This window comes from Parabacteroides caeci (genome assembly GCF_023656795.1).
Taxonomy (GTDB): Bacteria; Bacteroidota; Bacteroidia; order Bacteroidales; family Tannerellaceae; genus Parabacteroides; species Parabacteroides segnis.
This window is the reverse complement of sequence record NZ_JAMOKT010000018.1, coordinates 1-105,327: the sequence shown is the minus strand read 5'-3', so window position 1 is coordinate 105,327 and position 105,327 is coordinate 1. Positions and strand designations below refer to the sequence as shown.

At 44.8% G+C, this 105,327-nt stretch carries 79 protein-coding genes, 1 pseudogene and 2 CRISPR repeat arrays; of the genes and pseudogenes, 35 read left to right on the top strand and 45 right to left on the bottom strand.

The window, feature by feature from the left end; translation table 11 throughout:
- Positions 1-127: 127 nt before the first annotated feature.
- From NBH15_RS11355 to NBH15_RS11345, 3 genes are read right to left on the bottom strand one after another with little or no spacing between them, the layout of a single operon-like run.
- On the bottom strand, positions 128-1,090 hold the full coding sequence (locus tag NBH15_RS11355; protein ID WP_250822709.1) for a glycine betaine ABC transporter substrate-binding protein: 963 nt from the start codon (positions 1,088-1,090) through the stop codon (positions 128-130).
- Positions 1,091-1,123: 33 nt separating this feature from the next.
- Entirely contained in the window at positions 1,124-1,939 is an 816-nt protein-coding gene (locus NBH15_RS11350; protein ID WP_128134776.1) for an ABC transporter permease, read from the bottom strand.
- Positions 1,936-3,162, bottom strand: coding sequence for a quaternary amine ABC transporter ATP-binding protein (locus NBH15_RS11345; RefSeq protein WP_128134777.1), 1,227 nt, complete (start codon positions 3,160-3,162; stop codon positions 1,936-1,938). Before NBH15_RS11345 ends, NBH15_RS11350 begins: the two co-directional genes overlap by 4 nt.
- A 950-nt stretch (positions 3,163-4,112) precedes the next feature.
- On the opposite strand from NBH15_RS11345, the gene NBH15_RS11340 reads away from it, so the two are divergent.
- The 6 genes from NBH15_RS11340 (at position 4,113) to NBH15_RS11315 (ending at position 11,724) form a co-directional block, all read left to right on the top strand.
- Entirely contained in the window at positions 4,113-4,961 is an 849-nt protein-coding gene (locus tag NBH15_RS11340; RefSeq protein WP_128134778.1) for a DUF3298 and DUF4163 domain-containing protein, read from the top strand.
- 9 nt (positions 4,962-4,970) lie between these two features.
- On the top strand, positions 4,971-5,591 hold the full coding sequence (gene rsmG, locus NBH15_RS11335; protein ID WP_128134779.1) for a 16S rRNA (guanine(527)-N(7))-methyltransferase RsmG: 621 nt from the start codon (positions 4,971-4,973) through the stop codon (positions 5,589-5,591).
- Entirely contained in the window at positions 5,588-6,226 is a 639-nt protein-coding gene (locus NBH15_RS11330; RefSeq protein ID WP_128134780.1) for an MBL fold metallo-hydrolase, read from the top strand. The genes rsmG and NBH15_RS11330 overlap by 4 nt, the downstream gene beginning before the upstream one ends.
- Positions 6,227-6,240: 14 nt before the next feature.
- Complete coding sequence (gcvP, locus tag NBH15_RS11325) at positions 6,241-9,093, top strand: aminomethyl-transferring glycine dehydrogenase (RefSeq protein WP_250822708.1); 2,853 nt, start codon at positions 6,241-6,243, stop codon at positions 9,091-9,093.
- A gap of 18 nt (positions 9,094-9,111) precedes the next feature.
- A complete protein-coding gene (locus tag NBH15_RS11320) occupies positions 9,112-10,227 on the top strand; it encodes a glycoside hydrolase family protein (protein ID WP_195437634.1) in 1,116 nt (371 codons plus the stop codon).
- 114 nt (positions 10,228-10,341) lie between these two features.
- Entirely contained in the window at positions 10,342-11,724 is a 1,383-nt protein-coding gene (locus tag NBH15_RS11315; RefSeq protein ID WP_122328485.1) for an MFS transporter, read from the top strand.
- A gap of 83 nt (positions 11,725-11,807) precedes the next feature.
- Here NBH15_RS11315 and NBH15_RS11310 read toward each other — a convergent pair whose 3' ends face one another.
- The 6 genes from NBH15_RS11310 to NBH15_RS11285 form a co-directional block, all read right to left on the bottom strand.
- Positions 11,808-14,501: a glycoside hydrolase family 2 protein gene (locus NBH15_RS11310; protein ID WP_250822710.1), complete on the bottom strand. Its 2,694-nt coding sequence runs from the start codon at positions 14,499-14,501 to the stop codon at positions 11,808-11,810.
- 221 nt (positions 14,502-14,722) lie between these two features.
- Complete coding sequence (locus NBH15_RS11305) at positions 14,723-15,844, bottom strand: DUF4998 domain-containing protein (protein ID WP_046147833.1); 1,122 nt, start codon at positions 15,842-15,844, stop codon at positions 14,723-14,725.
- 32 nt (positions 15,845-15,876) lie between these two features.
- The gene (locus tag NBH15_RS11300) at positions 15,877-17,055 is read right to left on the bottom strand and encodes a DUF5000 domain-containing lipoprotein (RefSeq protein ID WP_250822707.1); all 1,179 of its coding nucleotides are present in this window, start codon (positions 17,053-17,055) and stop codon (positions 15,877-15,879) included.
- Between the two features lie 29 nt (positions 17,056-17,084).
- Positions 17,085-18,989: a RagB/SusD family nutrient uptake outer membrane protein gene (locus NBH15_RS11295; protein WP_250822706.1), complete on the bottom strand. Its 1,905-nt coding sequence runs from the start codon at positions 18,987-18,989 to the stop codon at positions 17,085-17,087.
- A gap of 20 nt (positions 18,990-19,009) precedes the next feature.
- Positions 19,010-22,228, bottom strand: coding sequence for a SusC/RagA family TonB-linked outer membrane protein (locus NBH15_RS11290; protein ID WP_250822705.1), 3,219 nt, complete (start codon positions 22,226-22,228; stop codon positions 19,010-19,012).
- Positions 22,229-22,395: 167 nt separating this feature from the next.
- Entirely contained in the window at positions 22,396-23,145 is a 750-nt protein-coding gene (locus NBH15_RS11285) for a DUF4469 domain-containing protein (RefSeq protein ID WP_122328482.1), read from the bottom strand.
- 885 nt (positions 23,146-24,030) lie between these two features.
- On the opposite strand from NBH15_RS11285, the gene NBH15_RS11280 reads away from it, so the two are divergent.
- The 3 genes from NBH15_RS11280 to NBH15_RS11270 are packed head-to-tail and all read left to right on the top strand — an operon-like array spanning position 24,031 to position 27,674.
- Positions 24,031-24,939: an electron transfer flavoprotein subunit beta/FixA family protein gene (locus NBH15_RS11280; RefSeq protein WP_007653585.1), complete on the top strand. Its 909-nt coding sequence runs from the start codon at positions 24,031-24,033 to the stop codon at positions 24,937-24,939.
- A gap of 4 nt (positions 24,940-24,943) precedes the next feature.
- Positions 24,944-25,963, top strand: a complete 1,020-nt coding sequence (locus tag NBH15_RS11275; protein WP_250822704.1) for an electron transfer flavoprotein subunit alpha/FixB family protein — start codon at positions 24,944-24,946, stop codon at positions 25,961-25,963.
- A gap of 4 nt (positions 25,964-25,967) precedes the next feature.
- Positions 25,968-27,674 carry an acyl-CoA dehydrogenase family protein gene (locus tag NBH15_RS11270; RefSeq protein ID WP_250822703.1) on the top strand — a complete coding sequence of 569 codons (1,707 nt, stop codon included), beginning with the start codon at positions 25,968-25,970 and terminating at the stop codon, positions 27,672-27,674.
- A 67-nt stretch (positions 27,675-27,741) separates the two neighbouring features.
- On the opposite strand, the gene NBH15_RS11265 is transcribed toward NBH15_RS11270, so the two are convergent.
- Positions 27,742-29,028: an MATE family efflux transporter gene (locus NBH15_RS11265; RefSeq protein ID WP_250822702.1), complete on the bottom strand. Its 1,287-nt coding sequence runs from the start codon at positions 29,026-29,028 to the stop codon at positions 27,742-27,744.
- Positions 29,029-29,296: 268 nt separating this feature from the next.
- Positions 29,297-31,382: direct repeats of the CRISPR family, unit length 32 nt; unit sequence GTCGCATCCTTTACGGGTGCGTGGATTGAAAC.
- A gap of 378 nt (positions 31,383-31,760) precedes the next feature.
- On the opposite strand from NBH15_RS11265, the gene cas5c reads away from it, so the two are divergent.
- The 6 genes from cas5c to cas2 are packed head-to-tail and all read left to right on the top strand — an operon-like array spanning position 31,761 to position 37,069.
- Positions 31,761-32,441, top strand: coding sequence for a type I-C CRISPR-associated protein Cas5c (cas5c, locus tag NBH15_RS11260; RefSeq protein ID WP_250822701.1), 681 nt, complete (start codon positions 31,761-31,763; stop codon positions 32,439-32,441).
- A complete protein-coding gene (cas8c, locus tag NBH15_RS11255) occupies positions 32,438-34,192 on the top strand; it encodes a type I-C CRISPR-associated protein Cas8c/Csd1 (RefSeq protein WP_250822700.1) in 1,755 nt (584 codons plus the stop codon). The genes cas5c and cas8c overlap by 4 nt, the downstream gene beginning before the upstream one ends.
- A 12-nt stretch (positions 34,193-34,204) precedes the next feature.
- A complete protein-coding gene (gene cas7c / locus NBH15_RS11250; RefSeq protein ID WP_250822699.1) occupies positions 34,205-35,071 on the top strand; it encodes a type I-C CRISPR-associated protein Cas7/Csd2 in 867 nt (288 codons plus the stop codon).
- Positions 35,068-35,736, top strand: a complete 669-nt coding sequence (gene cas4, locus NBH15_RS11245; protein WP_250822698.1) for a CRISPR-associated protein Cas4 — start codon at positions 35,068-35,070, stop codon at positions 35,734-35,736. Before cas7c ends, cas4 begins: the two co-directional genes overlap by 4 nt.
- Before the next feature lie 3 nt (positions 35,737-35,739).
- Positions 35,740-36,774 (top strand): type I-C CRISPR-associated endonuclease Cas1c, encoded by a 1,035-nt coding sequence (gene cas1c / locus NBH15_RS11240; protein ID WP_250822697.1) that lies wholly within the window; start codon positions 35,740-35,742, stop codon positions 36,772-36,774.
- 4 nt (positions 36,775-36,778) lie between these two features.
- Positions 36,779-37,069, top strand: a complete 291-nt coding sequence (gene cas2, locus NBH15_RS11235; protein WP_005651106.1) for a CRISPR-associated endonuclease Cas2 — start codon at positions 36,779-36,781, stop codon at positions 37,067-37,069.
- Between the two features lie 172 nt (positions 37,070-37,241).
- A CRISPR array of direct repeats spans positions 37,242-38,852; the repeat unit is 32 nt; unit sequence GTCGTATCTTATAGAGGTACGTGGATTGAAAC.
- A 137-nt stretch (positions 38,853-38,989) separates the two neighbouring features.
- On the opposite strand, the gene cas3 is transcribed toward cas2, so the two are convergent.
- From cas3 to NBH15_RS11210, 5 genes are all read right to left on the bottom strand, one after another.
- The gene (cas3, locus tag NBH15_RS11230; RefSeq protein ID WP_250822696.1) at positions 38,990-41,209 is read right to left on the bottom strand and encodes a CRISPR-associated helicase Cas3'; all 2,220 of its coding nucleotides are present in this window, start codon (positions 41,207-41,209) and stop codon (positions 38,990-38,992) included.
- Positions 41,210-41,337: 128 nt separating this feature from the next.
- Positions 41,338-43,410, bottom strand: a complete 2,073-nt coding sequence (locus tag NBH15_RS11225) for a BT4734/BF3469 family protein (protein WP_250822695.1) — start codon at positions 43,408-43,410, stop codon at positions 41,338-41,340.
- A gap of 156 nt (positions 43,411-43,566) precedes the next feature.
- Positions 43,567-43,953 (bottom strand): HU family DNA-binding protein, encoded by a 387-nt coding sequence (locus NBH15_RS11220; protein WP_250822694.1) that lies wholly within the window; start codon positions 43,951-43,953, stop codon positions 43,567-43,569.
- Positions 43,954-44,237: 284 nt separating this feature from the next.
- The gene (locus tag NBH15_RS11215; RefSeq protein WP_250822693.1) at positions 44,238-45,071 is read right to left on the bottom strand and encodes a sensor histidine kinase; all 834 of its coding nucleotides are present in this window, start codon (positions 45,069-45,071) and stop codon (positions 44,238-44,240) included.
- Positions 45,068-45,592, bottom strand: a complete 525-nt coding sequence (locus tag NBH15_RS11210; protein ID WP_007653607.1) for a response regulator — start codon at positions 45,590-45,592, stop codon at positions 45,068-45,070. The genes NBH15_RS11215 and NBH15_RS11210 overlap by 4 nt, the downstream gene beginning before the upstream one ends.
- Positions 45,593-45,768: 176 nt before the next feature.
- On the opposite strand from NBH15_RS11210, the gene NBH15_RS11205 reads away from it, so the two are divergent.
- Positions 45,769-48,111, top strand: coding sequence for an FtsX-like permease family protein (locus tag NBH15_RS11205; protein WP_250822692.1), 2,343 nt, complete (start codon positions 45,769-45,771; stop codon positions 48,109-48,111).
- Between the two features lie 51 nt (positions 48,112-48,162).
- Positions 48,163-48,843, top strand: coding sequence for an ABC transporter ATP-binding protein (locus NBH15_RS11200; protein WP_007653611.1), 681 nt, complete (start codon positions 48,163-48,165; stop codon positions 48,841-48,843).
- 143 nt (positions 48,844-48,986) lie between these two features.
- Here NBH15_RS11200 and NBH15_RS11195 read toward each other — a convergent pair whose 3' ends face one another.
- Positions 48,987-50,594, bottom strand: coding sequence for a RagB/SusD family nutrient uptake outer membrane protein (locus tag NBH15_RS11195; RefSeq protein ID WP_250822691.1), 1,608 nt, complete (start codon positions 50,592-50,594; stop codon positions 48,987-48,989).
- A 34-nt stretch (positions 50,595-50,628) separates the two neighbouring features.
- Positions 50,629-53,724 (bottom strand): SusC/RagA family TonB-linked outer membrane protein, encoded by a 3,096-nt coding sequence (locus NBH15_RS11190; RefSeq protein ID WP_250822690.1) that lies wholly within the window; start codon positions 53,722-53,724, stop codon positions 50,629-50,631.
- Positions 53,725-54,373: 649 nt separating this feature from the next.
- Between NBH15_RS11190 and NBH15_RS11185 the strand changes: the two genes are divergently transcribed.
- Entirely contained in the window at positions 54,374-55,966 is a 1,593-nt protein-coding gene (locus NBH15_RS11185) for an arylsulfatase (RefSeq protein WP_250822689.1), read from the top strand.
- Positions 55,967-56,054: 88 nt separating this feature from the next.
- Here NBH15_RS11185 and NBH15_RS11180 read toward each other — a convergent pair whose 3' ends face one another.
- The gene (locus tag NBH15_RS11180) at positions 56,055-57,272 is read right to left on the bottom strand and encodes an MFS transporter (protein ID WP_244050193.1); all 1,218 of its coding nucleotides are present in this window, start codon (positions 57,270-57,272) and stop codon (positions 56,055-56,057) included.
- A 427-nt stretch (positions 57,273-57,699) separates the two neighbouring features.
- On the bottom strand, positions 57,700-58,206 hold the full coding sequence (tpx, locus tag NBH15_RS11175; RefSeq protein ID WP_007653626.1) for a thiol peroxidase: 507 nt from the start codon (positions 58,204-58,206) through the stop codon (positions 57,700-57,702).
- A 161-nt stretch (positions 58,207-58,367) separates the two neighbouring features.
- On the opposite strand from tpx, the gene NBH15_RS11170 reads away from it, so the two are divergent.
- The 4 genes from NBH15_RS11170 (at position 58,368) to NBH15_RS11155 (ending at position 60,924) form a co-directional block, all read left to right on the top strand.
- On the top strand, positions 58,368-59,636 hold the full coding sequence (locus NBH15_RS11170; RefSeq protein WP_007653627.1) for a DNA recombination protein RmuC: 1,269 nt from the start codon (positions 58,368-58,370) through the stop codon (positions 59,634-59,636).
- Between the two features lie 37 nt (positions 59,637-59,673).
- The gene (locus tag NBH15_RS11165; protein WP_250822688.1) at positions 59,674-60,051 is read left to right on the top strand and encodes a diacylglycerol kinase family protein; all 378 of its coding nucleotides are present in this window, start codon (positions 59,674-59,676) and stop codon (positions 60,049-60,051) included.
- Positions 60,052-60,147: 96 nt separating this feature from the next.
- A complete protein-coding gene (locus NBH15_RS11160) occupies positions 60,148-60,324 on the top strand; it encodes a DUF4250 domain-containing protein (protein WP_010800257.1) in 177 nt (58 codons plus the stop codon).
- A 75-nt stretch (positions 60,325-60,399) separates the two neighbouring features.
- Positions 60,400-60,924, top strand: a complete 525-nt coding sequence (locus NBH15_RS11155) for a phosphatase PAP2 family protein (protein WP_443146939.1) — start codon at positions 60,400-60,402, stop codon at positions 60,922-60,924.
- 110 nt (positions 60,925-61,034) lie between these two features.
- On the opposite strand, the gene NBH15_RS11150 is transcribed toward NBH15_RS11155, so the two are convergent.
- From NBH15_RS11150 to NBH15_RS11120, 7 genes are all read right to left on the bottom strand, one after another.
- Positions 61,035-62,297, bottom strand: coding sequence for an ABC transporter permease (locus NBH15_RS11150; RefSeq protein WP_250822686.1), 1,263 nt, complete (start codon positions 62,295-62,297; stop codon positions 61,035-61,037).
- 20 nt (positions 62,298-62,317) lie between these two features.
- Entirely contained in the window at positions 62,318-63,610 is a 1,293-nt protein-coding gene (locus NBH15_RS11145; protein ID WP_250822685.1) for an ABC transporter permease, read from the bottom strand.
- Between the two features lie 15 nt (positions 63,611-63,625).
- Entirely contained in the window at positions 63,626-64,900 is a 1,275-nt protein-coding gene (locus NBH15_RS11140) for an ABC transporter permease (protein WP_244050190.1), read from the bottom strand.
- A gap of 10 nt (positions 64,901-64,910) precedes the next feature.
- The gene (locus tag NBH15_RS11135) at positions 64,911-66,218 is read right to left on the bottom strand and encodes an ABC transporter permease (RefSeq protein ID WP_244050189.1); all 1,308 of its coding nucleotides are present in this window, start codon (positions 66,216-66,218) and stop codon (positions 64,911-64,913) included.
- Positions 66,219-66,351: 133 nt separating this feature from the next.
- A complete protein-coding gene (locus NBH15_RS11130) occupies positions 66,352-68,085 on the bottom strand; it encodes a PD-(D/E)XK nuclease domain-containing ATP-binding protein (protein WP_244050188.1) in 1,734 nt (577 codons plus the stop codon).
- A gap of 96 nt (positions 68,086-68,181) precedes the next feature.
- The gene (locus NBH15_RS11125) at positions 68,182-69,432 is read right to left on the bottom strand and encodes an ABC transporter permease (RefSeq protein ID WP_128135445.1); all 1,251 of its coding nucleotides are present in this window, start codon (positions 69,430-69,432) and stop codon (positions 68,182-68,184) included.
- A gap of 9 nt (positions 69,433-69,441) precedes the next feature.
- Positions 69,442-70,743 carry an ABC transporter permease gene (locus tag NBH15_RS11120; RefSeq protein WP_250822684.1) on the bottom strand — a complete coding sequence of 434 codons (1,302 nt, stop codon included), beginning with the start codon at positions 70,741-70,743 and terminating at the stop codon, positions 69,442-69,444.
- A gap of 114 nt (positions 70,744-70,857) precedes the next feature.
- Here NBH15_RS11120 and NBH15_RS11115 point away from each other — a divergent pair, with 114 nt between their 5' ends.
- Positions 70,858-71,664: a DNA-binding domain-containing protein gene (locus tag NBH15_RS11115; RefSeq protein ID WP_128135443.1), complete on the top strand. Its 807-nt coding sequence runs from the start codon at positions 70,858-70,860 to the stop codon at positions 71,662-71,664.
- Positions 71,665-72,086: 422 nt separating this feature from the next.
- On the opposite strand, the gene NBH15_RS11110 is transcribed toward NBH15_RS11115, so the two are convergent.
- The 4 genes from NBH15_RS11110 to NBH15_RS11095 all read right to left on the bottom strand — a co-directional run bounded on the left by NBH15_RS11110 (position 72,087) and on the right by NBH15_RS11095 (position 77,067).
- Entirely contained in the window at positions 72,087-72,752 is a 666-nt protein-coding gene (locus NBH15_RS11110) for an ABC transporter ATP-binding protein (RefSeq protein ID WP_128135849.1), read from the bottom strand.
- Positions 72,753-73,231: 479 nt separating this feature from the next.
- Positions 73,232-74,488: an ABC transporter permease gene (locus tag NBH15_RS11105; RefSeq protein WP_244050187.1), complete on the bottom strand. Its 1,257-nt coding sequence runs from the start codon at positions 74,486-74,488 to the stop codon at positions 73,232-73,234.
- Positions 74,489-74,510: 22 nt separating this feature from the next.
- Positions 74,511-75,773, bottom strand: a complete 1,263-nt coding sequence (locus NBH15_RS11100; protein ID WP_128135776.1) for an ABC transporter permease — start codon at positions 75,771-75,773, stop codon at positions 74,511-74,513.
- Between the two features lie 49 nt (positions 75,774-75,822).
- A complete protein-coding gene (locus tag NBH15_RS11095) occupies positions 75,823-77,067 on the bottom strand; it encodes an efflux RND transporter periplasmic adaptor subunit (RefSeq protein ID WP_186961037.1) in 1,245 nt (414 codons plus the stop codon).
- Between the two features lie 207 nt (positions 77,068-77,274).
- Here NBH15_RS11095 and NBH15_RS11090 point away from each other — a divergent pair, with 207 nt between their 5' ends.
- Entirely contained in the window at positions 77,275-78,114 is an 840-nt protein-coding gene (locus NBH15_RS11090) for a PepSY-like domain-containing protein (RefSeq protein WP_250822683.1), read from the top strand.
- A 354-nt stretch (positions 78,115-78,468) separates the two neighbouring features.
- Here the strand turns inward: NBH15_RS11090 and NBH15_RS11085 are convergent.
- Positions 78,469-80,134, bottom strand: a pseudogene (locus tag NBH15_RS11085) (IS1182 family transposase).
- 460 nt (positions 80,135-80,594) lie between these two features.
- Positions 80,595-83,105, bottom strand: a complete 2,511-nt coding sequence (galB, locus tag NBH15_RS11080) for a beta-galactosidase GalB (protein WP_128135125.1) — start codon at positions 83,103-83,105, stop codon at positions 80,595-80,597.
- Positions 83,106-83,199: 94 nt separating this feature from the next.
- Here galB and NBH15_RS11075 point away from each other — a divergent pair, with 94 nt between their 5' ends.
- From NBH15_RS11075 to NBH15_RS11065, 3 genes are all read left to right on the top strand, one after another.
- Positions 83,200-84,504, top strand: coding sequence for an anaerobic C4-dicarboxylate transporter family protein (locus tag NBH15_RS11075; protein ID WP_186961034.1), 1,305 nt, complete (start codon positions 83,200-83,202; stop codon positions 84,502-84,504).
- A gap of 206 nt (positions 84,505-84,710) precedes the next feature.
- Entirely contained in the window at positions 84,711-85,259 is a 549-nt protein-coding gene (locus tag NBH15_RS11070; RefSeq protein ID WP_250822682.1) for a hypothetical protein, read from the top strand.
- 103 nt (positions 85,260-85,362) lie between these two features.
- Complete coding sequence (locus NBH15_RS11065) at positions 85,363-85,719, top strand: thioredoxin family protein (protein ID WP_128135123.1); 357 nt, start codon at positions 85,363-85,365, stop codon at positions 85,717-85,719.
- Between the two features lie 18 nt (positions 85,720-85,737).
- Here the strand turns inward: NBH15_RS11065 and NBH15_RS11060 are convergent, their stop codons facing one another.
- Complete coding sequence (locus tag NBH15_RS11060; protein ID WP_244050186.1) at positions 85,738-86,388, bottom strand: DUF5715 family protein; 651 nt, start codon at positions 86,386-86,388, stop codon at positions 85,738-85,740.
- 110 nt (positions 86,389-86,498) lie between these two features.
- Between NBH15_RS11060 and NBH15_RS11055 the strand changes: the two genes are divergently transcribed.
- The 6 genes from NBH15_RS11055 to NBH15_RS11030 all read left to right on the top strand — a co-directional run bounded on the left by NBH15_RS11055 (position 86,499) and on the right by NBH15_RS11030 (position 90,653).
- Entirely contained in the window at positions 86,499-86,741 is a 243-nt protein-coding gene (locus NBH15_RS11055; protein WP_128135122.1) for a hypothetical protein, read from the top strand.
- Positions 86,732-87,049 (top strand): type II toxin-antitoxin system RelE/ParE family toxin, encoded by a 318-nt coding sequence (locus NBH15_RS11050; protein ID WP_128135121.1) that lies wholly within the window; start codon positions 86,732-86,734, stop codon positions 87,047-87,049. The genes NBH15_RS11055 and NBH15_RS11050 overlap by 10 nt, the downstream gene beginning before the upstream one ends.
- Positions 87,050-87,158: 109 nt before the next feature.
- Entirely contained in the window at positions 87,159-88,154 is a 996-nt protein-coding gene (locus NBH15_RS11045) for a PhoH family protein (protein WP_128135120.1), read from the top strand.
- Between the two features lie 17 nt (positions 88,155-88,171).
- Complete coding sequence (locus NBH15_RS11040) at positions 88,172-89,122, top strand: phosphoribosylaminoimidazolesuccinocarboxamide synthase (protein ID WP_010800277.1); 951 nt, start codon at positions 88,172-88,174, stop codon at positions 89,120-89,122.
- 6 nt (positions 89,123-89,128) lie between these two features.
- A complete protein-coding gene (gene ubiE / locus NBH15_RS11035; RefSeq protein ID WP_128135119.1) occupies positions 89,129-89,893 on the top strand; it encodes a bifunctional demethylmenaquinone methyltransferase/2-methoxy-6-polyprenyl-1,4-benzoquinol methylase UbiE in 765 nt (254 codons plus the stop codon).
- A gap of 19 nt (positions 89,894-89,912) precedes the next feature.
- Entirely contained in the window at positions 89,913-90,653 is a 741-nt protein-coding gene (locus NBH15_RS11030; RefSeq protein ID WP_007653662.1) for a shikimate dehydrogenase family protein, read from the top strand.
- A gap of 90 nt (positions 90,654-90,743) precedes the next feature.
- Here NBH15_RS11030 and NBH15_RS11025 read toward each other — a convergent pair whose 3' ends face one another.
- The gene (locus NBH15_RS11025; protein ID WP_250822681.1) at positions 90,744-91,508 is read right to left on the bottom strand and encodes a TIGR03915 family putative DNA repair protein; all 765 of its coding nucleotides are present in this window, start codon (positions 91,506-91,508) and stop codon (positions 90,744-90,746) included.
- A gap of 2 nt (positions 91,509-91,510) precedes the next feature.
- Positions 91,511-92,776 carry a putative DNA modification/repair radical SAM protein gene (locus tag NBH15_RS11020; protein WP_186961026.1) on the bottom strand — a complete coding sequence of 422 codons (1,266 nt, stop codon included), beginning with the start codon at positions 92,774-92,776 and terminating at the stop codon, positions 91,511-91,513.
- A 67-nt stretch (positions 92,777-92,843) separates the two neighbouring features.
- Between NBH15_RS11020 and NBH15_RS11015 the strand changes: the two genes are divergently transcribed.
- Entirely contained in the window at positions 92,844-93,671 is an 828-nt protein-coding gene (locus tag NBH15_RS11015) for a helix-turn-helix domain-containing protein (protein ID WP_128135117.1), read from the top strand.
- Here NBH15_RS11015 and NBH15_RS11010 read toward each other — a convergent pair.
- Entirely contained in the window at positions 93,666-94,229 is a 564-nt protein-coding gene (locus NBH15_RS11010) for an MFS transporter (protein ID WP_250822680.1), read from the bottom strand. The two genes, NBH15_RS11015 and NBH15_RS11010, sit on opposite strands and share 6 nt — an antisense overlap.
- A gap of 6 nt (positions 94,230-94,235) precedes the next feature.
- Positions 94,236-94,880 carry an MFS transporter gene (locus NBH15_RS11005; RefSeq protein WP_250822679.1) on the bottom strand — a complete coding sequence of 215 codons (645 nt, stop codon included), beginning with the start codon at positions 94,878-94,880 and terminating at the stop codon, positions 94,236-94,238.
- Positions 94,881-95,055: 175 nt separating this feature from the next.
- Here NBH15_RS11005 and NBH15_RS11000 point away from each other — a divergent pair, with 175 nt between their 5' ends.
- Positions 95,056-96,228, top strand: a complete 1,173-nt coding sequence (locus tag NBH15_RS11000; RefSeq protein ID WP_128135116.1) for a glycosyltransferase — start codon at positions 95,056-95,058, stop codon at positions 96,226-96,228.
- 8 nt (positions 96,229-96,236) lie between these two features.
- On the opposite strand, the gene NBH15_RS10995 is transcribed toward NBH15_RS11000, so the two are convergent.
- From NBH15_RS10995 to NBH15_RS10960, 8 genes are all read right to left on the bottom strand, one after another.
- Positions 96,237-97,481: an ABC transporter permease gene (locus NBH15_RS10995; RefSeq protein ID WP_128135115.1), complete on the bottom strand. Its 1,245-nt coding sequence runs from the start codon at positions 97,479-97,481 to the stop codon at positions 96,237-96,239.
- A 14-nt stretch (positions 97,482-97,495) separates the two neighbouring features.
- Positions 97,496-98,695, bottom strand: a complete 1,200-nt coding sequence (locus NBH15_RS10990) for a pyridoxal phosphate-dependent aminotransferase (protein WP_186961022.1) — start codon at positions 98,693-98,695, stop codon at positions 97,496-97,498.
- Between the two features lie 141 nt (positions 98,696-98,836).
- Positions 98,837-99,733 (bottom strand): YitT family protein, encoded by an 897-nt coding sequence (locus NBH15_RS10985; protein ID WP_128135114.1) that lies wholly within the window; start codon positions 99,731-99,733, stop codon positions 98,837-98,839.
- A 142-nt stretch (positions 99,734-99,875) separates the two neighbouring features.
- Positions 99,876-100,232, bottom strand: coding sequence for a hypothetical protein (locus NBH15_RS10980; RefSeq protein ID WP_007653677.1), 357 nt, complete (start codon positions 100,230-100,232; stop codon positions 99,876-99,878).
- 120 nt (positions 100,233-100,352) lie between these two features.
- Complete coding sequence (locus tag NBH15_RS10975) at positions 100,353-100,874, bottom strand: DinB family protein (protein WP_128135127.1); 522 nt, start codon at positions 100,872-100,874, stop codon at positions 100,353-100,355.
- Between the two features lie 64 nt (positions 100,875-100,938).
- Entirely contained in the window at positions 100,939-101,619 is a 681-nt protein-coding gene (locus tag NBH15_RS10970) for an RNA polymerase sigma factor (protein ID WP_199676374.1), read from the bottom strand.
- Positions 101,620-102,694: 1,075 nt separating this feature from the next.
- A complete protein-coding gene (locus tag NBH15_RS10965) occupies positions 102,695-102,970 on the bottom strand; it encodes a hypothetical protein (RefSeq protein ID WP_233567453.1) in 276 nt (91 codons plus the stop codon).
- A gap of 33 nt (positions 102,971-103,003) precedes the next feature.
- Entirely contained in the window at positions 103,004-105,019 is a 2,016-nt protein-coding gene (locus NBH15_RS10960) for a hypothetical protein (RefSeq protein WP_250822678.1), read from the bottom strand.
- Positions 105,020-105,327: the final 308 nt, after the last annotated feature.

Below are 105,327 nucleotides of genomic sequence, written 5' to 3'. Positions count from 1 at the left end.
AACATGAATCTTATTCCATTTTTTTACTGGTTCACTCTTTGTCTTCCTTTCTTTCAATGGTTTGACATATTACAAATCTATCTTTTTTATCTTATCGAAATTCTATCTGCCAAAACTAAGGTTCTTTTTACTTTCCGCCTTCATAAAAGGACTGCTTATCGCCAGTCCCAACAACAGGCAGGCTATTTTCGCGATCTGTTTCATATTCGTTTAGCTGAGTTAATTTATTCGTTTGCGAAGGTAAAAATAAATCAACTATTTCGGGATGTTTTTGCAGCCAAACTTTTGCTCCCTCCGATTCACGTAAAGGATACTCTTCCATTATATCCATCAGTTCGCTCAATTGTTCATTGGTAAACCTGAAGTTTTTAAAGAAAGCCGCAACGTAAGGGTGAGTTTCGGAAAAGCCTTTAGTAGCAACGGCTTCGATATGTTCTGCATTACCGAACACACCTTTACTGTCTTCCAGAAATTTCAGGTCATAACGGGAAAACATCCAGTGAGGTGTCCAGCCTGTCACAACAATCCAGTCGTTATGTTCAACCGATTTTTGCAGGAACGCCGTCATGGTAGGCCCGCTGGATGGCATCAATGCCAGTTGTAATCCGTATTCATCAACAGCCTTTTCCGTCAGGTTCATCAGGCTGGCACCGATATCGATTCCGATAATTTCATTTTTGAAACGTTCTTTGTGCGCATTCAGTTCTTCTATCGTATTGATCGTTACATAAGACGGAACAGCCAGTCCTAAACGGGCATTTTCAAACGGAACACCAATCGTTTCCAGACGGTCGCCATATTTTTTCATATAGTCGACATGCGTATCCGGAAGCCACGCATCCAGAAACAGATCGACTTTACCGGCAGCTACGGAGGTAAAGATAGGAGCGATATCGGCATTCTTCAAAGTCACTTTATATCCCTGTTCCTCCAGCATTGCCTTTGCCAGATAACTCATGGCGATGCCTTCCGACCAGTTCACATAGCCGATCGAAATCTCCTTCGGGTCTTTGGCACGACTGCAACCGGCAAGGAACATGAGCACAGCCAAGAGCAGGATCAGGTTGATAAGTATAAATAATCTTCTCATACAATTTTTCTTTTTACAGTTAATCACGCAGGTTTATTTCTTACGAACAAACCCCTGAGTTATACGATCCAGTACAATGGCCAGAATCACAACGGCAATACCGCCTTCAAATCCAAGACCGATCTTCATCTGGGTAATACCTTTCAATACGATCTCCCCCAAACCTCCGGCGGAGATCATTGCGGCAATCACCACCATAGACAACGCCATCATAATCGTTTGATTCACTCCCGTCATAATCGTCGGCAACGCCAACGGCAGCTGTACTTTGAAAAGTAGCTGGCGGGAAGTTGCTCCGAATGAGCGGGTCGCCTCAACGATATCCTCCGGAACCTGCCGTATTCCTAAATCCGTCAAACGGACAACCGGCGGCATGGCAAATATCACCGTGGCAAAAGCACCCGGCACAGGTCCCAGCCCGAAGAACAAGACAGCCGGGATCAGGTAAACAAAAGCCGGCATTGTCTGCATCAGGTCCATAACCGGACGAATTATTTTGGCGGCAATACGATTTTGAGCCGTCCATATCCCAAGCGGGACACCCAGAATGAGGGCAATTACGGTAGACGATAAAACCAATGCTACGGTCTGCATCGTCTGCTCCCAGAATCCCATCCCGTAGATCAGGAAAAGTCCCAACAACGTAAGTACAGCTGTCCCTTTACCGGCTTTATACCAAGCCAGTACCGTTAAGGCCGGAATCATAATGTAAAAAGGTATCCATAACAATCCATGCTGAAAGGTCTCGATGAAACCACCGATAATATTATTGACGACATCAAAAAAATGTGCCCAGTGTTCCGTCATCCAGTTGATGACGATTTCTATATATTTTCCGATATTAATCATAAATCTATTGCGTTTTGAATTATTTCTTCTATTTCTTTCTGGTCTTTTCCGGTCATTTCAATGATGATGGCGGAAGGAGAGACAACACCCACCAACTGATTTTTTTCATTGACAACAGGTAAAGCCTGCCGTACTTTCGGAAGCAAAGGAAGCATGTCTTCCACTGTGGTATTTTCAAGGACAGAAGGCACTTCTTTCTGTACGATAGAACTGACATCCTTGCTTCCCTCTTTCCGCAATTTCAATACATCTTTATATTGTATCTCACCGATAAACTGATCGTCATTCCCGATAACAGGCAGTGCATACAATCGTTTTTCACGCATTTTACGAAAGATCGCTTCCGGACCGTCTCTTTTAATCCTTACAACGATCGGTTGTTTAAGCATTATCGATGAAGCTGTTACGATACGTCCCCGGTCCACACTTTCTGTAAAACGTGTTACGTAAGCATTTGCCGGATCAGTCAGTATCTCTTCCGGTGTGCCGACCTGCACGACTTCGCCATCTTTCATAATGGCAATACGGTCGCCCAGCTTAATCGCCTCGTCCAGGTCATGCGTAATAAAAACAATCGTCCTCTTCATCTTCTCCTGCAAAAGAAGTAATTCATCCTGCATCTGTTCACGGATCAACGGATCCAATGCAGAAAATGCCTCATCCATCAAAAGGACTTCCGGATTATTAGCCAGTGCACGGGCCAGGCCGACACGTTGCTGCATGCCGCCGGACAGTTCATCGACCCGCTGGTTCTCGTAACCTTTCAGACCGACCAGTTCGATACTCTCCTGCGCTTTCTTCTCCCGTTCTTCTTTAGAAACACCTTGCAATTCCAGACCGAACGAAACATTACTTAATACCGTACGGTGAGGTAATAACCCGAAATGCTGAAAAACCATAGCCAGTTCTTTCCGGCGTATCTGTAATAATTCCTTATCAGACGAACGTGTTATGTCGATCCCGTTCACACGGATTTCTCCCATTGTCGGTTCATTCAGCCGGTTTATGCAACGCAACAAAGTAGACTTTCCACTACCGGACAATCCCATGATAACGAACATCTCCCCTTCTTCAATTTCCAGGTTTGCGTTACGGACAGCAACTGTACATCCGGTTTCTTTCAATATTTCCTGTTTACTTTTTCCTTTCAGTATCATCTTTTTCGCTCTGCTCTTCTCTGAACCGAAAAGGATAGATAAGTTTTTTATTTCTATCTTCGCCATATATCTAATTATTTTGATTTCATGTCCGGTGGTTATAGTCCAGATCTGCTTTTTCAGACAAGTACAATCTGGTATCCGGACGCACATAATGAATCCGGAATAACTTTTTTTCAATAAACTTTATATGCTAATTTTTACACCCTGGTGGTAAACGGAATCAGTACCGTTACATTACTACAACAAGTAAACCTTGATTTAGTTCATTTAAGGCAAAAAACATCTCGTACCGGACAGATGTTACCAGACAATAAACAGTCATCGCCATTTCTTAATAAAGCTTCTAAAGTTCCATGAAAATCAACATAGATGAATAACATCTAAAAAATATATGATATTTTTGTAAGAAGAAACTTCCGTCAAATGCCGCTCCGCAGAATACCGGAGAACAAGAGTTTATAAACTGTAGCTTGGAAAAATCAAAGAAGCGTGGATACTGTCAATATATAGACATTGAGGCTCTCGACAGGCCCCCCAACAATATGTATAACAGTACCACGCTCTTATCTATATACACGAACAACTTTACAATTATCTCATTGTGTATAAACAGAAAAGAACATTTGCATTTACAGTACTATTATTTGTTGGGTGAAATTGTCGAGATTTCAATGTCAAATAATATTTAAAAACGCTTATGTCTAACTTATAAAATGCTCATGAAGCAACACCTTGCATTTCATGTGCGGAACAAAGATACACAGAAGATTTAAATAATCAATTTTTCATCTAAAAATATACATGTATACAATAGAAATACATGTAACCATTGTTATCTGATCAGTAAGTATTTTGTTTTCGAGGGCCTCATAAATGTTTTTGAGGACGCCAAAAACAGATTACTACCGGTAAAAAGAATAGGATTACCTAAAACAACCGGTAAACTAATTCGGTAATTCGGAGAGAAACATGTACATTTGCATTTTAAAGTATAAAATTAAATCTGTATCACAATGAAGACGCAATTATGCCAAAAGCTCGTAGTTTTCTTTCTCATAAGTGTATTTGTCAGCGGTTGTAATATCGGGACAAAAAAGACGACGGATAACGATGTGACATTCGATTCGATCAGTGTGGACAAAACATATCACCTCCTGGAAAACCCGGAAAATCCGAATTGTAATCTTCAGATAAACTTCATCTATCCAGCAAAATACGACAATAAAGATATCCTGAAAAAGATACAACAGCAATTTGTGTATTCTTACTTCGGAGATGGTTACGAAAACTTATCCCCCGAAGAAGCAACTGCCAAATATACCGAAGATTACCTGAACAACTACAAAGATTTGGAAGACGAATATAAAGCAGAAGTAGCAAAAGCCGACGAAACTCCGGTCGGAGCATGGTTCTCCTATTTTGAAATGTCGTCCAATGATATAGCCTACAATAAGAATGACATCCTAAGTTACACTATCAACTTTGAAAATTACACAGGTGGTGCTCATGGCGCCCATTCTTTTACGAATCATGTCATAGATATGAAAACAGGCAACCCGATTAAGGAAGACGACATCTTTATCGAAGGTTTTCAGGAAGACCTGGCACAAATCCTTATAGACCGGATTGCCAAACAAAATACCGTGGAAAATCCGAAAGAATTGGAAAATATAGGTTTTTTCAGTATCGACGAGATTTTCCCGAACGGAAACTTCCTGATTGACGACAATGGCATTACCTATACATTTAACGAATATGAGATAGCCGCCTATGTAGTCGGTGCAACGAATGTACATCTTCCTTACGAAGAAATACAATATCTGCTTAAAAAAGAAAGTCCGATTGCACATCTGGCATTTTAAACATAATCTATGGAACTGATAAAAACTTATTTTCCGGAGCTGAACGAAACGCAACTTGCACAATACGAAGCTCTGTACGATTTATATACTGACTGGAATTCAAAGATCAACGTGATATCACGCAAAGATATCGAGAATCTTTATCCTCATCATGTCCTTCATTCGCTGGGGTTAACTAAAATGATGAAGTTTAAGGATGGTTCATCTGTTATGGATATCGGTACCGGCGGAGGATTTCCCGGTATTCCGTTGGCTATATTCTTTCCGGAAGTACAATTTCATCTGGTTGACAGTATCGGAAAAAAGATCAAGGTCGGACAAGCCGTGGCGGAAGCTATCGGTTTGAAGAACGTAACATTCCGTCACTGCCGGGCTGAAGAGGAAAAACAGCTTTTCGATTTTGTTGTCAGCCGGGCAGTCATGCCATTGGGAGACCTGGTCAAGATATCCCGCAAAAATGTAAAGAAAGAGCAGCACAACGCATTGCCCAACGGATTGATATGTCTGAAAGGCGGTGAGTTGCAACACGAAATACAGGCTTTCCAAAAACAGGCAATCGTTGTTGAACTGGGCGATCACTTCAAAGAAGAATTTTTTCAAACTAAAAAAGTAGTATACGTACCGTTATGATTACAATAAAGGCTTTTGAATTCAATTATTTCCAGGAAAATACATTCGTGTTGTATGATGACACCAAAGAAGCTGTCATCATCGACTGCGGTTGTCTTCGCCCGTCGGAAGAAAAAGAGCTGAGCGATTTCATTACAGAGAATAAACTGACAGTGAAACATCTGCTTTGTACGCATTTACACCTGGACCATATTTTCGGGAATCCGTTTATATATAAAACGTATGGTTTATCCCCGCAAGCACACCGGCTCGATGTGGAACAACTCCCTGCACCCGACAAACAGGCACAAGCATTCGGACTGCCGGGACATTTCAAAGAAATCCCGGTACAGAAACAGCTGGTCGGCAATGAAGTGGTCAAATTCGGACATTCGGAATTATTGGTCCTGACAGTTCCCGGACATTCTCCCGGCAGCGTGGCTTTCTACAATAAAAAGAACGGTTTTGCCATTGTTGGAGACGCGTTGTTTGCAGGAAGCATCGGCCGTACAGATTTATGGGGTGGTAATCAGGAAGTACTGATCGCTGCCATCAACGACAAATTGCTGTCATTGCCGGATGAAACGGTCATTTATCCCGGACACGGACCGGAAACAAGAGTTATCGACGAAAAATTAAACAATCCTTATTTATAAACACATTAAATACTATGGACACAAATAAATTTGTAAACCGCCACGTCGGCATTGCAGAGGAAGATATCCCGGCTATGCTTGAAGCTATCGGTGTTAAATCGGTTGACGAACTGATTGACCAGACAATCCCGGCCAATATTCGTCTGAAAGAACCTCTGAATCTTCCGGAGCCAATGACTGAGCGGGAGTTTGCAGAACATATCGCCGAACTGGCATCCAAGAACGAAGTTTTTACGTCTTACATTGGAATGGGATGGTATGATACTATCTGCCCTGCTCCTATCCAGCGTAATGTCTTCGAAAATCCGGTATGGTACACCTCATACACACCGTACCAGGCTGAGGTATCGCAGGGACGCCTGGAAGCACTGTTGAACTTCCAGACTGTAATCAGTGAGCTGACCGCTCTACCGCTAACCAACTGTTCTTTGTTGGATGAAGCGACTGCTGCTGCCGAAGCTGCAACCATGTTCTACGGAAGCCGCAGCCGTGCACAGGCAAAAGCCGGAGCTAATACGCTATTTGTTGATGAAAATGTATTTGAATCCACTTTGGCCGTAATCAAAACACGCATGATACCACAAGGTATCAACGTGGTAATAGGAAATTATAAGACATTCATCTTTACACCGGATGTATTCGGAGCTATCGTACAATTCCCGAATGCGGATGGTTCGATTGAAGATTATAAAGAATTTATTGCAAAAGCGAACGCCAACGAAACCCGTGTAGCCGTAGCAGCCGACCTGATGAGTTTGGTATTGCTGACACCTCCGGGCGAATGGGGAGCCGACGTAGTGTTCGGCAGCAGCCAGCGCTTCGGTATTCCGATGTTCTACGGTGGTCCTTCTGCTGCTTATTTTGCAACAAAAGACGAATACAAACGTGCTATTCCGGGACGTATCATCGGTATCTCGAAAGATGCTTATGGACATCCGGCTTACCGCTTGGCTTTGCAGACACGCGAACAGCATATCAAACGTGAAAAAGCAACTTCAAATATCTGTACCGCACAGGCTTTACTGGCAACAATGGCCGGTTTCTATGCCGTATATCACGGAGCAGAAGGTCTGCGCAACATTGCCGGACGCATCCACGCTTCGGCCGGATTCCTGGCTGCCGAACTTGAAAAATTAGGTTACAGACAACTGAACAAGGATTACTTCGATACATTGAAGATCGAATTACCGGCTCATGTTTCTGTAAATGCACTGCGTGAAATCGCTTTGGAATGCAAGGTGAACCTTCGCTACTTCGAAGGCGGCCAGGTAGGCATCAGTATTGACGAAACAACACAGCCTACCGATATAGGCGTATTGTTGTATATCTTCGCCGGTGCTGCCGGAAAAGACTATATGCTGGAAGAAGCCATCCCGGAAAAAACTTATTTCGATCAGAAATTCGCCCGTACTTCCGACTTCCTTCAGGAAGATGTATTCAAAAAATATCATACGGAAACCGAGCTGATGCGTTATATCACCCGTCTGGGACACAAAGACGTATCATTGGCACAGTCGATGATCTCCTTGGGGTCATGTACGATGAAACTGAACGCTGCATCTGAAATGCTTCCGCTCAGCCGTGCTGAATTTATGAATATTCACCCGTACGCACCGGAAGAACAGGTAGAAGGCTATACGGAGTTGATTGAAAACCTGTGCTGCTACCTGGCAGAGATCACCGGATTCAAAGGTGTTACATTACAACCGAACTCAGGTGCCGCCGGCGAATATACCGGACTTCGTGTCATCCGCGCTTATCTCGAAAGCATCGGACAGGGACATAGAAATATCGTATTGCTTCCGGCATCGGCCCACGGAACAAATCCGGCCAGTGCTATCCAGTGCGGTTACACGACTGTTACTGTTAAATGCGACGAAAACGGTAATATCGACCTGGAAGACTTCCGCGCCAAAGCAGAAGCCAACAAAGACAACCTGGCAGCCAGCATGATCACTTATCCGTCTACCCACGGTATTTTTGAAGTAGACATCAAAGAAATGTGTGATATTGTTCATGCTTGTGGCGGACAGTTATATATGGACGGTGCCAATATGAACGCTCAGGTAGGATTGACCAATCCGGGAACTATCGGAGCTGATGTTTGTCACCTGAATCTGCATAAGACATTCGCTTCACCTCACGGTGGTGGTGGTCCGGGCGTTGGTCCGATCTGTGTTGCCGAACATCTGGTACCGTTCCTACCCTCTCATCCGGTAGCCTGGGGAAGCGATCTGAATACGGTTTCTGCTGCTCCCTATGGTAGTGCAGGTATCCTTCCGATCACTTATGCTTATATCCGCATGCTTGGTTCGGAAGGACTGGAAACTGTTACTAAAACAGCTATCCTGAATGCCAATTACCTGGCTTCTAAATTTAAGGATACCTACGGAATCGTTTATACCGGTGCAACCGGCCGTGTAGGTCACGAACTGATTCTGGAATGTCGCAAGGTAAAAGAAACTTCAGGCATTGACGAAGGTGATATCGCTAAACGTCTGATGGACTTCGGGTATCATGCACCTACGCTTTCATTCCCGGTACACGGAACCTTAATGGTTGAACCGACCGAAAGCGAAAGCAAAGCCGAACTCGACCGTTTTGCCGAAGTGATGGACTGCATCTGGAAAGAGATCAAGGAAGTGGAAGAAGGCAAAGCCTCTAAAGAAGACAATGTGCTCAAAAATGCTCCTCATCCGGAATATGAAGTAACTGCCGATGAATGGAAGCATGAATATCCTCGTAGTAAAGCAGCCTTCCCGCTGGAATGGTTGCATGACAGTAAATTCTGGATCAATGTGGCCCGCGTAGATAATGCTTACGGCGACCGCAATCTGATCCCGACACTCTGTGCTTGTGAAATTTAATAACAACAAACAATCTGAATGAAAAAAGTATTTTTAGCTTTAGCAGCCGTTGCCCTTCTGGCAACGGCTTGCAACAAAGCACCGGAAGCAAAAATCAAAGTGTACGGCTGGCAAGGTGAAGGCGGTAATACAACCGAAGAGACCTTACAAGCCGATTTTAGTAAATGGAAATCGCATGGGCTGGATGGTATGTGCTACAATGCCGGACATGATTTGCAAAAAATCCAGCGTGCCGCTAAAGTGGCTCACGCAAACGGTATGGAATACCATGCCTGGATACCGGCTATGTTACAAGGCGGCATGGATTCAACCCTGTATGCTGTAAACCGCAAAGGCGAGCCGGCTTACGAAGTACAGGCGTATGTTCCTTATTACAAATGCCTTTGCCCAAACCATGAAGGGACTGCCGAATTCCTGACCGATCTATACGGCAAAGTAGCCGATATTCCTGAAGTAGATTACGTTCATCTGGATTATATCCGTTATGTAGACGTTATCCTCGCCAAAGGTCTTTGGGAAAAATACGGTCTGGTTATGAACGAAGAATATCCGACTGCCGATTATTGCTATTGCGACAAATGTGTAGCCGATTTCAAGGCTGCTACCGGTATCGATATTAAATCTGTTGAAGATCCTTCCAAATGCAAAGAATGGGCTCAGTTCCGTTGTGACCTGATCACTAAGCTGGTAGATCGCATTGCAGATACAGTCCATGCTAAAGGTAAAAAGATCAGTGCAGCCGTATTCCCCGGTCCTGACTCACACGCCAAATGGATGGTTCGCCAGGAATGGAATAAATGGAATATCGACGCATTCTTCCCGATGAACTACAACGACTTCTACCTGGAAGACGCTGCCTGGGTAGGCGAGGTGACGAAGGAAGAAGTAAACTCTGTGAACGGAGAAAAACCCGTTTTCAGTGGTTTATTCATCTGCCACGATTGGCAAAACAAAGCTAACATCAAAGATCCGGAAGGACACGGTCTGATCCCTTCTGAAATAGAAGAAGCAGTACGCGGATCGATGGAAAGCGGTGCAGCCGGTGTTGCCCTGTTCACCCCCGGTAACATGACCGACGAACATTGGAAAGCTTTCGACAAAGCGATTCATCAAACTTACACTGTAAAGAAATAAAAGACTTACACAAGATGTAAATAAACGCAGGTATACGCAGCTCTAATTTTCTCATCTGCATATCCCTGCGTTTTTACATTTCATATTCTAATTCTAAAAACAAATAACTATCGCATGAACACAACGACAAAGAAAGAGAAAATCAAATTCAGTAAAGCGTTTTGGGTAGCCAATACCGTTGAACTATTTGAACGTGCCGCCTACTATGGCGTATTTATCGTAATAACACTCTACCTCAGCCGCATTCTCGGATTCAACGACATACAAGCGGCAACCATCGCCGGAACATTCTCCGCATTCCTCTACTTCCTCCCGACTTTTGCCGGTGCACTGGCCGATAAGATCGGATTCCGCAATTCCATGCTATTGGCCTTCTCTTTGCTGACCATCGGTTATGCCGGGTTGGGGCTTTATCCTACCTGGCTCCAGTCAGCCGGACTGGTTGAATACGGGACAACAACAACATTTACCGGATTGCTCGAAAGTAATCTCCGTTATGGAATTATCCCGATCATGATACTGATCGTTATCGGAGGATCATTCATCAAAAGTGTAATTTCCGGAACTGTAGCCAAAGAAACAACTCCCGAAACCCGTGCCAAAGGTTTCTCCATTTTCTATGCAATGGTAAATATAGGAGCCTTCTCCGGCAAGACTATTGTAAAACCGTTGCGCGAAGCATTAGGGAACGAGGGGTTGATCACTCTCAACTATTTTTCCGCTTCAATGACATTCCTGGCTCTTATTGCGATCTGGTTTTTCTATAAAAGCAGCCAACATTCCGGTGAAGGAAAAACTTTCGGACAAATATGGACGGCACTGATCAAAGTCTGTACAAACGGTCGCCTGATCATATTGATCTTTATTATTTCCGGTTTCTGGATGGTTCAGCACCAGCTGTATGCAACCATGCCTAAATATGTTTTACGTTTGGCTGGCGAAGGAGCTTCTCCTTCCTGGTATGCCAACGTGAATCCGCTGGTTGTAGTATTGACCGTAAACTTAGTTACCCAGTTAATGCGTAAGAAAACCGCACTTACCTCTATGACATTCGGTATGTTCATCATGCCGATCTCCGCTCTTTGCATGGCATCGGGAAATATGCTGGATGGCAACACAACTATCCTCGGTATGCATCCGGTAGCTTTCATGATGGTAGTCGGGATTGTCTTCCAGGGACTAGCGGAAACATTTATCTCCCCCCGTTTCCTTGAATATTTCTCATTGCAGGCCCCCAAAGGCGAAGAAGGATTATACCTCGGTTTCAGCCACCTTCACTCCTTCCTGTCATCTATACTCGGATTCGGCTTATCAGGCTTCCTATTAAGCAAATACTGTCCGGAACCGACACTGTTCGCCACGCATGAAGAATGGGTAGCCGCCAGTGCACATGCACATTATATATGGTATTATTTCGGGGCGATCGCACTGGTATCGGCTGTTGCTCTGATTATATATGGGCAGGTAGTAAAGAAACTGGATGCAACCCGCTGTTAAAAACCTAGTATAGAGCAAAAAAGAAGGAGATTTTCTCATTTTCAGAGAATAATTTCCTTCTTTTTTATTAGGTTATCTACTTTCTATTTATTCAGTAATTGCTGAATTGCTGTTTGAGATCCTTTCTGCTTTTTTGATATAGAGATTGTAGGAAAAAGTGCTTCTATTTCATATGATTGCAAAGTATCTCTCGGATCAAAACGATCTGAAGCCACATATTTTTCAACCGAAGTTATTAATTGCCTCGTCGCTAAACGGTTATCTATATCACTTTCCGGATCTACACAAAGAACGAACAGCTTACCCTTTCTAACCTTTGCCTCGAAAGCAATACCCAGTTTCTGATTTGTTTCATACGAATCTATACTTTGAATAATAGGAGTTATATTATTCAAAGCAGTCAAATCCATAGCCGTTGCATGATTCAAAATATCCCACCATTGCCAGTCGGCATATGATTTTGTGGGAAAACACCTAAAAACCGGATGTTGGGCATTAATCAAAGTACCCACAATCATCGGATTCCAATTAAACATGATCGGGTTCCAAAAATGACTGGCAAAATGAGTTTTACGCCCTTCGCATTTTTCCGGAATCAGTAATACATTATTTCCATCTTCAAGCATCTTCAAAGTTTCTTCATTCCATTTACGTGTATAGACAAAATTCGTTTGTTTTTCCGTTTGTTGCGGATATACCCAAATATTCCATTCATTTTTTACTCCTCCCATTCCTGCTTTCAATGTTAGTTGACAAGCATGAGTTATTCCATCCAAATCAATATCAATCGTACCTAAAGAGTCAACCGTATAAGGCTGGATATTTTTATTGTCCAAAGTGCCTTTGCTTATTATTTTCCCATCTTCATCTATCAGGCTCCAGTTTAGCTTTTCCTTTTTAAGAACATCTTTACCAAAATGATATATATCCATTTTTACTTTCAATTGTTCACCTGAAAGAAAAGTTCGTTTCTGTAAACGGGCCAGCAAAACAGTCGGTGCACATGACTCACGAAATTTCTCGGGAGAAACTAAACCTTTACTTTCCCAAAAAGCATCCAGGATTCCTACAAAAGCACTCCCTTGCCCCGGAAAATCAGCAAGGCCTAACAATTGAAAACCTCCCGAAGTACGGGTACGAAGTAAAGATTCATTCACTTCTTTATACTGTAATACGGTATGTGCACCTGTAGCTTTGAAGAAATCATTTGCCTGATGTAACATTCCATTTTTGGTTAACCTTTCTCTAAACACTTCAAAATTACGCGCTTCGAGTACACCCGTATATTTCCTGATCTCATCAAAATTGGGATACATACAACGCTGCCCGGTTTCATGTGCTATAACAGGTACATCAATGTCTGACTCTTTGTTGCGATCCCAATCGGTAGACGGAGTCCCTTCATAAACAGTGATCCATCCTTTGGAAGTAACATGTGACACATAGTATTGATCGGAAGCGGTATGAGTACGAGCCGTAGATGCAGAATAAAGACGACGGTTATCATAAGTCTGCGCTTTCTTGACCAAATCTTCCAAAACAGCAAAATCACCTTCATTTTCATTACCATTACACATTAAAATAAAAGAAGGATGATTACCGTAGGCATCCAGAATAGCATACATCTCTTTTTCAAAGAAATCGCGCCTGGCAGGATATTTGCCAACATCCTTAATCCACATGGGTAGTTCGGCTTGCAGATACATTCCCAATTCATCTCCTGCTATAAATGCAGCTTCGGGAGGGCACCATGAATGAAAACGGACATGATTCATACCATATTCCTTAATTGTAGAGAATATACGTTTCCAATCATCCACATAGGTAGAAGGATAACCGGTCAGAGGAAACACTGCACAGTCGAGTACACCACGCAAATGGATATCATGGCCGTTCAAACGGACATGATGCTTACCTTGTTCTACATTCCGCATACCGAACGTAATCGTCCGGGTGTCCTGCTTTCCGTCTACAAGCAATGTTGTTTCAAATTCATACAAAAAAGGATTGAACTCATCCCATAATTTTATCTGTTTACCTAAGCTAATCGTTTGCTCAATGCCCTTTTGTGCAACGAGACTATCTATCCCAACCTTATGGGTTGCAACAAGTTTGCCTCCTTTTTCACGGACATGCAACTCTAATGATCCTTTTTGAAATGTAGTTAAAGAAGATAACTCGACTTTCGCTAAAACAGACTTATTCTCTATATCAGGATACACATTTACACGGCGAATATGAACCTTTTCTTTGGCCTGTATAGATATATCACCTACTATTCCATTCCAATTAGTTTGTGTGTATTCGGTAGTTCCGTGGTTCCATTGATCCATTGGATATTTCAAACGATTGTCTACACAAAGGGTCAGGGTATGCACTCCCGGTGTTAAATATTTTGTTAAGTGGAAAATATTGGGTGTACTCAAACGTTCATCCATACCAACCAACTGCTCATCTACAAAAACTGTCGTCTCCCAATGACAACGTTCCAGATTCAAGACTATATCTTTATTCTTCCATTCTTCAGGAATAACAACTTCACGTTGGTACCAGGCAGCTCCCTGATACTCGAATTTACGACTGAGACGGTCCACATAACGAGCATTATTTTTAATACCTTTCCCTCCCTGATCCGTAGATCCGGGTAATACAATAGTCTCTACTAATTTATCCAGATAGAGTTCCGATCCGGGGGTTTTACCAAATCCCATAGGATCCAATTGAAAACGCCACATACCGGACAAATCAATCTTTAGCGAATCTGTTTTCGCCTGCATCAAATATGCCACAAAGCATAACAACAATAATACTACAGTTTTTCTCATCTTGTTTTTAATTATCACGCAACAAAGAAATATCAAATCCTCTCAATAAAAAATAGACTATATTTAACCGAGATGGACTATCTTAAGAAATCAGGTATAGATTTAAGCTAAATCGAAGCTAAAATCCATACCTGATACTTAACCTTAACACTCTAAAAAACTTTACCTATTATCTATTTTCCATACACATAAATCTCGGCAACACTTGTAGACGGTTCATTATTACTATCCGGAAGCAACAATTTCAAATAACGTCCCTGTTCTGCCGATTCAGGTATTGATATAGAAAGACTATCACCATCAACAAACACTGCATTTCCTATTTTTTTCCATCCATCGACATTTCCGTTCGATTGATCAGAAACATATAATTCCACGCTCTTCGTATCCGTATTACCGGCTCTGCGATAGATTTCGATCCTTGAGATTTTTTTCTGAGATTGCATATCGATTACTGCCCAGTGCGGCAGAGGCGCACTTTCATCCTCCCAGGCAGAATGCCAGAAAGTGTTTAAATTTCCATCAAGCAAAGCGATTCTTCCTCCATGATCTGAGGACTCGTCCGAAGCAGACAACACTGTCCATGAACTGCTATCATACTTATATTCTTCAGGAATAACAGTTGCAAATGTTTTCCATGCAGTTGCAAACGTATCGATAGCTTCTACTTCCGGAATAAACAAAGATCTGTACTCAATAGTAGAACCAGGCTTTATATCCGGAAGCTCAGTAACATCCTTTATTGAAGAAGTTTCAGTAACTGACAGCGAACCGTCATTCTTCGTATACCGTATTTCACTACAAACAAGGTCACTCGGGGCAAAATACCAAGTAACTATACCTCCCTTATCCGACAGTGATACAGTTTTAATGCGACGATCACTCAATCTTGATTGGTAAATTTCACCATAAGAAGTTCCAAAATCCGTCAGATATAAAGATTTATGTCCAAAATTATCTGTAGTGCGAACATCAAATGTATAAGACTTTTCTTCCATATTTTCCAATATAATGGAAATACTATCATAACCAGTCTTCAATTCAACAGGAACAATCAGAGAATCAAGTCCGTCATTCCAATATACATCAATAGACCGGACATTCGGAGCATTATAAGTACGACAGTTAAACAAAATCCGATTTTTACCTGCAATAAAACCTATCGTATCCGGTTTAGGAGCATAAATGATCTCACCATCTTCAATATATTCTTTATGTACGTCCATAAAATCATCGCAAGAAACGAAAGATAAAACAGATACTACAAATGCAACTATACCATATATTCTTTTCATAATCATTCTTTATTAATTCATTGAGCCAATCATTACTCTTCATTTTCTCCATAAAAAGATATTTCTGCTGGAGAAACATAAGAAGTACCCTTCCAAGCTGAAGTAAGAAGTATACGCACATATCTCATCGGAGGCTGCGATAAATCAAATGAAAACTCATGTCCTTTATCTGCCATTTCCTTATCAAGATCAGTAACAGTATTACCTGGAGAACCAGAAGGCTTAACAATTTCACAATCCATAATTTTAACCCATTCACTCCAATCTCCATCTTTACCAGGCTCGTGATCACAAGTATACACTTCCATTCTTTGAGGGTTACCATGATCATAATAAATATTTGTAGAACCATTTAACTTTCGTTGATGCATAACAAAACGACTAAGTTTAGCCATACAACCCAGATCTATTGTCAAAGCTGCCGGTAAAGCATTATTAGGGGTATGTCCAAAAGTTAAAGGATCATCATCAATCATATAAGCATCCAAACATCCCCATTCTGCAAAAGAAGCATCGTTATCCAAACGCATAACTCGCATTTTTTTCTTATCCAACTTTTCTTCAAACAAAGGCGTAACTTCAGCTGAAATCGTATCTGAGTAATTGTTGAAATTATCTCCTAAAATCATTGAGAATTTGGATAACTCTGGAGCATATCCACGTACGCTATACGTATTTTTATCAATATCACTAGTCAAAATATTTAATGTAGACATCCGACCTAAAGAATCAGGTCCTAACAATTCAACATTTAGAGGAACCTTGTCCGAATTTCCCCAACTAAAATTAGCACCTCCAAAATCTGCTTTAATTCTTACTGTTTTTATAGCTTTACTTAAAGGGGACTCTAAAGGATAAAACTTTACTTCCACAGGATCAGACAGTTCTTGAGCACGATTTACAGCATAAAGCACTGCAGTATGTTCTAAAGTATCATTGTATCCTTGAATTAATAGTTTGTTTTCATAATACGATGCCATTACTTCATTTTCTTTACCATCTGATAGAGTATATACACACTTCACTGCCAATAAATCTTCCGAATTGGGAATCTTATAAGAAATTGTAGCTCCACCGGCAGACGGCTCCACCGTAACATCTGTAACAATTCCCGGCTTACCTAAACTGCCACTAATAGGAGCCAGTTCTTTCTCCGAACAAGAAGAAAAGGCCAACAGTAACAATAAAAAACTCAAATATTTCGTTTTCATACACTTATACTATTATTAAAAATAAACAATTACCACCCCGGATTCTGAATCAATTGCGGATTCTTTACAATATCCGATTCAGGTATAGGGGCTAAATAATTTTTAAATGAGAAAGACTGTTCATAAACAGGAGTCACCGTATAATAATTTTCCACATCAGAAGCATTTATGTTCCACCCTTGAATCAAACGATTTTGTTCTTGCAATGCAGTTTTCCAACGGCGACTATCCCAATAATAACTTCCTTCGCAGGCTAATTCAATCTTACGTTCACGCTGAATGATTTCGCGCATACCTTCTTTTGTTGTCGGTTTTTCCGGATGATTCGAATATTTACGCCAGCTTTGCAATACACCGTCCAATCCGGCACGCTCACGTACCATATCTATATATTTATAAACCTCTGCATCAGGTACATTTTTCGATTCGTTCAATGCCTCGGCACACATCAGCAATAAATCTGCAAAACGCATATCCGGAAAAGGATATGACTCCCAGGTCACACTGTTAGCATCACGATAAGACGAATTTATTGAAACCAATTTTTTAGGCCAATAACCAGTTGCATTATAATTTCCAGGATCTGCCGCAGAAGAATATTCTCCAAAACGATTTTTAGGGTACAGACACTCTGCATCATCATCCGGTGTATTTTTGTAAGAATTTCCATACCATTTACCACGATCAAAACCTAATGTTGAATAAAAACGTGGTTCACGGTCAAAATTCAATCCTGCAGTTTGTTCCCCTTTCTGAATATAATAACGATTTCCTTCATCCCCTGTACGCAGACTATAACGGTTCGTATAATCATACATTATATCTTCTTCAATGGGAACCCCATTTTTCGAATAAAACCATTCAACAGTCGACAAAGGAACGCTCAACCTTTGTCTAGTACCCAAATTTAAAGCAGATTCAAAATAAGTAAAACAGTCAGATTGGAACCCACTACTAACTGGATAAGACGTGTTACTCCAAATAAGTTCAGCATTCCATCTGTGACTAATAACACCTCTCAATGTTTGAACCAGCAAAGTTTGATCTGATAATTTCTTTGCCGATATATAATCAGAAGTTTGGTACAAACGAATTCCTGCAGTTTCACAAATATCTACAGCTTTTTTACATGCTTCTGCCGCAGTTGTCCAACGTGAAGCATCATAAGTCTGATTAAAAAATGGTTCTCCGTTATGATCCCTGAAACTATTATAGTCAGTATTTCCATTAAACAAAGGGCTGGCCCAATACAAAAGTATCTTAGCCTTCAACATATAAGCTGCCGGCTGCGTAAAACGTCCTAACTCTGTTGTCGGATTTGAAAGAATCAACGGTAAAGCTTCACTTTCTATCACTTCATCCATCAGATCAAGAACATACGAAAAACAATCATCCACTTTTTCGCGGTAAACACGTACAGCTTGAGTCGATTCGTTTACAGCCGGACTTTCACGTAACGGACAGATAGGTCCGTAATAAGACAATAAATAAAAATGAAAATAAGCTTTAAGCATTTTGACTTCAGCTATCATACGCTTTTTTTCATATTCATCTAAATCCTTTACATCACCTATCCCCATCATAAAAGTATTACAATCACGAATACCGGCATACAACGAATAACTACTTGCCCAATAATTCATAAGTGCACTGGTCGGACTGTCTTGTCCTAACCCTAATTTCATACCAGTATCACCACTATACTCAGTATTTAAAATCATCTCCATAGCTCCATGAATCCCCGGATTCTCGCTCATACTCGCAGCCTTTGGTACTCTCCAATAACAGGAAGCCAGATATTTTTCTACAGTGTAGCGATCTGCAAAAGCATGCTCTTCGGTAGCCACATTGTCCGGGACTACATCCAGAAAATCACAGGACGTTGCAGCCAATGCTGTACAGACACATACGATATATTTATAAATTGATTTCATATTGTACTATTTTTCTTGTTTTAGAATCCTAAATTAATACCTACATTAATGACACGTTGTATCGGATATCCCAAACCGTTTCCTGCCATTTCCGGATCCCACAGTTTGAATTTACTCCAGCATAATAAGTTTGTTCCACTTACGTAAACACGTAAGTTTTGTACCTTGACTTTCTTTGTTAACACCTGTGGTACGGTATAACCTACTTCTACAGATTTCAAACGAAGGAATGTCGCATCCTGCATAAACCAAGTACTCTTTTGATTGTTATTCTCGATGAACTGATTCGACAATCTGGGCCAGAATGCATACGGATTACGGTTGTTCTCCGACCAATAACTATCGGCAATAACCTGCAATACCTGATTCTCCCCTTTCAGGCCATCATCATAACCATCCAAAAACGGAGTGATCTTCTTTTGGTCAAGCCAGAAAGACTGACGGGCAGATCCCTGGAAAAAGAAAGAGGCATCCAATCCCTTGTAACCGACAGAGAGTCCAAAGCCATAATTGATCTCCGGTGTCGTAGGATAACCGATGGGAACCTTATCCAACTCTGAAATTTTACCATCTCCATTCACGTCACGGTATTTGATATCCCCGGCCATATAATCACCAAACTGTGTCGGTGAGTTCTTTACTTCCGCATCGTCAACAAACAATCGTTCTGCAATATATCCCCAGGTCTGTCCCAAAGACTTACCCACTTTCGACAACCAGGGAGTTGCGCTATAATCAGGTTCTTCCCATTCTACCGCCTCGCTCGTAGCATAGGTAAATGTTCCGCGTCCCGTCATCCACCAGTCTTTATTGAAACTTTTTTCGTAATTCAATTCCATATCGACCCCATTTCCTTTAGCTTTACCCAAATTAGCCTTTACTGCAGGAAGAATACCCATTGTTGCCGGAATCACGCGATCCAACAAAATATTTTCACGGCGTTCCGTAAAATACTCTATATTAGCAGACAGGCCGAAAGTCGTTGTGGCCTCGAAGCCGACATTCATTTTATAAGAAGTCTCCCAACCGATCTGATCATTGGCATAACGATTGAAGCTAATAGAACCGGGATTATAATTCATCTGTGTACCCCAGTTTACTGCTTTACCCGCATTCATATTTACATCCGACAAGTAATAAAAACGATCATTTCCACTACCTATCTGATCCTGACCGGACATACCATAAGAACCCTTAAATTTAAATTGAGAAAACACATCCTTTAACGGTTCAAAAAACTCTTCATTAGAGACCATCCATCCCAACGCTCCCGACGGGAAAAAGCCCCAACGATTATTTTCTGAAAATCGTTCGGAACCATTGTAACCAAAAGTAAACTCTCCGAAATAACGGGAATTGAAGTTGTAAGCCAAACGACCCGCCAAACCTATGTTTCTATAAGGTAATGACAGTTGAAGATTATCCGCAATACCGGATTTCTGATTGCGCATCGTATAAACCAACAGAGCATTCACATTATGTTTATCATTAAATAAACGGGTATATTCTGCTTTTCCTTCCAAATAGATACTGCTGTTTATATAACGCTGCCCTGGTTCGTAATTAATCCATTCCGTACCACCATTAGGATTCAAACGGTTCAATTTATAAGAATTTGCCTGCAAATCATAAGATCCTATGCTATAATAAAATGGCTTATATGCACGATTCACAGAATATTCTGAATAGCGATCCATATTGACAAGCACACTAGCCGTCAAACCCTCTGTTATCATTTTCAAATCCTGATTCAATACAAATTGCGTCAGCATCGTATTCTTACTGTACTCATTATAACCTCTTAAAGCCTGCGCATAAGGATTGACATAGTTAGCACTTCCATAATTACCAAATAAAATATGATTAGCATGGGCATATTTTTCATCCGGTTCATAATACGGTTTAAACAAAACCGGATTAGCCTGCATCACATGAGTATACATACCACTACCACCACCAATAGGCCCTGAATAATCATCAAACGCAGCACTCATTCGTAAAACCAATTCCGTTGTTTTAGTCAGGTTCACATTCACATTTGAACGAATCGTATATTTCATCAAATTGATATTCGAGTTGAAATTATTACGTTTATCAACCTTCACATTTCCATTATCTCGTGTCATATTGGCCGCCACATAATAACGAGCGACCGTACCGCCACCACTCACACTGATATTTGCACGCTGATTCATAGTCAAATCTTTGAACATGGTGCTATACCAGTCTGTCGAAGGAAAAATATCCGGATACAGCCCACGTTCGGTCATGGTTATCTTTTCCTGAGAATATAAAGCTAATCCTAACGGATCACGAGTTTTAATCGCCTCATTCTGCATTCGCATGTAAGTAACCGGATCAGCCTGATCAACCCGACTGGTTGGAGTAGAAAATGAATTTTCAATACGGACATTTACCGCAACCTTACCTTCACGTCCTTCTTTTGTTGTTACGGAGATAACACCATTTGCACCACGCGCACCATACAATGCTGTAGCCGTTGCATCTTTCATGATTGTAAAGCTGGCGATGTCATCAGTGTTCAAACGAGCCAGGTCATCGGTACTCAATTCGATTCCGTCAATCAGGATCAAAGGATCCTTCTTGGCATCTGCTCCAAAAGTCGTGATACCGCGAATAAAGAAGTTGGCATTATCCTGCCCTGGTTCACCACTTGTCTGATAAGAAATCAAACCTGCTACACGACCGGCAAAGGCTGTGGTCAAGTTACTACTCGGAATTTTCAGTTCTGCCGGTTTTACCGTTGTGATGGCAGAAACCACGCTTTCTTTTTTCTGCTTGGCAAAAGCAACAACCGTTACTTCTTCCAACTCATCTGCTTTCGGCTCCATCACGATATTCAGGAACCCCTCTCCCTTATAAGTCAATTCTTTCGTTTCCATACCAATGAAGGAAACAACCAGTACCGCATTGGTATTAACTCCATCGAACTCAAAATTTCCATCTACGTCAGCAATCACACCTTTCGTACTTCCTTTGATTTGCACAGTAGCACCAGGTAGCGGATCACCACCGGTGTCAGAAATCTTACCTTTTACTTTTTTCGAGTTCTGTAAAACAAGGCCGACTAACGGTTCCATCCTGTTTCTTTCCTCATCATAGCGACTAATTTGAATGTCTCTCTTCTCTGTTGCAGGTATATTTCCGGCAGCAAATACCGGAATTGTACAAACAAATGGCAGGGAGACAAAAAGTCCTAAGAGTACTTTTTGCTTCATAATGTATAATTTTTAGGATAAATATAAATTAGGTTATCTTCTCTTTCTCTAAGTCTTACTTCCGTGAAGAGACAGTACTATCTCCTGTATGGAGGCAATACTGTCTCCGGCATGGCGATAACGGTATCTCCAGATAAAAGACAGTAAAATATTCTATTGCGATAAAATTATTCAATCTCCGGACGGTCGCTTCCTCCTCCCGTTCCTACATGTACCGGAATCGAGACAGAACGAGGGGTTTTCAAGGTTATTCCTGTACCTTTTGTATATTGTGTGGTTACGGTCAGTTCATATTCGCCGTCGGTCAGTTCAGTAGGGACTAAAAAGATCAGCTCCGAAGGGTTATTAGTAGCAAACATATCCTCAGTCACTTTTGTCACAGTATCGTTCTCCTTATTACGAATAACGATACCCACAGAAGCATCATCACCTACAACCTTCAAATATGCACCGCGAATCACAAAATTCCGTCCGGGAGTCATACTACCATCTTTCAATTTGGTTTTCTTGTCTTCTGTTTCCAGGATATACATGACATCATTTTTCTCACCTTGTATAACCACCTGGGTTTTGGCAATTTCTTCCCGCAATACTTTATCCTGATTGAAGGATACATAAATACTGTTCTTTTCAGGATTCCAACGTCCTCCTTCTATCAGACCTGTAAAACGTGGAACCGCATAAAACAATCCGGTATTCACATTGTAACCATTCATCAGAAAACGGGCTATGATACGTTCGTAAAGGCTAACAACGTGTACCAGTGTTTCTTGTCTTAAACCGGTATCCTCTTCCCGCATTTCTTTGTACACCTGTTCAAGACCAACATTTCCGGCAGCATCAAGAATCAAAATCTTGTCATTAGGATCTTTCGTCACACTATTGGGTACGATCCATCCTTTTAATTTGTTTTGCATAATAGCTCAAATTGTGAAAGACTAATCTTTCTGGTTTGTATTAAATATTGTAAATCCTACAACCTAAAAAAGCAATAGTCTTAGCAGAACTATGGTATCCATCTACATATTCTGGAAGTTTATTCAATAGAAGTCGTATATTATGACAATAAAACTCAGATTGGATATCTCAACTCATTCTTTGAAAATAAACACATCAAACAACTGAATAAACATTACAATCTCAAATTAAATATTTTGAAATACAGATTTTGAAAGTTTATATTTATTTGTACTTTATCAGCTGTTTCGAAAGATAATCCATTATCAAAGAATGAAAGTCTATTTTCTCTTCTTAGAAAGCTCTGTATTTTTGCATTGTTAATTAAATAACCTAAAACAATACCATAGTTCTGCTAAGACTACAGTAACTCAGATGAAAAAATACGGTTATATAATCTTCCATACAGATATGATAATTTCGGGAGAAATTATCTAAATATTAAAAACTGAAACTTTAGTACACATCAAAAAAATCAACTAAACATCAAGTTATTTCATCATATATTATATATGTAACCGGCATTTGATTATTTGCACAATCTTTCGATTAGATGTACAATCTTTCGATTTGCCATACCTCAGCATTCTTTAAACTTACATTTTAAATATTTGTAAAAATCGGATATTACATAACTATTGAACTTTTCCCTTAAAATAGCGAATGAACAGCTTATGTCAAAAACAACAAAGGTGCAGTCTGGGTGCTCAAAAAACCCTAAAGTGTGCAGATTTCAGGTTAAAGTTCTTTGAGATAAAGAATGTTTGACTACTTTTGCAATCGGTAATTTTTTTACTAATTACCAATTAATTTTCAGACAATAGAAATCTAATATTCCTATTAATATGAGTTTAAGAATTATTGTTTTAGCGAAACAGGTTCCGGACACACGCAACGTGGGAAAGGATGCGATGAAAGAAGACGGAACGGTAAACCGTGCCGCCCTTCCCGCCATCTTTAACCCGGAAGACCTGAACGCATTGGAGCAGGCACTGCGCCTGAAAGATGCCTACCCCGGATCGACTGTTACATTACTGACTATGGGACCGGGACGTGCCGCCGAAATCATCCGTGAAGGTTTATACCGCGGAGCAGACGGCGGCTTTTTGTTAACCGACCGTGCCTTTGCAGGAGCCGATACACTGGCAACATCATACGCCCTGGCTACGGCTATCAAAAAAATTAACGAGTACGATATTATCATCGGTGGCCGTCAGGCTATCGACGGAGATACTGCACAGGTAGGTCCCCAGGTAGCTGAAAAGCTGGGATTGACACAAATCACGTATGCTGAAGAAATCCTGAACGTGGATGAAGCAGCACGCCGTATCACCGTAAAACGTCATATCGACGGAGGCGTGGAAACCGTAGAAGGCCCGCTGCCTATCGTAATCACAGTAAACGGCTCGGCAGCTCCCTGTCGTCCGCGTAACGCCAAACTGGTACAGAAATACAAACGTGCCATGGGAGCACAGGAAAAAGCGGCTCAACCGACAGCCTGCCACCCCAATGGCCCGCAAGCTATTCAGTATCCTGAACTATACGAAACACGCCCGTATCTGAACATCCCCGAATGGAGTGTGGCTGATGTGAACGGCGACCTGTCTCAATGCGGATTATCCGGCTCGCCGACAAAAGTAAAGACTATACAAAATATCGTGTTCCAGGCAAAGGAAAGTAAAACACTGACCGGCTCGGACAAAGATATAGAAGATATGATTGTTGAACTGTTAGCTAACCATACCATCGGATAAGATTATGAATAACGTATTTGTATATTGTGAGATTGAAGGCACAACCGTTGCCGATGTAAGTCTCGAACTTCTGACCAAAGGTCGCAAGTTAGCGAATCAGTTAGGTTGCCAGCTGGAAGCAATTGTTGCCGGTAGCGGCCTCGAAGGCGTAGAAAGCCAGGTGTTGCCTTACGGTGTCGACAAACTGCATGTGTTCGATGCACCGGGCTTGTTCCCTTACACATCCCTGCCCCACTCTTCCGTACTGATCAACCTGTTCAAGGAAGAAAAACCCCAGATCTGCCTGATGGGCGCTACTGTTATTGGCCGCGACCTCGGTCCGCGTGTATCATCCGCACTGACCAGTGGTCTGACTGCCGACTGTACTTCATTGGAAATCGGTCCTCACGAAGATAAAAGAGCAGGTATCACTTACGAAAATCTGCTGTACCAGATCCGTCCGGCATTTGGCGGTAATATCGTTGCCACCATCATCAACCCCGAACACCGTCCCCAGATGGCAACCGTTCGCGAAGGTGTGATGAAGAAAGAGATTCTGGACGCAAATTATAAAGGCGAAGTGATCCGGCACGACGTAGCTAAACTCGTCCCGGAAACGGATTATGTAGTAAAAGTGATCGACCGTCACGTAGAAAAGGCAAAACACAACCTGAAAGGCTCTCCGATCGTCATAGCCGGCGGTTACGGAATGGGGTCGAGGGAAGGATTCGACAAATTGTTCGAACTGGCTAAAGAACTTCACGCCGAAGTAGGTGCCAGCCGTGCAGCCGTCGATGCCGGTTTCTGCGATCACGACCGTCAGATCGGCCAGACAGGTGTAACAGTTCGTCCGAAATTATATATCGCTTGCGGTATCTCCGGACAGATACAGCACATTGCAGGTATGCAGGATGCAGGTATCATCATCTCTATCAACAACGACGAGAACGCTCCGATCAACACGATCGCCGACTATGTTATCAACGGCACAGTTGAAGAAGTGATCCCGAAGATGATTAAATATTACAAACAGAACAGCAAGTAAAGAGATGGCAAATTATTATACAGACATACCGGAACTCAAGTATCACTTGAACAATCCGATGATGGAACGTATTTGCGAACTGAAAGAACGCAATTACAGAGATAAAGAAGAGTTCGACTATGCACCGCAGGATTATGCCGATGCAATGGATTCATTCGATAAAGTGCTTGAAATCACCGGGGAAATCACCGGAGAGATCATTGCCCCCAACGCCGAAGGTGTCGACGAAGAAGGTCCTCACTGCGCTAACGGACGTGTGGAATATGCTTCCGGAACAAAACAGAATCTGGATGCAATGGTGAAAGCCGGCCTGAACGGTATGACCATGCCGCGTCGTTTCGGTGGTTTGAACTTCCCGATCACTCCGTACACCATGTGTGCCGAAATCGTTTCTGCCGCCGATGCCGGATTCGGTAACATCTGGTCGCTTCAGGATTGTATTGAAACATTATATGAATTCGGTAACGAAGATCAGCACAACCGTTTCATCCCGCGTATCTGCGCCGGAGAAACCATGTCTATGGACTTGACCGAGCCGGATGCCGGTTCTGACTTGCAGTCCGTTATGCTGAAAGCGACTTTCGACGAAAAAGAAAACTGCTGGCGCCTGAACGGTGTAAAACGATTTATCACCAATGGGGATGCAGACCTTCACCTGGTACTGGCCCGTTCGGAAGAAGGAACGAAAGACGGACGTGGTTTGTCTATGTTCATCTACGACAAGAAACAGGGTGGTGTAGACGTTCGCCGCATTGAAAACAAGTTGGGTATCCACGGATCACCTACTTGCGAATTGGTTTACAAGAATGCTAAAGCTGAACTTTGCGGTGACCGCAAATTAGGTTTGATCAAATATGTTATGGCGTTGATGAACGGTGCCCGCCTGGGTATCGCTGCACAGTCTGTCGGTTTGAGCCAAGCTGCTTACAACGAAGGAATGGCTTATGCCAAAGAACGTAAACAGTTCGGCAAAGCGATCATCGACTTCCCGGCAGTTTACGATATGCTGTCTATCATGAAAGCGAAACTGGATGCAGGTCGTGCTCTGTTGTATCAGACTTCACGCTATGTGGATATCTACAAAGCGCTGGATGATATTTCACACGAACGCAAACTGACTCCGGAAGAACGTCAGGAACAGAAGAAATATGCAAAACTGGCTGATTCATTCACCCCGTTGGCAAAAGGTATGAACTCTGAATACGCCAACCAGAATGCGTACGACTGTATCCAGATTCACGGCGGATCAGGTTTCATGTTGGAATATGCTTGCCAGCGTATTTATCGTGATGCCCGTATCACTTCAATCTACGAAGGTACGACACAGTTGCAGACTGTTGCCGCTATCCGTTATGTAACAAACGGTTCTTACCTGGCGATGATCCGCGAATTTGAAGCTATCCCCTGTTCTGCCGAAATGGAACCGCTGAAAGCAAGACTGGTAGAAATGGCTAACAAGCTGGAAGCTTGCATGAATAAGGTGAAGGAAGCACAAAATCAAGAATTACTTGACTTCGTTGCCCGCCGCCTGATGGAAATGGCAGCCGACTGTATCATGGCTTACCTGTTGATCCAGGATGCAACCAAAGCACCCGAATTATTCAGCAAATCAGCCGTAGTATACTTGAACTATACAGAAGCCGAAGTAGAAAAACATCACAGCTTCATCGAGAAGTTCAACGCTGACGAATTAGTAAACTACAGACAATAATAAGTATTGTCTCTCCATAAAAAAGCCGGATATCAGAATAAAGATGATATCCGGCTTTTTTCAGATATTACCGATGAGAAGAATGCCATAATATCCATTGCATAATCCCTCTTAATGATAAATAGATCAGGAATGCCATCCATAATGCATGGTTTCCCATCACACCGTAAAAGAGATAATAGACCACAAAGAACAGTCCCGAAGCCACCAGCATCGAATAAAGCATCAACCGGGTAGCTGTTGCACCAATCAGGATGCCATCCCAAAGAAAAGCGGCAAAGCCGGCCAAAGGAATAGCCAAAACCCAATAATAATAACTTCCGGCAGCTTTAATGACTGTTGTATCATTCGTCAGCAATCCCAGAAAATCTTGTCCACCTATCATATATAGAATCATAAAAGACAACGACAATCCCCATCCCCAACGGAATAGCAGACGAATCATCCTTTGTAATCCGGTGTTATTTCGTGCGCCGACATAACGTCCGGTCATCGCTTCACCGGCATAGGCAAAGCCGTCCATTATATAGGAAAATAGTGTAAACAGCTGCATCAACAACGTATTAACAGCCAATACAACATCTCCCTGCCGTGCACCTGTCGATGTAAAAAAGGTAGTAACAGCCACCAAACATAATGTACGGAAAAAGATATCGCTATTCACCTGAAAGAAACGCTTCATAGCTGTCTTGCCGATTATCTCCCGCCAACGAAAAGCAATTTTCAACCGCCCGTAATAACGAAGCCAAAGCAACGAAGCCATAAAAAGTCCGGCATACTGAGCTATCAGCGTGCCCAACGCCACTCCTTCTATCTTCATATCCAGCAAATAAACAAAAGAAAGGCTGGCAACGATATTCACCACATTCTGTGTAATCGCTATAAACATCGGGAAACGTGAATTTTGCATGCCGATAAACCACCCTGCAACCCCATAAAGTCCCAATACGGCAGGTGCTCCCCATACACAAATATTGAAATAAACCGTAGCCAGTTCGCGCACCTCTGGGGTAGCATCTATCAAAAGAAAAGCTATTTTCCGGATCGGATATTGAAGCAGCAACAGACATAAAGCGATAAACAGCCCCACTCCCACTGCCCGTAACAAAACACGTGTCACCTCTTTCAGGTCACGCTGTCCAAAAGCCTGAGAAGTCATACCACTCGTCCCCATCCGCAGAAAACCAAACAGCCAGTAAATAATATTGAACAGCATCCCTCCTACGGCAATCGCCCCGATATAAGCCGCCGATCCCAAATGACCGACAATAGCGACATCGATCAGCCCCAATAAAGGCACAGTTATATTCGAAACAATAGAAGGTATTGCTAATTGAAGAATTTTTTTGTTCATGTTATTGTATATACCAAAAGCTTATTCTTAAATTTGTAAACAAAGTTACGGATTACTTTATATATAACATTATAACGCAACAATGTTTCAATAACAGATAAAACGCGAACCCAAAGTGGTTGTAAAAACACAGGATGTTCGCACTCCCTGTTATTCTGATATTTACAATATTATTAATAACTATACAAATACCAATTATTTGTACACTTTATTATTCGCAAAATTATATGCTGAAAATGTTATCAATAAAGCTTTCCATAAACATGCAGTCGCATCCTTTACGGGTGCGTGGATTGAAACATCGCGGAACTTGTCACGGTTCACACGGGCTTGTAGTCGCATCCTTTACGGGTGCGTGGATTGAAACCTTGTGGTCGCTGTCCTAACTGTCGCTCTAACAGTCGCATCCTTTACGGGTGCGTGGATTGAAACTTTTAATAAGATGTTTAATCCTAAATTTTAAAATGTCGCATCCTTTACGGGTGCGTGGATTGAAACATAAACAATTGTACATCACGCTTGGATACTACGGGGTCGCATCCTTTACGGGTGCGTGGATTGAAACAAACCAACGCTGCAAAGCATTAGATGTGCGTAAGTCGTCGCATCCTTTACGGGTGCGTGGATTGAAACTGATATACCTGGAATTGGCAAGAGAATGGCTGAGTCGCATCCTTTACGGGTGCGTGGATTGAAACAGCGGGACGCGTCGGTATATATATATGACTATAAGTCGCATCCTTTACGGGTGCGTGGATTGAAACTTATGCTGATGTTTTTAACAAAGAAAATATTGGTCGCATCCTTTACGGGTGCGTGGATTGAAACGGTGCAAATACCTGACGGCAAGTAAAATTTGCTTGGTCGCATCCTTTACGGGTGCGTGGATTGAAACCGCTGACACGCCATAACTCTTTAGCTGAGCTAGTAGTCGCATCCTTTACGGGTGCGTGGATTGAAACTTGGAAAACCGTACGGGTTCCGGCCCGTACAGTGTCGCATCCTTTACGGGTGCGTGGATTGAAACATTATATTGCAGATAATCGTTTATAGCATAAATAGTCGCATCCTTTACGGGTGCGTGGATTGAAACTTCCCTCGGAGGATGATTGGGAGAACATAAAACACGTCGCATCCTTTACGGGTGCGTGGATTGAAACCGCCTACCTGCAAGAGGTGGACGGAGTGGTGGCGTGTCGCATCCTTTACGGGTGCGTGGATTGAAACCGAACCGCAAGGGGTAACATCCGAATATATATATGTCGCATCCTTTACGGGTGCGTGGATTGAAACAGTCCAATCCGCCTGAAGGATCTGATCATGACATGTCGCATCCTTTACGGGTGCGTGGATTGAAACAAATAATGTTTATGAGTATGGGTGAACCCTTTCTGTCGCATCCTTTACGGGTGCGTGGATTGAAACCGACTATCTATACAGGCACATATCCGACAATTAAGTCGCATCCTTTACGGGTGCGTGGATTGAAACCAAATAGGAAATGTTACAAAGGGTGATGCGGCGTGTCGCATCCTTTACGGGTGCGTGGATTGAAACCCTTCCGGGAGATAAAAGCCCGTCGGCGGCAATCGTCGCATCCTTTACGGGTGCGTGGATTGAAACAATGCTAATCAATTTGGTCGCGACATGCAGGAACTTGTCGCATCCTTTACGGGTGCGTGGATTGAAACACATAATAAAAAAATGCCTGAAAGTTTAAAAAATCCAAGTCGCATCCTTTACGGGTGCGTGGATTGAAACTTATTATATCTAAAATATCGATGGCATTGTACCGGTCGCATCCTTTACGGGTGCGTGGATTGAAACTTTTATTGTAGCATTGTGTAACTTTGATAACTGGGGTCGCATCCTTTACGGGTGCGTGGATTGAAACCAGTATAATATACTGAACCAGTTATAGCGTAGTTGTCGCATCCTTTACGGGTGCGTGGATTGAAACTACTCTTTAGGTCGGAGAAGGACACCAAGATAAAGTCGCATCCTTTACGGGTGCGTGGATTGAAACTTTCAAGATGACATCACCAAACGCACCACTAATAGTCGCATCCTTTACGGGTGCGTGGATTGAAACGGTTAACACGTCTGCCGGTGTGTTGGGGTTGCCGTCGCATCCTTTACGGGTGCGTGGATTGAAACCGGATCTCCCCCATGCAGGTGAAAACAAAATCCAGTCGCATCCTTTACGGGTGCGTGGATTGAAACCTTAAGAAACTCTTTCATATCATCATCATAGAGGTCGCATCCTTTACGGGTGCGTGGATTGAAACCTCTGACCGATTATGTCAAAGAAATTTTTGCTAAGTCGCATCCTTTACGGGTGCGTGGATTGAAACCGATTTTGTTGTAATTGGATTTTGAGCGGAGTCTTGTCGCATCCTTTACGGATGCGACACGTTCCTTTTTCAGAGTCATCATCGTTTCAATCTACTTAGAGAGCTCGTTTCATTACCAAGAATTACCATACTAAGTATAATTATAAACAAAATACAAACGACCACAAAAAGAAAATGTCATTATTCATCAATAGACTGTTCTTATATTATTTACCTATTCTAAATTAAATTTATTTGCCTTCCATTGTAAATTAAAGCACGAATACTTTGTTCATTAAAAAATAAAACATAACTTTGTGAAATAAGAATAACAGAAAAAGTATATTTCTCAAAGTGTGGACACCTATATTATTATTTATTAATTGTTAACCTAAACTTATGATATACACGAATAAAGAATACTGTCTTGAGGTTAAAGGAAACATGGCCTGTTTTACCAGACCTGAAATGAAAGTCGAAAGAGTCAGCTATGATGTGATAACTCCCTCTGCTGCACGTGCTATCTTTGAAGCTATCTTTTGGAAGCCAGCTATACGATGGAACATAACTCGGATAGAAGTTTTAAATCCCATTAAATGGTTTTCCTTTAAAAGGAATGAGGTCGGAAACCTGATGAGTCCTCGTGCATCCGGGTTATTCATTGAAGATAACCGGCAACAAAAATCCAGTTTATTACTGAAAGATGTCTGTTACAGGATTTTCGCAGAACTGGAATTTATACCTATAAGGAATAGAACAGAAGAAGATAAGTCGAAAGCGACAGCAGGGGCTTCTGACGAAAATCCAGGTAAATATAATGCAATGTTCGAGCGCAGAGCTAAAAAAGGACAATGTTTCAATCAACCCTATTTAGGTTGCCGTGAGTTCTCCGCAGATTTCACATACATCGAAAATCCGGTAAAAGGAGACGGAATACCCGAAGACCGCGATTTAGGATATATGCTATATGATATGGATTTCACAAACAAAAAAGATCCGAAACCAATGTTTTTCCGTGCAATAATGAAACAAGGAGTCTTGGTCGTTCCATCCATTAACAGTGAGGAGGTACGCCGATGATTTTGCAAGCATTATACGAATACTACCAGCGTAAAGCCGCTGATCCGGAGAGCACCATCGCTCCCCGCGGATTAGAATGGAAAGAAATTCCTTATCTTATTCTGATAGATAAAAAAGGAAGGTTTTTAGAACTACAGGATACCACCGAGGGGGTAGGAAAACAAAAACGAGCAAAAAAATATCTGGTTGTTAAAAGTAAAGGACGTACCGGTAGCAACAGTTGGCAAACTGCAAATGTATTTTGGGACCATTTCGGATATGTATTAGCCCAACCTAAAAATACAGATGATAAAGGAATGCCCAAAGCACTGGATGATGCCGCTAAACAAAATAAATCCTTTGTTCAGGAAGTCAGGCGACTTGCCGAAATGCATCCTTCCAATGAAGACATTCAGGCTGTAGCCGGATTTTACGATAACCCGGAGAATCTTCAACGTATAAAAACGGACCCGTTATGGGAAGAATGCATCAAAAAAGACGGGACAAACATATCCTTTAAAGTAGCCGGACATATTACTATCGTAGCCGAAAATCCAGATGTAACATCATCCATAGAAGATTGTTCGGAGAAGGATGAACCAATAGGAATATGCCTTATTACCGGAAAAAAGGCTCCGATAGCTATACTCAATAGCGCTATTACCATACCCGGAGGCAAAAGCGGAGCAAAGCTGGTCGGCTTTCAGAAGAAATCAGGTTACGATTCATATTATAAAGAACAAGGTATGAACGCGCCTATTTCAAAAGAGGCTGAAGCTGCTTATACCACGGCATTAAATACGTTATTAGGAAAAGACTCCTCCAACAAATATCATTTACACGACACATCCGTTGTTTTCTGGTCGCAGAAACCGACAAAACTGGAGCAATGTGTCAGTTTCATGTTTGCACCTCCTTCAAAAGATAATCCGGATAAAAATACGGAAGTTATCAGAGACTTTCTTCAATCCCTTTCTTCCGGAATATTGAATGATGAGGATGAAACCCCTTTTTACATTTTAGGCTTAGCTCCTAATGCCGCCCGTATTTCCATAAGATTCTGGCGACAAGGAACAGTAGGCGAATTTGCCAGTCATATCAGACAACATTTTAAGGACTTGGAAATCATAAAAAGCAAAAATCAGAGAGTTTATTTTTCTTTATTCAACTTACTGACCCAGGTTGCATCCTTAAATAAAATGGAAAATCTGCCGCCTAACTTAGCCAGCGATTTAAGCCAAAGTATATGGGACAACCAGCCATACCCAACCACATTGCAGATGCAATGTCTGATACGAATCAAAGCAGACCGGAATATAACGTCGATCAGAGCCGCTATACTCAAAGCCTACTTAAATAGAAAATTCAGAAATCATAATAATCCACCTAAAGAAATTCAAATGGCACTAGATTTAGAAAATAAAAACCAGGCGTACTTATGTGGCCGCTTGTTTGCTATCCTTGAAAAGATCCAGAGTGATGCTATCCCGGGAGCTAATTCTACGATTAAAGAGCGTTACTACGGTGCAGCGTCGACTACCCCGACAACTGTATTCGGCCGCTTGTTGTCTCTATCCAGACATCATCTTGCAAAATTTGATACAGGGAAATCTGTTTATTATGAAAAATTATTGCAAAGTGTTATCACTGATCTGGATAGTAACGGGTTACCTAAATATTTATCGATGGACGACCAGTCGCGTTTCGCTATCGGTTATTACCATCAAAGAGAAGATTTATATAAAACAACAACAGATAAAGAAAAAAATTAATACTATACAAATATGGAAACAGCAATAAACAATCGTTACGACTTCATTTATTTATTTGATGTACAGGATGGTAATCCGAACGGTGATCCCGATGCCGGAAACTTACCCAGAGTTGATCCGGAAACAGGGGAAGGCCTGGTTTCCGATGTCTGTCTGAAACGTAAAGTCCGGAACTTTGTCCAAATAGTAAAAGGAGGAGAAAGACCGTATGATATATTTATTAAAGAGAAAGCGGTATTGAATAATCTGATCACTGAAGCTCATAAACAGGAAGGGGTTAAAGATATAAAAGAGAAAGGAGATAAAACAGAGGCTGCCCGGCAATGGATGTGCAGAAACTTTTATGACATAAGGACATTTGGAGCCGTACTAAGTACTGGTGAAAATGCCGGACAGGTTCGTGGCCCTATCCAATTTACTTTTGCCCGTTCCATCAGTCCGATTGTTACTGCCGAACATAGTATAACCCGTATGGCTGTGGCAACGGAAGATGAAGCTAAAAAACAGAGTGGAGATAACCGTACTATGGGACGTAAATTCACTGTTCCTTACGGATTATATAAAGCAAACGGATTTATTTCTGCTCATTTAGCTACACAAACCGGATTCAATGAAGATGACCTGAACTTATTCTGGGATTCATTGAAAAACATGTTCGATCACGACCATTCAGCAGCCAGAGGAATGATGAATGCCCGCAAATTGATCGTATTCAAGCACAGTACTGCATTAGGTAATGCTTCAGCTCATTCCTTATTCGGTTTAGTGAAGGTTCAACTAAAGGATGACCAACGCCCACCCCGTTCGTTCGACGATTATATTGTTACCATCGACAAGGATAAACTACCGGAAGGCGTAGAAGTTCTGGACATGATATGATAGAATACGGAGATGAGGACCTGTTGATGCTTTCCGGAATCCAGCATATAACTTTCTGTGAACGTCAATGGGCCCTTATACATATCGAACAGCAGTGGGCGGAAAACAACCTCACTATTGAAGGAAACTGGATGCATCAAAAAGTAGATGATCCAACCTTGATGAACCGTAATAAAGGTATAGTTACATTAAGGTCTGTTACGCTTGTCTCCAGACGGCTAGGACTTTATGGAATATCTGATGTAGTAGAGATGGTTGCTTCCTCCTCCGGACAAAATGCAATAAAACATCCTAAATATCCGGGATTCTGGCAATTAATTCCGGTCGAATACAAACGGGGTAAACCTAAAAAAGACCAGATAGATGAAGTCCAGCTATGCGCACAAGCGATTTGCCTGGAAGAAATGTATAACGTCAACATAGAAAAAGGCTTTTTGTATTATGGGGAAACCCGCCACCGGGAAGAGGTTCCGTTTACCGGAGAATTACGGAAACTGGTTGAAAATAAATGTGCCCAAATGCACCGGTTATACGAACAAAAAGTCCTTCCGCCGGCAATATACAAAGCGCATTGCAAGTCATGTTCATTATGTGACGTATGCATGCCTAAAGTTCTGACAAAAACACCGAAAGTGAATACTTACCTGTCCCAGTTATATGATTAAAATATGAGAAAATTATTGAACACATTATATGTAACTACTCCTGAAGCCTATTTAACTAAAGATGGAGAAAATGTAGTAATCAGAGTAAAGGAAAAAGATATATTCAGAATTCCGGTTTTGAATATAGAAGGTATTGTCACATTCGGATATATGGGTGCTTCTCCAGCATTAATGAAGATGTGTGCCGAAAGAAATGTAGGGTTATGTTTTTTAAGTGCCAACGGACAGTTTCAGGGTAGAGTCTCCGGCCCGACAAAAGGAAATGTCCTTTTGCGAAGAACACAATACAGGATTGCCGACGATGCAAATAAATCGCTGGAGATCAGCCGTCTGTTTATTGCCGGAAAGATAGCAAATTCCCGGACGGTTATCGACCGTTTCAAAAGAGATCATATTTCTTCCGACGAACAGCTATCCTTGTTTTTATCCGTATCTGAAAAATTAAAGAGATCAAAGAATCAGGCTTTAGTTGCTGAGTCCTCCGATACATTAAGAGGTATAGAGGGAGAAGCCGCTACAACTTATTTCTCTGTATTTAACCAGATGATCATATCACAATGTGAGGATTTTCCTTTTAACGGAAGGAACAGAAGACCGCCCAAAGACAAAGTAAATGCCCTGTTGTCATTTGTTTATACCTTGCTGAATCATGAGGTACAGTCTGCATTGGAAACAGTAGGGCTCGATCCGTACGTAGGCTTTTTACATACCGATCGCCCAGGAAGAGCTAGTTTAGCGTTAGATATGATGGAAGAGTTACGAGCCTATCTGGCAGACAGGTTGGTATTGTCTTTAATCAATCGTAAACAGATATCCGGTAAAGGTTTTGTTGAACACGGAGATAACGGGATCGTAATGGATGAAGATATCAGAAAGGAAGTGTTACTCGCCTGGCAGAAGAGAAAAAAAGAGACAATAATCCACCCCTACTTAAATGAATCCGTACCAATAGGACTTATCCCATATATTCAGGCGATGCTTTTAGCTCGTTTTTTGAGAAACGATTTAGATAATTATCCGGTCTTTTTAATGAAGTGATTTTATGTATGTTCTAGTTACATATGACGTTGAAACGATGACTTCCGACGGACAGCGCAGGTTACGTCAGGTAGCACGTCAATGCCTGAATTATGGCCAACGCGTCCAGAATTCCGTTTTTGAATGCTCTGTCTCACCTGCTCAATTTACCGAGTTAAGATTAAAACTATCGGATATCATAGATCATAAAAAAGATAGTATACGTTTCTATTTCCTGGGAAATAATTATTCCAAAAGGGTTGAATACATAGGTGTCGTCACATCCTATAATGTAGAAGACGAACTTATAATATAACTGTTCGCGAACATTAAGCATTACCCCAAAAGCCGGGGTTTTCGCATTTATTGATTGTTAGTCTATTGCACATATCTATTGGCTCTATTTCATCAATAAAGAATCCAAAAAGTTTATTATCGCATAAAGATATTGGTAACAAACTGTAAATGTTTGTGTTATTTGTAATGCAGTCGTATCTTATAGAGGTACGTGGATTGAAACAATTATCATCCGATCGTGAAGAAAACGAGTACGAGTCGTATCTTATAGAGGTACGTGGATTGAAACGCATATTGGATATCTTGATGTTCTATATTTGAAAAGTCGTATCTTATAGAGGTACGTGGATTGAAACCAATTGTCTGTATTACAGACAAAACAGAAAGCTGTGTCGTATCTTATAGAGGTACGTGGATTGAAACTATAAATTCAGCCCCAGCCAAAAGACACATTTCGTCGTATCTTATAGAGGTACGTGGATTGAAACTGATCTTTGTAATCATAAACTATTTCACATGTATGTCGTATCTTATAGAGGTACGTGGATTGAAACTCCAACGGCTCAAATGGCTCGTTTGCGTACTGCTGGTCGTATCTTATAGAGGTACGTGGATTGAAACGATCAGCACAAACAGAGGAAATATTGGAGGAAGTCGTATCTTATAGAGGTACGTGGATTGAAACTCAAACCGCTCTTAATCGTTTGCAGGCTGCTTTTGTCGTATCTTATAGAGGTACGTGGATTGAAACCCATTTATACACTGAACAAAAAAATGGTGAAACTGTCGTATCTTATAGAGGTACGTGGATTGAAACCGGCTATCTCGGACAGTAAGCTGATTAAAATCCTGTCGTATCTTATAGAGGTACGTGGATTGAAACGTTAGCGTCAACGATATGGTTCGGTATTTAAGCCGTCGTATCTTATAGAGGTACGTGGATTGAAACTGCTCTCACCGACCGGTATACCTCTCAAGGTTTGTCGTATCTTATAGAGGTACGTGGATTGAAACACATCGACTAACACCTTTAGCCAGGCATAATGCGTCGTATCTTATAGAGGTACGTGGATTGAAACTCCGATCTGGTTATAGAGAGCCAAAACAGGAACGTCGTATCTTATAGAGGTACGTGGATTGAAACTTTAGGTCGTTACAAAACAGTACTAGATGGTTATGTCGTATCTTATAGAGGTACGTGGATTGAAACTACAGCTTTATCTAGGTCAACAAGAATAACTCTGTCGTATCTTATAGAGGTACGTGGATTGAAACTGCAATACAGGAGATTGCTCGATCATCATGCCGGCAGGTCGTATCTTATAGAGGTACGTGGATTGAAACTGACCAATTCGCATTTATTATACAAGACTACAAGAGTCGTATCTTATAGAGGTACGTGGATTGAAACTGATGTTGTTTATCGTAATCCGAATAATGCTCAGTCGTATCTTATAGAGGTACGTGGATTGAAACTTCTGAGAACCAAAACCAAGAGCAGAACCGAGAAGGTCGTATCTTATAGAGGTACGTGGATTGAAACTTTTCTTTGCGCAACTAATATATTGACTAAAAGTCGTATCTTATAGAGGTACGTGGATTGAAACTTTTCTGACTTAGCTTTATTAACAGCGTCTGTCAGTCGTATCTTATAGAGGTGCGTGGATTGAAACCGTCCACGGCGACCCCTTGGGATGTATATGTCGTCGTATCTTATAGAGGTACGTGGATTGAAACACGTTAGCATTCGAGACCGTATTGTTACCATTGGTCGTACCTTACAGAGGTACGTAGATTAAAACAAACATTGGTCGGGAGTTGATACACGTGCATAACCGTTGCACCCGTAAAGGATGCGAGTAGTGTTATTGTTGCAATTTCAATTCAGACACGTTTCAATCCACGCACTTATTATAATCAACTCAATCTGTAACACCTATCACACCAACAGCAACTCCTCCACCCAAGCGCCATCCAAAACCAACCCGGCACGTTCATCATAACACCTTCCATCCTCCAATATAAATATCCCAGCATACTCTCCCGCAGTGCCCTGTTTACGAAACTGTTCGAAATCCCATTTTCTGACGGATACGCTATACTGTTGCAGCTTACGTAATAACCAGAATTCCGGACCAATCCGCTTCAGTTCTTCCAGTAAGGTTGCGCCATCGCCATAGCCGACTAAGATGGATACCGAGTCTTTATCGTCTATTAACCGGAATTGATCGGCTGCCGTAGCAAAAAGGAAATTCATTTCTCCGGCACCTTTATATAAAGAGTCTTTGATCTCTGCCTTATCAAAGGTGTTACAATTGCTATAGAATAACCGGAAATATTGAGCCATACAATCCGGGGAAAACAAGTCACTCCCATCGGAAATAGACAACATCTCCCGCAAAGCAGCCGCCCCCTTACCCATCAAACCACGTAAAATACTATTCTCTGGTTTGAAGACAAAGACCTGCCCCAACTTACCCTTCTTGTTCAACTTGCCTTCCCGGTTACATCTTCCTGCCGCCTGTATGATTGAATCCAGACCGGCAAATGCACGGTATACCACAGGGAAGTCAATATCTACCCCGGCTTCAACCAACTGCGTGCTTATCACACGGACAGGTTCATTGTCCTTCAATTTCTGCTTGATCAATTTTATCACTTCCATGATATGTGCGGAACACATCATACGTGACAAGTGCAAAGTACCTTCAGGCATGCGCTGATAAAGCTCCCGTGCCTCCTTACGGGTATTTACAATACATAGTACACAATCATATCCGGACAGTTCGTCGGCAAGGTCATCGAAAGTCGTGGTCGATTCCGGCCAATGCAATTCTACCCGTTTAAAAGCCTCAAACAAATGATCATGCACGGAAGTAATTTCTGTCACGGGACTCTTCAATCCATTAAAAGCCTTCTGCCCCGTTCCGATATGACCGGCAAACACTGGTAATGTCGCTGTGGTAAACAAAATACTGGTTTTAAAAGACGATTGCAGGCTCTGCAAGATATCCAATATCGGCTGCAAAAATTCAACCGGCAACATTTGCGCCTCATCCAGAATAACAACCGAATTACAGATATTATGTAACTTCCGGCACCGCGAAGTCCGGCAAGCATACAGCGACTCGAAGAACTGTACATTCGTCGTTACAATAATCGGAGCATCCCAGTTTTCCGTTGCCAGCTGGGAAGGAGACCGTTCATCATTACTATCCAGCTGCAAATTACTATGATGCTCCACCACATTCTCCGCACCGAAAATATCCCGGAGCACGGCAGCTGTCTGTACAATAATACTCGTATAAGGAATGACAATGATAATCCTATCTTTTTTATAACGAACAGCATGGATGAGTGCCCAGGCCATCGAAGCCAATGTCTTTCCCCCACCCGTCGGCACTGTCAGACTGAAAAAGCCGGGAAGCTTTTCCGCCATCTCACGGCAACGGGACAAGATAGCAGCACGCTTCTCATTGATGAAAGAAGCAGGAGCACCTGCCGTAAGCGATTCCATATGTGTATCAAACCGCTCTTTCAACGTTTCCATAGCATCATATTGTCCGCGACAAACAGCCTGTTCCGGCTGCATAAACCGCTCCGTATCCAGATAGTCGGCATCTACCAGACATGAAAACAACATGCGAATCCATTGGTGCATTTCTTTCTGAAAATCACTAATCATAGGTGCATTCAGCGAAACGACCGCTTCCTGCATCTCTTCCGGCGCATCTTTCAACATTTCCTGGTAACAATCTGTTTTAGACAGACGTTTATTCAAATTGGCCTCCCCCGAAGAAGTCCAGTCCAGCAATCCCGAATGATGTCCTGCTATACAATAAGCCAATGGCTGATAATAACCCGGTAATTTCTCTTTTGCCAGCATAGCTCCGGCTGAGGAATGATCGGGTTTATTCACCGCTTTCTGTTCCACTGTCATACCGGATGCACTACGGATATAAGGTTGAAAACTGTCCTTCGTATATTTCCCCATATCATGCCACCAACCATTCTGCTTTCCCCAGACCGCAGCCCCGAAAACAGCAGCAAACGATTCGCTTAAACCGGCTGTACCGACAGCATGTTCCTTAACCGTCTGTATCTGAAAAGCGCCATCTTCCACCCTGACATGCGCTATAAAATCCTGCTCCTTTTTCATCTTACATAAATGTTTTCACTAATTTATTTGCCATTTGCAATATTACAACATAAACACATACACAACAAATAATTACAGCATTGCAAACACTGTTTTCATTTGCAATTCCGTTTGCCATTTGCCATACATCATTTATTCCTGACAACCAAATAACACGTACCTCTCATCGTACGGCGCGACGGGATCTTATTCTTTTGAAGCAAGCGTCCGAAGTATGTCAACCGTTTAGTTCCCAACTTTATACCACTTTTATCTTGCAGGTATTGAAGTATTTCGAGAGCAAAAAGTTCCTCGTATTCCTCTCCCGGCAATGGTGCACGGAAGTTTTGCAGGAACAATTGTTCCTCTATCGGTATCTGCTGGAACACATCATTGTTACGAGTGGTAGAAGATTCTTCTTCGGACGTAAACCAATAGCGTTCGCCTACCTTTAAAGCCGATACAGCCTGCGCATAAAGCTGTTCATAATTAACCGATACAGAATTATCTGCTGTCCCGGTTATCCCAATACAAATAAAACGGCGGCTACCGGTCGGATCGGTCAGCAAGTCATAATTATTACAAGTGGCAATGAAAGAAGCATACCGGTGCAACGCCTGAATGCTCCGTTTATAAGGTTGGCGGGCATTAACCACCGGCTTTTGAAGAACATTCTTCAAAAAACTCTGATACGCGGCACTTACCGAATCGAACTCATCGATATTGATCAACGCAAAACAGGTAAGCAGCAATTCTGCATCCCGCTTATTGCTGAAATCGATGCTATCGGTATAATACATACGAAGCGAAGGGGGTAACAGGTTCCGGCACCAGGTCGATTTGCCGCATCCCTGAGGGCCGACCAGCAAAGGCAACGAACTATTGGCATGCAAATGATCCCGCCGGTACCAATGAGCGACCATGCTCAGGAACCAGATATAAAACAAATCGCGCCAGGCAGTATTATCCGTCGGCAACGTATCGGCCAACGTACGGATATGGTCTTCCCCGTCCCATGCCGGCAAATGTTCCAGATAATCTTCCAACGGATAGAAAACCGGTACCCTGTCGGAATACACATACCGCTTCACATCACGATCCCAAAGTGCCAATCCTTCAGCCTGTGCATTCAGTCCGATACTGTTTAGAACCGTCTCCGTCACAGGAGCAAAACGGATATAATATGAACCTCTTGCCCGAAACTCCACTTCACCGGCCAGCATATTCCGCCTGAACTCATAACGCCGTTTCATAAACTCATCCGTCTTTACAGACAATAATTGCTCGGGAGGCATCACCGGTTTCTTTCCAAAATTCTTCGAAAGCTGGTACACCGTATGAATGGTCTCCCGGATCTCCTCTTCAAACAGTTCCAGACGCTGGTATACCCTTGTCCAGCGAACCGCATCCTCCTCCGGTATCCCGGACTGGAAACAATTTTCGGCCAGCTTTGTCAGGAAAGGCCTGACCTCTTTTCCGTCATCCAAACCTCCCGTTTTCTCCAATGCATCCAGCATACAGGCATTATAAAAACGGGAAATGATACGGCTGCGGTCGAATCCGGGCATCATACGTAAAAGCGGATCTTCTTCTTTCGATACGATTTCCCGGTATGTCGGTTCGTCCGGCAACTGTGTCGGTTGCTCCTGAACCAACGCAACAGCCGAAAAATTATAATATAAATCAGGATCGAAGGAATAGCGGCATCCCCGCTCTAAAGAGGGAGCCTTTATCTCTATATCGCATTGCAGCTGAGCCTGATAATAGGCAACGGCGCGCCGATAGGCTACCGCATGAAACAATTCCGCCTGCTCCCTGTCCCGTGGCAATGTTCTGTCAGGCAAAACAAACGGTACCAATATTTTTACACTCTTTCCGCTGGAACCGGTAAAAGCTGCCAGTGTCTGAGGGGCTTGTGAAGCCAACTCTCTTACTCTCGCCACCTCTTCCTTATTCGCCAGATTTCCGACCTCCACCAGAACCAGTCCGTTATACGACCGGAACTCGACCTTTTTATCTCTTTTCCCGAATAATGCGGAAAAACACAACGCCGGAAGATCTGTTGCATGTATGCTTTTATCACCAGGCATCGAACAAGCCAGGAGCTCCCTGTATTCATTCACTACCTTACGGTAATCGCCGTTGCGCATGCCGCACAAAACGACGCTCAACGCCATATTTTTAAAGGTTTTACCCCCATTCTTTGTTTGTGTAATGTACATAGTATATTTTATTTTCACCCCTCTTATGATATGACAAATGGCAAACGCCATTGCAAATAAAAAAGGCATTTGCAATGGTTTAAATTTCTATTATACAATATATTGCAGGACAATATTGCAAATGGCAAATATTGTCCTGAAACTTTATGTACAACCTTATTTCAGTCTCGTAAACTCAATATCGCTCAACCGATCTTTCAGCTTCGGACTGGGTTTGAAGCCTATCCCTTTCAGTTTGATGGATTCAGCGCGGATTTTAGACGGTTCTTCCACATCGCGGTTCGGCTGAGCGGTCACCGAGAAGGTGCCCAGACCGTCGATCGTCACCGTATTACCTTCTTTCAAGGCTTCCGATATCAATAAAGTCAGATTTTCGATCATCCCTTTAACATCCCCATACGTGAAGGTGCTGGCATCGGCCATTTGTTCTGCCAGCATATCGAGGTTTACATTACCATAACTTACGGTGGTAACCGAATACTTTACCTGCTCTTTGCTGGTAATATTATCATTGATTTTTGTGAGTTTGTACCTTACTGCCATACGGTTCCCTTTCTGTTAGATTTAATATTACTACTAGTTATTTCAAAGGTTACTACCTTTTATATCATTGATTACTAGTTAGTAAAACCAGGCTGTACAGGATAATCGAATAAGGTGTACAGGCTGGCCGACCAGGGTGTACAGGATAATCAGCCAGGGTGTACAGGATGATATTACTAAGTCAGGACTAAAGGTATAAAATATAAGGAGATATACAATAGTTTATCCTATATTTTTATCTTCTATTGCCGTTCATGTTAATAACAACACTTCGATTTTTCAAACTAAGACACAATAAACGTCACCTGGAAACCGGGCACAGGCCGTTCAGCCAAACAAAGGTCCCGGCCTTGCCGAACCATCATCTGCCGGGAAAGTGACAAGCCGATACCCGAACCATTCTTTTTGGTTGTAAAGAACGGAACAAAAATCTCCCGTTCGACATCTGCCGGAATAGGTGCACCGTTGTTACTGATCCACAACTCCTTATTCCAACGCACATCCATAGCCGTCGCCCCGGCTTCGCAGGCATTCTTAACCAGATTGATCAACACTTGGCGCAACATATTCTCATCCGTAAACATCGTGGCAGACAAAGGGATGGAAATATGCCACTCCAAATCCGGATAAAGCGTCCGAATTCTTTCCACGAAAGCGGCCAATGGGATCTCCACAAGAACCGGCTCCTGCAACTCTGCCAGTTTCCGGTAACTGTCCACAAACAGGGCAAGCCCCCGGCTGGTGTCATGAATGGCACGGACTCCCTCCTCGTAAACCGTCCCCGCAATCGCCGGGTTATCCAAATAGGCCTGGCTGATGCTGGCTATCGGTGTCGTGGCATTCATGATTTCATGGGTGAGCACACGAGTCAGACGTTGCCACGATTCCACTTCGTTGCGGGCAAGCAGCACGCCTATATCCTTACCTGTTTCGTTAAGGGCTTCCTGCAACGCCCGCTCTCCGAAGAACAGACCTTTCACAGGAAGACGGAACGTGAACTCTTCGTTGCGAATCGCCTCACGCATCAGATGCGCCCGGTCTCTCAGCAACACCTGATGACGATAGAACCATCCGAAGAAGACAACAACGACCACTAAAAAAGAGAGTATCAGAATCATAGTTTTTTCATTTTAGCATACAATGTCTGCCGGGTAATCCCCAACAGTTCGGCAGCCCGGCTGATGTTGCCGTGGCAACGCTCCACGACCTTATGCACATGTTCCGCCTCGACTTGTTCCAACGAAACCACTTTCCGGCCGGCATCAATCGCATCTTTCAAGACACGGATCAACTCCTGGTTGTCCCAAGGCTTGGTAACAAAGTCTGCCGCTCCCATCTTCAACCCGCGCACCGCCAATTTGATATCAGCGTATGCCGTCACCAGCACCACCGGAATGGCCGGATGTTTCTTATGGATTGCCCGAAGCCAAAGCAAGCCGTCTTGTCCGGAGTTTCCCCCTTGCGTGAAGTTCATGTCGAGCAAAATCACATCCACCTCCTCTTGTGCCAATACCGTAAGAAGCGTGTCGGGAGAAACAAGCGTCAATACTTTATCAAACTCACCGGCCAAACAGATCCTGACTGCCGTAAGAATCGCCGGATTATCATCCACCACCAATATCGTCCTGTAATTTGCCATATCCGATTCGTTTAGATTACCTTCATTTATCGGGGATAAAGGTACGGAAAAAGGCTGTATGAATATCATACAAACAGGTGTATGATTTTCATACAAACTGCTCTAACCGCGCTTTCCATCCATTGCCGAATGCCGGCAACCTTATACATTTGCAACAAACAAAACAATGAACAAAGATGAAATCGTACTTCACTTTTCTCAGCCGCAACAAGCTCTACACGGCTATCCAGTTCTTCGGATTGGCCATCGCATTGGGAGTCGTCCTCCTTTTAACACTATATGCTAAAACCGAATTCAATATCGGTAACAAACAGCCATACTCCCAGCAATTGTATGCCATCGGCTACGGCAATGACATCGGTATGACAGTCGGTACCGCCCCGGAATTATTCCCTTCCATTCCGGAAATAAAAGAATGGACACGCTTCATCAACAGCGAGTTGACGGACTTGACCATAGACAACAACTACTACCAGGCAAACAGCCTTGCCGTCGATTCCAACTTCTTCCGGATGCTGGGCTATTCGCTCATCGGATGCAACCGCGACAAGGCGCTAAGCGGAACAGACGAGGCCGTCATCTCCGAACCATTCGCCCGTAAAGTATTCGGTAATGAAAATCCTATCGGACGCACAATCATGTACCTGAACCAAACACCGCTACGGGTCATCGGGATTCTCCCGGCCTTCGATCCGACAGAACTGTTGAAACCGGTCGACCTCCTGGTCTCTATCAAACTGGAGGAAAAGACTTATGCCTGGATGGATAACTTCGGTCAGACCCAAACGTTCGTCACGTTAGCGGAAGGGGCAACACCCGCCAACGTCACCCGAAAACTGCTCGACAGTTATAAAAGTTATTGGGATTATTGGAAAGAAGACAACAGCACGAACTCCTTTGCGTGGGGTTCATCACTCACACGCATGGACGAAATATACTTTTCCCCCATGAACCATAACACTCCTTTCCGCAACGGGACACGGAAACAGGTTCAAATCTTATTGGCCATCGCGATAATCTTGCTCCTTTCGGCCGTCTTCAACTACATCAACCTGACCGTGTCGCAAACCGGCAAGCGGGCACATGAGATGGCGACTCGACGATTGATGGGCGATTCTGCCGGGCAAATCGTGTTGCGCTATCTCGCCGAGTCGGCAATCTTCACAACCGGGTGCTTCATCGGCGGATGCCTCATTGCCGTCATTGCCAAACCCTATTTCGAATACTTGCTCTCTACCCAAATCGCCATATCGCTTTCTCCCGCAACGGTCGCCTACGCCCTGTTGTTGTTGGCCGGAATCACCGGCATATCAGGATTACTACCGGCTCTCATCATCCGTAAATACAGCCCGATAGATATTGTAAAGGGGAACTTCCGCTTGCAGAACAAGCAACTATTCAGCCGCCTGTTCATCATCGTGCAGAACGTGATCAGCACGTTCCTCATTGCGTTGGGGCTGACAATGGCCGTCCAAATACACTACCTTGCTACCCTGCCGACCGGTTATAATACCGATCTGGTCTTTGTACGGGCCTGGGATTTAGGAGCGACCTACGACAAACAAGCCATCCTCCAGAAACGTTTGCAGGCATTGCCCCAGGTGGCAGAAGTGGCGTTGGCACGGAAACTGCCTTTCGTCAGCGGCCACGATGGCGTACGCCAGCCGGACGAAGAGGGAATGTCATGGCTCCACCTATCGGATGTGGACAGCACAGCATTCCGGATGTTGGGCTTCGAAGTAGCAGAACGCTGGTCAGACCCGCTACCCGGTATGGTTTGGGTAACGGAAGAGACCTGCCGCCGTTATAACCTTTCGGCCGACACCCCCCATTTCGGGAAGAACGGCGACGAGAGCGGCTACCGGTATAACGTCTGTGGAGTTATCCGTGATTACCGTTCACTCATGGCGTTAAGCACTCCGACACCCGATTCGCACGGAGCGGTCAGGGTGATGGACCCGCAAGGCTACGTGATCAACCAGGTAATCCGGACCCGAGGTGACCGGTCGGAAGCCCTGGCCGCCATCCGCCATACCTGTCGGGAAGTGTCCAAAGAGGTGATCGGGATGCCGAAAGACCTGGAAGCCGATTATATCGATGATTATCTGAACAAAGATTTAACACACGAGAAGAACGTCGTGATGCTCGTCCTATGCTTCATGGCCATCTCCATCCTCATCTCTGCCATGGGACTGTTTGCCATGTCGATAAGCTACACCGAACAGCAAAGCAAGCGGATTGCCTTGTGCAAAGTGATGGGAGCCGAAACAAGCGGTGCGGTATGGGAACTTTCCAAACGGTTCATGACGCTCTCGTTGCTTGCCGCCTGCTTCGCCCTGCCCATCAGTTTGAAAGCGGTTCAAATCAGTTTGGAGTCATTCTATAACCGCATCGCCTTCCCGTGGCACCTCATAGCCGCGGCTGTTTTGGCAACCATAATTATCGCTTTCGTGTCAATCATTAGTCAAACTTTGAAAGTCGCCCGCCGCAACCCTATAAAAAGCATCCGGACGGAATAAATACAACAGTATATAACAGGTAACATCATTACAAAAAAAACGAAACAAGTCATGATTAAAATAAAGAATCTCAGCAAAAGCTTCCGAACGGAAGAAATAGAAACCATCGCACTCAACGGCGTAAGCATGGAAGTGAAAAAGGGCGAGTTCGTCGCCATCATGGGTCCAAGCGGATGCGGCAAATCGACCTTGCTGCATATTCTCGGCCTGCTGGACAACCCGGACGAAGGCAGCTACCTGTTGGATGGGGAAGAAATGGGACACTTGAAAGAGAAAGACCGAACCCGTTACCGCAAAGGACGTATCGGGTTCGTATTCCAGAGTTTTAACCTCATCGACGAGCTGACGGTGGAAGAAAACATAGACCTCCAACTGAAATACCTTGGCGTACCCAAAGCCGAACGCAAGCAGCAGGTACTAGACATCCTGCGCAAAGTGCGCCTCAGCCAACGCGCCAAACATTACCCGCAACAACTATCCGGAGGCCAACAGCAACGAGTAGCCATCGCCCGCGCCGTGGTAGGCAAACCTAAATTGATTTTGGCCGACGAGCCGACCGGCAACCTCGACTCCAAGAACAGCCTCGAAATAATGAAACTGCTCAGTCAGTTGAATGCCGAAGGAACGACTATCGTCATGGTGACACACTCGCAGCACGATGCCACATACGCCGACTATATCATCAATCTTTTCGACGGACAAATTGTCAATGAGTTGGATGGAATACTTTGAATCAGGATTGGACTTGCTTGTGCCGGGGGAGTCAAAAACGAAGGCTGCGGGATTCATATCCGACAGCCTTCCACATTAGCCCTTAACTTTAATCAACTGGATTACCAGGAAATTCGTTCCGGTAGTTTCAACATAATGATACGTTAGTAACCGGAATTCTGTTTCAGGTTCGGATTCTTATCCATGCTATCCTGCGGGATCGGCAGATAACGGTTCTTGGCTGCAAACTCACGGTTTTCAATCAGGTCCTTGCCTGTTACGACGGCACGTTTATAAGGATCTGTCTCGTTGTAATCGATAGTACCGACGATACGGTACAACGGACCGTTCAATAATGTTTCGGCCAACATCTTTCCTGCGGCATCTTTCCACCGCAGAATATCTGCACGACGCAGACCTTCACCCGCCAATTCAATGCAGCGCTCACGACGAATCAACTCACGCAATGTTTCTCTCGTGCTGTATCTGGCTCTGTCCACAACAGGCATGCCGGCACGGGTACGGATCTGATCCAGATAATCATATACCTGGGCGGAAGGACCGTTCAATTCATTCTCCGCTTCGGCATACGACAACAAAACTTCGGCATACCGGAACACGATCACACAAGTTCCGGTACTCCACATATTGGGATACTGGTCGATGGGGTCCAGATATTTCGCCCAGGTCAGACTGGATTTCGAAGCATTATCGGTGTAGGTAGGATAGTTCTTATTATCCGATTTATCCGCCAGCGTTTTATCCAGCGTGTTCAGCACCGAACCTCTCCAGTCCTGTCCCGGATAAAGAATACTCATCGCCATACGGGGATCGCGGTTGGCAAACGGATGAGCCGCATCATACAAGGCTGACTCTTCCTTCGTTTTACCGTCTGTCATTTCATACATATCCACCAGGTTCTGGGTGGGGACGATAGAGGACCAACCGCCATCTACATTATTATACATCTGGCCGATCACTCCCAAACCGAATGTATTAGGGATACGCTGGTCGGCAATGATCACCTCTTTCGAATCTGTGCCAGTGAGCTTGAACAAATTGGAATAATCGGGTTCCAGTTCATATTGCTTCAGGTCGATGATGGCCTGGGCAGCCTCTTTAGCCTTCTGCCATTCTCCATAATACAATGCCTCACGCATTTTTATTGCCAGTACACCACCTTTGCCGATGCGTCCGCGGGCAGCCGGTGTCGTATTAATACCCGTCAAAGCATCTTCCAGGTCTTTGGCTATCTGCTGACGAACTTCTTCTTCGGTATTACGGGGTACCTGGGCTTCTTCGGCTGACTGATAAGAGCCGATGATAGGCACACCGCCATACCACCAGTTCATCTGGAAGTATTTATAAGCACGAATCGCTTTCGCCTGTGCTATCAGGTCATTCTTCGTTGCTTCCGACTTGAATGTTACATTGTCGATATTATCCAGCACGGTATTGCAACGGCGGATAGTCGTGAAGCTATAAAATGAACTGCCGGGGTTGGAGCTTGACAAAGAACCGTCACCCCAGGGGCGCCAACCTTCCCACGGGAAGTTATTGTAAGCAATATCTGAACCACAATCGAGATAGAGAATGGCGGTCGGATCCCACAGACCGTTATAACATCCCACCACGAAACTTTCAGCATCCGTTTCGGTCTTCCAGGTGGTGGAAGGAGACAATGCATCATGTGGAGCCGTATCCAGAAAGTCCGAGCAGGATGTAGATAAAAACGCTGCTCCGGCCATTAAATATATTGATAATCGTTTCATAAAATTCAACTTATATTAGATAGTCATTAATAGTTTAGAACGTAACATTTACTCCGAATGAATGGGTAGTAGACAAAGGATAGCTTGACAAACGGGTGCTGACTGTCTCCGGGTCTACATTCAACGGCATAGAATCGAATGTCAGCAGGTTCTCTGCCGAATAATAAATCCTCAGGCTTTGAATACCGGCTTTTTCTATCAGGCTTTTCGGGAAGGTGTAGCCTAACTGTGCAGTCTTCAGACGCAGATAACTCGTATTCATGATCCAGAAGTCAGACATGACAAAGGATGCTTCACTCGGTGACTTACGGGCTTCTGCCACACGGGGCATACTTGCTCCTTTATTTTCGGGTATCCATGAGTCCAGCCAGGCTGTTGAAGGGTGGCCGGCACTGCCGGAAAATTCACCGAAGGCTTCTTTGGTATAAGCGAAACCGACGTTTGCCGCACCGGTAAAGTTAAGCGTCAGGTCGAAGTTCTTATAAGCACCGTTCAGGTTCAGGCCGAATGTCATCACCGGATCTTTTGTCTTATAGAGTTCACGGTCTTCGGCAGTGATCTTACCGTCATTGTTGATATCGACATACTTCAGGTCGCCCCCTTTAAATTTCAGGCCGAACGGATATCCGTCCTGACCGGCATATTTATCCATCCAGGCTTGTGCCTCTTCGTCCGACTGAAAGAAACCGTCTGTTCTGTACACGAACCAGGAATTAATAGGAGAACCGACCTGACGCATGAAGTCGCCGTCAGACATACGGTTAACACCTCCCAGGTTTTCTATCTTATTCTTGTTATAGGCAAAGTTGCCGACTACGCCGAACTTCCAGTCACCCCATTGGTTACTGTAGCCCAACTGCATTTCGACACCGCGGTTACGCATGGCACCTACATTATCTTTATAAGCACCCAGCGCAAATTCCGTCGGCACCGGAACTTCCATGATGATATCGGTTGTCTTGCGATCGTAGTAATCGAAAGTAAAGCTGATCTTATTATTGATCATTGCATCTATCCCGATACCCCATGTGGTTGACTTTTCCCACGAAAGGTCTGCTATTTTATAATTACTCTGATAATAACCGGTCGTCAACGCACTTCCGAAAGGATAGTTGGCACCCAGGTTATACGTATTCAACCAGGGATAAAAGTCACCGCCTGTCGGTGTCCCGTCGCTCAAAGCATCCTGGTTACCCAACATACCCCATGATCCGCGAAGTTTCAGGCTATTCAACCAGCCTCTTGTATTTTCCATGAAGCTCTCTTCGCTGATACGCCATGCTGCGGAGAAGGAAGGGAAATATCCCCAACGGTGTCCGGGGGCGAAACGGGAAGAAGCATCCGAACGGAAATTTGCTTCCAGCAGGTATTTGCCGGCATAGTCGTAGTTTACACGGCCGAAATAAGAAAGCATATTCAGTTTGCGGGTAAAACCTTCGTTGGTTTGGGTAGCCGTAGCACCGGCATTCATATCATCCAGTTCGTTATTCGGGAAGTTTTCGCGGTATTCCTTGTTGTAACGCACATCATATTTCTCGGCATGATATCCCAACATCACTTTCAAACCGTGATTACCGAATGTCTTGTCATAGTTCAGCAAAGCATCGAAATTGTAACGTGACCAGTTGGTGAAACGTTCTTCCAGGCTGTTCGGACGACTGGCCTGTGCCGGGTCGGTATCCAATTTCATAACAAATGCCTTGAAGTGCTGGTCGTCATTTACATACGAACCGGACACTGTAGCCTTCAGTCCGTCTATGATCTGGTAGTCGACTGCAAGAGAACCGGTAAAATTCTGGTTGTATTTGTCCACAGTCTGTCCGGAGTCCAGCCAGGCGATAGGGTTACCGTCATTTGTTGCACCATATGTTCCATCCTCATTATAAACAGGAATCATTGGGCTCAGAATATTCAGCTGGCGGATAATCTGGTCCGACCAACCGCCGCCATAATTGGAGTTGGGGTCTTTATAGTCGTTCTTTATATATGACATATTCAAGCGAACCGTCAGTTTCTTCGTGATATTCATATCCAGGTTCGTACGGCCGTTGAATTGTTTACGTTCCGAGTTAGGAAGAATACCGGTTTGTCCCAGATAACCGACAGAAGCCATATATTTCGTATTCTCGGTCCCTCCGCTGATATTTACATTGTGTTTATGCAATACACCGGTTTGGTAAGCGGCATCATTCCAGTCTGTGTTCGGATGTCCGTACGGGTCGGAGCCATCCTGAAACAGGCGGATGTCTTCATCACTGTAGCGGTGAGGCTGTCCGTTATCATCGTCGATCCGGTTATACAACATCGCATATTCGGCCGAACTGACGCGGTCTATTACAGCAGTCGGACTTGACACACCAATATATCCGTTGTAAGTAATACGCGGAGCACCGGTCTTACCGCGTTTGGTCGTTATCAGAATAACTCCGTTGGAGGCTTTCGAACCGTAGATGGCGGCAGAGGAGGCATCCTTCAGGACAGAGATACTTTCGATGTCGTTAGGGTCGATACTGTCCATCGAACCGCTCTCGATCCCGTCGATCAGGATATAAGGGGATGCATTATTCAACGTCCCGACACCACGGATACGGATATTACTTCCATCCTCACCGGGACGACCTTCACCGGCTGTGATCGTTACACCCGGCATCAATCCCTGCAAACCGGAGGATACATTCGAGATCGGTCGGCTTGTCAGTTCTTCGCTTGCCACAGAGGCTACGGCTCCGGACAGGTTGGCTTTCTGCTGGGTTCCGTATCCTACCACCACGACTTCGTCCAGCTTTTGCGTATCTTCAGCCAGAGTAACTTTAAGAGTCGATTGTCCTGTGTACTTGATTTCCTGTGTCAGATAGCCGATGAAAGAGATCTGGATCACATCCCCGGCTTTTACATCCAGTACGAAGTTACCATCCATGTCGGTAACAGTACCGTTCGTTGTTCCTTTTACGACAACAGAGGCACCGGCAACAGGGCCGAAATCGTCGTTAACTGTTCCTTTTAAACTCTTTTGTTGCTGAGAAATGTCAACTTTAGGTGTTGTCGTACTGTCGGAAGCATGTGCTGTCCCTCCGGAGCACAATGTGGCTGACAACAACAAAAGGCTGACTGGTCTTACGATTTTCAACATAACAATTGCTTTTTGTTTAATAATACTAGTAACTTTATTAATAAGATTTAAGGAGATTAACTCACTTTACTTATAGATTCACCTCATTCATGGTATTAACATTTACTCCTTCTGTAAAAATCTTATTTCTATGAAACCACAGTTCTTACAGAACTATGGCTTTTCTTATTTCACAAACAGCATGATTTCAACATATTAACTCTAAAGGGACGACCATCTATCTTTTTAATGGATTAACTTTAGTTTAAACGTTATTATTATTAAACGATCTCCAATGACTTAACTATTATTGAATAATCTATACAATTTAATGCTTTATTATAAAATTAATATTACATTTGCAGGGTCGGTATTAAATTAGTTCTGTAAGAACTTAATACAAAAACACCTTATATCTTATTTTTTAAAGTAAGGAATGAATCATCGACACAATCACCGCCATCAACCGCATTAATAATCTTTTATATAAATAATCAATTATAACAAATCCCACAACAAGCTCCATACACAGTAAATGCATCATAACAATATCTTTCACAAAGACGGATAGAATATTCTGAAAACTTATCCGTAACTTTATCCCCGGATCTATGATGAAAACTCTATTAAGAAGGAGAAGTAACAATTTATTTCTATAACCTTAGATAACATGACGAATAAAATTCTATTGAGTTCCGTGGCTCTTGCCTCTATGGCACAGTTCGCGGCAGCCGGTAATGCCGGCGACCAAACGCATCCCAACATTATTCTGATCCTATGCGACGATATGGGATTTTCCGATTTGGGATGTTACGGAGGAGAAGTTCAGACTCCCAACATTGATTTTCTGGCAACTAACGGAGTACGTTTCAGCCAGTTCAAGAACACCGGACGCAGTTGTCCCAGCCGTGCCGCCCTCATGACCGGGCGTTACCAGCATGAAGCGGGAATGGGATGGATGACGGCTGTCGACGAACACCGACCCGGATACCGGGGACAGATATCCGCCGATTTCCCAACTATTGCCGAAATATTAAAGGCCAACGGATATGCAACTTATATGAGTGGCAAATGGCATCTGACAGTGGAAGGCGCCTTCGAAAAACCAAACGGCAGTTATCCTACCCAACGGGGGTTCGATAAATATTATGGTTGCCTGAGTGGAGGCGGAAGCTATTATACACCGACTCCTGTCTATTCGAACATGAAACGCATCACCCAATTCCCCGACGACTTTTATTACACAACGGCCATTACGGATTCAGCCGTCAGTTTTATCCGCAGCCATCCGGCCGATCTCCCAATGTTCATGTACCTGGCGCATTATGCCCCGCACAGACCGTTGCAAGCCCCCAAAGAACGGGTGGAATCATGCCGGCAACGGTATAAAGTGGGATATGACATCTTGCGGCAACAACGTTTCGACCGCCAAAAAGAGATGGGATTGATAAATGCCGGAGATACGCTTCCCATCCATCAGAAAGAATTCGAAGGGAAGCGCCCGGCGTGGACCAGCCTCACTCCCGAACAACAGGAAGCATGGATAACCGATATGGCTACCTATGCCGCCATGATTGAAATAATGGACGACGGCATCGGGGAAGTTATTGCCGCTACCAAAGAAAAAGGAATCTACGATAATACTATTTTCCTGTTTATGAGCGATAACGGCGCCACCCGGGAAGGCGGATTTATAGCTCAGTTGCAGGCGGATTTGAGCAATACGCCTTACAGGGATTATAAAGCATTGTGTTTCCAGGGAGGAACAAGTGCTCCCTTCATCGTTACCTATGGCGATCCGCAAAAGAATGTTCTCAAAGGCAAATTCAGCCGGGAGTTCAGCCATATTATTGATGTTATGCCTACTTGCCTGGAAATGGCTTCAGTCAAATATCCCAAACAATTCAACAACAAAAAGTTACACGCCACTGAAGGGGAAAGCCTGTTGCCCGCCATCCAAAATAGAAAGCTGGCTTCACGGGATTTATTTTTCGAACACAACACTTCCTGTGCCATCATTTCAGACGGCTGGAAACTGGTACGTGATAATGCCAAACATCCCTGGGAGTTGATTGACCTGACGACTGATCCGTTTGAAGAAAACGACCAGGCAGCCTTGTTCCCGGAGAAAGTAAAAGCTTTAGAAAATAAATGGAACCGATGGGCCGAAGAAAAGCATGTCTTTCCATTTGAATACCGTCCCTGGGGAGAACGCGTCAAGTATTATAAATCGCTCTATCCGGATCAAAGCGGGAAAGAGTAAACGTTACAAAAGTCTCACTATGGCACACTGAAAATCTGTGCTCATCTGTCCGATCTGCGTCATCTGTGTGCTATAGTGAGACTTTTTACTATTTATCAAATCCCTTCTTCAATTCTTTTATGGCTGGCAAAGCAAACGAGATCACACCGATCACTCCCACCAGTCCCCCACCGATTATAAATGTATTCCCAATACCGATCGTATCCGCCAGAAATCCAGTACTCAATAATCCGATCATCGAAGGCAACAGACTAACACTCATATAAAACGAGAACACACGCCCCATCACCACCGGATTAATACGTGTCTGTACCACCGTCGTAAAGGAGGCCATATAAAGAGAACCGGATATACCGCCAACCGCCGTCAATACGACAAACAACGGGTAACCTGAAACCGGCAGGATACCGGACAGTCCGAACGTAACTCCCAACAGGATATACATCCAGTTTATCAATGAAATCTCATTCAGCTTAAACTTCTTCATCCCCAGAAAAGCACCGCCCAGCAAGGCTCCTATTCCCCAGGCTGCTTCAACCAGACTGATCTGAAAAGCATTCCCTGAATAATGATCCAACGTCATCAACGGAAACAAAACACTGACCGGCATAATAAAGAATGTAGCAATGATAGAAAGGATAAACAACCACGACAATCCGTTTTGTGCACGGACCTCTGTCAAGGCTTCCTTCGCTTCTTTCAAGAGATGTACTTTCTGCGTTTTTTCCGTATTATCCGGATCAGGAATTTTCACAAACAAGAGTGAAGTACATGCCAGAGCCGCACCAATCACATCCAGCAGCAGGATATTCGTCATCTTCATAAAAGAGATGAAAAGCGCAGCCAGTGCCGGCCCGGCAATATTACAGGCAGACTGGATAATCTGGTTGATGCCGGCAATACGAATCAGTTCTGACTTCGGAGCCAATAAAGGGACCGACGCCTGCATGGCCGGCATGTGAAAAGCCGAACCTACCGAACGCAAAGCCAATAAAATATAAATATGTTCGATCTTCGCTATATCCAGATAGAACAGGACAGCCAGGATCAATGTACAGAAAGCGATAAAGCTATCTGCCAGGATCATCACCCGCTTCCTTTTCCAACGGTCTACAAAGATACCGGTAAACAGTCCCAATACCGATTGCGGAAGCATGGCTGCTATGGCAGCAAAAGCCAGTACTTCTGCCGATTTCGTTTCAAAACTAAGCCATAGGATGATTGCAAAATTAACGATTGAACTGGTCAGGATAGAGAAGAACTGACCGGTCCATATAATGGCGAAAACTTTTTTCCAGTTATTCATAACTTCTTTTATAATATAACAATAATAGATACGGGATTCCCCACGGTTCCGGGAAATCGACAATATAAACTCAGAAGACAAAAAGGATCTTATCCGTTTATCACACCAAATAAATGATGCCTGATTTAGAAGTTATTGAACACATAAAGATTATTTTATTTTCTGCAAGTATACGAATAAAATATGAATTACCAAACGATGATTAATAACAATGCTGTTTTTTCGCTATACCTCCCAGCATTTCCACCAGCGGTTGGCGCAGATATATACAATATACTGGCGTACCTGATAATTAGGAAATTTCCGGCGGGTATCATCGGCATACGAAAGTTTTCGGTACAACAAAACGAAGGCTGCGGGATTCACATCCGACAGCCTTCTACACTAACCCTTAACTTTAACCAATGAAAAACAATAATCTACTTATTTAGTTTTTTAGCGAAGCGATTGCGGCTTCGTAATTCGGTTCGTTGGTAATTTCAGGAACCAGTTCCTCATATACCACCTTGCCTGCTTCGTCGACTACTATCACGCCACGGGCCAGTAACCCTTTCAGCGGACCGTCAACCATCAGCATCCCGTACTTATCTTCAAAGCACGAACAGCGGAATGCAGAAAGTGTAATCACTTTATCAATACCTTCCGTAGTACAGAAACGTCCGTGCGCAAAAGGCAAATCTTTCGATACTGCCAGCACCACAGTATTTGGCAAAGAAGCAGCTTCTTTGTTGAAACGTCTCACCGAAGCAGCACATACGGCTGTATCCAAACTCGGAAAAACATTGATTACAACGTTCTTTCCTTTCAGTTCTTTCAGTGATAATTCAGATAAGTCACTTTTTACTCCTTTGAAATCGGGAGCCTCTGCTCCGACTGCCGGTAATGTTCCGTTCGTATTTACTTCCAGATTACCTTTAAATGTTATCTTTGCCATCTTTGTAGTATTTTATGTTTTGTTACTAAAAAGCGACGTACAAATATAGGCCGCTTTGTATGACTAAAACAAACGTTAATGAAGAATGTTTTTCCTTTTAACTCTTTTTAATCACTTGCCCTAAGAACTGTTTTTCTATCTTTGCCGCAAAATAGAACGACATGAACTGGTTAATTATTTGCGGACTTCTTATTATCATTGTTTTACAAATCTTATTCCGCCCGAAAGAGGATAAATCCGATACACAAAACGAACTGAAACGCTTGCTCGATGAAATGCAACGTTCCTTCGAACGCATTGAAAAGAACTTCCGGGAAGACTTCCGGCTGAACCGCGAAGAGGGCCGTATCGTTGCCCGCGACAACCGGGAAGAACTGACCCGCTCCATGAACGAATTCAGGGAGGCTTTCGACCGGGGCATCGCTTCTTTCAACAACCTCCAACGGGAAAAGTTCGCCAACCTCGACGAACAGCAGCGCCTGCTGGTTGCCAACACCGAAAAGCGCCTGGATGAAATCCGCGTCACAGTAGACGAAAAATTACAGAAGACACTGAACGACCGCATCGGCCAGTCTTTCCGCCTCGTTACCGAACAACTGGAAAGCGTACAGAAAGGTTTAGGGGAAATGCAGACACTGGCGCAGGACGTTGGCGGCCTGAAACGGGTACTGAGCAATGTGAAGACACGAGGAAACATCGGAGAAATACAACTGAGCATGTTGCTGGAACAAATACTGGCACCGGAACAATATGAAGCGAACGTACACACCCGCAAAGGTTCGGACGCGGTCGTGGAATTTGCCGTCAAGCTCCCGGGGCGCGACGATATCCGCGAATACGTTTACCTCCCCATCGACGCCAAATTTCCCAAAGATATTTACGAACAATTGCTGGACGCTTACGACAATGCCGACCCGCAGGCTATCGAAACGGCAGGCAAGCTGCTCGAAACAACCATCAAAAAGATGGCTAAAGACATTTCCGACAAATACCTGGCTCCCCCCGCGACGACCGATTTCGGCATTATGTTCCTTCCCTTCGAAGGCATTTATGCAGAAGTAGTGCGCCGTTCCGCCCTGCTGGATGAATTGCAACGGACCTATAAGGTTGTCGTAACCGGACCTACCACCCTTGCCGCTATCCTGAACAGCCTGCAAATGGGTTTCCGCACACTGGCCATCCAGAAACATTCCGGCGAAGTATGGACCATACTCGGTGCGGTAAAGAAAGAGTTCGAAAAGGTAGGCGGTATGCTGGAAAAAGCGCAGAAAAACCTGCAAACGGCCAGCGGTCAGATCGAAGAGGTGCTCGGAACCCGTACCCGCGCCATCCAGCGCAAGCTGAAAGACGTAGACACCCTGAGCGGCCGCGAAGCCCGTGCAATCATACCGGAATTGGGACCATTGACGGAAGAAGAGGAAGAATCATAAAAAATACCTATCTTTGCCACCTCAACAGAATGGATATATGAAGAATGATGGCTTTACTTTCCGCAAGCGACTACGGAGTTTCCGGTATGCGTTCAACGGGATACGTTTGTTGATCACGAAAGAACATAATGCCTGGATACATTGTTTTGCAGCTGTATGCGTGGTGATTGCCGGTGTTCTTCTAGGGTTGTCGCGCATGGAATGGGTAGCTGTCGTAATCGTGATCGGCACCGTGCTGGCAGCCGAAGCTGTCAACTCAGCGCTGGAAGCTATTGCCGACTTTGTATCGCCCGAATATAGCGAAGCAATCAAACGGACCAAAGACCTGGCAGCCGGAGCCGTATTGTTAATGGCGATTGCCGCCGCAATAGTAGGCGGAATCATCTTTTTTCCCAAGCTGATTGCTTTATATTGAATCCGTACGTTTTAAACAAATCCGAACATTTTAAACAAAACAGAACAAACAACAGTTATTTCAAATATTCACTATTAATTTTAATTACACATAACAATGAAACTTCCCGAAGACCCGACGATGCTTTTCAGCGTAGTTAACATGAAACTGCGCGACAAATATGCATCCCTTGATGAATTATGCCGTAAAATGGACGTAGACAAAGACATGCTTGTCCATAAACTTGCCGTTGCCGGCTTTGAATACAGTGCTGAAAACAATAAGTTCTGGTAACTTCCGTTTCTACTTTGCATCAACAAAGAAAATATGAAACGAACAACCTATCTTTTTACCTTTCTTCTGGCATTCATGGTCTGTTTCAACAGTCATGCACAAGAAGCCAAACTAAGCGGTAGCCGTAATGCCGTCCGTAAATCGGGCGATGTGCTGGCCTGCCTTACTCCTGCGGCGAGCCTGGCAACCGTGCTGATCCTTCAGGACTGGCAGGGATTGAAACAGGGAGCACTGGCCGGGGTCAGTACGGTCGGCATGACCTATGCGCTGAAGTACCTGGTAAAGAAAGAACGTCCCGACGGCAGCGACAATCATTCGTTTCCTTCCATGCATACCTCCGTATCGTTTACGGGCGCTGCTTTTATCCAGCGCCGTTACGGTTGGAAATGGGGTATCCCGGCGTATGCCGTAGCGACCTATGTAGGATGGAGCCGTACGTATGCCAAGAAGCACGACTGGTGGGATGTGGCCGCCGGAGCCGCCATGGGTATCGGCAGTGCCTATATCTTCACCCGTCCGTTTGCCCAAAAGCACAACCTGACCCTCAGTCCGCTGGCCGGTGACAAACATTTCGGTATTTATGCTTCCATGACCTTCTAAGCATAACAGACATAACGGAAAAGAAAAAGCAGCCCAGACGTGTACTCGCTACAGATCCGGGCTTAATTACAAGTCTATATGTGACTAACTCAATATTCCATGAGGTTTAATCATTCGTAATGTAAAGCATCTGCCGGTTGCAGCTGTGCCGCCTCGTTCGCCGGATACCAAATACCGGCAATAATCATCCCTGCGACCAGCAGGAAAGTAACCAGCATCCCTCCCGTAAAACGCAGGAAGCTGTTATCCATCAGGTTCGAATCAATCAGATTGGCAAAAGCAATATTCAGACAGATGACAACGGCCGGAATAAACGCAAGCGTCAGCAACACAAGCCCCTCGCCCAACACCGTCATCCTCAACTGCCCCCGGGTAGCCCCTAATGCCATCCGAAGTCCCATTTCCCCCTGCCGCTGACGGGTACGGAACCAGAAAGTACCGACAATCCCCAAAAAGATATTCACCAGCAGGAAAAGCAGGATAGACAAACGCGTTTTCATCTCCCCTTTTCCATCCCGCAAGGCATCTTCCCTTATATTGGAAAGCGGGATAATATTCTGAAGGTAGAGGTTACCGATCTCTACCTGGTCACTCTTCTCCTGCATGAATACATCGGCAAAGTTCCTGTCAGCTTCCGGTTTAACCCGCACGGAGACTTCCATCCAGGGTAACATCTCTGCCGAGACGGTCTTTACCTCCGCCTCACTCTGATTAATATAGATTCTTGCTCCCACCTTGCTAAATTCCGACCGGCGGACCTCCTGGCTAATTCCGCCAATGGTCATCGTTCCTGAATTATTATTTGTATAAACAGTCTGTTTTACTGCGTCCTTTACACTTTTCTCCGGAAAAAGCCTCTCCGCCGCATCCCGGGTTATAATAACCTTCATACCGCCTATCCCATCTTTCAGTTCTTCAGGATTTCCGGAAATAGCGGAACCGATACGATACACATCAAAATACTCCGGAGTAACAAACTGGATACGGCAGGAAACAGCATCCGAAAGCGTATCCCGGCGAAGAGGCTGGTAATTATCCATGCTATTATAAGGAACGCCAAACCTGGATAAAGCCACTTCTTCAACGCCCGGCATCCTGCGTATGCGCTCCATCGCCTCCCACAAATCTTCACCGGCTTTGGCGGGATGTTCTCCAGGTGTCAGATACCCTTCGGCCCCCTCTTCCCGGGCGTTAAACTCAAACTTATAGGTATGATCGAGGTCGAAACCGACCGGCGCACTGAACGTACATAATACAACCAGCAAATAATCCACAATATACCACAGGCAAACCGTCACAAGCAACAATTCCCCTAACAACCAGCTATTACTTTTCCGCTGGTTCCATATTAATTTAATGATATGTTTGATCATCTTCGTACTATTTTAACGGTTTAGTTTTCATTCAAAGCCTCTATCACCTCTTTGCGCGACATCCGGTAGGCAGGTATTCCGGCAGACAGCAGGTTCAGTATCAGGCAAAACAGAAAAGCATAGAGGAATATCACCGGATTAAGCAACTCAGAAACAGACAACATCGGTGTACCGCCGAATACGGAAGAGATGGAACCGAAGCTATTACTCAGCAACCAGGTTCTCAACAGGAAGATGCCAATGTAAGAGAAGAGCAGTCCGACCACCCCTCCCAGCAGGGTCAGAAACAGATTCTCCGACAGTATCTGCACCAGCAACCTGCCTTTGGTCGCTCCGAACGCCTTGCGTATACCTATCTCCGGCAGGCGGCTGCGCATCCGCGACAAGGTCATGCCGGAAAAATTGATTGCCGGCACCAACAACAGAATTACGATAATCAGCAAATACTGCACGATCGTCCTTGTCTTGTCAGGTCCGATAGCCCTCACTCCTTTAATCTCCAATTCTAGTTGCGTATCCGGCTGATCGTATAATACGAGCTTATAATCCTTCAACGAACTGTTATATTGTGCTTGCAGGTTGCTTATTTCTTTCCTGATTGTATCGAAATCGGATGCCGAACGGGCCAGGATAATCACCTGGAACCATCCCGTTATATTCTCCGCCCAGGAATCATCGCTCAAATCGGCAGCCGAAGCCGTATAAGGAATCCACGCCTCCGCATATGCCGCTTTGGCAATCGTCGAAATATCCTTTACCACCCCGCCGACCGTGTAAGGCTTATAAGCGATCATAATCGTTTTGCCGGCAGCATCGGCCGTGCCATATAACCGTCGGGCGGTCGACTCGCTGATGACTACCTTCTTTATACCCGAAGCCACTTCCTCTTTCGTATAAGGACTGCCGGATATGAATTCGAAGTTGAAGACTTTCCAGAATACATCGTCGGTAAACATCATCAGGCAATCTTTCTTCTCCTTCCCGCCCGGCAAAGATGCCAGCAGGCTACGGCAGGGAGAGATAAACGACACTGCCTCGGGTGTCTTCAACGGCAGGAAACACTCTTTGATCGTACGCAGGGAAAGATAACCGTTCCCGTACTGCTCCCCTTTATAGGTCCGTCCGCCCCACCGCACATACATCGTCCGGTCGCGGTTGTCCTCGGGAGAATAGTTTTTGACACGTACCTGATACGTGATCACCATCACCATGATCAGGCAGATAGCCAATGCCGTACCCAGGATAGAGATCAAGGCCAGGAGTTTGTTCTCCTTCAGCATGGCAAGTGCTTGTTTTAAATAGATTTTATACATAATGTCAGTATTTGTTTATTCATAATGCAAGGCTTCCGCCGGTTCAAGACGGGCCGCCTTACGGGACGGATACCAGATAGCCAGTGTGATGATTACGGCCAGTAACAGCCACGTCAGCAGGCTGACAAGCAACAGGCGGCCGACAGTCACCTCCATCACCTCCGTACTCAGCAGGCCGGCAAAGGCCACGTTCACACAAATCAGCAAGGCGGGTACGGCGGTTATGGTTAGTATCATCAATCCTTCGCCGATAAGCAACTGTTGCAAGCGGCGGCGACTGGAACCGACGGCCATGCGAAGCCCCAACTCGTTACGGCGGCGGTTCACACGGAACCAGAACGTTCCGATCACAGCCAGGAAGACATTGATCAGCAGAAATATATTGATCGCAATGTCCAGCTTTCCCCCGTTCGTATTCATCGAAGTCTCCAGATAATGGGTGCGTACATCGGGGTAATATTGTACGTTGGCCAACCAGAAATTGCCTGCCGCCAGCCGGTGTTTCATCTCTTTCTTAAAACGAACGGCATATTCGGAAGCACTCTCCGACGCCGCATTCGGACGGAGACGGAAACAGATTTGCATCTTCCCCAACTCCTGTTCACTCATCCGCAGGATACTCCGCTCTTTCATCTCTTTAAAGACAATCGAAGGCGGCTGGCTAAACTCTTCCCGTTTAATGGCTTCCGTCACCCCCTTCACACGGTAACGCAGGGTGTCATCCTGAATAATAAGCAACTCCCGGCCGTCCACCTGGGTCGAACTGAAACATTTCATTGCCATCGGCTCACTGAGCAGGATACCTTCCTGAATAGCGGAAGCCAGTTCGTCCGGCGAACCGCCACCGGCCGTATGTATATCGAATACACGGAAATAACCGGGCGTAACGTAGAAGTCGAGAGCAGTACGGAAAAGAGAGTCTTTCTCCTGAAAATAAGTATCCGAGTTGGACATATAGGTATAAGGCATCGAAGCCTCGTTCGCCAAGCCTACCATCTGCACATCGGGATGCGTCTCCAACTGGCGGATGATACGCATGAAATCTTCTCCCGCCCCCTGGCTTCCCTGTTCGTAGGCAATATAGGAAGCACTGGTGGAAGGGCGCACGGCCAGCGTCACCTTATATACATTCTCAAACGAGTATCCCATCGGTTGCGTCTGTGTGATCCGGCTCATCGTCATCCGGTCGACGGCGTACCAGAGCAGTACGAAGACAACAAGTAGTTCTATAAACACCCAGGCATTGCTGCGGCGTTGCGTCTTGATCAGTTTCAGTATATGTAACAGCATATCTATCTCTTTAATTGTGGTTTAATGACTCAGTTATATTCACACGGATCGCACGCCAGGCAGGGATCATCGACGACATCAGGTTCAGCAGGAAGCAGACCAGAAACGCATAGCCGAACACCGCCGGACTCAGCAGCATCCCGAAGGTCAGTTCCGTCTGCACACTGCCTTGTACCATCGCAATGATACCCGGTGCAAGCAGCAACTGCTGGAAGAGCGCCACCATCCCATACGAGACCAGCAACCCGACCAATCCGCCCGGCAACATCAGCAACAGGTTTTCTATCAGTATCTGTGTCAACAGCCGGTTCTTACGCGCCCCGAAAGCCTTCCGCACCCCCAGCTCGGAGATGCGGTCCTGCATCCGCGAAGCGTTCAGGCCGGACAGGTTCAGTGCCGGAATCAGCAGGAAAAGAAGGATCAGAAACAGAAGCATCAGGTAAACCGCCGTCACGGAACCGCCCATCACGAACTGACGGATCACATGTGTCAGATGCGTCTCCACGCCGTTCATCATACTGATCTTGCCGTCGGCCAGGGTCGTATTATAGCGGTCGATCAACTCTTCCAGTTCCCGGCTCACCTTGTCGATCCCCATTCCGTCGGCAGGCAGAATACAGACCGTCAGCAGACCCACCGACACATCGCGTTCGTCGGTAGCCTCCATAACCAGCGGCATGGAAGTATAAGGCACCCACATATCGGCATAAACGGACGGTGTCACGGCAGAGACATCTTTCACCACGCCGCTGACGGAATATTCCGTATCATCCAGCAGGATGCTTTTCCCCGTCACGCCGGTCGTTGTCGAAAAGATACGGCGTGCCAGCGATTCGGAAACGACCACGCGGGGGAAACCCGACTGGAACTCCTCCTCGCTGAACGGTTTCCCTTCGACAAAGGAAAAAGAGAAGAGGCGCCAGAAGCTATTGTTCGTCCCCATCATCTGCACTTTCTGCGGGTCGTCTCCCCCGGGAATCTGCACATAGGTATCGCCATAAAGCAGGCTGGTAATGGCAGTATTGGTCATAATCGCCACCTCCTTCGCCGACTTCAGCGGCATCAGGCATTCTTTGGCGGAACGGATGCCCCAAAAGAAATTGCTGTTCCCTTTCCCCCGTTCATATTTCACCTGGTCGATATAAAGGTATTTGCTGCGGTGCACTTCAGGCATGATGTCGGCGGTACGGATATGATACACGATCGCTATCACCATCACCATCGAAATGGCAAGTCCCGTCCCGATGATATACACCCCGCTGTAGAAGCGGTTTTGCCTCATCAGGTTCCAGGCTTGTTTGAAGTATTGTTTGTACATAATACGGTTTTATTTGTTATGCCGGACTAAAAGCAAATGCCGTGCCACAAATATAACCCGTTGATAATAAGCAAAAGTATAAAACAGATAGTGTTCGATACTGAACAGTCATCACAGTATCGAACACTACCGCCTACATCTCGCAAACAACCAGTTCCCACCCTTTAAAGACCAGGGTAATGAGACCCAGGCGAGTATCCCCTTTGGTCTGAGCCACCAGCGGATCAGCGGCATAACGTTGCAGTTGCCCGGTTGCTTCCCGGCGCAAAGTCTCGATATCGGCATCCGTCGCATCACGACGGGCATATTTTACTTCAACGATATAGCTGTAAGCAATGTCAGGCTGATGGAGCAAATCGGGCATCATATAGAAATCGGCATAACCTTTACCTGCCTCGTACTCCGGCTGAATGATATAACCACCCACCATTCCGAGATAAGCCAACAGAAAACCTTTCACATGCGCCTCGCCTTCGATAAACTCACGTACCCGGCTCTGCCGTTCGAGTTCGGAGGCGAAATAGCGGAAGACAGGTTCCCACTCACCTTGGTAAGCCATCTTCCAGACCAGATCTTCCAGTTCATGATAATCGAGGTTAAAGATATGAGCTTCGCGGTAGGCTTCAATCAGATAAGTATAAAGTTGCTCACGAACAGTCAGGTTAGGGATTCCCAAGATAGTGCGCCCCATGGATACTTCCTGAATGGAGAGTAGACCGAAATAGTAGAGCAGACTCTTGAAATTCTCCGGTAGCACAATTGCCTCGGCAGGAAAAGACGAATTTATCTCAGCCCTAATACTTCCGTTGGCTACCACATCTTGAATAATTGATGCATTCACTCCAAAAGTCTTATCAATACGGATCAGGTGGCGCAACTTATTATAGTCGGTACGGATATTGTTGTCAATCATCTGGTCGGGAGCTTCTTGATGAGGCAGATAATTATTCAGGAAGTAAAGCACCATATCCGAATTGTACATCGGCTCATTGAGCGACCGCTTAGAGAAACAATAGTTATCATACCACGGCTTCATCACCTTGATAATATCCTCCACACCATCGGAAAGCATCCCCTGAGCATCGTAATAGTTCAGCATCGTCTTCAGATCCTCTTCACTGAATCCCACCAGACCATTGAAACGCGAGTCAGCACTCATATTAGCACCAATATTGAAACCGCTCGTCACATCATCCATCGTCACAGGCGAAACGCCGGTAATAAACATACGTTTGATCGCCCTGTCACCCGTCGCTGCCGCCTTGATCTTGTTGAAGAAGTAACGGAAGAAGCCTTCGCTGTGAGTCAGCGCATGATAACGGTCGTGCCCTTCGCGGGCCAGGATGGCGTTGGCAAAGTTGTCGTACTCATCAATGAAAAGATAGATCGGGAGATCGAGCTGGGTAGCCCTCGATACCAGATAAGAAAACTTGGCATCGGCCGAAGGTTGCCGCATCAATTCTTCACGGAAACCTGGTTCAAAGAAACGCCCGTAGCTGTCGGCAAACTCCATAAACCGGAAACCACAGTGCTGCTCGAACGACTCGAATACCTTATCCGGCATCGGGTTTACATCCGAGAAGTTGAAACTCAGGATCAGGTATTTTCCCTGTTCGGCCGTCGGGTTATCCACAATGCGACATCCGGCAAACACCTCCTCAAAGCGGTCTTTCCGGTTGATATCGTAATACCAGGTAAGTACATCTATTAGTAACGACTTCCCAAAGCGGCGGGGACGGATCAGGAAAAAATAAGGTGCCGCCCGCTCTATCAGAGGAATATACTGTGTTTTATCCACATAGTAATAATTATCCTTCTGAATGCGGGCGAAGTCTGTCAACCCGTACGGTATATTCTTTGCTTCCATATCTGACTGTATTTATTGATCGACAGGAACAAATGTACGGATTTATTGTAATAGAAGACAGAAAAAGTTTAAGTAATACCAAACATTCCCTATCCCCTATTCATAATGCAGCGCCTCAGCCGGCTCGATCTTTGCCGAGCGGCGTGCCGGATACCAGGTACCCAGGCAGACGACAACAGCCAGCAGGGTAAACGTTATCACCGTATTCAGCAAGATGCGCAAAGGCGTTACATCCATATATTCTTCCGGCAGTAAATCCACCTGTACCAGATTCAGGCAAACAAGCAAAGACGGGATAAAAGCGATGACCAGCAACACCAACCCCTCGCCTATCATCTGCCACAACACCATACGCCGGGAAGAACCGACCGCCATGCGCAATCCGATCTCCGACCGCCGCTTGTTGATGCGCAGCCAGAAAGTCCCGATTATTCCCAGGAAGATATTGGTCAGGAAGAAGATCGAAAAGCCGATCCGGAAACGCAGCGGACTATATACCCACTCCAACTGCTCCTCGCGAAAATCGCTGAGAGGCGTGATCTCCGACAAATAGAAGTTACCCACCTGCAACTGCGGACGCATCTCGCGGGCAAAACGTTCGGCAAAGTCGGCCGTAGCCGCCGTCTCTTTCACCCGGAAACAGATATCGGTAGAACTCCATAAATCGTTCTCCCCCAAAAGTACCCTGTCCGATTCGTCCAAAGGCATAAAGAGAAAACATGCCGGACGGCTAAACTCCATCCGCTTCATCAGCGTGGTAACTCCTGCCACACGCATATTCAGGCTGTCGTCGCGATCGAAGATAAAACCTCCGATAGCGGAAGAGCCGGGAAAGAGCCGTTCTTCGACGGCCGGAGTAATTATATAATCACTCCCCATCGCCTGTGCCAGTGTCTCCGGGCTGCCACCGTCGGCAGAAGACACGCGGAAGACACGGAAGTAATCCGGCGTAACGGTCAGTATCTCGGTATTCACCCTCAATGTATCCCTCCAGTAGCTATTGTTCGAATTGCTACGGCAATAAGGATAATGCCATTCGCCCACGCTCACCCCTTCGATATCGGGATGCCGGCGCAGGCGTTCTTCGATGCGTTTCAGGTTCTGGTAAGGCTCCGGGCTACCTTCCTCGTAGGTGACATACCCGTTTTCGTTCGCCTGCTTCAGCGCAAGGTTCAGTTTATAGGTATTCTCGATATTGAAGCCTGTCGGGGTACTGGCGGTGATGGCCAGGACGCTCAGGTAATCGACAATGTACCACATCAGTGTGGATACGACAAACAACTCCAGCACGATCCAGACGTTGAAACGGCGCTGTGTCCATATTAGTTTAAACAGATGTCTTATCATAATGTATCCTTATTTATCGTTGATTGAATCTACCATCGGACGGCGTGTCGCCTTCCATACCGGCAGCAGCGACGAGAGCAGGTTGAGCACGACACACAACCCGAAAGCCGAAAGGAATAACGGCAGGTTAAACAGCATGTCGAACGTCAGCTGTACATTCCCCTCATTCATAAACCCAAAACTGCTCAACAGGTAATTGCGCAATACGACTACCAGCAGCCACGACACCAGCAAACCGACCACTCCCCCGATACAGGTCAACAGCAGGTTCTCGGTCAGCACCTGCGTCACCAAGGAATGCGAACGGGCCCCGAAGGCTTTCCGCAACCCCATCTCTTCGGTACGTTCCTGCATCCTCGACGAGATAAGCCCCGTCAGATTGATAGCCGGGACGAGCAGGAAAACCAACGCGATCAGCAGGTAGCGACGGATAATATCGGCATAAGACATTCTATAGTCGAGACTGCCTATCTGTGTCTGCTGCGGCGTGGAAAGACTGAAGGCATCCACATACCGTTCCTGCAAAGTCGTATTATATTGAAGCCGGCGGCGATTCACCTCATCCCTGATCGCCTCAAAGCCGGCCGTGCTCTTTGCCAGCATATAAGCACAGACAGGTCCTGCCGATCGTTCGGCTCCCCCCGCCTCCACCAAAGCAGGCACAGAGGAAACAGGCACCCAGGCATCGGCACAGGTCATCGTCATGACGGACGAAACATCTTCCACCACCCCGGCCACCCGGTACTCCACCTGATTAATCATAACCCCTTTGCCAATCACATCAGCCGAACCGAACAGTTTGCGGGCATACGATTCGCTCAACACGATCCGTTTCATGCCGCTCTCATATTCTTCATCGGTATAAGGTTTGCCATGCAGCAGCCGGAAACTGAAGATACGCCAGAAGGCAGCGTCGGTAGCCATCAACCGGGTTTTATAGCGGTCGGCGCTTCCCGGCAGCTGCGAATAGACAGTCCCCATAAGTTGGCTTGTGCTACCCGGGTCGATCCGTAAACAGACCTCCTCCACTTCGGACAGCCCGTCCAGAATCTGCCGTGCCGCATGGTACGAAAGCATCCAGTTGTAGGTCCCCCCTTTTTCCTCATCCTTCGACTTCACGGAGGCATAGTTCAACTGCAACAGCCTGCTCCGGCAGTCTTCGGGAGCGATATCCGCGGTACGGATATAATACACGATCGCCATGACCATGACCATCGAGATGGCAAGCCCCGTCCCCAGAATATAGACGAAGCTGAAGAAGCGGTTCTGCTTCATCAGTTGCCAGGCTTGTTTGAGATACTGTTTGTACATATATATTACCTTTCTTAATTTATGTGATTCTGTTTCATCAGATTCAAAGCCTGTATGAGATATTGTCTGAACATATTACTTATCTTTGTCGTTTAACATTAATCTATGTGTGTTATGGATAAAGAGCTACCTAAATCAAAAATGACCGTTAAACCCGGCAAACTATTCGTTAAACTGAGTAAAAGCCAACTTCCCGGCCAGGAACCGTTCTTTAGAGGGACACTTCCCAACCATCCGAGCCTGACACTCGACGATATCGCCGAACGGGCCGTCAGAAACCGCAGTTCGTATTCGCACGGAACGCTCATCGCCTCTTTCAACACCATGCTGGAAGAGATATACGGGGCGATTGAAGACGGCTTCAACGTCGACTTCGGCCTGGGGCGGACAGAACTGACCGTCGGCGGCCGCTTCAAGACCGAATTTGAAAAGTTCGACCGCGAACGGCATGCCATCCGTATCAACCTACGCCCTTCACCACGCCTCAACCAGCTGGCCGACTGGTTCCCCGCAGAGGTTATCCAGTTCTTCCCGAACGCCCCCCTTCCCAACGAAGTCAGCATCCACAACGACCGTTACCTCAACCAGGAAGGCCGGGAGTTTTGCGTCATCCCTGCTGGCTATACCCTTCCGCTCTTTATCCACGGCAAGCGGCTGAAAGTGATGGGCGACCATCCCGATGTCGGGATCGTCATCCGCCAGGAAGAAGGCGAAAAAAAGTATTTCATCGAACCTCGCATGGTCTTCATCAACGAATCTCCCAGCCTTGCCTTTCTGCCGCCCGAGCCGCTGACACCGGGCAGGTGGGTGGTGGAGGTGTGGAGCCAGTACAATGCCAGTTATCGCCTCTATAAGGTGCCTCGGATGGGGATGGTTACCCTTACCGTCTCCGCCACTACCGCATCGGGATGCGGTGACTAACTGCACCGGGGTGCGGCTATCATCCGCATCAGGGTGCAGCACTCAACAGCATCGGGGTGCGGTAGCATCCTACCTTAGGCTATCCGTTACCCTCGCTAACGGGAAGAGGGAAGGTATTTGCCCGGGCTATAACACACCCCCTGCCCCCTCTCGAGAGGGGAAAAGTTACCATCAGCATCAGAAAGAACACTTGAGAGAGCCTGCTTAACTACCGGTATCGGCCATCCTAAGAGAACGCTTTGCGTTCTTGGAAAGGCCTCAGCGGGTGAGCGTAAAGCGAAGGTGGAAGACGGAGCGCCCGGAGGCTGTGCTGTTTGAGCGAAGCGAGTTCACAGACGACAGCGTAGTCTTTCACCGGAGTAGCGAAGCCGGTGCAGCCTTGATCTTTTGGTTACTTTTCTATCAAGAGAAAAGTAACAATCCTATTGAACTTGTCTGCCGTCGAAGAAGCGCACCGTGCGACTCGTCTGCTGTGCCTGCGCTTCGTTGTGGGTTACCATCACGATGGTGCGGCCGTCTTCCTTATTCAGGCGGTGGAGGATGTCCATGACCTCGATACCCATCTTTGAATCCAGGTTACCGGTCGGCTCATCCGCCAGGATAATCTCGGGGGTCCCAACGATGGCACGGGCGATGGCTACACGCTGGCACTGACCGCCGGACAACTGTGTCGGGAAGTGGCGCATGCGGTGGCTCAGGCCTACCTTTTCGAGAACGGCTTCAGCAGCCTTGCGGCGTTCGGAAGAAGAGACGTTACGGTAGAGCAGCGGGAGTTCTACGTTATCCAGTACGTTCAGCGAATTGATCAGGTGGAAGGATTGGAAGACGAAACCGAGTGTCTTGTTACGGAAGGCGGCCAGTTGTTTGTCGTTCATACTGACCGTATTGGTTCCGGCGATCTCGACCGTACCGGCTGTCGGGGCGTCCAACAGTCCGATGATGTTCAGCAAGGTGGACTTTCCGCAACCGGAGGGGCCCATGATGCTCAGAAATTCGCCTTTCTGGATATCCAGGTTCACATTCTCCAAAGCTACTGTTTCGATCTCCTTCGTACGGTAGATCTTTTCGAGGTTTGTTAATTTGATCATGATGTTTGATATTTAATTGTTACTATTAATTCATTTATTATATAATTGTTATTGATGTATCGTATTTTATCAGAAATGAGTGTTTGTTTATAGCAACTGGTTGTAACTGGCTCCCCTCTTGAGAGGGGGAAGGGGGTGTGTCATATTCCCGCCCATACAATCACCATAATCAGAGTCACTTGACTATTACAGGTTCATTTGCCGTCTGCTTCAGCTGACGGTTTACAAGTTGTTTCTCTCTTTTGGCTTCAGCCACATTTCTCTTAGATAGAAAACTGTAAGAAATGGGACTAAAGTCCAATGAGATAGATCCTTTACTAATCCGTCAGCTGAAGCAGACGGCAAATAAACCTGTAACAAGGCTTGTTTTATTGACTGGCTTTAACACACCCCCTGCCCCCTCTCAAGAGGGGAGCCAGTTACAACCAGTCACAAAACCGATAGCTCAATTATTTCTATACTCACCATACTGTACTTATTTATTCATAATGCAACGCCTCCGCCGGTTTCATCTGTACCGCCTTGTGCATCGGGAACCAGATACCGAGGCTGATCATACCCGCCATCAGCAAATAGGCTCCTCCGAAGGTGACCGCGAAACGCCACCAGGTATAGGGGAGACGACAGGTGTCGGGCATATCGAAGTAAAGCATATTTAGTATGAATACCAACACAAAGGGAATCGTGAGAGCCAGCAGGACAAGCCCTTCGAGGTTCATCAGGCGGCTGAGCTGACGGCGGTTCGATCCCAGGGCGATGCGCAATCCCATCTCCCCCTGCCGTGCCTGCGTACGTAACCAGAAGGTTCCGATGATGCCGAAAAAGACGTTGATCAGCATGAAGCCCACCAGGGCGGTCTTCTTCTTCATATTGTCTTCGCGGTCTTTCAGTCTGTCGGCACGCATATCGGATAGCGGCTCCAGACTGGAAACGTAGACATTGTTCACCAGCAACCGGTCACCCATCCCTTGCAGGAACGCCTCCATCTTTTCGGGCGGGAAGCCGGGACTCATGCGGATAAGGACATCTATGGTCACTTGCCACATTTCCGCTACGTCGATCATCGCAGAAGGCGATACGATCTCATAGAAGTACGGGGCACTCTTTTCATACTCTGTAGAACGACGGGGATTACTTATTCCGACCAGAGGAAGACGCTCGCCATCTTCTCCGTCAAACCGGAAAGAATCTCCCATGCCACCGCCTTCAAGGAATTGCTCCTCCAGGTCGGCACTGATTACGATGCCTGTACGTGTCCCGACGACGGAACGGAGCGGAGCACCGGCCTTATCGGTTATACGCAACACATCGAAATACTCCGGGGTGACAGTGCAATACGTATAGTTGCGAGCCTGAACCGTCGTGTCGGCACCGACGGGTACCAACAACGTCGACATTCTACTCAGGGAATAAGGGCTACCGGCACCAGCCAGACAAACTTCGTCCACTTCGGGAGCCTGGCGCAGGTTGTCTACCAGGCGGAACATGTCCTCTCCGAGGCGGGTTGTTTGCTCCTGTTCGTCCACGTAACCCGGCATACCCGGCTGAAGTACTCCCAGTTGTATCTTGTAGGTGTTCCTTATATCGAAACCGAGTGGAGAATGGTAGGTGTACTGGTCTACCAGCATCGAATCCATCATCACCCAGAGGATTGCTACCACGACCAACAGTTCGGCAAATATCCAGCCGTTACTGCGACGCTGGTTCCATATTATCTTTAGTATATGTTTAATCATTATACGTTATATTACATGTTTATTATTCATCCCCTTTCAATGCCTTGGTTATGGGTTGCCGCGAAATGCGCAGGGCCGGTATGCCGACAGACAGCAGGTTGAGCAACAGGCAAAACAGCAGGGCGACAAGGAAGATTCCCGGCTGAAACAACATATCCGTATGGAGCACTGTCTCTGCATCCTTCAAAAGGAAGTCTTTGCAAACCGGCAACAAGAGAAGCGATAAGACCAGTCCTATTACTCCTCCCAAAAGGGTGATAAGTCCGTTCTCACAGAGCAACTGGCTGAACAAAATGCCCCGGGTGGCACCGAATACTTTACGGAGCCCCATCTCGCTACGGCGTTTCTGCACGGCCGATTGTGTCACACCGGTCAGGTTCAATGCGGGAACAAGAAGAAGCAAAAGAAGCAGGCCACCCGTCTCAAGCAGGTAATCTTTCAGGGCTATCTTCCTCCAACCTGACGAACCCATTGCCTTGTCGAAGCGGGTGATCGGATTCTCCAGGAAGCTGATCTTACAATCTTGCTTTGCCGCGTTGTAGCGGTCGCGTTGCTGTTCTATTTCCCGGCGGATGGCGTCGAAGTCTCCTTTATCATGAGCCAGCAGGGTTATTTTAAAAGCGCCGCCCATACCTTCCATCTGGGTCAGGCCAAGTATCATCTGATTGAGCGTATAGGGTGCCCATACATCGCCAAAAGAGGTGTCGGCGGCACGACTAACGTCTTTTACTACACCGCAGATCGTGCAGGGCATCTGCTCGAGAATGATTGGCTTACCTACCACATCAGTGCTTCCGTACAGGGTGCGGGCCACGCTTTCACTAACAACTACCCGGGGAATGCCCGAGGTGAAATCGGCATCGGTAAATGGTTTACCTTCCAGGAAACGAAAGTCGTATATCTTCCAGAATGCAGGGTCGGAATACATGATATCATAGGAATTATACATGCGCTTACCAGGAAGCGACAGTGGAGCCGGGAAACTGAACCAGGCGGAAACTGCTTCGGGTTTCTTCAACGTGTAAAAGCATTCACGGACAGCTTCCTGAGACATAAAGCCGTTGTAGCGTCTGTTAGCGGAACACTCCACCTGAGTCCCGTCCTCGATGTAGAGCATACGATTACGGTTTGTTTCGGGTGAGAAACTGGCGGATTGTATCTGGAAGACCAGACAAACAACCATGATCATGGCTATCGAAAGAGCCGTGCCGAGTATGGAGATCAGGCTGATGAGGCGGTTCTCACGCAGCATGTTCAGGGCTTGTTTGAGGTATTGTTTGAACATATTGTTGTTGTTTATGTTAGGGCGGTTCGCGAACCGCCCGTACGGGACGTTATTTTATTTTAAGTTTGTTCTTGTCCTTATAGCTTGCCATGTCGGAGACTACGACCTGGTCGCCGGGTTGCAGGCCGCTGATCACTTCCACGTATTCGTAGTTGCTGTCGCCCAGCTGCACCTTGCGCTTCAAGAGTTGGTCGCCGTTGACCACAAAGACGTCGTATTCACCTTTGCCAACATAATAAGAGGCGTTGGCGATGCGCATGACGTCATCCTTGACGGCATTCATGACATACACGTCGGTCTTAAGGCCGGAGCGGAGGCGGCGGTGGTTGTCTTCTTCCAGTTGGACAGTGAAGGAGATGACGCCGTTCTTCGACAGCGGGGTGACGTCGCTGACGGTGCCCTCCAGTTTGTCGCTGCCGATCTTGACAACGGCTTTGCTGCCGGCGGCGATGCGGTCGCCATAAGTGTCGGCTATCTCACCTTCGATCTTGAAATGTGAGAGGTCGGAGACGATGGCGATCTTGGTGCCTTCGCTTACCTGGGCACCGATCTCGTTGTTCACGTAGGTCAGGATCGCCTTGCGGGGGGAGCGGACCTGGGCATCGTCGAGCGTACGCTTGGTTTCGGCGAGGCTTTTGCGGAAGATGTTGAGTTCGAGTTCCTTTACTTTCAGGTCGGCTTCGGCAAGGGCCTGTTCATTGATGTATTTTTGTTCGTCTTCCTTGAGTTTAAGCTGGCTGACGTTGTAGTCGAGTTCTACCTGGCGTACTTTGTCGGTGGTGCCGGCACCGAGGCTGTCGAGGTAGCGTTCGTTACGCAGTTCGACGGCTTTGCGGTCGAGTTCCATGCGGGAGACTTTCAGATTCATCTCCATTTCGGAGAGTTTGCTATGGCCGGTGACACGGAGTTTTTCCAGTTCGAGTTGTTTCATCTGTTGCTCGTCCAGTTTCTTCTTATATTCCGTTTCGGCACTTTGCAGGTCGAGTTTGAGGATCGGTGTTCCTACATCGACAGAGTCGCCTCCTTTTTTGTATATCTCGACGATACGGGTGTTGATAGGGGAATTGATGATCTCTTCGAAAGCGGGTATCACCTTGCCGGAGGCACTGACCGATACTTCGATGACGCCCTGGTCGACGGTGGATATAGTCAGGTCTTTACGGTTCAGGCTGGTTTGCAGGAAAGAAATGATCACGGCAATGACGAGCACGGCCGCTCCCACGCCTCCCCCGATCTTTATGATTTGTTTGCGTTGTTCTTTTCTTCGAACTTCTTTTGATATCTCTCTGTCCATATTTAGTATTGTTTTTATTTTCCACCACAGTAGAGGCAAACTCCGTGCCAAAAAGCTAAACCACTGATATTGTGAGCCTACTATAAAACAAACAGTGTTCAATATCGGACAGTGTGTTCGGTTTTACAGAAAACATTCCGGCTCTCCGCGTTGTTCTTTATCGACAAAGAAGGTAAAACACTTATTAATCGCTAAAACAAGAAAGATATGAGTACCAGATCTATTATTTTATCGCTTTTCGTCGCCCTGGGGTTCGTCCTCACCGGTTGCGACAATAATGATGACAATCACAAAAATGCCATCGAACCGACTGAGCCGGTAATGCAGGCTTTCAATAAGAAATATCCCGACGCCTCCAACCCGCTCTTTACAATTGAAGGGAATTATTATGTAGCCGAGTTCACGAACAATGGTATTTCGACCGAGGCATGGCTCACCGAACAGGGCAAGTGGATGATGGATAAGGCGGATACACCTTTCAACCAACTTCCGGAGGCGGTGACCGGCGCATTCAACAACGGCCTTTATGCGGGCTGGAAAGTGGATGATTCTTATACGATCAACCGGGATAGCATGGCTGTCGTCTATAAGATTAATGCCGAAAAGGGAAACAACGACATGGACCTGTATTATTCGCAATACGGCAACCTGATCAAGGCGGTGAACGACGAAGGGAACGAAGATGCCCCGATCGTGATCCCGGCAGAAGTGCATACGTTGATGAACCTTACTTTCGCAACCTGCGACCTGCTGGATATACAGAGCAACAGCGAAGGATACATCCTGAATATGCTAGACGGAAAAGTTTATAAGATCGCCCAACTGAATAAAGATTACCGGTGGCAGAGTACCACATACCAGATAGCCGAACAGGAGGTACCGGAGGTTATCATGGCTGCCTTCCAGTCCACAGGCTATGCCGAAGATACAATCGAAGCAATAACAGTAAAGATCGAGATTGCGGGAACATTCTACACCTTCACCGTCGATCATAACGGACAAAGCACAGATGTCACATTCGATGCGATGGGGAATGTTGTTGGATGAAACATTGCTAGAAATAATTGAGCTATCCAACTGTCAAAGTGACTCATCTGTTACAGGTTCATTTGCCGTCTGCTTTAGCTGACGGTTTATAAGCAGGTTCTTTTTTTGGCTTTAGCCACATTTCTCTCAGATAGAAAGCTTTAAGAAATGGGACTAAAGTCCAAAGAGATAGATTCTTTACTAGTCCGTTAGCTAAAGCAGACGGCAAATAGACCTGTAATAGTCAAGTGAGGTTGATGACAGGATAGTTCACATCTGATAATAACCGAATCTCCCTAAAAAAAATGAGGCTGTGTCGTAATTAAGATTTACGGTACAGCCTTTCTTTTTGTATTGACTGAGAGATGAATGTTTTCAAGCGACCGTTTTTTGCGTAATTCTTTCCCATATGCGATTTTTGTCTGGTAAAATCTGCCATACGAATAAAAACAGCCCCCTAAGAGATATATTCTCCCCGTTTTGGGTGTGTTTCGCTATCCGGGAACACATTTTCTTAATGTTGAAGGCAATGGCGAAGAAGGCAAAGTCCATTGTCACCTTGTCTTCTCCCACATGCCGGAACCTTCTATATGCCATGTTGTGTTTCATCTGTCCAAAAACTGCTTCCGGTTCTATACATCGCCTTCCCCTATGCCTGAAGCCTTCTTCCGAGAGTGACCTTTCCCGTGCCTGCCGTTTGTATTGGTTTAACCGGTGGTTGACTTCTATAATACGGTTCCCCCGGGCTTTAAAGCAACTGCCACGTAAAGGACACCCTTCACATCTTTGTGCTTTATACCGGGCACTTTCGGTGACGTATCCGCTAGCTGTTTTGTCACGTCTGATTCCTATACGGTTCATGTGCTGCCCCATAGGACAAACGTAATAATCCTCCTCCGCATTGTAATGGAGACTCTCCGTATGGAATGGATTGGGAGTATAACGGGGACGCTGTTCTTTATGGAAGTAGTTGTACTTGACAAAGGCTTCTATCCCATTATCCCCTCATGAACCGGTAATTTTCTTCCGAGCCGTAACCGGAATCTGCCACACCCACAGTTGGTAAGCGGTTATAGCGTTGCTCAAAGGAGTGGAAGAAAGGTATGAGGGTCAGTGTATCGGTTGGGGTGGGAAACAGTCGGAAGTCTATGAGGAATTGGTTCTGGGTTCCTATTTGCAGATTATATCCGGGCTTGGTATGCCCGTTTCTCATGGCGTCTTCTTTCATGCGCATGAAGGTGGCTTCAGGATCGGTCTTGGAATAGGAGTTGCGTTCTCCAAGAGTGTCAAGATGGTTGTCGTATTCCATCAACTTGTCACGGTGCTGCTCTAGTTCCCGGACCTGTTTCTTCTTTTCCCGGATGACTTTCTTTTGTTCCTTGTCCTTTGTTACAGGCTGGTGTTCCAGCACCTCTTTAAGTTCATTCACTATATCTGAGAGCATGGCGGGTGTGAACTCTACGGGGGTGTCTTTGGCGGAGTTCTCTTGGGCTATAACTTCATCCACCTGCTCCAGGAGAATGCGGATCTTATCCATCAACTTTGTACGGTTCTTTTCGACTGTCTTGCACCAGACAAAAGTATATTTGTTGGCTCTGGACTCAATCTTAGTACCGTCAATATACTCTACGTCAAGGCTGATGAAACCTTTGTCGGCAAGGACAAGAACCAACTGCGTGAATACATTATTTATCTCTCCTTTTACACGATTACGGAAACGGTTGATGGTAATAAAATCCGGATGTTCATTACCGGAAAGCCAGATATAATGAATGTCACGTAGGAGAAGCTTCTCTATTTTGCGGCACGAATAGATATTGTTCATGTAGGCGTAGATAATCACCTTAAGCATCATTTTAGGATGATAAGGACAACGACCGGTTGCTTTATAAAGCTTCTTGAAATTGTCAAGATTGAGATTATCAATAACTGTATTGACCACACGGACCGGATCGTTCGCTGCTACGTTTTCATCAATTCTTCTAGGAAAAAGAACTGTTTGGTTGGGAGCATAATCCCGAAAATGTGTTTTTGTGGGCATTGGTCTTTTATTTTTTTACTAAGTTACAGAAAAATAGCGATATAGGCAAGATCTTAGTTGAGAAAACAGAGGCTTCACTTTATGTTTTATGGCATACCAGAAAATAACCGGATTTACCAAGAAAGCGCATCCCTGTCACGGGACACGCTTTCTGCCATAATTAAAGTTCCGGTCATTTAGCTCCCTTAAAGGCCTGTTTACAAAAAAAGCCCGGCTATATAAACAGCCAAGCTATACGCCTTTGTATAGTCAAGGTTTATTAGGTCAATCAGTCACTCTCCATGTTTGATAGCTCTTAAAACGAACAACTCTACAAAGGAAACATTTTATTCAGTTTATAACGTTTTTTTGACTCTTTGTTTTACATGCTTTGCAACACAATTAAGGGGATATGTACATTTTGACACACCCCCATTCTTGTTCCTATTATATCAATAAATATATACTGACCGATCAATACTTACCTGCTTATCAACTCGATCCGTGCACTCTTGACACCCGGGGAGGATGCTTCAAAGTAAATCGTTCCCGGTGTTTCTTCCGTTTGTACGATGGCTGTCAGCTGTCCGCTGAACAGTTTCATCTGCGGGGCCTGGAAGGATTCGAGGCTGGCGGGGTTACCGTTGGCTGCCGCCTTGTAGGTTCCGTTGCCACGTACGTTAAACTTGATCTGGTTGGTGGCATCCGGGCAAAGATTTCCGTTCTTGTCAACCACTCTTACGTTGATGAAAGAGAGGTCTTTGCCATCGGCTGTCAGGTTAGTACGGTCGGCAGACAGTTCGATATGGTGAGGCTTGCCGGCTGTGTGTACTTCCTCTTCGGCTACGGCGTTGCCATCCTTATCGTAGGCTACCACTTTCAATGTTCCCGGCTCGTATTTAGTATCCATCCACATCAGACGGTAACGTTTCTGACGTTCGAAACTCTTCTGAGCGGCTTCGGTATAGCTGCTGTCGATACCGATACTCAGGTCTTTCGTACGTTTGCCCTGGCTCTTTCCGTTGATGAACAGTTCGGCAGAAGGATAATTGGTATACACGAATACCGGAGTGACTTCGCCTTCGCGTCCCGGCCATGTCCAGTGAGGCAGGATATGCAATGTCTTTTCCGCTTTGTTCCAATGGCTGCGGTACAGATAGTAACGATCCTTTGGAATACCGGCCAGGTCGATGATACCGAACAGGGAACTGTGGCTCGGCCAGTTGGTATAATACGGCGTCGGTTCGCCCAGATAGTCGAAACCGGTCCATACGAACTCACCGATACAGTAAGGCAGGTCTTCATGCTGGATAAAGTCGTCTTCCGGCAGATTCGACCAGCCACAATGTTCTACATCGTAAGAAGAGCTCTGATGATCGTCGTAGACAGCCATCGCCTTACGTTCAACCGGAAATTTATAAACACCGCGTGAACTTACCGTGGAAGCAGTCTCGCTTCCCAGGATGATTTCCTGAGGCAGTTTCTTATAATTAATCTGATATTTGAACGGACGGTAGTTGAAACCGGCTACTTCCATGACAGCGGCAAAGTTATTGTTCACGACAGCATCCGGGGCATCCATTCCCTGAGTAACGGGACGTGTCGGGTCTTCGCGGTGACAGATGTCCTGAAGGAAGCGGGCAATCTTGGCGTCGCCTTCGATCCACTGGTTCGGCACTTCGTTACCGATACACCACATAACGATACTCGGATTGTTACGGAAGTTATGAAGCAGGTTCACCATATCTTTTTCCGCCCATTCGTCGAAGAAGAGGTTGTAGCCGTTCTTACATTTGGCTACGTTCCATTCGTCGAAACTTTCTGCCATCAGCATCATACCCATTTCGTCGCAGGCCTTCACCAAATCGGGAGCCGGCATATTATGGGAAGTACGGATCGCATTACAACCCATATCTTTCAGGATACGGATCTGGCGGCGGATAGCCGCATCATTGACGGCTGCACCCAACGGGCCCAGGTCATGATGGTTACATACGCCTTTAAAGACTGTCTTTTCACCGTTCAGGAAGAATCCTTTTCCTGGAATGATTTCGATGGAACGGATACCGAAAGATGTCGTATATTCATCTTTCAACTCTGTTCCGTTCTTGTACAGGCGGCTTTCAGCCACATACAGAGCGGGCATATCCGGCGACCAGAGGGTCGGGGTGTGAACAATGAATTCCTGATCGACCGTACCATTATTATATATGATATCGTTCAGCGGAAGCATTGTTTCAACCAGCATTTGTCCGTTCGGGTTACGCAGGCTGGTTTTCACGGCATATTGTTTCGGATCGGCACCTTCCGGAAGGTTTACCTTTGTGTTGACATTCACTTTGGCAAACTCTTTCTTAACGATAGGTGTTGTAACAAAAGTCCCCCATATCGGAATATGAGCATCTTCCGTAACGATCACATGTACATTTCGGTACAGGCCGGCACCCGGATACCAGCGGGAGGACTCCGGCAGGTTTTCCAGACGGACAGCCAGCGTGTTCTTCTGTCCCGGTTTCAAGTACTTCGTAATGTCAAAATGGAATGAGTTATAGCCATAAGGCCAGTAACCTACCTCTTCGCCATTGATATAGACTTTGGCGTGGCTCATCGCCCCGTCAAACAGGATTGAAGCTTTTTTCCCTTCAGCGAACTGGGGTACTTCAAACTCGGTGCGGTACCAACCCACACCCACGAAAGGCAGACCGCCCGTACGGCCGGCATGTTCCAACGCCTCCTTCTGGCCGTCTTGCAAAATAGCCACTTCCTGCTTATCGTTCTGGGAACTGAACGGACCGTATATCGCCCAATCGTGCGGAACCGTCACCGATTGCCATTTACTGTCGTCGAAAGCGGGTTTGATAAAGTCGGGGTTATCCTCACGGGTGAACTTCCAGTTTTTCTCCAGCAGGAATTCACTACGTACTTGTTGTGCCGAAAGGTTAGTCAGCCAACCGAATAACACGACTAAAATAACAAAATTGAATCTTTTCATGCGCATTTTAAATGTGTTTGTAGTTCTTAGCGCAACAAAAATAACTAAATTTGCGACTTTATCAAACTAAATCTACAATAACAAGTTACAGAATATGTTGATTCAATTAGCCTTCGTTTTAGTTGCAATAATTATCGGAGCCCGTTTAGGTGGTATTGGTTTAGGTGTATTGGGTGGCCTGGGGCTGGCAGTACTGACTTTTGTCTTCGGCCTCGAACCAACGTCACCCCCAATCGACGTGATGTTAATGATCGTAGCGGTCATTGCAGCAGCCAGCTGTATGCAGGCCGCCGGAGGATTAGACCTGATGGTGAAATGGGCGGAAAAGCTGCTTCGTAAAAATCCTTCCAAGATTACGATATTGAGTCCACTGGTTACCTATCTCTTTACCTTTATTGCTGGAACCGGACATGTGGCTTACTCTGTTTTACCGGTTATTGCCGAGGTGGCGACCGAAACGAAGATACGCCCGGAACGCCCGCTGGGTATTGCCGTAATCGCCTCACAGCAAGCTATTACAGCCAGTCCGATCTCTGCGGCGACCGTTGCCCTGTTAAGTATGCTGACCGGACAGGGGTTCAATGTCAGCCTGTTCGATATTCTGATGATCTCAGTGCCCTGTACGTTGGCGGGTGTCCTGGCGGGAGCATTCTATTCCCTGCGTGTCGGCAAAGAACTTGAAGATGATCCTGAATTCAAAAGACGTATTGCTGAAGGAGAATTCACTACCCAGAAATATGAACTGAAAGATGTCAAAAACCAGAAAGCAGCCGGCTGGTCGGTCATTATCTTTATCCTGGCGACAATCGGGATTATCCTGTTCGGTTCTATCGAAAGCATTCGTCCAGTATTCAACGGGCAGTCATTGTCGATGGCTTATATTATCGAAATACTGATGTTATCGGCGGCGGCCATCATTTTACTGGCTACCCGGACAGACGGGATCAAGGCGGTACAGGGATCGGTTTTCTCTGCCGGCATGCAGGCGGTTGTCGCTATCTTCGGTATTGCCTGGATGGGTGACACATTTATCGGTGGTAATATGGCGGAACTGAAAGGTTCTATCGAGCAGATCGTTACAGCTATGCCCTGGCTGTTCGGGATTGCTCTGTTCCTGATGTCTATCTTATTATTCAGCCAGGCAGCTACCGTTCGTGCTTTGCTTCCTTTAGGGTTAGCGCTGGGGATCTCTCCGTATATGCTGATCGCACTCTTCCCTGCCGTAAACGGATACTTTTTTATTCCGAATTATCCGACAGTGGTGGCTGCAATCAATTTTGACCGTACGGGAACTACGCATATTGGTAAATATATCTTAAATCATTCTTTTATGGTTCCCGGACTGATAGCAACCGGTGTTTCTGTATTGCTTGGTTTACTTCTTATCCAACTGTTTTAAAGGTGGCAGGCAGGCTTCCCGTCTGAAAAAAAGAGATTCTAACTACCTCATTCTTATCGTTTTTTTAAAGAAAAGGCTTATCTTTATCTCGAATTTATAGAAAACAGGTGTATATGAAATGGTAGACCTGTTATTATTTTAGTAAGGATTTTATATTATTGATTAAGCTGTAATACACGAAAAAAGAGTCAAAGACTCAGAGGTATATGATGGTAGTGGAAAACTTTATCTTGCCGGATCTTTTAGAAAGTATGCGCATTTCAACATCTTCTTCTCAGGAAAACACCCGGAATTTCCTGACAGATTATTCTATTGTGTATGCAGTATCCGGTACGTTATGTTTGAAAAACAGCGATTCCGAACAAATCATTGAAGAAGGGGAATTAGCCCTTATCCCACCGGGAGCATACGCTTTTTCCGAATCTGTCCATGATCAGAATCATTCCGGATTTACCTTCTTCTTCAACCAATGGACAGCACAGTGCATTCTCAAACTCCCGAAAGTGATCAGTGCCTTGAGCCTGCACCAACCGCCTGTTACCAGGCAAAAAGTATATATCATCCCCCGACAAAAGGTCTTCCGGAACTTTTTCAACGCCGTCCAGCTATACCATAACCTGGAAAAAAAGCTGAAAGAGGAAATGCTCCCGGTCAAGTTTACCGAGCTTATCTATCTGTTGCTGAATAGTCCCCATAGAGACGTTGTTTTATCTTTCCTCTCCGAGGCTGCCGGTAATATGCCGGAGAAACGGTAAAGATATACCCCTGGGAAAAATTGACAAGAATATAAGTTATATTGCCATTCCGTTAGTCACCGATCTAATGTAATTTTGCATTGTCAATTAAAACAATGAATATATGAAACCGATAGAACTAACAAAGACTGAATTCATTCAAAAAATAGGTAACGTCGAAGCTGGCCCGAAAGACTGGAAATATGTAGGTGACAAACCTTGTATCGTAGATTTCCAGGCTCCCTGGTGCGGTTACTGTAAACGTCTTGATCCGATACTGGAAGAGTTCGCTCAAACATATGAAGGACGATTGGATATTTATAAAGTGAATGTAGACAAAGAAGAAGATCTCGAAACGCTCTTTAATATCCGCACCATCCCTACCCTTCTTATCTGTAAAACGGACGGGACCAAAGAACTCATGCTGGGAACTATGCCCAAACACGAGTTGAAGAAGATCATCGAAGAGAAAATTCTGTAAAAAGCCCCTTATCACAGTTTATTTACGAACTGTGATATGGAAACATCCCTGCTTGCGTTCGTGCTTTATATAACAACGGTCTGCTCTTTTCAGGTCGCGAAGCACTGACGCAAGTACCATTTTAAGGCGGTCGTTGTCGATATTCAGGGTATCTTTCTCATTGATCTTGGTATAACGCACCCAGGAAACGTCAAAGGTTGTACCGTAGCGATGGGCTGAGTTCATGGAAGCATTGTAATTGCGTTTGCCCAGTTTCTTCACATCATCTACCGTACGGGTGACGCTGGTTACTTTTATTTTATAGAGAGATGCATTCAGATTATAAAGGGAGTCCTGAAAATTACGGCCGATATCTTCCAGTAAGGTTGCCGCTTCCGGAATCAGATAAGGGATAGAGTGTTTCAGTTCTTCCACTTCGTAATAATCGCCGGTTTTGATCTCCTGCATCTTTTTGGAAGCATGTTCGGCATCTTCACGGTTACTGATGGGTTCTATTCCGATCTTTTGGGCGACAGCCAGCTGGACGTCATTCAAATCGTTAAAATCACGATTATAACTTCCGTTATACCAGATGGTTTTCAACTCGCCACGTTTTTCTTTACAGGAAAGGAACACACTGGTCGACACCAGTACAAAAAACAATATAATTGCATTAATAGCTATTTTCATCCTTTTCAATTTTACGGAGGACAAAAATAAGAAAATTACTATACTTTGTTGTATGAAGATCAAAAAGAATTACCTATTTTTGTGGTCAACACTATTAATTAAGTAAGAATATGAGTACTTTAGAACTAAAACTTTCACTGATCGAACAAGTGACGCAAATCGATGATGAGCAGTTGCTGAACAAGATCAAAAAGCTGATCAGCCAGCATATGGAAAAGAAAACAGAAAGGTATCCGGCACAAATGACGGTTGAGGAACTGAAAGAGGTGCTGAAAAAATCTATCGAAGAATCCAAACAAGGCTTGGGAATGACTACAGAAGAATTACGCAAAAGACATCCATTATGCAAATAAAACTAAAGTGGTTACCACAAGCCATCACCTTACTTGACGACATTTACGAATATTACAGCGAGAAAAGTGAAAGATCTGCAATCCGCATATATAATAAACTACTTGATTCTGCTGAACCTTTGAAAACATTTCCCTATGCCGGAATTTCCGAACCTTTACTGGATGAATTTCCTCAGAATTTCCGCTCCCTGGTAGTCGAAAAGCATTATAAATTAATTTACACCATCAGTCCGACCCTGATCGAGATACACGCCATATGGGATTGCAGGCAGGATAACTGGCGGCTAAAAGAAATGTTCCATCGGTAATATCAAAAAAAGACAGGAATATATTCATGAGATAAAGAATATTGCTAATTTTGCGTACCTAAATCAAAGGGAATAAAAACATAAAAAAATAAGACAAGGAAAAGAACGGATGATAGAACGTATTTATATTCTTGAAAGTGTAGACCCGGTTATTTTTTACGGAGTGAATAATGCGAACATGCAGCTGATTAAAACACTGTTTCCTAAGCTTCGCATCGTTGCCCGCGGAAATGTGATGAAAGTAATCGGAGACGAAGACGAATCCGAACTGTTCCTTAAGAAGATCCGTGAAGTAGAAAAATACTGCGAGGAATTTAACTCCCTGAGCGAAGATGTCATCCTCGACATTATCAAAGGAAAAACTCCGACAGTCGTCAAACAGGAAAACCTGATTATCCACGGAATGAACGGGAAGGCAATCGTTGCCCGTACCGAAAATCAGCAAATACTCGTAAAAGCTTTTGAAGAAAACGACCTGGTCTTTGCCACAGGTCCTGCCGGAACAGGTAAGACATTCGTTGCAATAGCTCTTGCAGTGAAAGCGTTAAAGAATAAGGAAATAAGGAAGATTATCCTGAGCCGTCCCGCAGTCGAGGCCGGCGAAAAGCTGGGATTCCTTCCGGGAGAAATGAAAGATAAGCTCGATCCGTATCTGCAACCTCTGTACGATGCATTACAGGATATGATCCCGGGGGCAAAACTCAAAGAATACATGGAAAATAACGTGATTCAGATCGCTCCGCTGGCTTTTATGCGTGGACGTACGCTGAACGATGCCGTTATTATCCTCGATGAAGCACAAAATACAACGACGCACCAGATCAAAATGTTCCTCACCCGTTTGGGGATGAACGCAAAAATGATCATTACCGGTGACGTGACACAGATCGACCTTCCCCCTACCGCAACCTCCGGCCTAGTGCAGGCCATGCAGATATTGAAAGGTGTCAAAGGAATAGGCAAGGTGGAATTCGACAAGAAAGACATCGTTCGTCATAAGCTAGTACAGCGAATCGTTGAAGCATACGATAAATTCGATGAGAAAAAGAAAGCGGAAACCGCTGCAAAGAAACTAGAAAAGAACAACAAACTATCAGATAAATAATCAAAAATAAATTGGTCATGAAGAAGGCGTTAGTTAGAACAGATTACAATTTCCCGGGACAAAAAAGTGTCTATCATGGTAAAGTACGCGACGTGTACAATATCAATGACGAAGTATTGGTGATGGTCGCAACCGACCGTATTTCAGCTTTCGACGTAGTATTGCCGGAAGGTATTCCTTACAAAGGCCAGATGTTGAACCAGATTGCTGCCAAATTCCTTGACGCGACCACCGACATTTGCCCGAACTGGAAATTAGCTTCACCCGACCCAATGGTTACCGTTGGTGTACAGTGCGAAGGTTTCCCTGTTGAAATGATCGTACGCGGTTACCTTTGCGGTAGTGCATGGCGTGCTTACAAAAGCGGTGTACGTGAAATCTGTGGCGTGAAACTGCCGGAAGGAATGCGCGAAAACCAGCGTTTCCCCGAACCGATCATCACTCCAACAACTAAAGCTGCTATCGGAGCTCACGACGAAGACATCTCCAAAGAAGAAATCCTGAAACAGGGACTTGTTTCTGAAGCAGACTACGCCGTTCTTGAAAAATATACGATGGAGTTGTTCAAACGTGGTACGGAAATTGCTGCACAACGCGGCCTGATTCTGGTAGATACAAAATATGAATTCGGTCACCGCGACGGAAAGATCTACCTGATCGATGAAATCCATACACCCGACTCTTCACGTTACTTCTACTCGGAAGGTTATGAAGACCGTTTCGCCAAAGGTGAACCGCAGAAACAGCTGTCTAAAGAATTCGTTCGCGAATGGTTGATGGACAACGGTTTCCAGGGCAAAGCCGGACAGCAGGTTCCGGAAATGACTCCGGCTATCGTTGAAGGTATCAGCGAACGTTATATCGAACTGTTCGAACATATCACCGGCGAGAAATTCGAAAAAGGCGACACAGACAATCTGTTGGCACGCATCGAAAAGAATGTAACCGATTATCTGAACAATAAATAAGTATATATGAAGTACGGTTCGGAACAGATTTTACCTTACAACCGGGAGGAACAGAAGGGCACGCAAGTCAAACGCATGTTCGACTCCATTGCGGGCACTTACGATCTACTGAACCATACGCTCTCGTTCGGTATCGATAAAATATGGCGCAGGAAAGGCATTGCTTTCCTGCGTCCTTTTTCTCCGCAATCCATACTGGATATTGCCACCGGAACGGGCGACCTGGCCATTTCCATGCACCGAAAACTAAAAGCCAACCGGATCATCGGGGCTGATATTTCAGAAGGCATGATGCAGGTCGGACGCGAAAAGGTAGCGAAAGCCGGTTTGTCGGAGTATATATCGTTCGAACAACAGGACTGTACGGCACTCACTTATCCGGACAATTCATTCGATGCCGTTACCGCCGCATTCGGAGTACGTAACTTTGAAAATATCGAACAAGGTATTGCCGAGATGTTCCGGGTACTCAAACCCGGCGGCCATCTCATGATTCTGGAACTTTCCACACCGGAACATTTCCCGATGAAACAGCTCTACCCTATTTATTCAAAAACGATCATTCCATTTATTGGCCGGTTATTTTCAAAAGAGAAAGCCGCTTACAGCTATCTTCCGGAATCTATCAAAGTCGTTCCTCAAGGTAAGGTCATGGAAGAATTGCTTGCCCGCCAGGGATTTGCCCAGGCGAAAGCACGCACCTTCACCTTTGGAATTTGTTCATTATATACAGGTTGTAAGGATGGTTCGCGAACCATCCCTACGAAATAAACAAATACTAGAAAAGGTTATGCAGAAATATGGTTTATTGGGATACCCACTCGGACATTCGTTTTCCAAAACTTATTTCAACCAGAAGTTTGAAGCGGAAAAAATAGATGCCCAATATGTGAATTTCGAGATTCCGAATATCAAGGAAATTAAAAATGTACTGAAAGAGAATCCCGAATTGAATGGTCTGAATGTAACGATTCCTTACAAAGAACAGGTCATTCCTTATCTGGACGAACTGGATGAAGACGCCCGCCTGATCGGAGCCGTGAACGTTATCAAATTCACAAAAGGCCTTTTCGGTAAAAAACTGAAAGGATACAACTCCGATATCATCGGCTTCAAACAGTCTATCGATCCTTTATTAAATGAAACACATCGGAAAGCATTGATCCTGGGGACAGGCGGCGCCTCCAAAGCCGTGTTCCAGGGACTAAAGCAACTGGGGGTCGGAGCAACCTTGGTTTCACGCAAACCGAAAGAATTTTGTATTACCTATGACGAAATCACTCCGAAAACAATGGAGCAATACACCGTCATAGTCAATACGACCCCATTGGGAATGTTCCCCAATGTCAACAGTTGCCCGGATATTCCATACGATTTGCTCACTCCAAATCATCTGTTATACGATCTGTTGTATAATCCGGATGAAACGCTCTTCATGAAAAAAGGAAAAGAAAAAGGGGCTGTCGTTAAGAACGGACTCGAAATGTTGCTGCTTCAGGCTTTTGCGGCCTGGGAGATCTGGCAGAAATAAAAACTGAGGAAAAAGATATTCCTTTCGGATGAAATTTGAATTTCTTTCGAAAGGAATTTTATTTTCTCCCGGATGTAACGTTCTTGTCTTCTACTGCTTTTCCGTCATATATTTCCAGAAACGAACCGGTAAATGTTGCCGGTGCAGTTTCGGGTTCAGACGTTCCTTTATCGCAATCGTCTTAAAATACTCTTTCCACATTTGCTGAAAAAGCATTTCATCCTTATCCATCAGGCTCTCACTCAGAAAACCGGAAAACAGATGTGCCTCCTTCTGTTCAAAGCGGACTTCGATTGTTTCCTTCAGATCATAATAATATCCGTATTCACGGCGCATGTCGTAAATCAGCCATTTCTGGTCACCGAAACGATCGTTCAGATAAGGAAGGACGAGCGGCAATACATTATATATAGGTTCGACAGCCGAGAAATAGGTGCCATCCACCGCTTTCTGAAAACGGAGGAACTGCATGATATGAAGGCGTTCATTACTCACCTTCTTCCATATTTTAGAAATCTGCAACACATCGGAGTCGCCAAAATTCATTTCTATAGACTTGGAATGGTCGATCGCCTTACGGATATAGCGGAATAAAAGCATGTCAATCTCCGGCAACTCCGACAGCCAGGAGACTGTCAGTCCGGAAAGGGACAGTTTGGATATTTTCTTTTCAAGGCCTTTCCAGACACGGTCGGCTTTTTGCTTGTCGGAACAAATTGTCACCGTCTCCTCACAGAACAAAGGCAACGGTTCCCCTTCGGCCAGCAACACATCAGGAAACGACTTCCGGACGTAAGCGTCGAAGACGGCTGTCAGTAATCCCTCGAAAGTTTTGTCATATATAAAAGCAATCATGTTTACAGTACGTCTTGAAATTGAATTGTCAGTTGTCGGTCGTCAAACCGTTTACCCTTCTTTTGAATCAGTATATGGCGCACATTTTCCGGCGTCAGCTCGTTAACCGTCCGCATCGCCAGTTCGTAACAAGTAATAAAATACTGAGCCTTCTTCATGACGACACCGATTTTCTTCAATTGCTCCGAGCCGAGGCGGGAGTAACGACGGGAAACGATGATCATCTTCGCTGATTTCACCCCGATGCCGGGAACGCGTAGAAGCAACTCATAATCCGCTTTGTTGATATCGACCGGAAACATATGCGGATTTCGCAACGCCCACGATAATTTCGGATCGACCTCCAGATCAAGTTCCGGATAAGCATCGTTCACGATCTCATCCACTTTAAATTCATAAAAGCGCAACAACCAATCGGCCTGATACAAACGGTTCTCCCGCACCAGAGGCGGCTGTTTCAATGCCGGCAGCCGGTTATCATAATCGTTCACAGGAATGAAACCGGAATAATAAACACGTTTCATCGTCGGACGCTGATACAGGGCCGACGACAGGCGGAGAATATCCTTGTCCGTATCGGCAGTCGCCCCGACAATCATCTGCGTACTTTGTCCGGCGGGAGCAAACCGCGGGGCGTGACGGAAACGCTTCCGTTCCTCCGCACTCTGCAATACCCCCTGCTGGATATAACGCATCGGGGCAAAGACACTCTTAAAGTCTTTTTCCGGTGCAAGCACCTGCAAACTTTTTTCGTTGGGAATCTCGATATTCACACTTAGACGGTCGGCATACAAACCGGCTTCGTTCACCAATTCCTGGCTGGCACCGGGAATACTTTTCATATGGATATACCCGTTGAAACGATGAACCAGTCGCAAATCTTTTATCACGCGCACCAACCGTTCCATCGTATAATCCGGACTGCGTACCACGCCCGAACTGAGGAAAAGCCCTTCTATATAATTACGCCGGTAAAACTCGATCGTCAGATTGACCAGCTCCGTCACCGAAAGCGTTGCCCGCGGCAAATCATTGCTCCGGCGGTTAATGCAGTAGGCACAATCATACATGCAATTGTTGGTCAGCATAATCTTCAACAAGGAAATACACCGCCCGTCCTCCGCAAAACTATGGCAAATACCCCAGCCAGCCGCACTGCCTATCATTCCTTTCTTTCCGGAACGGGACGTGCCGCTTGACGCGCAGGATACATCATATTTAGCTGATTCTGCTAATACTTTCAGTTTTTCGAGTACATTTTCATTCATATTTCACGGGGATATACAACACAAAAATAAGGAATTAAAAACTATCTTTGCGATAAAATAGAGTGAAATGTTCTTAGATAATATTCCCGTACATAACCTGGATGAAAGTGATTTCTTCGTCGCCGAACGCATCGAAAACTGCACACCATTGAATTTCCGGGGATCACACTGTCACAACTTTTACGAACTTTTATTTTTCATGGAAACCGGGCCGGAAGAAAGTCACAGCATCGACTTCACCGAGCATCCGCTACAATCCAACCAGATTTTCCTGATCCGCCCGGGACAGGTACACACCATGAAACTGAAAGAACAAAAAGGTTTTCTGTTTGCCATCAACCGTGATTATTTCGAACGGCTCTGCCTGCATATCGAGAGTTATGCAGATTATTCATTCCCGGACATTCTCACCCTTCCCGGCAGCGAAGCTCCTGCCGTCCGCCGGATAGCCAACCTGATCTATGCCGAACACGAAGGATTACACCGCAAAAGCCTGCTAAATTCTTATATGCATGCCTTTATCACCCACTTATTACTGCTGCATACCGACACCCCAGGCAACCAGGACATCCGCGTCAACAGAGTGCTTTCCCTGATCGACACCCATTTTATCAGTGAACGCACAACCGATTTTTATGCCCGCGAAGTAAACCTCAGCAACAAACGGATGAACGAACTGACAAAAAAAGCCGTCGGTCACACAGTTAAACAACTGATCGACCAACGGCTGTTATTGGAAGCCAAACGCATGATAAGCCATGGCGTTTCGAGTTTCAAAGAAATAGCGTTCGATCTCGGATTCAGCGAAGCGTCTTATTTCACCCGCTTTTTCAAGGAACAAAGCGGATACACGCCCGAGCAATTCCGGTCGCTGCTGAAGAAAGACCTGTCATGAACGGACCTTGATCACCGCCAGGCGACGACGCGTATCGACAAACAGCAGCACAAAAGAAGCCAACCCGCAAACAAATAATCCGCACATCATCGGTACAACCGAATCATTTTGTAAGAAACTGACTACTGCCGAAAGGACACCGGTAAAGAACAATTGCAAAAATCCCATCAATGCCGAAGCAGATCCGCTGTCTTCTTTAAAATAAGCCAAACCGAGCGATGTCGTAGCCGGTAACAATAATCCGATCGGGATCAGATTCAGAAATACCAGTACCAACAAAGGAATAACAGAGGTCGAAGCAAAAGCGGTAATAATCAGTAATGTCCCGATCAACAGCTGCACAGCCAACGTATATCGTACAAGTTTCTTCAACGTCATATATTTCAGCATAAAATTAATAATATAAGTCCCGAACATCAATCCCAACGAATTGATCGCAAAAATGATTGCAAACGTATCACCCGACATGCCCCCCTTCTCCATAATCAAAAAAGGTGCATTAGACACATAGACCATCAAACCTCCATAAGCCATACAGCCAATAATAGTGTAAACCATGAACGGTCATACTTTCATCACCCTGACATATCCTTTTACCATCTCTTTCACCGAAGGCTTCTTCGCTTTCATCTCTCCGGATAATACCACCGGTTTACTTTTCGGAAGAAACAACCAGGTCAGCAGAATAGTAAAGGCTCCTAACAGGGCCATTGTATTAAACACCCCGTGCCAATGCCACTGTTTCAATAACAAATTCCCGATAGTCGGCGCAATAACCGGCGCAATTCCGGAGATGATCACCAACAGGGAGAATACCTTCGTCCGCTGTTCATTTACAAACAAATCATTCACAGCAGCACGTCCTACCACCACCCCGGCACAACCGCCAAAGGCTTGCAGAAAGCGGATTACCCACAACTGTTCGATCGAAGTCACATAGATGGAAGCAAACGAACTGATCGTATACAAAGCCGTAGCTGCCAGGATCGGATTCTTGCGTCCGTAATAATCGGAAAGCGTCCCCCAGAACAGTTGTCCGATAGCAAAACCTGCCAGGAAGATGGATAAGGATATTTGTACTTCACTCAAAGAAACTTGCAGGCTTTCAGCAATATCTGTAAAAGCAGGGAGATAAAGATCTATGCTCAAAGGTTCCAAAGCCGCTAATAAAGAAAGGACCAGAACCACGATTCCCATTTTTCTATTCATCACATTATTCCTATTAAAATTACCGCAGCAAAAGTACTTCCTTCTTTCCGCCCACCTTTTACATTAATTGCACATTTACTGGTATAAACAGGAACTTCAGGATATTTCTTTTTGAATGTGGTAATTAGGAAGGAAACATGTACATTTGTACGTTTTTTAATTTACATCTTCAAGAATGAACGACTTACTTATTTTCAATCATATAGAAATGATACTGGCAGGCACGACTGCCGGTCTATTCGTCATCCAGCTCTTATATTATCTTGTCACCTATGCCCGCCCGTTGAGACAGGCTAAAAGAAGACAAATGCAACAGGGACAGGCAAAGCCTGCCGTTTCCGTGATTGTCTATGCCAAGAACGAATCGGAGAACCTAAAGAAACACCTCCCGGCTTTGTTGAACCAGGACTATCCGGAATACGAAATAGTTGTTGTCAACGACGGTTCCACCGATGAGAGTGACGAAGTTTTAAAAACATTCAAGAACGAATACGACCATCTTTATCACACCTATATCCCGGAAGACGTAAAATATCTGAGCCGTAAAAAACTGGCACTCACTGTCGGTATCAAAGCCGCCAAACACGACATCCTCCTTTTTACGGAAGCCAATTGCGAACCTATGGGTAAAAACTGGATATCAGCCATGGCACGCAACTATGCTTCCAGGACAAACATCATTTTAGGCTTTTGTGCATATGGGCATCATAAAGGATTTTTCCATAAGCTGGTCGCTTATGATAACCTGATAACCGGATTGCAATATATCTCGTCCGCCCTCACCGGAAATCCCTATACCGGCAACGGCCGTAACCTCTCATACCGGAAAGATTTATTCTTTGCCCATAAAGGGTATTACAAATCGCTCAGCCTGCATGCCGGCGATGACGATTTATTTATCAACGAATCTGCAAACGCTCAGAATACCTGGGTGGAATATTCTCCGGAAAGCATCACGGAAATGGCAAAGATAGACCGTTTCAGCATGTGGAAAGAGATGAAAGTATCACGTGCCGCCACCCAACGTTATTATAAAGGCTGGAACCTGACCTTTTTCAGAATGGAAAGCCTGAGTTATTTCCTTTTATTTATCGCGGTAATCGCCAGTATCGTCATGGGCATTTTAGGCAACTGGCTGATATCCATACTGGCAGGATTATTATACATCATACGTTTTTCAACCAAAGCGACAATCCTGCACAAATCAGCTAAACTCCTGCAACAGAAACCTGTAACCGGCTGGCTGTTCCTCCTGGAACTGTTGCTGCCCCTGTTCAATCTATACGTAAGAATTTACAGGATATTCAGAGGAAAAAACGATTATACATTCCGACTGGGAAATAAATGAATTGAAAATTACTCAAATCGTATGCTCTTGGCAGGATCGATCTTCGTGATAAGGTAAGACGGACCGAGCATCATTAGCATCGATGCACATAAGGTCCCGATATTCAAGAGAATCAAGGAGATTATACTTAAATCAATAGGCACCGCATCCAGATAATAGATGGAAGGATCCAGTTTTATTATACGAAAATGAGACTGGATCAAACAAATAGCGATACCAACCACATTCCCCCAAAGCATCCCCTTCCCGATCAGGAAGAAAGAGATATAAAGAAATATCTTGCGGATACTGACATTGTTCTCACCCAACGCTTTCAGGATACCGATCATATTCGTCCGCTCCAGAATAATAATAAGCAAACCGGAAATCATGGTAAACCCTGCAACCGCAAAGATCAGGATAAGAATAACTACCACATTCACATCCAGCACATCGAGCCAGTTAAATATCATAGGATTCATCTCCTTTATCGAACGGGTAAAATAGGTATTCCCATGACGGTCCTGTTTCTCCACCAGATTGAAATACAGGTCTTCTGCAATCTGGTCCAGCTTATCGTAATCATCTACAAGCAATTCCAGCCCACTGACCTCATCCTTCTCCCAACCGTTCAACCGGCGGATCTGCTTAATGTCAGCCAAAACAAATAGCTTGTCATAATCCATAAAGCCGGTCTCGTAAATCCCGACGATATTGAATTTACGGGCACGGACATCTTCCTGGACAAAATAAGTCAGAATACTGTCGCCCAGCTTCAATCCCAGCAAGTCGGATAAATATCTGGAAATGATTACATCAGTCGAAGTCTTTTTGGGGTCTATCGTCAGCAACTCACCTTCTTTCAGGTTGTTCCGGAAAAAACTCCAGTCATAATCCGTATCGATCCCTTTCAATACGACACCCTGAAAATCACTATCCGTTTTCAAAATGCCCATTTTAGTGGCATATCCTTCTATATGCTTGATACCAGGAAACTCCTGGAGTGCCTGAAGCAAAGAATCGCTCACCGCAATCGGCGTCGTTTCATACGAACTGTTATTATCAAAATTGGTGATCTGAATGTGAGAACCAAAACCAATCACCTTATTACGAACCTCTTTCTTAAAACCAATCACAATAGCGACCGAAAGAATCATCACCGCCAACCCTAGCGCTACACCGACTATGGCAATACGAACAGCAGGAGGAGTAACCTGACGATTCCCCTCCTTACTGAAATGAATTCTTCGTGCTATAAATAGTTCTAAGTTCAATTCGATTCAGTTGATTAAATAACTCTTCCCGGATAAGCCTCCAACGCCTTTGCCAGGACCACCAGTGCTTTTGCCAAATCTTCCTTTTTCAGGACATAGGCAATACGCACTTCATTTTTCCCCAAACCGGGTGTTGTATAGAAACCGGAAGCCGGAGCCATCATAACCGTCTGTCCTTCATATTCGAACTCGTCCAGACACCAGGCACAAAACTTATCGGCATCATCGACCGGCAATTTGGCCACCGTATAGAAGGCCCCCATAGGGATCGGAGAATAACAACCCGGAATACGGTTCAGCCCGTCGATCAGGAATTTACGGCGTTCCACATATTCGTTGTAGACATCCAACATATAATCTTCAGGCGTATCCAGTGAAGCCTCAGCAATGATCTGTCCGACCAAAGGAGGACTCAGACGTGCCTGACACCATTTCATAACATTTTCCTTCACCATTTGGTTCTTCGTAATCAGCGCACCGATACGGATACCGCATTCGCTGTAACGTTTGGAAACCGAATCCACCAGTACCACATTATTCTCGATACCTTTCAAATGGAATGCCGAGATATAAGGAGCACCCGTATAACAGAATTCACGATATACCTCATCCGAGAACAGGAACAGATCATATTTCTTTACGATATCACGAATCTGATCCATTTCCTTCTGTGTGTACAGATAACCGGTCGGATTATTCGGGTTACAGATCAGGATCGCTTTGGTACGCGGAGTAATCAGTTCCTCAAACCGTTCCACCGAAGGAAGAGCAAAACCTTCATCGATAGTAGACGGAACTGTTTTGATCACAGCTCCACAGGAAATGGCAAACGCCATATAGTTTGCATACGCAGGTTCGGGAACAATAATTTCATCCCCCGGATCCAGACAAGCCATAAACGAAAAGAATACTGCTTCCGAGCCTCCGGTAGTGATGATTATATCTTCAACATCGACATTGATATTGAATTTCGCATAGTATTTAACCAATTTCTCACGGAAACTACGAATTCCCTCACTCGGAGAATATTCCAATACTTTACGGTCAATACGGCGCATAGCCTCCATCGCGACCTCGGGAGTAGGTAAATCCGGTTGACCGATATTCAGATGGTACACTTTGGTACCCTTTGCTTTAGCCTTATTGGCTAGCGGAACGAGTTTTCTAATGGGGGAAGCCGGCATATTGACACCCCGCTGTGAGATATTAGGCATTACTTTTTCTATATGTTAGTTTAAAGTTCGGCAAAGATAGGAAATAATTGAAAATTGAAAGTTGAAAATCGAAAATTAATATCGGTTTGCAGTTAATCCCTCCATTTAATTTTCAATTTTAAATTATTAATTATCAATTTATCAGATTCCCGGACGAGGCGAATCCTTGCTCGCATGCATAGTAGAAATAAAAGCATTCGGATCGATCTCCTTAATTTCATCTTTCAGACGCGGCATATCCTTACGTTCGGCAATGGTAAAGATGATCTCTTTTTCCTTTCCTTCATACATGCCCCGTCCGTGCAGGAAAGTACCCCGCATCCCCATCTTTCCGACAATCAGGTCTTTTATCTCCTGTGTCTTCTTCGATACGATAAAGACAGCACGATTCGGATTTTCCGTCTGGAACATTTCAACAACCTTACCATACACAAAAATAGCGAACCAGGAATACAATGGAACCGCCCAGTCCTGGAATACGATCAAGCCTAACATCACGATCGCAGAATCCAGTATTATAATCATATTACTTACTTTCAAATTGGAATTATTGGCAATAACACGGGCCAGCACATCTGTTCCCGCACTGGTACTTTGCGCCTTAAACACACAAGTCACCCCGATACCCAATATCGCCCCTCCATAGAAACAGGCGATAAACGTATCATTTTCCACCAGCGGTTCCGTTCCGCAAAAATAAGACAACGTATCCGTAAAGACGGAAATAAGCACAAACGTCACGATCGTTTTCGGTCCCGAAGAAAGACCGATTTTTTTCATTGCCAGCAACAACAATGGAACGTTAAAGCATAAGGCAGTAGCACCCATCGGCAAACCGTCCGGAAAAATGGAGAAAACACCTTTCGTCACATAATGCAAAACGATGGAAATACCATAAACGCCCCCCGGCACAATTTTATAGGGAGCCAGGAAAAGTACATAACTCAATGCCTGCAAAAAAGCCCCAACCACAATCAGAGAATAATCGACTGCATTACTCTTCAATGTAGCATTAGAAGGAAAACCAAGTTGTTTCATAATTTAGATTCAATCATTATTTGTTTTCAGTGCCACAAAGATAGATAAAAAAAGAAGAGACTACACAAACAAATTGCGTAATCTCTTCCACCTGTTTTCAACAATCGCGATCCGGGGAACAAATCCCCCCTCACCTTTTATATTAAAGGTTCAGTGCACGATTATTATTATTTGTCACATTCAACAATGTTACATATTTGCGATACTGATCGGGCGTCAGAACCTTTTTCATCAACTTCAGATTTCCATAAACAGCCTGATGCATCTTTTTTTGTTGCTGGCTTTCGCTGGCACGCAGACTTTCACGTTGTTTATCCAGGAAAAATTCATTTATATTTGCTACTTCACCCGTCTGAGACGGGGTTAATTGTAAATAATAACTCAGTTTCTCAAAGTTAATAGCAAACGGTTCTTTACTCACATTGTTCCGGTTCTCGCGTGCAAAACCTACCGTTGCACATAATAAAATGGCTGCTACAGCCATACCTAAACGTCTCATAATACCTAAACATTAAATTAATAAACCTAAACATGGAGGCCGCTGCCTCCGAATCTATCTCTCTTTTTGCCTTTGTGTATATAACAAGATGTTTTATAACATTGTTCACGAACAGGTTTATTACTTCATCCAGACGATCGGATATCCCAAAGCCCTTTTTATTGCCTCCATCTCGGCACTATGCCACATCTCATGCTTGAAACACCAAGACAAGGCTTCGTACTTTATATTGGCAACGGGATGCTTAAACGGGATTGGTTCAAGGGGTTCTTTCAGGATTTCATCGTTAAGAGTCAGTAGGTTTGTAAGGCAAATATCGTGCACAAAACCCAATTGTGCCTTTAATTCCGAAGGTGGGATAAAATTCCTTTCAACAGAACGGTGCAAAGTTCCCATGCCATTAAATATTTTATTATAACGGGCAATAGGTATCTGCCGCTTAACATCTTCATTTACCCCGGTTATCGTTGTAATGGCATGAAAATTCTGTGAAACCAGCAGATGCCCGATCTGCCAGGCAAAGTTTGAATCCGTACCTTCCGGAATTGTGTACCATAGCTCTTCGGGCATTTCTGAAATCAGACGGTTTACAAAATTCCGTGCTTCAATGATTTGCTCTCTCAAAAATTCAATTTTAATCATCATAATGTTACTTTTTAAGTTATACATTATAATTAGTGAGTAACAGTGTAGAGATTGTGACAACTCAGTCCAGAAATTTTTCCCAATAATTCTTCCGGGGCAAATCTTTTTCAAACTTCTGATACAGGTCGGCCAACCGTATCATTTTGGCGACTGTGGTATATTCTTTATCCAGGTCAATAAAAAAGACCTGTTTACAAATCCTGCATTTACAGGTTCCCGCAGGGTTATAAAGCGGACAGGTATCGGTCAGGAAATGGCTGATCTTATCAATGGAACGGGAGTATATCTTACGGACATTCTCTACCGACATTTCCATAATCGCTCCGATCTCTTTATGAGAAAGCCCTATATTCTCCTTAAAAATAAAAATCAGCCGGGCATCATTATTCAGGCAATGATTCAAAGCCGTCAAGCACCAGTCACATCTTTCCTTGACCCACTCCTTCCGTTCCTCATCAGAACCGGAATATTCGATTTCCTGCAAAGCCCTGAATTGTTCCAGCTTCACCAATGTCGCCACCTTTTCATTTTGAGCATACCGCGAAATAGTCCGCTTCGCAATCGTATAAATCCAGGTCGATAATTCAGAATCTGCATTGAATGAAGGCAGGCTCTTAAACACCTCATACCAGACTTCCTGAGCCGCCTCCTTTGCAATCTCCCTGTTCTGAATCATCCGGTGGGCAATGGTTGCGACCATTGTGCCATAGTGCTCAACTAAATCTTTACGATTTATCTCCATTGATGAAATGATTCGTTATTACTAAAGAGGCTTTTTATGGCCTCGGCACAAAAGTAAAAAGAAAATCGTCTGTAAAACATTCCTTGTTATTCATTTTAATCCGTCTAAACATTATCAGTCCGATTTTAAGAAATTGTTATGAATTTATTCCTAGGTTCCATTATAGAATATGAGCCAATGTGGCAATATACCAATGTGTCAATTTAGAAATAATTGAGTTATCCGCTAATTATAGGATGAACCAATTAGTGACGGTGCCTTCAGGCTGTAGGCCTGTAACAAACTAGCCCAGGGTTCTAACCCTGGGTTCCCTTGAATCCTTCTCTTTCTGAGGCACCCTGTAGGGGTGCGACAAGACGAAAAGGGTTGATATTTAGCTTGTCCCGACCTTACAGGGCGGAAAGGCAGGAACGGGTTTTCATAAACCCAGGGTTGGAACCCTGGGCTGGTTTGTTAAAGCCTTACAGGCTTATATTGACACCGTAAAGGCGGTTCGCGAACCGCCCCTACCAACGACGCAACATTCACATCTGATAAGAAACGAACTAAACAATAAATTCAAAACACTTTCTAATTATCATATGACAATTAAGCTGTTTTATCCTTCACCGTTCACCTTGCAAAAGCAACATACTATCAATTAACCAGTTATGCAAATAAAATCAGATGAACGATTCGGCTTAAAGGTGAATGCTTTCTCTCAATCGTTCACCTTTTCAAAGGCGTATCCGGTTGTAAACTAATCTTCCAAGAATTATATACTAAGGTCAAAGCTTATAGTCATAGCCTTTTCGACGTAGGTCGTTAAGCTTGATGATATACGTCGAAAAGCTTAACGACTCTTGATTAGCAATTACCGGACAGTATCTTTTGTATTAAAAAGAAATGACTTGTTAGCAAATATCCTGTAGGGCGATAATTAAAATACTACCAGCCAAATCGAATCAGGTGAAAGGTTGAAATAAACCGTTCACCTTTTTCACCAACCGTTCACCTCCATCAAAATGCAATAACAATCAATATATGAACCAATTACAAACATAGAGGTGAATGGTGAACGATTTATTGCCACAATTCATTGGATAGTCAAATTCCTAACTACCCAGAACTCACATTTCCCTGTACCAAGCAGTCCCATACCATCGACACCCTCCGCTATTCCCACAAATCCGGTATTAATATCCGAGCAATAAAACGAAACAGTCGCTTCGCCTTTTTCGTCCGTAATGACGGAAGGTTGCCACAGCAAGGTATTTCGGGCATCCGGTGTGGATAATGACATATCCACTTCGTCCGGCTGGTAAAACTCACGGGAGGCGTAGTAGCCTTTGGTACGGTAGAGATTATTCATTTTAAGAAGCTCCTCCTCTGTAAACTCAGGCCCCTAATAAATTTTATATTTTATATCCGTGACAATCCAGATACCATTTGGTCCCTTGGGTTCATATTTAATAAGCGTATATTGCTTTCCATTTACGGGAGCCAACCTTTTTCCTTTGTAATTATCGCCCGGGCTACCTGCCGGATGATGTGAATAACCATCATAATCATTCAAATAATCTTCTGCCGTAGCACATTCACAAACCCAAGGACCGCCTAAATCTTTATGAGCCAAACTATCCAACCGCCCCATCAATTTATCCCGGAACGGTTTGCGAGCTTTGCGGGTTACAACCACTTCATCAAGAAGTATCGTACTGTCATTGCTCACTATCGGCATATCGAGAACCTGCTCTTTTATCGTTTGCGACAAATCCATTATCGGATAACAGGATGGCTTATTTTTCCTGATACTGTCTATCTGCGGAAAATAGTCCATGAGTTCCAGTCTGGGTTTGAACTCCTTCGACAACATTGGTTTTACATACACATAACCGCCTCGAAGCTCTTTCATCACATCCGTGCCGATTGTAAAATATCCCACCGAATCCGCCCACACAAATGCTGAATTATCTTCCGCACCTGATACCTGAATCAGTTGTTCCGTACTTTGCGTCTCCTTACTTTTTTTCTTGCTTCCTATCGTCTGAATACCGGATATTTCATCAGACAAAAATATGTCACCTTGGCAAACCGGATTATGTACGCTCCGAACATACCGTCGCCAGCCTTGCGTCAATAGAAGAATATCCATTGCCTGTATCCGGTCTTTGTTTCCTTCATCAAAATAATATACAGGATTATGGATTTTACCCCGTATCTGAGAGGACAGGTAACAATGAGTAAGGATATTCATCGGGGCAGCCGGATTTAGATACGCCTTATCGAACACGCTGATACCCAGATTTGCCTGTACCGGTTTTCCATTACCATCCGTCACCTTTATATTCAGCGTAGCCTTTTCTATTAATGCATAATTATCCTTTTCCGGTTCAATGCTGATATTCAGTTTCTTTTCCGGGTGAACATACACCAGCCGTTCTGCCACAGGTTGCATTGTTTTGTCAAACAAAGTAAATTCAACTATTCCCTGATAAGCAAATTCCGTGAACGGAATCTTTATTTTCAGATTATCTTTCAATTTCCCTTTAGCTACACAACAAACCATTCCACGCATTTGCCCCAGCAGATAGATTTCTTGTTTAGGTAATCCGTCCGTCTGCGATATCACAAACTCCAACCCATCCTTATCCTGGCGGGATAATCTCAATGTCATTCCTTGCGGGTAAATTTCCGGCAAGGAATAAATCTTCCCGTCTTTCAGTTCAATATGGTATTTCTTTCCGGCGGAAGGCGTAAAAAAGAAAAATCCCATTCCGTCATGAAAACTCTTGAACGTTGTTGCAGGGTTGTCATCCTCATACAATGTACCTTCCACATCTACCGGATAGCCTTTGCCATCTGTAGCCTTGAAAGCCAACCGGGAAGATAAACCTGAAATCAGATTACCGCCTTCGGGAAAAAGGTCGAAACGCAAATTACTTTCCTCTCCCTTGTCTGTTCGTTGGTTATTCTGTGCGATGTTCTTTACTACTCTTATTTTATGGGCCGATAGTATCCCGGTTGTATCGTTACGGAACGAATACCGGGTATAGCCTTCTAATGAATAATCCCCCTCCGGTAATTTTTCATCCACATACACATGGCCGTCCGCTATTCCGTTCCCGATAGGATATTTCTCACGCCATACCACGCTATCCTTGCTATCTACCATTTGAAGATAAAGCGTCTTACTCCGGTCTGAAAGTCCGAAAGACTGTGCGTCCAACTGGTAGGCTTTGAACCACATATCTTCTCCTGTTTCATAAATTCCTTTACTTGTTTGCAGATACACACACTCAGAAGGATGCCTCGACAACTGTCTGCTCACCGAGGCAAACAAGCTGTCTATATTGTTTTGAGCAATCGCAACCGAATGACCAAAAACAATCATTATCAGCAACAACAAACGCTTTACCATATTTATTCACTCCATTTTGTTGGTTTCCCAAACCGTTTTTACTTATCGAGTTTCCATCGATACATTTTTGCTTTAAGCAATCAGTATCGCTTTTACAAATCCTGCAAACGAAACAACCCGAATGTCAAATAATCATCATCTTCCGGTTCTGTTCCGATATGCTCGATATTAGTTCTTCATATCATTCTTTCCATTTAAAATCCAAACAAAGTTGGATAATTCATTATTAATTAACTTTTATAATTTATCTTTGTATCAGGATGTTAAGAGGAAGTAGGCTCTGCTGAGGAGCAACCTACCAGCAATAA

Bases quoted from the DNA above. Each gene is read 5' to 3' on its own strand.
- cas8c (WP_250822700.1), top strand. From the start codon at position 32,438: ATGATTTTGCAAGCATTATACGAATACTACCAGCGTAAAGCCGCTGAT.
- NBH15_RS11020 (WP_186961026.1), bottom strand. From the start codon at position 92,776: ATGAATGAAAATGTACTCGAAAAACTGAAAGTATTAGCAGAATCAGCT.
- NBH15_RS11160 (WP_010800257.1), top strand. From the start codon at position 60,148: ATGAAACTTCCCGAAGACCCGACGATGCTTTTCAGCGTAGTTAACATG.
- NBH15_RS11145 (WP_250822685.1), bottom strand. From the start codon at position 63,610: ATGTATAAAATCTATTTAAAACAAGCACTTGCCATGCTGAAGGAGAAC.
- NBH15_RS11280 (WP_007653585.1), top strand. From the start codon at position 24,031: ATGAGTTTAAGAATTATTGTTTTAGCGAAACAGGTTCCGGACACACGC.
- NBH15_RS11070 (WP_250822682.1), top strand. From the start codon at position 84,711: ATGATGGTAGTGGAAAACTTTATCTTGCCGGATCTTTTAGAAAGTATG.
- NBH15_RS11210 (WP_007653607.1), bottom strand. From the start codon at position 45,592: ATGGCAAATTACAGGACGATATTGGTGGTGGATGATAATCCGGCGATT.
- NBH15_RS11185 (WP_250822689.1), top strand. From the start codon at position 54,374: ATGACGAATAAAATTCTATTGAGTTCCGTGGCTCTTGCCTCTATGGCA.
- NBH15_RS11180 (WP_244050193.1), bottom strand. From the start codon at position 57,272: ATGAATAACTGGAAAAAAGTTTTCGCCATTATATGGACCGGTCAGTTC.
- NBH15_RS11095 (WP_186961037.1), bottom strand. From the start codon at position 77,067: ATGGACAGAGAGATATCAAAAGAAGTTCGAAGAAAAGAACAACGCAAA.
- NBH15_RS10980 (WP_007653677.1), bottom strand. From the start codon at position 100,232: ATGAGACGTTTAGGTATGGCTGTAGCAGCCATTTTATTATGTGCAACG.
- cas2 (WP_005651106.1), top strand. From the start codon at position 36,779: ATGTATGTTCTAGTTACATATGACGTTGAAACGATGACTTCCGACGGA.
- rsmG (WP_128134779.1), top strand. From the start codon at position 4,971: ATGGAACTGATAAAAACTTATTTTCCGGAGCTGAACGAAACGCAACTT.
- NBH15_RS11140 (WP_244050190.1), bottom strand. From the start codon at position 64,900: ATGCTGTTACATATACTGAAACTGATCAAGACGCAACGCCGCAGCAAT.
- NBH15_RS11065 (WP_128135123.1), top strand. From the start codon at position 85,363: ATGAAACCGATAGAACTAACAAAGACTGAATTCATTCAAAAAATAGGT.
- NBH15_RS10960 (WP_250822678.1), bottom strand. From the start codon at position 105,019: ATGGTAAAGCGTTTGTTGTTGCTGATAATGATTGTTTTTGGTCATTCG.
- NBH15_RS11120 (WP_250822684.1), bottom strand. From the start codon at position 70,743: ATGTACAAACAGTATCTCAAACAAGCCTGGCAACTGATGAAGCAGAAC.
- NBH15_RS11105 (WP_244050187.1), bottom strand. From the start codon at position 74,488: ATGATTAAACATATACTAAAGATAATATGGAACCAGCGTCGCAGTAAC.
- NBH15_RS11130 (WP_244050188.1), bottom strand. From the start codon at position 68,085: ATGGAAGCAAAGAATATACCGTACGGGTTGACAGACTTCGCCCGCATT.
- cas1c (WP_250822697.1), top strand. From the start codon at position 35,740: ATGAGAAAATTATTGAACACATTATATGTAACTACTCCTGAAGCCTAT.
- NBH15_RS11345 (WP_128134777.1), bottom strand. From the start codon at position 3,162: ATGGCGAAGATAGAAATAAAAAACTTATCTATCCTTTTCGGTTCAGAG.
- NBH15_RS11100 (WP_128135776.1), bottom strand. From the start codon at position 75,773: ATGTTCAAACAATACCTCAAACAAGCCCTGAACATGCTGCGTGAGAAC.
- NBH15_RS11265 (WP_250822702.1), bottom strand. From the start codon at position 29,028: ATGAACAAAAAAATTCTTCAATTAGCAATACCTTCTATTGTTTCGAAT.
- NBH15_RS11275 (WP_250822704.1), top strand. From the start codon at position 24,944: ATGAATAACGTATTTGTATATTGTGAGATTGAAGGCACAACCGTTGCC.
- NBH15_RS11205 (WP_250822692.1), top strand. From the start codon at position 45,769: ATGAAATCGTACTTCACTTTTCTCAGCCGCAACAAGCTCTACACGGCT.
- NBH15_RS11075 (WP_186961034.1), top strand. From the start codon at position 83,200: ATGTTGATTCAATTAGCCTTCGTTTTAGTTGCAATAATTATCGGAGCC.
- NBH15_RS11290 (WP_250822705.1), bottom strand. From the start codon at position 22,228: ATGAAGCAAAAAGTACTCTTAGGACTTTTTGTCTCCCTGCCATTTGTT.
- NBH15_RS11005 (WP_250822679.1), bottom strand. From the start codon at position 94,880: ATGAATAGAAAAATGGGAATCGTGGTTCTGGTCCTTTCTTTATTAGCG.
- NBH15_RS11000 (WP_128135116.1), top strand. From the start codon at position 95,056: ATGAACGACTTACTTATTTTCAATCATATAGAAATGATACTGGCAGGC.
- NBH15_RS11170 (WP_007653627.1), top strand. From the start codon at position 58,368: ATGAACTGGTTAATTATTTGCGGACTTCTTATTATCATTGTTTTACAA.
- cas3 (WP_250822696.1), bottom strand. From the start codon at position 41,209: ATGAAAAAGGAGCAGGATTTTATAGCGCATGTCAGGGTGGAAGATGGC.
- NBH15_RS11215 (WP_250822693.1), bottom strand. From the start codon at position 45,071: ATGATTCTGATACTCTCTTTTTTAGTGGTCGTTGTTGTCTTCTTCGGA.
- NBH15_RS10990 (WP_186961022.1), bottom strand. From the start codon at position 98,695: ATGCCTAATATCTCACAGCGGGGTGTCAATATGCCGGCTTCCCCCATT.
- NBH15_RS11220 (WP_250822694.1), bottom strand. From the start codon at position 43,953: ATGGCAGTAAGGTACAAACTCACAAAAATCAATGATAATATTACCAGC.
- NBH15_RS11045 (WP_128135120.1), top strand. From the start codon at position 87,159: ATGATAGAACGTATTTATATTCTTGAAAGTGTAGACCCGGTTATTTTT.
- NBH15_RS11200 (WP_007653611.1), top strand. From the start codon at position 48,163: ATGATTAAAATAAAGAATCTCAGCAAAAGCTTCCGAACGGAAGAAATA.
- NBH15_RS11150 (WP_250822686.1), bottom strand. From the start codon at position 62,297: ATGATCAAACATATCATTAAATTAATATGGAACCAGCGGAAAAGTAAT.
- NBH15_RS10985 (WP_128135114.1), bottom strand. From the start codon at position 99,733: ATGAAACAACTTGGTTTTCCTTCTAATGCTACATTGAAGAGTAATGCA.
- NBH15_RS11055 (WP_128135122.1), top strand. From the start codon at position 86,499: ATGAGTACTTTAGAACTAAAACTTTCACTGATCGAACAAGTGACGCAA.
- ubiE (WP_128135119.1), top strand. From the start codon at position 89,129: ATGAAGTACGGTTCGGAACAGATTTTACCTTACAACCGGGAGGAACAG.
- NBH15_RS11155 (WP_443146939.1), top strand. From the start codon at position 60,400: ATGGTCTGTTTCAACAGTCATGCACAAGAAGCCAAACTAAGCGGTAGC.
- NBH15_RS11040 (WP_010800277.1), top strand. From the start codon at position 88,172: ATGAAGAAGGCGTTAGTTAGAACAGATTACAATTTCCCGGGACAAAAA.
- NBH15_RS11060 (WP_244050186.1), bottom strand. From the start codon at position 86,388: ATGAAAATAGCTATTAATGCAATTATATTGTTTTTTGTACTGGTGTCG.
- NBH15_RS11110 (WP_128135849.1), bottom strand. From the start codon at position 72,752: ATGATCAAATTAACAAACCTCGAAAAGATCTACCGTACGAAGGAGATC.
- cas7c (WP_250822699.1), top strand. From the start codon at position 34,205: ATGGAAACAGCAATAAACAATCGTTACGACTTCATTTATTTATTTGAT.
- cas5c (WP_250822701.1), top strand. From the start codon at position 31,761: ATGATATACACGAATAAAGAATACTGTCTTGAGGTTAAAGGAAACATG.
- NBH15_RS11225 (WP_250822695.1), bottom strand. From the start codon at position 43,410: ATGTACATTACACAAACAAAGAATGGGGGTAAAACCTTTAAAAATATG.
- NBH15_RS11050 (WP_128135121.1), top strand. From the start codon at position 86,732: ATGCAAATAAAACTAAAGTGGTTACCACAAGCCATCACCTTACTTGAC.
- NBH15_RS10970 (WP_199676374.1), bottom strand. From the start codon at position 101,619: ATGGAGATAAATCGTAAAGATTTAGTTGAGCACTATGGCACAATGGTC.
- NBH15_RS11305 (WP_046147833.1), bottom strand. From the start codon at position 15,844: ATGAAAAGAATATATGGTATAGTTGCATTTGTAGTATCTGTTTTATCT.
- NBH15_RS11340 (WP_128134778.1), top strand. From the start codon at position 4,113: ATGAAGACGCAATTATGCCAAAAGCTCGTAGTTTTCTTTCTCATAAGT.
- NBH15_RS11190 (WP_250822690.1), bottom strand. From the start codon at position 53,724: ATGTTGAAAATCGTAAGACCAGTCAGCCTTTTGTTGTTGTCAGCCACA.
- galB (WP_128135125.1), bottom strand. From the start codon at position 83,105: ATGAAAAGATTCAATTTTGTTATTTTAGTCGTGTTATTCGGTTGGCTG.
- NBH15_RS10975 (WP_128135127.1), bottom strand. From the start codon at position 100,874: ATGATTAAAATTGAATTTTTGAGAGAGCAAATCATTGAAGCACGGAAT.
- NBH15_RS11025 (WP_250822681.1), bottom strand. From the start codon at position 91,508: ATGATTGCTTTTATATATGACAAAACTTTCGAGGGATTACTGACAGCC.
- gcvP (WP_250822708.1), top strand. From the start codon at position 6,241: ATGGACACAAATAAATTTGTAAACCGCCACGTCGGCATTGCAGAGGAA.
- NBH15_RS11270 (WP_250822703.1), top strand. From the start codon at position 25,968: ATGGCAAATTATTATACAGACATACCGGAACTCAAGTATCACTTGAAC.
- NBH15_RS11300 (WP_250822707.1), bottom strand. From the start codon at position 17,055: ATGAAAACGAAATATTTGAGTTTTTTATTGTTACTGTTGGCCTTTTCT.
- NBH15_RS11315 (WP_122328485.1), top strand. From the start codon at position 10,342: ATGAACACAACGACAAAGAAAGAGAAAATCAAATTCAGTAAAGCGTTT.
- cas4 (WP_250822698.1), top strand. From the start codon at position 35,068: ATGATAGAATACGGAGATGAGGACCTGTTGATGCTTTCCGGAATCCAG.
- NBH15_RS11125 (WP_128135445.1), bottom strand. From the start codon at position 69,432: ATGATAAGACATCTGTTTAAACTAATATGGACACAGCGCCGTTTCAAC.
- NBH15_RS11030 (WP_007653662.1), top strand. From the start codon at position 89,913: ATGCAGAAATATGGTTTATTGGGATACCCACTCGGACATTCGTTTTCC.
- NBH15_RS11320 (WP_195437634.1), top strand. From the start codon at position 9,112: ATGAAAAAAGTATTTTTAGCTTTAGCAGCCGTTGCCCTTCTGGCAACG.
- NBH15_RS11295 (WP_250822706.1), bottom strand. From the start codon at position 18,989: ATGAAATCAATTTATAAATATATCGTATGTGTCTGTACAGCATTGGCT.
- tpx (WP_007653626.1), bottom strand. From the start codon at position 58,206: ATGGCAAAGATAACATTTAAAGGTAATCTGGAAGTAAATACGAACGGA.
- NBH15_RS11285 (WP_122328482.1), bottom strand. From the start codon at position 23,145: ATGCAAAACAAATTAAAAGGATGGATCGTACCCAATAGTGTGACGAAA.
- NBH15_RS11135 (WP_244050189.1), bottom strand. From the start codon at position 66,218: ATGTACAAACAATACTTCAAACAAGCCTGGAACCTGATGAGGCAAAAC.
- NBH15_RS11355 (WP_250822709.1), bottom strand. From the start codon at position 1,090: ATGAGAAGATTATTTATACTTATCAACCTGATCCTGCTCTTGGCTGTG.
- NBH15_RS11165 (WP_250822688.1), top strand. From the start codon at position 59,674: ATGAAGAATGATGGCTTTACTTTCCGCAAGCGACTACGGAGTTTCCGG.
- NBH15_RS11195 (WP_250822691.1), bottom strand. From the start codon at position 50,594: ATGAAACGATTATCAATATATTTAATGGCCGGAGCAGCGTTTTTATCT.
- NBH15_RS11330 (WP_128134780.1), top strand. From the start codon at position 5,588: ATGATTACAATAAAGGCTTTTGAATTCAATTATTTCCAGGAAAATACA.
- NBH15_RS11090 (WP_250822683.1), top strand. From the start codon at position 77,275: ATGAGTACCAGATCTATTATTTTATCGCTTTTCGTCGCCCTGGGGTTC.
- NBH15_RS11015 (WP_128135117.1), top strand. From the start codon at position 92,844: ATGTTCTTAGATAATATTCCCGTACATAACCTGGATGAAAGTGATTTC.
- NBH15_RS10965 (WP_233567453.1), bottom strand. From the start codon at position 102,970: ATGAATAATCTCTACCGTACCAAAGGCTACTACGCCTCCCGTGAGTTT.
- NBH15_RS11310 (WP_250822710.1), bottom strand. From the start codon at position 14,501: ATGCAGGCGAAAACAGATTCGCTAAAGATTGATTTGTCCGGTATGTGG.
- NBH15_RS11010 (WP_250822680.1), bottom strand. From the start codon at position 94,229: ATGGTTTACACTATTATTGGCTGTATGGCTTATGGAGGTTTGATGGTC.
- NBH15_RS11115 (WP_128135443.1), top strand. From the start codon at position 70,858: ATGGATAAAGAGCTACCTAAATCAAAAATGACCGTTAAACCCGGCAAA.
- NBH15_RS11350 (WP_128134776.1), bottom strand. From the start codon at position 1,939: ATGATTAATATCGGAAAATATATAGAAATCGTCATCAACTGGATGACG.